Raw genomic sequence first — 84,883 nt, 5'->3', positions numbered from 1 at the left:
GCCCTACCGCTCTGGGGTGGTCCCGCCCGCCGGGGCACCCCCCCCGGGGGGGGACCCCCGGGGGGCGGGGGGCGGGGGCGGACCCGCGGGCGCGCGGCCCGCGCCCCCCGGCCGTGGCCGGTCGGGGCCGGTCGGTTCGTTCGGTCCGGTCCGTTCGTTCGGTCCGGTCCCTTGGTCGGCCCGGGCCGGTCGGCCGGTCGGTTCGCCCGGTCAGCTCGCCGGGGCGCCCGGGGGGACCAGGTCGGCCAGGACGATGATGTTGTCCGTCCAGTGGCCGTCCGAACCGATCCGCCCCCCGCAGGTGATCAGCCGGAGCTCCGGCGCGCTGGTGTTGCCGTAGACCGTCTCGGTCGGGAACCGGTCCTTGCCGGCCTGGAGCAGGGAGCGGACCCTGAACTCCACGGTGCTGCCGTCGGCGCGGCGCACCTGGACGAGGTCGCCCGGGCGGAGCTTCGGCAGACCGGCGAAGACCGCCGGGCCGTGCACGGTGTCGTAGTGGCCGATCAGGACGGCCGGGCCGGTCTCCCCGGGGGTCGGTCCGTTGCGGTACCAGCCGACCTCGTCGGCCCGGTCGGCGGACGGGACTTCGACCGTGCCGTCCGGGTTCAGACCCAGCCCGGAGACCGGCGCGTCCACCCCGGCCGAGGGGACGACCAGCCGGGTCGGAGCCGACGCGGCGAAGGGCCGCGGCGCCGGGGTGGCCGCCCCGCTCGCCGCAGCCGGTCCGGTGGCCGGCCCGCCCGCCCGGTCGGCGGCCGGGACGGCGGGGTCCGCCCGGTTCACGGAGGGCTGGATGCGCACCACCGGGGTCTGCGTGCCCGACAGCGCGACGGAGGCGCCGAGGACGAGGCAGAGCAGGCCGCCCGCGCCGAGCGCGGCCCGGCGAACGCCGACCGACCCGGAACAGCCGGTCCGCCGGGGCCGCCGGCCGCCGGACCACCGGGTCGCGTCGCGCCGGGCCCGGCGGGCGGTCGGCCCGGTGCCCGAGCCGTTGCCCGGGCCGCTGCCCGGCGCCCGCTCCCGGCCCGGGTCGGGGGCCGGCTGCGCCTGGTGATCGGTTCCGGGCCCGGCTCCGGCCCGGCCGGGACCGTCGCCCGGCCCGCGTACGTCGCCGTACGCGGGCCGGGCGACGGGGGACCCGTCGGGAGCGGCTGCCGCCGCGAAGCCGTCGGAGTGCCCGGAACCGTCGTCAGCCGCGCGCACCGGACCGGCGGCGCAGCATTGCGAAGCCCAGCGCGCCCGCACCGACGGCGGCCGCGGCGCTGCCGCCGACCAGCTTGGTGCCGGCGTCGTCGAGGGCCCCGCTGCCGTCGCCGGCCTGGGCGGCGCCCTGGGGCACCGACGTGACCTGCGGCTGGTCGGCGCGGGAGTTGTCCTGCGGGACGGGGCCGCGGCTGGGCTGCGCCGCGCCGCTGGGGGTGACGGTCGGCGCGGCGGGGGCGGCCGGGGCGGGCTGGGCGCCCTTGGCGGACGGCGCGGCCGGGGCGGGCTGGGCGGCACCGTTGGCGGCCGCCGGCTGGGAGACGGCCGGGGCGGGACGCGCGGGCTGGCTGGGCTTGGCGGCGGGTGCCGAGGGCGCCGTGGCGGGCTGGTCGGGGTGGTCGACGGCCGGGGCGGTGGGGGACGGGGTCCGGACCCCGTCGGCCCAGGCCTGGCCGCCGGAGACGGTGGCGAACAGGGCCGCCCCCGCGATGGTGCAGCCCGCCAGGGCCCGACGGGCGGTCGAGTTGGTGGTGCGGGTGGAGCGGTGCTTCGACATACGGGCGTCTCTCCTTGTCGCGGTGCGCCGACCGTGCGGTCGGCGCCTCCCGACCGACAGTAGGAGGGCCTTGTCGCGGTCCCCGGGAGGTCGTGTCACGGCTGTCCATCGGCTGGGTAACAGCCGGCCGTGACTGTTGCACGGCGTGGTGCGCGCAAGGGTCGCGGACGGCGGGCGGAGCTCCGGCGGGGTGGGTACGCGTCCTACCGAGGGGGGTTCCGGGGTGCCCCGGCGGGCCGGTGGCGCCGCCGGCGCCCAGTGTCGTTCCCGGTCCGGCCCGGTAGCGACCCAGGCCCTGTCGCCCCTACGGCGCCCGGGAGTTCAGGGCTGGAGCAGCATGCCGAGCCGGGGGCCGCCCCGGCGGTGGAGCCGGCGCAGGAAGGAGAGCACACCGCTGGTGCCGACCGCCCAGGCGGCGGACTCGACGGTGGGATCGGTGGCCGGGAACACCGGTCGGCCCGCGCGGCCGCCGCTGCGGGCCAGGACCAGCCCGGCGATCTCCTCGGCGGCCTCCCAGTGCCGCTCGTCCCCGGTGGCCAGCGCCAGGTCGATCAGCAACTCCCCGGCGCCCGCGAGCCCGCAGCACTGGACGACGGGTGCCGTCCTCGGGGCCGACTCGCGACAGGCTCGCGCGGCGTCGGCGGCCCGGGTGAGGAACTCGTCCGCGCCGTAGTACCGGCCCGCCTGGACGAGCGTCGTGCCGATGCCGGCCAGACCCCGGCACCAGGACCCGTACCGGCGGGTGGCCCCGGGCCGGCCGGCGGCCACTACGAGCCGGGGGACGTCCTCGGCGAGCGCGTCCACCAGACGGCGCGCCGCCGCCGCGGCCGCCTCGGTGTCTTCGGCGCGGTAGGCGCTGTGGGCGCTGCGGGCGAGGCCGACGCGGCCGGCCGGAGTCGCGGTTGTGGCAGCGGTGGCGGACGCGGCGGACAGGCCGAGGAGGAAGTGGGCGACTCCGGCGCGGCCGTGCGCGAAGCCTTCTTCGAGTGCGGCGGTCCCCGGGTTCGGCGTCTCCCGGGGCCCGTCGGCCCGGCCGTCGGTGAGCAGCCGGGCGCAGGCCCGGGCCGTCGCGAGGTGCTGCTCGGCCTCGGCTTCGCGACCCGCGGCGCGTGCTCGCCCGGCCAGCAGCAGCCGGCCGGTTCCGAGGCCGGCCGCGCCGGAGATCTGGTCCGTGGAGCGGACGTCACCCGGACCGGGACCGGCGGCGAGCGGCTCCTCGGTGCCCAGCACGTCGGCCGCCCGGGCGAGGAAGAGGTCGACCCCGGTGCGGCCCTCGTACAGGCCGGGTCCGAGCCGGTCGATCGCGGGGTGTGCCGCCGTCCACCGGGCCAGCGCGGTGGCGGCCGCCCGGGCGTCGGGGCGGTCGGCGTGCTGCAGCAGTTCGAGACCGAGCCCGGCGCTGCCGTCGTAGAAGGAGAGCAGGGCGCGCGGCTCCCTGCTCCGCGCATCGGCGGTGACCAGCTCGCCGGCCAGCCGCACGCAGGTGGTGACGGTGTGGTCGACGACCTCGCCGAGCAGTTCGGCGGTCACCCGGGGCGGACGCGGCGGCGCGGGAACGCGCCGAGCGCGGTCGCTGCGCTCGCCCACGGTGCCCGCAAGGCCCGTGCCGGGCGGCGCGGCGTGGTGGCGCAGGGCGTCCGCGGCCGCCGCTCGCTCCGCCGGGTCGAAGCCGAGCAGGCCCGCGACCAGCGCGACCGCCGGGTGCTGCGGGTCGGGCAGCGCACCGGCCAGGCAGGCCAGCGTGCGGTCGCGGTTGGTGGCCCGGTCCGGGTCGATCACCACCGGGTCGAGACCGGTGGCCGCGTAGTGCAGTGTCGTCCCCAACGCGTAGTAGTCGTCGGTGGGGTGGGCGGTCGTGGTCGCCGGGCAGGGCAGTCCGTACCCCCGGGTCGTCCCGGCCGGCCGTTCGCCGTCGAGGGCGCTGATGCCGAAGTCGACCAGCGCGCACCCGCCCGCCGCGTCGAGCACCACGTTGGCCGGCTTCAGATCGCACATCACCACGCCGCGCGCGTGCACCGCGTCCAGTGCCCGGAGCAGTCCGCGCGCCAGCGACCACCAGTCGCGGCCCGGCCCGTGCGCGCCGCCGGGCCCGGCGGCGCGGGCCTCGTAGGGGCCGCCTTCGAGCACGTCGCGACGCAGGTCGCGCCGGCCGCAGGCGCTGCTCACCAGGTACTCGTCCTCGCCGTGCCGGACGTAGTCGACCAGGCGCGGTACTCCGCCCACGCCCGCCAGTGCGGTCAGGACCCGTCGCTCGTGCCGGAGCCTGCCCCGCGCGTCGATGCCGGCGGCGTCCTCGGCGACGAAGGCGCGGGCCTGCTTCACCACCACCTCGCGGCCGGTGACCACGTCGACCGCCCGGTACACATGGCCGCCCGGTGCGCGGGTGATGCCGGCGGTGATCCGGTAGCGGCCGCCGTCGCCGATCCGGTTGCTCGTCGGTCGCGGGGCGGTGCGCGGTGCGAACGGGTCGCTCACCCAGGGTGGTTGGCGATAGTGGGGGGCGGCCGGGGCGGGAAAGGTCTCGCCGGCCGGGCCGGTCATGAGGAGCGTCGAGTCCTCGGCGGCGACCCGGAACAGGCCGTACCGGTAGTAGACCGGGGCGTCGGCCCGCAACTGCCGGTCACTGGGCACCCGGGGGCCGGTCCAGCCGGTCAGCGCGTTCGCCAACTCGTCCGCGAGGGCGGCCTCTTCGCCCGGGCACGGGTAGACCGTGACGGCCTTGCCCACGGCGGCCGGGTCGCGCAGTCCGGTGTTCAGCTCGCGCAGCACGGCGGTGCCGGCGGCGAACTTGGCGTCGCAGGTGCGCCGCAGCAGGATCGGGACCACCACGTCCAGCAGGTGCGGGAACCGGTCGGGGCGGGCCGACACATGGAGCTTCCAGCCGTGCGGGAGCGCCGGCATGTCGGGGTCGTGCAGATACAACCAGTCGTCACCGCAGTGCAGTTGGCGGTGCGAGCCCGGGGCGGCCGCGACCAGGGCGGCGATCCGGGCCCGCAGCGCCCCGGCGGCGCCGGGGTCCGGCCGCGCGCCGGTAGGTGCTGCTGCTGACGGCACGAGTCCACCACGTCCCCGGGTCCGGTCGCACGGGTACCCCGCCGGGTGTCGGCGGGCAGGTGCGAGAAGGTACGGCGTGCGAGCCGGTGCGGTGGCCTGCGGGCTTGCGGCGCACGGCAGTTCGGGCGGCGCCCGCCCGCAGGCCGGGTGTCCGGCGAGGGTCAGGCGTCCACCGCGCAGTCGAAGCGGGTGGGGACGTAGGTGACGAACGGGTCGGCGAGACAGGCCGCCGGGGCGAGGTCGGCGTCGAACTCGTCCTCGAACGCGATCACCTCGTCGTCGATGTCCAGTAGGCCGGCGTCGCGGATGTCCAGTACCAGTGCACTCATGGGTGGTTCCTCCCATTCACCTTGGCTGATTCCCGTGCGGGCCGCCCATGTTAGCCATTCGTTCGGGCCCGCCATAGAGGTGCGACAGCGCAGATGTTCGACCCTTTCGGACCGTCGGGCCGCGCTGCTTCGCACCCGTCCCAGTGGCACCACCGGCACCCCGGGTACCCGCCGGTTCGGCACGGCGGGGGCGAGGCCGGGGGCGGTTCGCGCACACGGTCCCGGCCCGTCGCCCCGCCCCGGTCGCCCGGCCCGGTGCACTCCGTCGTGCGACGGAGTGCACCGGGCCGGGTCTCGGACAGCTGTGCCGGGCAGGGGGCCGACGGGCGTCGGTGCGGCACTGGCGTCAGGTCAGAACTTGACGTCGGTGCAGGAGTAGAACGAGTTGTTGGTGTCGGCGATCTCCCAGACCGCCACGACGACCTGGTGGCCGGTGCGGCCGCTGGGAAGGGTCCCGGTGTGGGTGGTCGTGGCGGCGGGCTGGCGCCCGTTGTAGTTGACGGTCAGGAACGGGGTCAGGTCCAGGTTGGCCCGGGTGATCTTCTGGGTCGCGTCGTAACCGGGCTTGGTGAGGTAGTACTTGAACGTGGTGGTGGCGTGCCGGGCCTCGATGTTCCAGGTGAAGGTGAGCTGCTGGCCCGCCGTCACGTTGGTGGTCGGCCAGTTGCCGTTGCGCGGGGCGTCGAGCGGCGCCCAGCGCGGGTCGGCGCCGGCGCAGATGGTGCCGTCGGCCGGTCCGCGGCTGGGGAAGCCCTTCGGGCCCTCGACGCTCTGCGGCTCCCACTGGATGTCGCCGCAGTTGGTGACGACGCCCGCGCCGCACAGGGCCGCCCGGCTGGGCGGCAGGTTGATGAAGCCGTGCGACTGCGCCGGCAGGGCCAGCGTGAGCGGCAGCGCGACCGCGGCCGCGGCCACGACGGCGAGATGACGTTTGCGCATGGTGCTCCTCCGTGGGGGTGGATGGAGTGTGCGCCCGACGCAGGGCGCGCGCGTGGGGGTGCGGCGGCCGTCGATCTCTTGGCATGCCTGCGCCAGGTCGGTGTGGTCCCCACCGTAGGAGTTGTGGCCCCGGGCCGTCAATGGTCTGAACCATTCGCCGTCATGAACGCCCTTTCCCCAGAGGGGCGTTCGTCATTCCTGCGCGGCGGCAGGGTGGCCGGCCGGTATGTTCGGGAGCGGTCCGGCGGGAGCGCAGTGTGGTCCTCAGCCGTCGCCGACGGTCTCCGCCAGGGCCCGGCGGAGGGCGGCGGGGGTCCACTGCGCGTCGGCCCCCGGGCGGGTGCCGAGGTAGTCGGCGATCCGTCCGAGGTCCCAGCCATGGGCCTGGACCAGTCCGGCGGCGATGGTGCGCAGATAGGCGGCGCGGGGTGCCCGCAGGTCGGCGTCGGCCAGGCCGCCGGAGGCGGTGAGGGTCAGCACGGGGGTGTGGTCGAGGGAGCCGGGGCACACCAGCGTCCCGTAGCGGCCCGGCCAGAGCCGGTCCCGCCCGGTGCGCAGGGCGGTGGCCGGCGAGAGGTCGGCCCCCGGCTGCCGGTGCCTCTCCTGGGCGGCGATGTCGCTGAACTGCCCCGTGGTCAGCAGATAGGCGCGCGCCGGCACCAGGCCGGTCCGGTCCGGGTCGTAGAAGGCCGTGCCACCGCCCCAGACCGTCGACTCCAGCGCGAAGTACAGCTGCCCGGGGAGCGTCACCGGCACGGCCCGCTCCGGCGGCCGCCCGTCGCGGCAGCCGGGGTACGTCCGGGCACCACCAGGCGGCCGGCCGCCGCGAAGGTAGCAGGCCAGCCGCTCGGCGCACATGTTCGAGCCGTAGGCGGCGTACCAGACGTGGTCGGGGTCGCCGTCGGCCGCTGCGGCGCCCGCCGGGCGGAGCAGCCACCGTGCCGCGGCGTCACGGCTCCCGGTCGCGCGCCCGACGGGTGGTGCCCTGAAGCCGGGCCGGGGCAGGCCCGGGGTGGCGCCGTCGGGTCGGTCTACTCGGTCCGCCACTTGAGCTCGACCTCAAGCTCGATCTGCCCGTCCTCGACCTCGACCTCGATCTCGATCTGGAGTTCGTCGGGGACGCGCACGGTCAGTGTGCCGGGGCCGAGGTCCAGCTCGGCGCTGGCGCCGTGCCGCAGCGCGTCCGCGAGCGCGGTGAGCCGGTCGGCCGCTTCGAGCCGGGTCAGCGAGGCCTTCTGCTCGAACTTGAGCTCACTCACGGAGGCCTCCAAACCCGGGGGACGGCGGATACGTCCAGTGTGACCCCGCCGCCCGGCCGCCGCCCGGCCGCCGCCCGGCCGCCGCCCGGGCAGTCCGGTCACGGCCGGTCGCCACCGGTCGCTCTCCGCGGTCCCGTGCCTCCCGGGCGTGACCCCGGACCGCCCGCCCGGGCCGCCCGCCCGGACCGGTCACCCGGGCCGCTCACACCCCGGCGGGTCCGGGTTGCGGCGGGGGCGCCGGATCCGGGTCGGGGAACGGTGGGACGGGCGGCGGCACGGGGACGGGTTCCTCGCCCGGGTGGCGCGGCCCGGGGGCCGGGTGCGGGAACGGCTCGGTGTCCGGGTTCGGGGGTGTCGGTCTGGTCATCACGGCCACCTCTCGCTTCGGGGGTGCGGCGGGGTGCGGCGGGTCTCGTTCCGGGTGTGCGGCGGGCGGCGTCAGCGGCCGAGCGCGTGCTCCAGCTCCCGCTTGTTCATCTTCGAACGGCCCTTGATGTTGCGGTGCTTGGCCTCGTTGTACAGCTGGTCGTAGGTGCGGCCCCCGGCGCCCTCGTGGGACCGCAGTCCGCCCCGCCGGCCGGAGGAGATGTCGTGGGTGGAACTCCGGCTGGCGGTCCGCGCCTCGCCGTGTCTGGCCCGCTCCTTGTTGACCGTCCGGGCGGCGATCTCCTCCGCCAGGTCCTCGCTCTCACCGCGCTCCAGCACGCTCTCCTTGATGTGCTCGTACTGGCGCTCCCGCTTGGGGCTCGATCCTCGGGGCATCGCAGTTCTCCTCTCCTCCCGGCGCGCGCCTACCCGGTCGCCGTTCGGCGAATCGGCGGAAGCCGCGGGAGTTCCCGCCGGCCCGTACCGCGCGTCGGGCGGGGCTACTCCTGCGGGTCGGCCAGCAGGCCCTCCGGCAGGTAGCCGGAGCGGGTCTCCAGCTGCCAGCCGTGCGCCCGGACGGCGAGGGCGGCCAGGGCGACGGTCTCGACCGGCAGCAGGGTCCTCGGCTCCGGGTCCGGTCCCACGCCGTCCCGGTGGAGGCCGAGACGCTCGGTCAGGGCGTGCTCGAAGGCGGCCCGGTCGTCGTCCAGGAGCACGCGGAGCAGCCGCTGGTCCGGGGTGAGCGCACCGGCCGCGTCCAGCCGCCGGGCGGCCTCGGCGCGGGCCTGCGCGTCGGGCTTGGTGATCGGCTCCGGGGCGACCCGCGTCGCGGGCCAGGTGCCGACCATGTCGGCGAGGTACCCGCACAGCGCGTCCATCGCGGCGAGGTCGCCGGGGTCCGACACCGACTCCAGCGGCGAGTACGGCACCCCGTCGCGGATCGCGGGCGCGTAGTCGTCCTTGAGCAGGGGGCCGACCACCCGCTCCGGCCGGTGGAGCAGGTCCGTGGTCACGCAGAGCGCGAAGGTGTCGAGCCAGGTGCGCGCCGTGGACACGTCGTCCACCGCGTCGCCGAAGGCGAAGTCCCCGCTGTCGAGGGTCTGGTCGTTGAGCGGGAAGTAGACCTCGAAGTCGCCGTTCGGGAAGCTGCCTAGCGCCAGTACCCCGAGCGCGCACTCGGCGGCCGCCCGCAGGACGTCGCGGCCGGACGGACCGGTCAGCGCGGGGTCGCTCAGGGTGCGGGCGCCGACGTGGTCGAGGAGTTCGCCCTGCAGCCGTACCAGGCCCCCGATGGACAGCGAGTCGTAGCGGAGCGAGTGCCAGCGGTTGAACGACTGTCCACCGATGTCGTCGAGGGCCCGGGCGATGCGGTCATCGTCGACCTTGTGGCACGTCACTTCCTGCACGGCTACTGCCTTTCCTGTGATCATTCCGGCTGGCCGCCCGACGCTACCAGGGCGGTTGCCGCCCCGGCCGACCCGCCCCGGACGGCCCGGACCCACCGGGGCGGGGAGCGTCACCGCCCCCGCCGCGGGGCCGGTTCACCGCCGGATCCGCCCGCGCCGCACCCCGCCGCGGGACGGTCGCGCGGGGCCGACCCGGCCGTCGGTGGGCGGGCGGGCACCGGGCGGGCCCCGGGACTGGCAGACTGGTGATCGTGACCGCCGACTTGCGCCCCTTGTGGCAGCCCTTCTCCGAGCCTTCCGCGACCGTTCCCGTCCAGACGGACCGCCAGCACCTGCAGCCCGTGGAGCGCGCGCCGTTCCTGGAACCCGCCGGGGTGGCCGACCACGAGGAGCAGTTCCCCGAGGCCTGAGGCCGCCCGCACGACTCCCGGCGGCCGAACCCCGCCCCCACCCTCACCACCCTCACCGCGACCGCGATTCCTGCCGTCGCTCCATCCGTCGTCGCTCCGCCCCGTGGCGCTTCGCCCCGGTGCGGGTCGACTCATACGTCGGGCCACCGTCGCGCGCCACCGCCCTGCGGATCCTGCCGGGCGGCCGCCGCCGGTGCGCGGCCCCCCGCCGTCGCACCGGCGCCCTGCGCGGGCGTCGCGGGGACGCCCGCCCTGAGATGGATGATGCCGCCGTCCTCCAGCGCGCGCAGCGCGGCGGTCAGCCGCGCGGCCAGGTGCCGGGGCAGCCGCCGCGCCGCCTCTCCCGGATCGAGCCAGGAGGCGGCCCGGACCTCCCCGTCGGCGAACCGCAGCGCGCCCGCCTGCGCGGCCGTGAGCGGCGCCGCGTCGTACAGGAAGCAGGTGACGGCCCGGCCGTGCCCGGTGGCCGTCGCGGGCGCGGTGTCCACCACCAGGAGCCGCCCGACCGGGAGGTCCAGCGCCAGCTCCTCCCGCAGTTCGCGGGCGGCGGCCTGCTCGGGGGACTCGCAGGCCTCGACCATGCCGCCCGGCAGCTCGGCCTCCGGCTTGTAGGACGGATCGAGCACCAGCACCCGGCCTGCGGTGTCGCGCACCAGCACGGTGGCCGCCGCCATCGGCGCCGGCAGCTGGGCGAAGTGGTCGCGCGGCGGCATCGGCGGGCGGTGCCCGTCGCGCAGCACCGCCGTGTGCGCGCCGCGTTCGGCGGCCGCCGCGGCGGCGAACCGCCGGGCCACCGTCGGCGCGAGCAGCGTCAGCGCCTCCCGCTCCGGTACGAACTTCGCGGCGCGGATCTCGCCGGGCTGCAGCACCAGCGCGGCCGCGTCCACCGCCGCCCTCGGGCGGGCGGCGTAGGCGAGGGAGATGATCGCCCGGCCCCACAGTTCGGCCGGGGCGGTGTCGACGGCCAGCAGGCGGCCGATCTCGGCGTCGAGGCCGAGCTCCTCCTGGAGCTCGCGCACCAGGGCGGGTTCGGGCTCCTCGTCCTCCAGCATGCCGCCGGGCAGGTCCCAGCCCGGCTTGTAGTCGGGGTCCACGATGAGCACCCGGCCGAGGTGGTCGCGGATCAGGGCGTCGGCGCAGGCGGCCGGTGCGGGGTGCGCGACGAGGTAGCGGGCCAGCTCGGGGTCGGGCAGGGGGGTTGGGTTCACGGCTCTCCTGACGGGGCCCTGCGGGCGAACGGTCCGGACGCGGCGGTGCGCCGACAGGGCGGACGGGGGTGGACGCGGGCCGCGCCGGTGGTGGGCGGCTCCGGGACCGGTCGGACCGGCGGTCGTCACCCGAGCGGTGGGCCGGGGACCGGCGGGGCAGCGGGCCGTCAGGCCTGCCCGGGGAGCGCGGCGACGCGCCCGGCGCCGTCCCGGGCGCGGACCCCGGGGCGGCGAAGTCGGCCCACCGGCAGCCCGGTTCGGGCCGTGCTCGGGCGGGACGCGCCGGAGCACGACGGCGGCGGGGCGGCAGGGGGACTGGCGGTGGTGCGGACGCGCACGGTGCTCTCCCGGTCACATCGGAGTTCGTCGGTCCACCGATGATGGCCGCACGGCCCGCCGGTCCGGCGGCGTTTCCGGACCGCGCCACTCGAAGGTGTGGTCCCGTCCCGGCCGCCGCCCGGCCGGACCTCCCGACAGGGGTGTGGGCCGGCCCGGAGGCCGGCCCACACCCGAGCGGGGCGGAGAGGAGCTAGTCGGCCTGCCAGTCGGAGGACCAGCAGCTGATGATCGGGCAGATCCAGTCCGGCCAGACCGCGTCCTCCTCCAGCTCCAGGGTCTGCAGGGTCGTCACGTCCGTCGTCATGTCGAGTCACCTCCCTTCCGGGTCGAGGGGCGGCTCCCCGGCGGGGAGCCAGAGTCGGGTCCCGCCGTGCCGCAGCCGAGTCAGCAGGCCGAGCAGGCCGGACAGTCCGGTGTTGTACGCCGCGTGCACGCGGGAGAGGGTCTCGTCGGGGACGAGGAGCAGACCGTCGTGCACGACATTGCGGGCGTGGGCGGCGGCGACCAGGTCCGCGGCCCACCGCCGGTAGCGTGGTTCGGCCAGGGCGGCCGCGAGGTCGAGCAGGAACTCGGCGTTCCCGGCCAGGCCGTGGCAGGCGGCGGGGGAGGCGCGGTGGCGCGACCGGTGCACCGCGACGGCGGCCTGCTCGGCGGCCTCGCGGTGGCGCGGGTCCCCGCCGGCCCGCCAGAGCCGGACCAGGAAGGTGCCGATGCCGGAGGCACCGCTGCACCACTGGGGAGGGTGCGTCCTGGCGCGGGCCCGCCGGTCGTCCATGGCCCAGCCGGCCGCGCCGTCCTCGACCCGGACGGCGCGCAGCAGGGTCTCGCCGGCCTGCTCGGCGGCCCGGACGAAGTCCTCGCGCCCGGTGGCCAGACCGGTCCGCAGGAGGAAGGTGGCGACGCCGGCCGCGCCGTGCCCGAAGCCGAGGTGGTGGATGCCGGCCAGCGCGGAGTCGGCGCCGGCGGGTACCGGCCAGAGCACGCCCGATCGGCCCGCGCGGGCGGCGGCGAGCAGGTGGTCGGCGGCGGTCACGGCGCCCCGGCGGAACTCCGGGTCGCCGGTGGTCCGCCAGAAGTGCAGCTGGGTCAGGCCGGCCCCGGCCACTCCGTGGCAGACGTCCGGGTTGGGCCCGTCGAGGGGGATCCGGCGGGCGAGGTCCGCGGCCCGGGCGGCGAGGGCGTCGTCGTCGAGCAGGCGGGCCGCGTCCAGCAGGGCCCAGGCTGTCCCGGAGCGCCCGAAGTACAGGCCGGGCAGGCCCGGTGACGCCGGGTCGACCCGGTCGTGGGTCCACCGGGCGGCGGTGGCGACGGCGTCCCGCAGCCGCGGCCGGTCCAAGACCCGGGCGGCCGCCACCAGGACGCCGAGCACTCCGGCGGCGCCGTGCTGGACGTTCAGCGGATCGGTCCGGGTGCCGGACTCCCCGGGGGCCCAGAGCCGTTGCCGGTCGTCCGGGGTCATGGTGCGCAGCAGCCAGGCCAACCCGTCGTCGAGCAACCGCTGTTCGAACCCGGTGGCGGCCGGGGGGACGGGTTCGGCGGCGGCCGGGTCGAGCCCGGAGGCGGGGACGGGGGCGGGCCCGCGGCCGCGGGTGGCGAGCGGCGGTGTGTCGGCGAGCGGCGGGGTGTCGGGGAGGGCGCGCCGGGCCGGATCCTCGGCCATCAGGGTCAGGACGAGCGGCCGGAACGGGTGGAGGCGCGGCCGGTCGGCGAGGGCGTGGGTGAGCAGCGCGGCCAGCCGCTCGTCCTGGCCGCGCCGGGCGGGGCGGTCCGAGGCGAGCACGGGGTCGGCGCCGGTGAGGAGGTGGAAGAGCACCGCGCCGAGGCTGAAGAGGTCCGCCTCGGGCCCCGGCGCCGGTCCGAACGGCGGTGCGGAGGCGGTCTCGGGCGCGGTGTACCCGGGGGTCTCCACCCGCCGCACCCGGTCGCCGGGGTGGGCGAGGGCTTCCAGGTCCACCAGCCGCAGGGTGCCGTCCGGGGTGACCATGACGTTGCCCGGGCTGAGGTCGCGCAGGACCAGGCCGAGCGCGTGCACCTGCCGGACCAGCGCGACCAGTTGCTCGGCGATCCGCCCGGTGGTGACGGGTCCGGTGGTGACCGGTCCGGTCGCGGTCGGCCCGTCGGCGGGCGGCTCGTCCGAGGTCCGCCCGGGGGCGGCCGGTCCGGCCGGGGTCGGCCGGGTGGTGGCCGGTTCGGTGTCCGGTTCGGTGTCCGGGCGGCCGGCCGTCCAGGCGCGCAGGTCCTGACCGGGGACGCGTTCCTGCACGAGGTAGAGGTTGCCGCCCTGGTGGACGAGGCCGAGCGCGCGCGGACAGAGCCCGTGCTCCGCCAGCCGGTCGAGCATCCGCGCCTCGTGGCGCAGCAGGTCGGTCGCGTCCGCGCCCGCCAGCGTGGCGCCGACGTGCTGCCGGGCCTCCTTGACGACGACCTCCCGGCCGGTCCGGCGGTCGGTGGCCAGGTAGATCCCGCCGCGGTAGGAGTACCGGATCGCGGAGCGCACTACGTACCGGTCGTCGAGCAGGACACCGGAGCCGCCCGGGGAGCTGCCGCCGGGATGTGGTCGGCCGTCGGCTTCGTCTGCCGGGAACGGTGGTGGCGCCCACGGGGGCGGTGCGAAGCGGGGGAGTCTGAGGTCCCGGACGAAGCCGCCCTCGGGGGTGCGCAGCATCGTTTCGAGGAGGCCGTCGGCGGTCAGCCGCTCGTCGCGGCGGAACGCGCCGTACCGGTAGTGCACCAGGCTGTCCGGCCGGTACGGGCGGTCGGAGAGGATGCCGGGGCCGGGCAGGGCCGCGGTGGCCCGGTGCAGGGCCTCGGCCAGCCGTCGGAACTGCTCGTCGTCGACGGGGTAGACGGTGAGGAACTTGCCGCCGCCGCCCCGGTCGGCCCGGGCCGAGACCAGCTCGGCCACCCGGGCCGGCGTCGCGGCGAACTTGAACGGGGCCCGCTCGGCGGCGAGGACCCGGACGGCCCGGGCGAGGACGGTGGGTGCCGACAGCGGGGTGGCGCCCAGGTGCAGCTTCCAGCCCTGCTCGCGCGCCGGGGCGCCGTCGTGGGAGACCAGGCACCACGGGTCCTCGGCCCTGACCGTCCAGCCGTCGGCGCCGCGGCGGCGCAACTCGGCCTCGACGAGGTCGCGGTAGAGCGTCGTGTCCTGGTGGCCGGAGGCCGCGGGTACCTCGGACATCCTGGGGCCTCCCAAGCCGGAGCGGGCCGGTGCGGTACAGGTCGGTGCGGGTGCGGGTGCGGGTGCGGGTGCGGGTGCGGGTGCGGGTGCGGGTGCGGGCGCGGGCGCGGGTGCGGAGCGGCCCGGGCGAGGGCGGCGGTCCGGGCCGGCGCCGCCGGGCGGTCTCGATCCTCGCGCCCGCCGGGCGGCCGGACCATGGGGGCCGCGCACGTATCTTCTGGTCCCGCGGTACGACCGGCAGCCGAGGACGCCACCCAGGTAGCGGCCACCACCCGCCCCCCGAACGGTGGTTGACGGCCGGCCGGGGGGCGGGTGGTGGCCGGAGGGTCGACGTTCACCAGCTCGACAGTGAGGCTAGCCTTCCCTAACACTTGCCCCGAGCTGGAGGCTGTCGCGGGCCACGGCCATGGCTGGTAGGGCGTCGCCCTCAAGCCGAGGCGGGGCAGGGACTTCGCGTTGACGGTTACCGGCGTCGAGGACGTCGCCGAGAACCGCCGCCGGGTGCGCTTCACGCACGGCGGGCTGCTCGCGGCCACCGGTGTCCATCCGACCATGTGGGTGCGGGTCTGGTTGCCCGGCGCCGGCCCAGTTCGCCCGCCGGGAAATCGCCGTCGCAAAGGGGCGGTTGCCCGCGCTCGGCTACTGGCGCCCTTGGCCGCGCCGCCGCGGTGGAGCGGTCCGGGCGGACTGTGCTCCGGGCGCCCCGGTTTCGCACGGGCGGGCGACGTTCGTACGGGATGGTGACGGGAAGGGTGAAGAAATGTAAGGTTACCCTTGCCTAAGTGGTTCTGGAGCGACCGAACCGCACTCCCTCCGGCACTCGCGAAGCCGGGTGGCGGGGTGGAGGGGAGCGAATGCCGCACATCCCGGTGCGGGCATCCTGAGTGCAGGGGGATCGGTGGAGAACGGCCTGGCCGGGCGCGCACGTCGCGCCGGGGTTGCTGGAACTTCGCGCACGGGTGGCCCCCTCGCGGCGCTGCCGTGGCTGGAGCGGTTCCGCGGCAAGATCGTCGTGATCAAGTTCGGCGGGAACGCGATGGTGGACGAGGGCCTCAAGGCGGCCTTCGCCCAGGACGTCGTGCTGCTCCGCTACGCGGGTGTCCGGCCGGTGGTGGTGCACGGCGGCGGTCCGCAGATCAGTGCCCAGCTGGGGCGCCTCGGGATCGAGTCGCACTTCACCAACGGCCTGCGGGTCACCACGCCGGAGGCGATGGACGTGGTCCGGATGGTGCTGGCCGGTCAGGTGCAGCGCGAGCTGGTCGGCCTGGTGAACCGCCACGGTCCCTTCGCGGTCGGCATGACCGGCGAGGACGCCCACACCATGACGGCCGTCCGGCGGCACGCCGTCGTGGACGGCGAGCGGGTGGACATCGGGCAGGTGGGTGACATCGCGTCCGTCGACCCCTCGATGGTGCGCACGCTGCTGGCGGACGGCAGGGTCCCGGTCATCTCCCCGGTCGCGCGCGGCGTGGGCGGTGACGTCTACAACGTCAACGCGGACACCGCCGCCGCCGCGGTGGCCGCCGCGCTGGGCGCGGAGCTGCTGGTGATGCTCACCGACGTGGCGGGGCTCTATCGCGACTGGCCGCGTTCGCAGGAGGTGGTCCCCTCGCTGACCGCCACCCAACTCGCGGAACTCCTGCCGAACTTGGCGAGTGGCATGGTCCCGAAGATGGAGGGCTGCCTGCGGGCCGTCCGGGCCGGCGTGGGCAGTGCGCGGGTGCTGGACGGACGGGTCCGCCATGGGGTGCTGGCGGCCTTCGGCGGGCCGCCGGTGGGTACCGAGGTGGTGCCCGACGCGCCGCTGGTGCGCCGGGACGAGGCGGCCGACGCGGAAGGTCGGCAGGTCGCGATGGTCGGTTCGGGCACGATCTGAATTTGACTCACCCGATCAAGTGATAGAACTTAGGTAAGCCTTACCTATGCAAGTGGGCGAGTGACGGACGGCTGCCGCGGCGGTCGACCGGACACCGGCGGGGCCGAGAAGCAAGAAGCAACGGAAGGATCGATCATGTCGAGCGAGAACGGCGCAATCGACCGAGGCGAGGGCGCCGACGACCTGGTCGGCATAGGCTTCGGTCCCGCCAACCTGGCCCTGGCCATCGCCGTCGACGAGCACAACCGCCGGGACCCTCAGCAGGCCCTCAAGGTCGGCTTCCTGGAGAAGCAGGCGACGTTCGGCTGGCACCGCGGGATGCTGCTGGAGGGGGCGACCATGCAGGTCTCCTTCCTCAAGGACCTCGTGACGATGCGGGACCCCCGCAGCCGCTTCACCTTCCTGACCTACCTCCAGGAGCGCGGCCGGCTCGCGGACTTCATCAACCAGAAGTCCTTCTACCCGACCCGCCTGGAGTTCCACGACTACTTCGAGTGGTGCGCCGCCGAGTTCGCCGGTCGGACGGCCTACGGCCGCGAGGTCACCGCGGTCCGCCCGGTGACCACCCCGGACGGCCGGGTCGAGGTCGTCGAGGTGGAGTCCCGGTCGGTCACCGACCCGGCCGACCGCGAGGTCCGGCTGGCCCGCAACATCGCGGTGGGCACCGGCCTGAAGCCGCGGATGCCCCAGGGCGTCACCGCCGGGGACCGCGTCATCCACACCCGCGACCTGCTGTTCCGCGCCCCCGACCTGATCGAGCGGCGCGCGGAGCTGCGCCACCGCCGCTTCACGGTGGTCGGCGCCGGCCAGTCGGCCGCCGAGGCCGTCGAGTTCCTGCACCGGACCTTCCCCGAGGCGGAGATCTGCGCCGTCCTCACCCGCTACGGCTACAGCCCGGCCGACGACAGCCCGTTCGCCAACCGGATCTTCGACCCGTCCGCCGTGGACGAGTTCTACGCCGCGCCGGACGAGGCCAAGCGGACCCTGCTCGACTACCACGCGAACACCAACTACTCGGTGGTCGACGGTGACCTGATCGAGCAGCTCTACCGGACCGTCTACCAGGAGAAGGTGGCCGGCCGGGAGCGGCTGCGGATCCTCAACGCCACCCGGCTCACCGGCGTCGGGCAGCTGGCCGACGGCGCCGTCGCCGAGGTCCGCTCGCTGACCACCGGCGTGACGACGGCCCTGGAGTCGGACGCGGTGGTGCTCGCCACCGGCTACGAGCACGTCGACCCGCGGGACCTCCTCGGCGACCTCGGCGCGACCTGCCGCACCGACCAGCTCGGCCGCCTCCGGGTCGACCGCGACCACCGGGTGCTGACCGACGACCACGTCGACGTGGGGATCTACCTCCAGGGCGGCACCGAGCACACCCACGGCATCACCTCGTCGCTGCTCTCCACCCTGGCGGTGCGCTCCGGCGAGATCTGCGACTCGCTGCTGCTGCGCCACACCGGCCGCCAGCTGCGGGCCGAGGACGGCCGCCTCGGCGTCACCGGCTGACGGTCCGCCGGCCTGCCGGGCCGCACCGGCGAACTCCCCCCCCTCGACCTGGAAGCGAAAGAACACACGCCATGACCGACACCAGCCCGTCCGGGTCCGCCCCCGTCCTGGACACCGAGAGCATCCGCGCCGACATCGCCGAACTCCTCGGCGAGGAGCCGGCGGCGGTCGGTGACGACGACGACCTCCGGGACCTCGGGCTCGACTCGATGCGCCTGATGCACCTGATCGAGAAGTGGCGCGCCCGGGGCGCCCGGGTGGACTTCGCCGACCTGGCCGACCTCGGCGCCCCGACCGTCCGGGTGTGGTCCGCCCACCTCTCGGCAGCCTGACCCCGCGGGCGGCCGCGCAGCTCACCCCCCCGCCCGCCCACCGCACGCCCAGCGCCCCCGTGCACGCCACGCAGTACCCCAAGGAGAACGATGAACACCCGTGCCCTGCCGTCCCGTGGTCTGAGGATCGCCGCCGCCGCCGGTGTCGCCGCCCTCGGCCTCACCGCCTGCGGCTCGAGCGGCGACAGCAAGAGCGAGGCCGCCTCCGGTGCGTCCGGCGGCGCCAAGGCCGCCCAGGTGATCGAGGCGACCAACGGCAAGGTCACCGTCCCGGCCGGGGTCAAGCGGATCGTCTCCGTCTCCTACGCCACCGGCGCGCTGCTCGACCTCGGCGTCCAGCCGGTCGGCACCAGCACCATCGACGACAACAACCCGATGGAGCTGCTGCCCTCGCAGACCGAGGCCGCCAAGAAGATCGAGGCCATCGGCTCCGGCATCGAGATCAACGTCGAGAAGGTCGCCTCCCTCAAGCCCGACCTGATCGTGGTCGAGGGCGCCACCGCCTTCGACTGGGGCGTCAGCAAGCTCGAAGGCATCGCGCCGACCCTCTACTTCGGCATCGACAAGCCGGTCGACCTGTACACCGCCCAGGAGAAGATCGCCACGGCCGTGGGCAAGGAGGCCGAGTTCAAGAAGCTGAAGTCGGACTACGACACCAAGGCCGCCAAGATCAAGGCCGACTACGCCGGCAAGCTCAACACCGTCAAGTGGACCATCGCGTCCTCCTACGGCGGCGGCGAGTTCCTCGTCGACACCAGCAGCTCCTGGGTCGGCCGGGTGCTGAGCGACGTGGGCGCCACCTTCTCCCAGGCGTCCGGCGACACCAAGGAGCACGAGGTCACCTACTCGACCGAGAAGCTCGACGTGCTCGCCGACGCCGACATCATCCTGGTCCCTCGGACGGCCGCCACCGGCGAGGTCCCGCAGGACACCAAGGACCTCGACAAGCAGCCGTCCTGGAAGAACCTCAAGGCCGTCCAGGCGAACAAGGTCATCCCGGTCACCTACGCGACCAGCGACCGGTACGGCACCTCGATCGACGTGCTCGGCCAGATCGAGACCATCCTCAAGGGCCTCTAGGCTCCGGCCGGCCGGCCCGCCGGGCACCTCCCCGGCGGGCCGCCCCGCGCCCCAGCACCGCGCACACCAGAGCGCACCAGCACGCACCAGCACGCACCACCACGCACCACAGCGCACCAGCGAGCGCCCCGGGCTTGCATCGTCGGCGGGGCCGCACCGAACCGGGAAGGGCCGACCATGCCTCAGGCGGGCACCAACACCACGCAGGTCGAGCCGGCCGCAGTCCTCCAGGAGCTGACGGCGGCACAGGCAGGGGTACTCGCCGCACAGCGGATCGACCCGGACAACCCGGCCTACAACGTCGGCCAGTACGTCGAGATCACCGGGCCGTTCGACCCCGCGCTGCTGGAGCGGGCGCTGCGCCGGACCCTCGCCGAGGCCGACGGCCTGCACGTCCGGCTCGCCGAGCACGAGGGCCGCACCGTCCAGCTGCCCACCGCCTTCGACGCCGACGCCTGGCAGCTGCCCCGGCTCGACACCAGCGCCGCCGCCGACCCGGTGGCCGCCGCCACCGCGCTCGTCCGGGCCCAACTCGCCGTCCCTACCCCGCTGGAGGGCCCCGAGGCCGGCCCGTTGCACGGCGCCCTGCTGGTCCGGGTCGGCGAGCAGCGCCACCTCTGGTTCCAGTGGTTCCACCACCTGGTCGTCGACGGCTACAGCGTCGCGCTCCTCACCCGCCGGGTCGCCGAGGTGTACACCGCCCTCGCCGCCGGCACCGACGTGCCCGACAGCCCGCTGCGCCCGCTCGCCGTCCTGCTGGAGGCCGAGCGCGAGTACCTCGCCGGCCCCGCCGCCGCCGAGGGCCGGGAGTACTGGAACACCCGCTTCGCGGACCGCCCCGCCGTCGTCGGCCTCACCGAGGCGACCGCCCAGGCCGCGCCCGCCGCCCGGTACCACCGCACCGAACTGACCGCCGAGGACTCGGCCGCCGTGCTCGCCTCGGCCCGGGCGGCCCGCGCGACCTGGGCCGAGGCGGCCGCCGCCGCCCTCGCCGGCTACCTGCACCTGATGACCGGGACGCCGGACGTCGTGCTCGGCATGCACTTCATGGCCCGCACCGCCCCCGGCACCCTGCGGGTGCCCGGCATGGCCGTCAACATCCTGCCCGTACGGATCGCCGTCGCCGGGACGGACAGCCACACCGGGCTGATGCGCCGCGCCGCCGCCGAGCTCACCGCGACCCGCCGCCACCAGCGCCACCGGGGCGAGGAGATCCGCCGCGACCTCGGCCTGGTCGGCACCGACCACCGGCTCCACGGGCCGCTGCTCAACATCAAGCCCTTCGACCTCGCGCTGGACTTCGCGGGCAGCCCCGGACAGACCGTCACCCTGGCCTCCGGCCCGGTCGACGACCTCTCGCTGTCCGTCACCAAGACCCCGGACGACCGGCTGGTGCTGGAGTTCGGGGCCAACCCGGAGCTCTACACCCAGGCCGTGCTGGAACTGCACGCCGACCGCTGCGCCGGCCTGCTCGCCCGGCTCGCCGCCGACCCGGAGCGGCCGATCGGCGACCAGCCGCTGCTCGCCGACGCCGAGCGGGCCGCCGTGCTGCACGACTGGAACGCCACCGCCCGGGAGGTCCGCGAGGGCACCCTGGTCAGCCGGATCGCGGAGCGCGCCGCCGCCACGCCGCAGGCCCCCGCCGTCGTCTTCGAGGGCGAGACGCTCAGCTACGCCATGCTCGCCGAGCGCTCCGACGCGCTGGCCCGCTCGCTGGCCGCCGCCGGCGCCGGCCCGGAGACCGTGGTCGCCGTGGCCGTGCCGCGCTCCGCCGACCTGATGGTCGCCCTGCTCGCCGTCCTCAGGACCGGCGCCGCCTACCTGCCGCTGGACGCCGACTACCCGGCCGACCGGCTCGCCCACATGATCGAGGACGCCCGCCCGGTCCGCGTCGTCACCGTCCCCGAGGTGCTGGACCGGCTGCCGGAGAGCGCCCGCGCCGCCGCCGTCCTGATCGGCCCCGGCCACACCCCCGCCGGCGCCACCACGACCGCCCTGCCCGCCGTCGACCCCGACTCCGCGGCCTACGTCATCTACACCTCCGGCTCCACCGGCCGCCCCAAGGGCGTCGTGGTCCCGCACCGCGCCATCGTCAACCGGCTGGCCTGGATGCAGCACGCCTACCGCCTCACCCCCGAGGACCGCGTCCTGCAGAAGACCCCCGCCAGCTTCGACGTCTCGGTCTGGGAGTTCTTCTGGGCGCTCTGCGAGGGCGCCGCCGTCGTCCTGGCCCGCCCCGAGGGCCATAAGGACCCGGCCTACCTCGCCGCCCTGATCGCCGACACGGGCGTCACCACCCTGCACTTCGTGCCGTCCATGCTCCGCGCCTTCCTGGAGGAGCCGACCGCCGCCGCCGGCTGCGGCGGATTGCGGCGCGCCTTCTGCTCCGGTGAGGCCCTGCCCGGCGACGTCGTCGAGCGCTGGTACGCCGCGCTGCCCGACGTCCCGCTGCACAACCTCTACGGGCCCACCGAAGCGGCCGTCGACGTCACCCACCACCCCACCGAGCCCGGCGCCGGCGTCGTCCCGATCGGACGCCCGGTCTGGAACACCCGCCTGTACGTACTGGACGCCCGGCTGCGCCCCGCCCCGGTCGGCGCGCCCGGTGAGCTGTACCTGGCCGGCGTCCAGCTGGCCCGCGGCTACCTGGGCCGCCCCGGCCTGACGGCCGAGCGGTTCGTCGCCTCCCCGTTCGCCGACGGCGAGCGGCTCTACCGCACCGGCGACCTCGTCCGCTGGGCCCCCGACGGCACCGTCGAGTACCTCGGCCGCACCGACGACCAGGTCAAGGTCCGCGGCTTCCGGATCGAACTCGGCGAGATCGAGGCCGCCCTGGAGGCGCTGCCCGGGGTCGCCCAGGCCGCCGTCACCGCCCGCGAGCTCACCCCCGGCGGCGCCCGCCAACTGGTCGGCTACGTCGCCCCGGCCCCCGCCGACCCGGACGACCTGCTGGCCGCCCTGGCCGCCACCCTGCCCGAGCACATGGTCCCGGCCGTCCTGGTCGGCCTCGACGCGCTCCCGCTGAGCCTCAACGGCAAGCTCGACCGCAAGGCGCTGCCGGCCCCCCGGCAGGCCGGCGACGGCGCCGCCCGCGCCCCGCGCACCGAGACCGAGCGGATCCTCACCGACCTCGTCGCCGAGGTCCTCGGCCTGGACACGGTCGGCGTCGACGACAACTTCTTCTCCCTCGGCGGCGACAGCATCTCCGCCATCCAGCTCGGCAGCCGGGCCCGCCGGGCCGGCCTCGCCCTCACCCCCCGGGTGGTCTTCGAACGGCGCACCGTCGCCCGGATCGCCGCCGTCGCCGAGCAGACCGCCCCGGCGGTCCGCCGGGCCGGCGTCGAGGGCACCGGCCCGCTGCCCGCCACCGCGATCAGCTCCTGGCTGCGCGAGCGCGGCGGCCCGGTCACCCGGTTCAGCCAGCACACCGTGGTCACCGTCCCGGCCGGCCTCGACCGCGCCCGGCTCACCGCCGCCCTGGACACCCTGACCGACCACCACGACGCCCTGCGGCTGCGCCTGGACATCGCCGCCGACGGCACCTGGACCCAGCAGATCCGGCCCGCCGGCAGCGCCCCCGCCGCCGAGCGGCTGCGCCACCTCACCGTCGCCCCGGCCGAGCTGTCCGCCGCCGCCGCGATCGAGCGCGAGGCCGCCGTCGACCGGCTCGACCCCGAACAGGGCGTCGTGCTGCAGGCCGTCCACCTGGACGCCGGCCCGGACACCGACGGCCTGCTCGTCCTCGCCGCCCACCACCTGGCCGTGGACGGCGTCTCCTGGCGCATCCTGCTCCCCGACCTGCGCGCCGCCTACGAGGGCCGCCCGCTCGACCCGGTCGCCACCTCGCCGCGGGGCTGGGCCCTCGGCCTCGCCGAGGCGGCCACCGGTGACCGGATCCGCGCCGAACTGCCCGGCTGGCAGGCCGTGCTGGCCGACGGCGCCGGCCCGCTGCTCGGCGACCGCCCGCTCGACCCGGCCCGCGACACCGCCGCCACCACCCGCCGGCTGCGCCTCACGCTGCCCGCCGCCCGCACCGCCCCGCTGCTCACCGCGGTGCCCGCCACCCACCGGGCCGGCGTGGACCACACCCTGCTCGCCGGTCTCGCGCTCGCCCTGCTCGGCCGCCGCCGCGACCGGCACGGCGCCGGCGCCCGCGCCGACCTGCTGCTGCGGCTGGAGGGCCACGGCCGCGAGGACCAGCTCGTCCCCGGCGCCGACACCACCCGCACCGTGGGCTGGCTGACCACCGAGTTCCCGGCCCGCCTCGACCTGGCCGGCCTGGACCTCGACGAGGCGCTGACCGGTGGCGCCGCCGCCGGCCGCGCCCTGGCCCTGGTCAAGGAGCAGCTGCGGGCCCTGCCCAACGCCGGCGCCGGCTACGGCCTGCTCCGCCACCTGGACCCGGTCTCCGGCCCCGCCCTGGCCGACGCCGACCAGCCGCAGCTGCTCTTCAACTACCTCGGCCGCTTCACCGCGGACGGCGCGCACTGGACCGTCGCCCGCGAGGCCGGCGACGCCGTCGCGGCCGGCGCCGACCCCGCGCTGCCCACCGCCCACGCCCTGGAGGTCGGCGCCTTCGTCCACGACGGCCCCGACGGCGCCGAACTCGCCGTCACCCTCTCCTGGCCGCACGGCGTCCTGACCGAGGAGGCCGTCCGCGACATCGCCGAGCGCTGGTTCGCCGCGCTGGACGCCCTCGCCGCGTACGCCGCCCGGCCGGACGCCGGCGGGCTCACCCCCAGCGACGTCCCGCTGGCCGCCGTCAGCCAGCCGCTGCTGGACCGGATCGCGGCCGAACACCCCGGCACCGTCGACGTCCTGCCGCTCTCCCCGCTCCAGGAGGGCCTGCTCTTCCACGCCCTCTACCAGCGCGAGGAGGGCACCGACGACCTCTACACCTCGCTCACCTCGCTGGACCTGCGCGGCCCGCTGGAGCGGCCGGCCCTGCGCCGCGCCGTGGACGCCGTGGTCAACCGGCACTCCGCGCTGCGCTCCGGCTTCACCGCGATCGGCGAGCACCCGCTCCAGCTGGTGGCGGACACCGTCACGGTGCCCTGGACCGAGCACGACCTCACCGCCCTGCCCGCCGACCGGCGCGACGCCGCGGTCGCCGGGATCGAGGACGGGGAGGCCTCCCGCCGGTTCGACCTCGCCCGGCCGCCGCTGGTGCGCTGCGCGCTCGTCACCCTCGGCGCGGACCACCACCGCCTGGTGCTGACCCGCCACCACATCGTGATGGACGGCTGGTCCACCCCGGTCCTGCTGCGCGAGCTGGTCACCGCCTACGGCGACGGCGGCGCGAGCGCCGCGCTGCCCGCCACCACCCCGTACGCCGACCACCTCGGCTGGCTGGCCGCCCGGGACGCCGGCGCCGACACGCTCGCCTGGCGCGAGGCGCTGGCCGGCCTGGAGGCGCCGACCCTGCTCGCCGACACCCTGGGCCGCCCGGCCGGCGGCCCGGCCGCCGCCGGCGCCGAGATCCACCTGCCGCTGTCCGCCGAGCTCGCGGCGGCGCTCACCGGCACCGCCCGGGCGCACGGACTCACCCTCAACACCCTGGTCCAGGGCGCCTGGGCGATCCTGCTCGGCCGTCTCACCGGCCGCGCGGACGTGGTCTTCGGCGCCACCGTCTCCGGCCGTCCCGGCGACCTGCCCGGCGTGGAGTCCATGGTCGGCCTGTTCAGCAACACCGTGCCGGTCCGCTTCCGCCCCGAGGAGGACGAGCCCGCCGTCGAGGCGCTCACCCGGCTGCAGGCCCAGCAGTCCGCGCTGCTCGACCACCAGTACCTCGGCCTGGCCGACATCCAGGCGCTCGCCGGGCACGGCACCCTCTTCGACACCCTGCTGGTCTTCGAGAACTACCCGGTCGACCCCGACCGGCTGACCGCCCGCGGCCTGCGGGTCGCCGGCATCGGCAACCGGGGCGCCACCCACTACCCGCTGACCGTGCTCACCCTCCCCGGCGAGGCGCCGCGGCTCACCGTCGAGTACCGCGCCGACGTGTTCACCGCCGAGCAGGCCGCCGCCGTCGGCGCCCGCCTGCTGCGGGTGCTGGAGACCGTCGCCACCCGGCCCGGGACGCCCGTCGGCGAGCTGGAGGTCCTGGACGGGCGGGAGCGCGACACGCTGCTGCGCGGCTGGAACGCCACCGGCCGCGAGGTCCCCGCCGGGACGGTCGTCGACGCCTTCGAGGCCCGCGCCGCCGCCACCCCCGACGACACCGCCGTGGTCTTCGGCGACCGGCGCCTCAGCTACGCCGAGCTGGCCGGGCGGGTCGAGCTGACCGCCCGCCACCTCGCCGCGCTCGGCGCCCGCCCCGGCCGGGTGGTCGCGCTGGCGCTGCCCCGCTCGGCCGAGCTGGTGGCCGCCCTGCTCGGGGTGCTGAAGTCGGGCGCCGCGTACCTGCCGGTCGACCTCGACCACCCGGACGAGCGGATCGCGCTGATGCTCGCCGACGCCGAACCGCTGGTCACCCTGACCACCGACGAGGTCGCCCGCACCCGCCCGGTCCTCGCCGGGCACGGCCTGGGCACCCTGACCACCGGCCGGCTCGGCGCGCTGGACGCCGACCCCGTCCGCCCCGACCCCGACGACCTCGCCTACGTCATCCACACCTCCGGCTCCACCGGCCGCCCCAAGGGCGTCCAGGTGCCGCACCGCGGCCTGGCCAACATGCTGGAGCACCACGGCGGGACGGTCTTCGCCCGGGCCGAGCGGGCCGCCGGCGGCCGCCGGCTGCGGGCCGCGCACACCGCGTCGTTCTCCTTCGACTCCTCCTGGGAGCAGCTGCTCTGGCTGATCCGCGGCCACGAGCTGCACGTCTACGGCGAGGACCTGCGCCGCGACCCGCAGGCCCTGGTCGCCCGGCTGCTCGCCGACCGGATCGACACCCTGGACGTCACCCCGTCGTTCGGCCGGCAGCTGGTCGAATGGGGCCTGCTCGACTCGGCGGAGCACCGCCCGCTGCTCTTCCTGGTCGGCGGCGAGGCCGTCGGCGACGCCCTGTGGAGCCGGATCCGCGACACCGAGGGCGTGCTCGGCCACAACTTCTACGGCCCGACCGAGTACACCGTCGACACCCTGGGCGCGGCCCTGGACGAGAGCCCCACCCCGTGCGTCGGCCGGCCGATCGGCAACACCCGGGTCTACGTGCTGGACGCCCGGCTGCGGCCCGTCCCGGCCGGCGTCCCCGGCGAGCTGTACATCGCCGGCGAGGGCCTGGCCCGCGGCTACGGCAACCGCCCCGGCCTGACCGCCGGCCGCTTCGTCGCCTGCCCGTTCGGCGACGGCGAGCGGATGTACCGCACCGGCGACGTGGTCCGCTGGCGCGGCGACGGCACGCTGGACTACCTGGGCCGCGACGACGACCAGGTGAAGATCCGCGGCTTCCGGATCGAGCCCGGCGAGGTCGAGGCCGCGCTGGCCGCCCTGCCCGGCGTGGCCCAGGCCGCCGTGCTGGCCCGCGCCACCGCCACCGGCGTCAAGCGGCTGATCGGCTACGTCGTGCCCGCCCCCGGCGGCGAGGCCGACCCGGCCGCCCTGCGCCGGACGCTGGCCGGGTCGCTGCCCGAGTACATGGTCCCGGCCGCGATCGTGCCGCTGCCGGCGCTGCCGCTGAACGTCAACGGCAAGCTGGACCGGCACGCCCTGCCCGAGCCGGAGGCGAGCGCCTTCGCGGCGCCCGCCGGCCGCGCCCCGCGCGACGAGCGCGAGGCCGTGGTCTGCGGCGTCTTCGCCGAGGTGCTCGGCCTGCCGCAGGCCGGGGTCGAGGACGACTTCTTCGACCTCGGCGGCCACTCCCTGCTCGCCACCCGCGTGGTCGGCCGGCTCCGCGCCGCGCTGCGGGTCGAGGTCGCCGTGCGGGACCTCTTCGAGAGCCGCACCGCCGCGGCCCTGGCCGCCCGGCTGGCCACCGCCGCCACCGGCCGCCCCGCCCCGGCCGCGCGGCCCCGCCCCGAGCCGCTGCCGCTCTCCGCCGCGCAGGCCCGGCTCTGGTTCCTGTACCGGCTGGAGGGCCCCAGCACCGCGTACACCATCCCGTGCGCGCTGCGGATCGACGGCGCCGTCGACACCGACGCGCTGCGCGCCGCCTTCGCGGACGTCCTGGCCCGGCACGAGGCGCTGCGGACGGTCTTCCCCGACCGGGACGGCCGGCCCCACCAGCGGATCCTGACCCCTGAGCAGGCCGGCGTGCCCTTCACCGTGGCGGAGGTCGCGGCGGGCCGGCTCGACCGGGCGGTCGCCGCCGCCGGCGCCTACGCCTTCGAGCTCGCCGAGGAGATCCCGGTCCGCGCCACCCTGCTCCGCGCCGGGCCGCAGCGGTCGGTGCTGAGCGTCGCGCTGCACCACATCGCGGGCGACGAGTGGTCCGAGGGGGTGCTGCTGCGCGACCTCGACCACGCCTACGCCGCCCGCCTGGCCGGCACGGCGCCGGTCTTCGAGCCGCTGCCGCTCCAGTACGCGGACCACGCGCTCTGGCAGGCCGACCTGCTCGCCGACCAGGACGGCAGCGCCGCCACCCAGGCCCGCTACTGGACGCGGCGGCTGGCCGACCTGCCGGCCGAACTCGCCCTGCCGACCGACCGGCCGAGGCCCGCCGAGGCCACCGGCCGGGGCGGCGCGGTACGGCTGCGGCTGCCCGACGCCCTCCACCGGGCGCTGCGCGGCTATGCCCAGCGCAGCGGCGCGACCCCGTTCATGGTCACCCAGGCGGCCGCCGCGCTGCTGCTCGGCGGGCTCGCCGGCACCACCGACGTGGCGCTCGGCACCCCGGTCGCCGGGCGCGCCGACGAGGTGCTGGAGCCGGTCGTCGGCTTCTTCGTCAACACCCTGGTGCTGCGTCACGACCTCTCCGGCGAGCCGACCTTCGACGACCTGGTGGCCCGCGCCCGGGAGACCGTGCTGGGCGCGCTCGCCCACCAGGACCTGCCGTTCGACCGGCTGGTCGAGATCGTCAACCCGGAGCGCTCGCTCGGCCGCCACCCGCTGTTCCAGGTGATGGTCCAGCACCGCAAGGAGGCCGGCGGCCTGGACCGCCTGCTGGGCGCCCGCACCACGCTGCTGCCCGACCCGGTGCACGCGGCCCGCTTCGACCTGGCCTTCACCTTCGTGGAGTCCGCCGACGGCGACCACACCGACCTGACCGTCATCTACGCCGACGACCTCTTCCACCGCTCCACCGGCCGGCTCTTCGGCGCCCGCCTGCTGCGGGTGCTGGAGCAGGCGCTGGCCGCGCCGGACCGCCCGGCCGCCCGGGTCGAGCTGACCGGTGCCCAGGAGCGGCGCGGCCTCGCGGGGGAGTGGAACGCCACCGACCGCGAGGTGGCGCCGGGCACCCTGGTGACCCGGATCGCCGAGCGGGTCGCCGCCACGCCCGACGCGGTCGCGGTGGCCTTCGAGGGCGCGGAGGTGACCTACCGCGGCCTGGACGAGCGGGCCGGCCGGCTGGCCCGCGTCCTCGCCGCGCACGGCGCCGGACCGGACCGGATCGTCGCGGTCGCCGTGCCGCGCTCGGTCGAGCTGATGGTCGCCCTGCTCGCGGTGCTCAAGTCCGGCGCCGCCTACCTGCCGCTGGACACCGAGTACCCGGCGGACCGGCTGGCCGCGATGGTCGAGGACGCCGCCCCGGTCTGCGTGCTCACCCTGCCCGGCACGGCCGGCGCGCTGCCGGTCGTCCCCGGCGTGCCGGTGCTCGGCGTCGACGCCGACGGGCCGCAGGCCGAGCCGGTCGCCCCGGAGCCGGAACACCCCGCCTACGTGATCTTCACCTCCGGCTCGACCGGCCGCCCCAAGGGCGTCGTCGTCCCGCACCGGGCGGTCGTCAACCGGCTCGACTGGATGCGCGAGGTCTACAGCATCACCCCGCAGGACCGGATCCTGCAGAAGACCCCGGCCGGCTTCGACGTCTCGGTCTGGGAGTTCTTCCTGCCGCTGGTCAGCGGCGCCCGGGTGGTCCTGGCCAGGCCCGGCGGCCACCGGGAACCGGAGTACCTGGCCGCGCTCGCCGCCGGCGCGGGCATCTCCACCGCGCACTTCGTGCCCTCGATGCTCACCGCCTTCACCGCGGTGGCCGAGGCCGACCGCACCGTCCGGGACCGCTTCGCCGGGGTGCGCCGGGTGTTCTGCTCCGGCGAGGCGCTGCCGCCCGCGGCGGTCGAGCGCTTCGCGGCCCTCTGGCCGCAGATCGAGCTGCACAACCTCTACGGGCCCACCGAGGCCGCCGTGGACGTCACCTACCACCGCGCCTGGGCCGGCTCCGGCGTCGTCCCGATCGGACGCCCCGTCTGGAACACCCGCCTGTACGTGCTGGACGCCCGGCTGCGGCCGGTCCCGGTCGGCGTGCCCGGCGAGCTGTACCTGGGCGGTGTCCAGCTGGCCCGCGGCTACCTGGGCCGCCCCGGCCTGAGCGCCGGCCGGTTCGTCGCCGACCCGTTCGCCCGGGGCGAGCGCATGTACCGCACCGGAGACCTGGTCCGGCGGCTGGTCGACGGTGAGGTCGAGTACCTCGGCCGCACCGACGACCAGGTGAAGATCCGCGGCTTCCGGATCGAACTCGGCGAGGTGGAGGCCGCGCTGGCCGCCGCACCGGGCGTGGCCCAGGCGGCCGTCGCCGCCCGCGCCGTCACCGAGGGCGGCGCCCGCCAGCTGTTCGGCTACGTCGTCCCGCAGCCGGGCGCCTCGGTCGGCGGCGACGCCGTCCGCGCCGCGGTGGCCGCGGTGCTGCCCGAGCACATGGTCCCGGCCGCCGTCACCGTGCTGGACGCGCTGCCGCTGAGCGTCAACGGCAAGCTCGACCGCAAGGCGCTGCCCGACCCGGCCCGCCGCCCGGCCGCCGCCCCCGCGGCGGCCGGGCAGACCCCGGGCCGCTCGCTGGCCAGGATCTTCGCCGAGGTGCTGGGCCTGCCCGAGGTCGGCGAGGAGGAGAACTTCTTCGCCCTCGGCGGCGACAGCATCGTCTCCATCCAACTGGTCAGCCGGGCCCGCGCGGCCGGCTTCCCGATCGCCGCCAAGGACGTCTTCCAGTACCCGACCCCGGCCGCGCTCGCCGCCGCCAAGGGCCTGGGCACGCCCGCCGCACCCGCCCTCGCCGGCCCGTCGGCCGCCGCGCCGCCCGCCGACGGCGAGCTGCCCGCCCTGCCGGTGGTGCACTGGCTGCGCGAACGCGGCGGCCCGATCGACCGGTTCAACCAGTCCGTCCTGCTGACCGTCCCGGCCGGGCTGCGGGAGCAGCCCCTGCGCGACGCGCTGGCGGCCCTCGCCACCCGCCACCCCGCGCTGCGGCTGCGGCTGGACCGCACCGACGGCCTCTGGACCCAGGAGGTCCTGGCCGCCGACGCGGCCCCCGCCCTGACCGACCCGCGCACCCTGCGCCGGGTCGACGCCCGGGGCGCGCGGGAGGCGGGACCCGCCGGGTGGACCGCCCTGCTGACCCGCGAGGCGGACTCGGCCGCGGCGGCGCTCGACCCCGGCACCGGCCGGGTCCTTGGCGCCGTCTGGTTCGACGCCGGCCCGGACACCGACGGCCGGCTGCTGCTGACCGTCCACCACCTCGCCGTGGACGGGGTCTCCTGGCGCACCCTGCTGCCCGGCCTGCGCACCGCCTACGAGGCGCTGGCGGCCGGCGGCCGCCCGGCCCTCGAACCGGAGGCCCACAGCCTGCGGGCCTGGTCCGAGCAGCTGCTCGCGCACGCCCACGAGCGCGGCCGGATCGCCGAGGCCCGGCAGTGGCGGGAGGTCCTCGACGGTCCGGCCGGGCCGCTCGGCGGCCTCACCGCCGACCCGGCCCGGGACACCGTCGCCACTCTGCGCACGCTGCGCCGCACCCTGCCCGCCGACCGCACCGAGCCGCTGCTGACAGTCCTGCCGCAGTCCTTCGGCGCCGGCGTGGACGACGTGCTGCTGGCCGGCCTCGCCCTCGGCGTGGCCGCCGCCCGCCCGGGCGCCGCACCGGCCGTCCGGGTCGACCTGGAGGGCCACGGCCGGGGCGGCAGCGAGGCGGCCGGACTCACCCCGGACCTCGCTCGCACCGTCGGCTGGTTCACCACCGTGCACCCCGTCCGGCTCGACCTGACCGGGCTGGACCCGGCCGAGGCGATGACCGGCGGCGCGCTCACCGGCCAGGCGCTCAAGCAGGTCAAGGAGCAGCTGCGGGCCGCCCCCGACCGGGGCCTGGGCTTCGGCCTGCTGCGCCACCTCAACGCGCAGACCGCGCCGCTGCTGGCCGCGGTGCCCCGCTCCGAGGTGCTGTTCAACTACCGCGGCCGGACGGACACCGGCTCCGGACCGCAGGGCGGCTGGGCGTTCGCCCCGCAGGACGAGCGCACCGCCGTCGCCGCCGCGGCCGGCCCCGACCGGCTGATGCCGGCCGGCTACCCGCTGGAGATCGACGCGGTCGTCGCCGCCGGCCCCGACGGCCGCCCGGAGCTGACGGTCGAGTGGAGCTGGCCGGGCGCGCTGTTCGGCGAGGACGAGGTGGCGGCGCTGGCCGACTCCTGGTTCGCCGCGCTCGACGCGCTCGCCCGGCACGCCGCCGGCGGCGACGCGGGCGGGGTGACGCCGTCCGACCTCGACCTCGTCCGGCTCAAGCAGACCCAGATCGACCGGCTGGAGTCGCGGCTGCGCAGGCGCCGCCGATGAGCCGCGAACCGGGCGGCGCCGCCGCCCCCGACCCCACCGACCGCCACCCCACCCCCAGGACCGAGAACCCCGTGACGAACGACTCCACCGCACCGATCGACGACTCGCAGGCCCAGGCCCCGGCCGCGTCGGCCCTGGAGGACGTCTACCCGCTCTCCTCCCTTCAGGAGGGGCTGCTCTTCCACGCGCTCTACGACGACGAGGCGCGCGACGTCTACGTCGTGCAGTCGCACCTCGACCTGGCCGGCCCGGTCGACGCCGCCCGGCTGGCCGCCGCCGTCGACGCGCTGCTGGTGCGGCACGCCAACCTGCGCGCCGGGTTCTGGTACGAGGACCCGGAGGCGGTCGTCCAGTTCGTCCAGCGCGAGGTGGAGACCCCGCTGCGGGTGGTCGACCTGACCGCCCCGGCCGGGGCGGAGCAGGACACCGCGGTACTGGCCGCGATGGACGAGGACTGGCACCACCGGTTCGAGCTGGACGCCCCGCCGCTGCTGCGGCTGGCCCTGCTCCGGCTGGGGCCGGACCGCTCCCGGCTCGTCATCACCTGCCACCACCTGCTGCTCGACGGCTGGTCGATGCCGATCCTGGTGCGCGAGCTGCTGGCGCTCTACGGGTCGGCCGGCGACCTCGCCGCGCTGCCCGCCGTCCGCCCCTACAAGGACCACCTGGCGCTGCTCGCCACCCGCGACACCGCCGCCGCCGAGGCCGCCTGGGGCGCCGCGCTGGCCGGCTTCGCCCAGACCCACCCGGTCGCGCCGGGCGCCGGCGTCGCCACCGCCGTCGAACCGGCCGTGGTCACCCTGCACGCCGAGCGCGAACTCTCCGCCGCCGTCGCCGAGGCCGCCCGAGGCCGGGGCCTGACCCTCGGCAACCTCGCCCACACCCTCTGGGGCGTCCTGCTCGGCTCGCTCACCGGCACCGCCGACGTGGTCTTCGGCACCACCGTCTCCGGCCGCCCCGACGACCTGCCCGGTGCCGACACCATGGTCGGCCTCTTCATCAACACCGTGCCGGTGCGCGTGCGGCTCGCCCCCGGCGCCACCCTGGCCGGCGCCGCCGCCGCCGTCCAGCGCGAGCAGGCCGAGCTGATCGCCCACCAGCACCTCGGCCTCGGCGCCATCCAGCGGCTCGCCGACGTCGAGGGCGCGCTCTTCGACACCCTGCTCGTGGTCGAGAACTACCAGGGCGGCGGCGACGCGCTCCGCACGAGCCTGGGCACCGTCGAGGGCCTGGCCGTCACCGCGCTCGGCGCCCGCGACGCCACCCACTACCCGCTGGGCCTGACCGTGCTGCCCGGCGAGCGGCTGCGCCTGGAGCTGGAGTACCGGCCCGAGCTGTTCACCGAGGCCGAGGCCGGTCGGATCGCCGACCGCTTCCTGCGCCTGCTCGCCGCGTTCGCCGCCGACCCGGACACCCCGCTCGCCCGGCTGGACCTGCTCGACGCCGCCGAGCGCGCCGCGCTGCCCGCCACCGTCTCCGGCGGCGAGCACCGCGTCCCGGACGCCACCGCCGCCGACCTGTTCGCCGACCGGGCCGCCCGCACCCCGGACGCCCGGGCCCTGGTCGGCCCCGGCCTGACCGGCGGCCCGGCCCCCGTCCAGCTCTCCTTCGCCGAACTGGACGCCGCCGCCGACCGGCTGGCCCGGCTGCTGCGCGCCCACGGCCTGGGCGCCGACGACATCGCCGCCCTCGCGCTGCCGCGCTCCGCCGAGTCGGTCACCGCGCTGCTCGCCGTCCTGCGGGCCGGCGCCGCCTACCTGCCGATCGACCTCGACCACCCGGACGAGCGGCTCGCCCTGCTCCTGGCGGACGCCCGCCCCGCCGTCGTCCTGACCACCGCCCAGGTCGCCGCCCGGCTGCCCGAGGTGCCCGGCGCCGCCGTCCTGCTGCTGGACGACCCGCGGACCGCCGCCGACCTCGCCGCGCTACCCGCCGGCCCGCTCACCGACGCCGAGCGCGGCGGTCCCGTCCACCCCGACGCCGCCGCGTACGTCATCCACACCTCCGGCTCCACCGGCCGGCCCAAGGGCGTGGTGATCCCGCACCGCGGCCTCGGCAACCTGATCCACGACCACCTGGCCACCACCTTCGCCGACGCGCTGCGCGCCACCGGCCGGGCCCGGCTGCGCGCCCTGCACACCGCCTCGTTCTCCTTCGACTCCTCGTGGGAGCAGCTGATCTGGCTGATCGGCGGCCACGAGCTGCACGTCCTCGGCGAGGACGACCGCCGGGACGCCGAGGCGGTGGTCGGCTACACCCGCGCCCACCGCGTCGACGCCCTCGACGTCACCCCCTCGTACGCCCAGCAGCTGCTCGACAGCGGCCTGCTGGCCGGCGAGCACCGCCCGGCGGTGCTGCTGCTCGGCGGCGAGGCGCTGCCCGAGCCGCTCTGGACCAGGCTGCGCGGCGAGGCGGGCGTCACCGCCGTCAACTACTACGGCCCGACCGAGTTCACCGTCGACGCCCTGGTCGCCGACCTCGCGGACAGCGCCGCCCCGGTCATCGGCCGCCCGCTGCGCGGGACCCGCGCCCACGTGCTGGACGGCCTGCTGCGGCCGGTCCCGGTCGGCGTGCCCGGTGAGCTGTACCTGGCCGGCCCGCAGCTGGCCCGCGGCTACCTGGACCGGCCCGGCCTGAGCGCCGGCCGGTTCGTCGCCGACCCGTTCGCCCCGGGTGAGCGCATGTACCGCACCGGAGACCTGGTCCGGCGGCTGGTCGACGGTGAGGTCGAGTACCTCGGCCGCACCGACGACCAGGTGAAGATCCGCGGCTACCGGATCGAACTCGGCGAGATCGAGGCCGCGCTGGCCGGGCAGCCGGGCGTGGCCCAGGCCGCCGTGCTGGTCCGGCCCGGCGCCGTCCGGCGCATCGTCGCCTACGTCGTCCCCGCCCGGGACGCCCTGCTCGACACCGAGGAACTCCACCGGGCGCTCGCCGCCCGGCTGCCGGAGTACATGGTGCCGTCCGCCTTCGCCGTGCTGGACGCGCTGCCGCTGACCGTCAACGGCAAGCTCGACCGGGCCGCACTGCCCGACGAGGCGCTCGCCTACACCGGCCTGGCGGCCGGCCGGGACGCCGGCTCCGAGACCGAGCGGCTGCTCTGCGACCTGTACGCGGAGGTCCTCGGCCTGCCGCGGGCCGGCGTCGAGGTCGACTTCTTCCGCCTCGGCGGCGACAGCATCTCCTCGATCCGGCTGATCGGCGCCGCCCGCGCCGAGGGGCTCTCGCTCAGCCCGCGCGACGTGTTCGAGCGCCGCACCCCGGCCGCCCTCGCCGAGCTGGCCGACCGCCGCGAGGCGGCCGGCGCCGCCCCGGAGCTGCCCGAGCTGCCCCCGGCGACCGAGGCCGAACTGGCCCTCGTCCGCGCCGCCGTGCCCAAGCTGGAGATCGAGGACGTCTGGCCGGTCTCCCCGCTCCAGGAGGGCCTGCTCTTCGAGGCCGGGTACGACGAGCAGGCGCTGGACGTCCACACCTCGCGCGACGTGCTCTCGCTGACCGCCCGGATCCCGCTGGAGGTGCTGCGCGCCGCCGTGGCCGCCGTGCTGGACGGCCATCCCAACCTGCGGGCCGGCTTCCTCCAGGACGGCCTGGAGCGCCCGGTGCAGTTCCTGCCGCGCGCCGTCGACGTCCCGCTCACCGAGGTCGACCTCTCGGCGCTCGGCACGGACGACTTCGAGGCCGAACTGCGCCTCCTCAAGGAGCGCGAGGCGTTCACCCGCTTCGACCTCGCCGCGCCGCCGCTGCTGCGGCTGGTCTCGGTGCTCGCCCCCGACGGCGGCCAGCGCGTCCTGATCACCAACCACGCGCTGCTCTGGGACGGCTGGTCCTCCGGGCTCTTCCTCCAGGAGGTGCTGACCCGCTGCGCCGGCGAGCGCCCGCCGGCCGCCGGTCTGCCCTACCGGGACTTCCTGCGCTGGCTGGCCGGCCAGGACCAGGAGGCCGGCCGGGCCGCCTGGCGCTCCGCGCTGGAGGGCCTGGCCGAGCCGACGCTGCTCGCCCCGCAGGCCCGCGAGCGGGCCGCGCTGCTGCCGGAGGAGGTCGTCGTCGAGGCCCCCGCCGGGCTCGGCGAGCGGCTGGCCGCCTTCGGGCGGGAGCACGGCCTGACCCTCAACACCGTGCTCTCCGGCGCCTGGGGCCTGCTGCTGGCCGGTCTGACGGCCCGCGAGGACGTGGTGTTCGGCGCCACCGTCTCCGGCCGCCCGGCCGAGCTGCCCGGCATCGACGCCACCATCGGCATGTTCCTCAACACGGTGCCGGTCCGGGCCCGGCTGGACGGTGAGGAGGGCGTCGCCGCCTTCCTCACCCGCCTCCAGGACGAGCAGAGCGCCCTGCTGGCGCACCACCAGACCGGGCTGGGCGAGATCCAGCGCGGCACCGGCTTCGGCCGGCTGTTCGACACCCTCCAGGTGCTCCGCAACACCCCGGCCGACGAGGGCCTGCGGGACCGCCTGCGCGAGCGCCTCGGCCTGCGCCAGGTGACGGACGTCGACGCGACGCACTTCCCGCTGATCTTCATCACCAACCCCGGCGAGCACCTCACCTTCGAGTGGAAGTACCGCCCGGACGTCTTCGAGCGGGCCGTCGTCGAGGAGCACGCCGAGCGGCTGCTGGCCCTCCTGGAGCAGATCCTGGAGCGCCCCGACCGCCCGGTCCGCACCCTGGATGTGTTGACGGTGCGTGAGCGGGGTCTGGTGTTGGGGGAGTGGGTGGCGACGGGTCGTGGGTTGCCGGGGGCGACGGTGGCGGATCTGTTGGCGGAGCGTGCGGTGGTGGTGCCGGGTGAGACGGCGCTGGTGTTCGGTGGGGTGTCGTGGTCGTATGCGGAGTTGGATGCCCGGGTGGACCGGTTGGCGCGGTTGTTCGTGGCGCGGGGGGCGGGGCCGGAGAGGGTGGTGGCGCTGGGGTTGCCGCGTTCGTTGGAGATGGTGGCGGCGTTGTTCGCGGTGCTGCGGACGGGTGCGGCGTATCTGCCGTTGGAGCTGGACTACCCGGTGGACCGGTTGGCGTTCATGGTGGAGGACACCGCTCCGGTCTGTCTGGTGACGGACTCGACCGCGATCGCCCGGATGCCGGCTTTCGAGGGTGTGCTGCTGCTGGACTCGCCGGAGGTGGTGGCCGAGTTGGCGGCGTTGCCGGAGGGTCCGTTGGGTGTGGTGGTGGATCAGGACAGTCCGGCGTATGTGCTCTTCACCTCGGGGTCGACGGGTCGGCCGAAGGGTGTGGTGACGCCGTACCGGGGTCTGACGAACATGCAGTTGAACCATCGTGAGGCGATCTTCGATCCGGTGGTCGAGTCCGCGGGTGGCCGCCGGTTGCGGATCGCGCACACCGTCTCGTTCTCCTTCGACATGTCCTGGGAGGAACTGCTCTGGCTGGTGGAGGGCCACGAGGTGCACGTCCTGGACGAGGCCCTGCGCCGCGACGCCCAGGGTCTGGCCGACTACCTGGACGTCCACGGGATCGATGTCATCAACGTGACGCCCTCGTACGCCCAGGCGCTGGTGGAGGCCGGTCTGCTGGACGAGGACCGGCACCGTCCGGTGCTGGTGCTGCTGGGGGGTGAGGCGGTGGCGGAGACGCTCTGGACCAGGCTGCGTGAGACGCCGGGCGTCATGGGCTACAACCTGTACGGGCCGACCGAGTACACCATCAACACCCTCGGCGGTGGGACGCGGGACTCGGCGACCGCGACGGTGGGCCGGCCGATCTGGAACACCCGGGCGTACGTCCTGGACGCGTGTCTGCGGCCGGTCCCGGTGGGTGTGGCGGGCGAGCTGTATGTGTCGGGTGTGGGTCTGGCGCGGGGTTACCTCAACCGGGCGGGGTTGACGGCGGAGCGTTTCGTCGCGGACCCGTTCGGCGAGCCGGGGGCCCGGATGTACCGCACCGGTGATGTGGTGCGCTGGCGTCAGGACGGGCTGCTGGACTTCCTCGGCCGTGCCGACGACCAGGTGAAGATCCGCGGCTACCGGGTCGAGCCCGGCGAGATCGAGGACGCCATCGCCCTGGAGGCGGCCGTGGCCCAGGCCGCCGTGGTGGTCCGTGAGGACACCCCCGGCGTCAAGCGCCTGGTCGCCTACCTCGTCCCCGCCGCGACGGCCGTGGACCTCGCCGCCGTCCGCAACGAACTCGCCGCCCGGCTCCCCGAGTACATGGTGCCGTCGGCGTTCGTGGTGCTCGACGAGCTGCCGCTGACCGTCAACGGCAAGCTCGACCGCAAGGCCCTCCCCGCGCCCGCCGGCACCGGGACCGGCCCCGGCCGCGCCCCGCGCGACGCCCGGGAGGAGATCCTCTGCGGCGCCTTCGCCGAGGTGCTGGGCCTCGCCGAGGTCGGCCCCGAGGACCACTTCTTCGACCTCGGCGGCCACTCCCTGCTGGCCACCCGGCTGATCGGCCGGGTCCGCGCGCTGCCCGGTGGCGCCGGGCTCACCGTCCGCGACCTCTTCGAGGCACCCACCCCGGCCGGCCTCGCCCACCGGGCCGGCGCCGGCGACGACCCGCGCCCCGCCCTGGGCCGCCGCGAGCGCCCGGCCGACCTGCCGCTCTCGCACGCCCAGCGCCGGATGTGGTTCCTGCAGAACCTCGACGACTCGGGCGCCACCTACAACGTGCCCCTGGTGGTACGGGTCACCGGCCCGCTGGACCGGGCCGCCCTCGGCGCCGCCGTCCGCTCGGTGACGCAGCGGCACGAGAGCCTGCGCACCGTCTTCACCGAGCGCGACGGCGACGTCCACCAGCGGATCCTGGAGGCCCCGGCGGCCGAGGCGGCCGTGCACCTGGTCCGCTCCTCCGAGTCGACGCTGGACGCCGACCTCCGGAGCGCCGTCCGGTACGGCTTCGACCTCTCCGCCGAACTGCCGCTGCGCGTCAGCCTGCTGGAGCTCGGCCCGGAGGACCACGTGGTGGTGGTGCTCTTCCACCACATCGCGGGCGACGAGTGGTCGATGCTCCCCTTCATCGAGGACCTCACCGGCGCCTACGCGGCGCACACCGACGGCCGCACCCCCGACTGGGCGCCGCTGCCGGTCCAGTACGCCGACTACACGCTCTGGCAGCAGGAGCTGCTCGGCTCGCCCGAGGACGAGCGGAGCCTGCACGCCCGTCAGGCCGGGTACTGGAAGCAGGCACTCGCCGGGCTGCCGGAGGAGCTGCCGCTGCCGACCGACCACCCGCGCCGTCCGGTGGCCGGCTACCGCGGCGACACCGTGCGCGGCCAGGTCCCCCCGGCCGTCTACCGCGGTCTGCGCGAGGCCGCCCGGGCGACCGGCACCACCACCTTCATGGTGCTCCAGGCGGCCGTGGCCACCCTGCTGCACCGCCTGGGCGCCGGCACGGACATCCCCCTGGGGGCGCCCGTCGCCGGGCGTTCCGACAGCGCGCTGGACGGGCTGGTCGGCTTCTTCGTCAACACGCTGGTCCTGCGCAACGACCTGTCCGGCGACCCGACCTTCGCCGAGCTGCTGACCCGCACCCGGGACACCGACCTGGCGGCCTTCGCCCACCAGGACCTGCCGTTCGACCGGCTGGTCGAGGCGGTCAACCCGCCGCGCGTGCCCGGCCGGCACCCGCTGTTCCAGGTGATGCTCGGGTACCAGCACAACGACGGCCAGGCCGGACGCCTGCTCGGCCTGGAGAGCCGGATCCTGCCCTTCGAGCTGGGCGCCGCGAAGTTCGAACTCGACTTCAACTTCGAGGAGAACTCCGCCACGGAGGAGATCGACATCGCCTTCGAGTACGCGGCCGACCTCTACGACCGCACCACCGCCGAGGCCCTGGTCGAGCGGCTGCTGGCCCTGCTGGAGCAGGTCGCGGCCGACCCGCGGCGCCGGATCGGCGCCCTGGATGTGTTGACGGTGCGTGAGCGGGGTCTGGTGTTGGGGGAGTGGGTGGCGACGGGTCGTGGGTTGCCGGGGGCGACGGTGGCGGATCTGTTGGCGGAGCGTGCGGTGGTGGTGCCGGGTGAGACGGCGCTGGTGTTCGGTGGGGTGTCGTGGTCGTACGCGGAGTTGGATGCCCGGGTGAACCGGTTGGCGCGGTTGTTCGTGGCGCGGGGGGCGGGGCCGGAGAGGGTGGTGGCGCTGGGGTTGCCGCGTTCGTTGGAGATGGTGGCGGCGTTGTTCGCGGTGCTGCGGACGGGTGCGGCGTATCTGCCGTTGGAGCTGGACTACCCGGTGGACCGGTTGGCGTTCATGGTGGAGGACACCGCTCCGGTCTGTTTGGTGACGGACTCGACCGCGATCGCCCGGATGCCGGCTTTCGAGGGTGTGCTGCTGCTGGACTCGCCGGAGGTGGTGGCCGAGTTGGCGGCGTTGCCGGAGGGTCCGTTGGGTGTGGTGGTGGATCAGGACAGTCCGGCGTATGTGATCTTCACCTCGGGGTCGACGGGTCGGCCGAAGGGTGTGGTGACGCCGTACCGGGGTCTGACGAACATGCAGTTGAACCATCGTGAGGCGATCTTCGATCCGGTGGTCGAGTCCGCGGGTGGCCGCCGGTTGCGGATCGCGCACACTGTCTCGTTCTCCTTCGACATGTCCTGGGAGGAACTGCTCTGGCTGGTCGAGGGTCACGAGGTGCACGTCCTGGACGAGGCCCTGCGCCGCGACGCCGAGGCGCTCTCCGCGTACTGCGCCGAGTACGCCATCGACGTCATCAACGTGACGCCGTCCTACGCCCAGGCGCTCGTCGACCGGGGTCTGCTGGACGAGGACCGGCACCGTCCGGTGCTGGTGCTGCTGGGGGGTGAGGCGGTGGCGGAGACGCTCTGGACCAGGCTGCGCGAGACGCCGGGCGTCATGGGCTACAACCTGTACGGGCCGACCGAGTACACCATCAACACCCTCGGTGGCGGCACGCGGGACTCGGCGACCGCGACAGTGGGCCGGCCGATCTGGAACACCCGGGCGTACGTCCTGGACGCCTGTCTGCGGCCGGTCCCGGTGGGTGTGGCGGGCGAGCTGTACGTGTCGGGTGTGGGTCTGGCGCGGGGTTACCTCAACCGGGCGGGGCTGACGGCGGAGCGTTTCGTCGCGGACCCGTTCGGCGAGCCGGGGGCCCGGATGTACCGCACCGGTGATGTGGTGCGCTGGCGTCAGGACGGGCTGCTGGACTTCCTCGGCCGTGCCGACGACCAGGTGAAGATCCGCGGTTACCGGGTCGAGCCCGGCGAGATCGAGGACGCCATCGCCCTGGAGGCGGCCGTGGCCCAGGCTGCCGTGCTGGTCCGTGAGGACACCCCCGGCGTCAAGCGCCTGGTCGCCTACCTGGTGCCGGGTGAGGGTACCCTTATCGAGGCCGCCGCGGTCCGGCGTATGCTGGCCGCCCGGCTGCCCGAGTACATGGTGCCGTCGGCGTTCGTGGTGCTCGACGAGCTGCCGCTGACCGTCAACGGCAAGCTCGACCGCAAGGCCCTCCCCGCGCCCAGCGCCACCGACTTCACCGCGTCGGGACCGCTGCGCGGCCCGAGGTACCCGAGCGAGCAGGCCGTGCACGCGGCGTTCACCGACGTGCTGGGCCTGCCCGCACTCGGGATCGACGAGAACTTCTTCGACCTCGGCGGCCACTCGCTGCTCGCGATGTCGCTGCTCCAGCGGATCCGGGCGGAGTTCGCCGGTGACTTCGGCCTCGCCGACCTGCTGGCCCGGCCGACCGTGGCGGCGCTCGCCGAGTTCCTCGTCGACCGTCTCGTCACGGCCTCGCTCGGCGAGGAGCCCGAGAGCACGCCGGCCTGTTCCGGCTGACCGCCCGTCCACCGACCACTACCCCAAGGAGACGACATGAGCGCCACCAACCCGTTCGAGGACGACGACGCCCGTTACTTCGTGCTCGTCAACGCGGAGAACCAGCACTCCCTCTGGCCCGCCTTCGCCGAGATCCCGGCCGGCTGGACGGTCGTGCACGGCGAGGACAGCCGTGAGGCGTGCACCGCCTACGTGGACGCCAACTGGACGGACATGCGCCCGGCCGGCCTGGTCGCCCGTACGGCCGCCGCCGGCGTCTGACCCACCACAGGGGGGACGGCCCGACCGGGCCGTCCCCCCGCCCCGTATTCGAATCAGTGACCAGACGGGCGAGCGATCGAGTGAGCGATGTGAGCAACCGACAGACGGAACCCGCCGCGGGGCCCCAGGACGGCCTGACGGCCGAGGAACTCGCGGACGAGGACCTGGCGCCCGGAGCACTCTCCCCGGAGCGCCGCCGTCGGGCCCGCGCCCTGCTGCGAAGCTCCCTGCGGCCCCACCGGGCCACGGTGGCCGCGGCGATGGTGGCGGCGGCGATCCGCCAGATCGCCCTCCTGGCCGTGCCGTGGTGCGTCAGCCAGGCCCTGGACGAGGGCATCAAGCCCGGCGACGGCGGGGCCCTGCTGCTCTGGTCCGGCGCCGCCGCCGGCGCCGCCGCGGTCCAGTTCGTCGGCCTCTACGGCTGGCAGTACTGGGCCGGCTACGCAGATGCCAAGGTGGGCGCCGACCTGAGGGGCCGACTGCTGCGCCACCTCTCCGGCCTGGACCGGGCCGCGCTCGCCTCGCGCGGGCACGGCGACCTCGCCATGCGCGCGACCCGCGACACCGACCTGGTCCGCGAGTGGGTGCACGGCCTGGCCGTCTGGGTGGTGCTGGCCACCACCTTCGTGGTCCTGCTGCCCGCCCTCGCCGCCCTCGACCTGACCCTGCTGCTGGTCACCCTGGCGACCCTGCCGTTCCTGGTCTGGGTCAACCTCCACTTCCCCAAGCGGTTCGCCGCCGCCAGCGGTGAGCTCTCCCGGGCCCACAGCGAACGCGCCGACGCCGTCGCCGACCTGCTCCAGGTGGGCACCGGCCTGCGCGGCACCGGCGGCCACCGGTCCCTGGTCGACCGCCACCACACCGCCAGCGCCGACGTCACCGACCGGACCGTCGTCGCCGCCCGGGTGGAGGCCGGCTGGGCGGCCGTGGCGCCGTTCGTCCCCCGGCTCGCCGTCGCGGCCGGCGTCGGCATCGGCGGCCTGGCCGTCCTCGACCAGCGGCTCTCCATCGGCGACCTGGTCGCGTACACCTCCTGGATGGCGATCATCACCCTCGCCACCCGGGTCCTGGTGGACCGTCTGCTGGAGCGCGGCCAGGCCGACGTCGCGGCCGCCCGGATCGACGAGGCCCTGTGCATCCGCCCGGTGGTCGCCGAACCCGCCTCCGACCGGGCCGTGGACCTGCCCGCCTCCGGCACCCTGGTGCTGGCCGGCGCCACCGCCGTCCGGGACGGCCGGACCGTGCTCGGCCCGGTCGACCTGGCGGTCGGGGAGGGCGAGTTCGTCGCCGTGGAAGGCGCCACCGGCTCCGGCAAGAGCACCCTGCTGCGCCTCGCCGTCCGCCTCGACGACCCGGACGCCGGAACCGTCTCCTACGGCGGCGTCGACCTGCGCGACGTCCGGCTGGACGAGGTCCGCTCGCGGATCGCCTACGTGTCCCAGCGGCCGGTCCTGCTCTCCGGCACCGTCGCCGACAACCTCCGGCTCGGCCGCGAGTTCGACGACGCGGCGCTGCACGAGGCCTGTCGGACCGCCGGCATCCACGACCAGCTCACCGCGATGCCCGACGGCTACCTGACCGAGCTGGGCGAGGGCGGCACCGCCCTCTCCGGCGGCCAGGTCCAGCGGCTGGCCATCGCCCGCGCCCTGCTCGGCGACCCCCGGGTGCTGCTGCTGGACGACTCGACCTCCGCGCTGGACACCACGACCGAGAAGCTCGTGCTGGAACGGCTGCGCGGCTGGGCCGCCGGCCGCACGGTCGTCTTCGCCTCGCACCGCGGCGCCGTCCTGGAGGCCGCCGACCGGGTGGTCCGGCTGCGCTCCCGGGCGTCCGACGACACCGCCACGACGACCCCCGGCACCCCCGGAGCCGACCCGACCGAAAGGCCCGAGAGCGCCATGACTGCGACCACCGCGGAGGCGGCCCATGGCTGAGCAGCCCCTGCTCCAGGACGAGGCGGACCACCGGGGGGTGCTGCGCCGGGCGGCGCCGTACCTGCGCCCGCACCGGGCCCGGCTCGTCGTCGCGCTGCTGGTCGGCCTCGCCGACTCCGCCGCGCTGGTCGCCGTCGCCCCGCTGGTCGGCGTGGCCGCCTACGCGCTCGACCACGAGGACCGCGGCGGCCTCGGCCTGGCCGTCCTGCTGCTCGCCGTGTTCGCGGTCGGCCAGCTGGTGCTGGCCCGGGTCGGCGAACTGCTGCTGATCCAGGGCGGCGAGCAGGTCGTCCGCACCCTGCGCGAGCAGTGCGTGGAGAACCTGGCGACAGCGCCGCTGCGCTTCCTGGAGACCCACCGCAGCGGCGAGCTGCTGCGCCGCTCGACCGGTGAGGTCGCCGCGCTGGCCGCGTTCGTCCGGCTGCACCTGCGCAGCCTGGTCGCCTCGGTGGCGACCCTGGTCTTCACCCTGGTGATGCTGGCCTGGTACTCCTGGGTGCTGCTCCTCGTCCAGCTGGTCGTCTTCGTCCCGCTGACCCTGCTGGTCACCCGTTGGTTCCAGCGCGACGCCGGCGCGGCCTTCGGCGCCAAGGCCGGCGCGGAGGCCACCGTCGCGGCCACCTTCTCCGAGACCCTGACCGCCCGTGAGGCCCTCCAGGCCTCGCGCGGCCTGGCCGGGTGGACGCGCCGCTTCGACGGCGAGAACACCCGGGCGGTGCACGCCGCCCGCCGGGCGCTGCGGGTGGAGAACCGGATCGACCTGGTGAGCCTGATCGAGGGTCTGGCCCTCGTGGTGCTGCTGCTGGTCGGCGGCTGGCTGGTCGTGCGGGGCACCCTGACCATCGACGCCGTGGTCGTCTTCGTGCTCGCCAGCCGCAACCTCTTCGACTCCTTCGCCGACCTCTCGCAGCTGGTCGGCGAGGTGCAGACGGCGCGCACCGGCCTGGCCCGGCTGCTGGACCTGCTGGCGGCGACCGCGCCCGCGGACCGCCCGAAGACGGCCGCCACCGCCCTGCCGGCCCGGGGCGACCTGCGCTGCGAGGGCGTCGAGTACGCCTACCGGGCGGACGGCCGCACCCTGCACGGGATCAGCCTGGACTTCCCCGAGGGGAGCCGCACCGGGGTCGTCGGTGAGACCGGCTCCGGGAAGACCACGCTGTCCAAGCTGCTCTGCGGCCTCTACCACCCGGACTCCGGCACCGTCAGCTTCGCCGGCACCGACCTCGCGGCCGTGCCCGAGGCGGAGCTGCGCCGCCGGATCGTGCTGGTGCCGCAGGAGGTGCGGATGGTCACCGGCACGGTGGCCGAGAACCTGGCCCTGGTCCAGGGCGCACCGGACCGCGCGGCCATCGAGCGGACGGTCGACCAGCTGGGCCTGCGGGCCTGGCTCGCCGAACTGCCGGGCGGTCTGGACGCGGAGGTCGGGCTGCGCGGCGGCAACCTGTCGGCGGGGGAGCGGCAGATCCTCGGCCTGGTCCGCGCGGTGCTGGCCGACCCGGCCGTCCTGGTCCTCGACGAGGCGACGGCCGACATCGACCCGGCCACCGCGGCCCGGCTGGAGCACGCCCTGGACGAGCTGCGGGCGGACTGCACGCTGATCGTGATCGCGCACCGGCCGGCCACCATCGCGCGGCTGCCCCGCGTCGTCCGGCTGGACGGCGGCCACCTGGTCGGTGACGAACCGGCAGGTGGGCTGGCGATCGGGGCGACGCGACTGGTCTGACAATACGAGGTTAGGCTAACCTAATCGGAAGTGAGTGCTGGTGCCGCTCCCCGTTCACCGGGGGGCGGCTCCCGCGCCTCCCGGCCTGCGCACACCTCCCACCGGATTGGGCTGACCGATGACCACCGAAACCGCGCCGCCGCGCATGCGGATCGTTCGCCACCCGCTGAAGTACCGCCTGCTGGAAGTCCGGCGGGTCACCCGGGTCACGCCCGGCACGGTGCGGGTCACCTTCGGCGGTCCCGACCTCGAAGGTTTCTGCGAGCAGGCCCCGACCGACCACGTGAAGCTCTGCTTCGCCGAGGACGGGGCCGCCCTGCCGGTCGCGCCGGTGGTCGAGAACGACACCTGGATGGACGCTCCGGTCGAGCCGATCACCCGCGACTACACCGTGCGCCACTACCGGCGGGCCGAGCAGGAGCTCGACATCGACATGGTGCTGCACGGCACCGGCGTCGGCTCCAGCTGGGCCGAGGCCGCCGAACCCGGCATGCGGCTGGGCGTCCTGGGCCCGCGCGGGTCGGAGGAGATCCCCTTCGTCCACGACTGGTACCTGCTCGCGGCCGAGGAGACCGCCATCCCGGCGCTCGGCCGCTGGCTGGAGATGCTCCCCGCCGGCGTCAAGGTGATCGCCTTCGCCGAGGTGCCCGGGCCCGAGCACGAGCAGGTCTTCGAGACCGCCACCGACGCGACCGTCACCTGGTTGCACCGCGGCGACGCCCCGGCCGGCAGCACCGACCTGCTGGAGCGGGCCGTCCGCGCGGCGCAGCTGCCGCCCGGCCTGGGCTTCGCCTGGGTCGCGGGTGAGGCCAACGCCCTCAAGCCGATCCGCCGTCACCTGCGGGCGGAGCGCGGCCTGGACCGCCACCAGGTCGACGTGGACGGCTACTGGAAGCGTGGCGTCGCCAACCACGACCACCACGAGGGCGAGCACGAGCACGCATGACGACCGCCACTGTGCCGCGCTCCGCGGCTCCCGCCGAGGCCGGGGCGAAGACCACCCCGCCCGGGCGGATCGGCACCGGCCGGCGGCTGGCCTGGCTCCTCGGAGCACTGGTGCTGCTGGCCCTGCTCGCCCTCGCGGGCATCGCGATCGGCGCCCGTTACATCCCGCCCGGCCAGGTCCTGCACGTCCTGTTCCACCACGAGCCCACGTCCGAGGACTGGATCGTGGTGCACCACGCGCGGATCCCGCGCACGCTGCTCGGCATCGCCGTCGGCGCCGCCCTCGGGGTCGCCGGCGCGATGATGCAGGCGCTCACCCGCAACCCGCTGGCCGACCCCGGCCTGCTCGGCGTCAACGGCGGCGCCGCCGCGGCCGTCGCGGCCGGGACGGCCCTGTTCGACCTGCGGAGCTTCCACTCCTACATCTGGTTCGCCCTGGCGGGCGCCGCCGTCGCGGCCCTGGTGGTGCAGATCCTCGGTGGCGGCGGCCGGGCCTCGGCGACCCCCGCGCGCCTCGCGCTGGCCGGAACCGCCGTCACCGCCGTGCTGACCGCCTTCGTCAACGGCCTGATCCTGCTCGATCCGCTGACCCTCAACCGGTTCCGGTTCTGGCAGGTCGGCACGCTGGCCGGCGTCGACTCCGCGGTGCTCGGCCAGGTGCTGCCGTTCCTGGCGGCCGGCGGAGCGCTCGCCCTGCTGCTGGGCCGTCCGCTGAACGCCCTCGCCCTCGGCGACGACGCCGGGCACGCGCTGGGCGCCCACCCGGCCCGCACCCGGGCGTTCAGCCTGGTCGCCGTCACGCTGCTGTGCGGCGCCGCCACCGCGGCGGTCGGCCCGATCGCCTTCGTCGGCCTGGCCGTTCCGCACCTCGCCCGCCACGTCTGCGGCCCGGACCAGCGCTGGATCATGCTGCTCTCGGCGGTCCTGGCCCCGGTGCTGCTGGTCGGCGCGGACGTCCTCGGCCGGGTGCTCCTGCACCCGGCGGAGCTCCAGGCCGGCGTGGTCACCGCCTTCATCGGCGCGCCGCTCTTCATCGCCCTCGTCCGCGGCCGAAGGATCGCCCACCTGTGAACAGCCCCCTGACGGTCCCCCGGGCCGCCCCACCCGTCGTGACCGGGCCGGACGGGCCCGCCGCCCGGCCCCCCGTCCCGCTGCGCGCGCTGCGGCTGCCCGGCGGGCGCTCGCTGCGCTGGCACCGGCGGGCGACGGTGGTCGGCGGGCTGCTGGTGCTCGCGCTGCTCGGCGTCTGCGCCTGGCTGCTGACGGCCGGTGACTACCCGCTGCCGGTCTCCGACGTGATCGACGTGCTCACCGGCGGCGGCGTCCGCGCGGACCGCTACATCGTCATGGAGGTGCGGCTGCCGCGGCTGCTGACCGCCCTGCTGGTGGGCGCCGCGCTCGGCCTGGCCGGCGCGCTCTTCCAGACGCTCGCCCGCAACCCGCTGGGCAGCCCGGACGTCATCGGCTTCACGGTCGGCTCGGCCACCGGGGCGCTGGCGGTCATCCTGGTGGTCGGCGGCAGCGCCGCCACCGTCGCCTTCGGCGCCGTGGCGGGCGGGCTGGTCACCGCGTTCCTGGTCTACCTGCTGGCCCGGCGCGGCGGCACCCAGGGCTACCGGCTGGTGCTGGTCGGCATCGGGGTCAGCTCGCTGCTCTCCTCGCTCAACGCCTACCTGATCGCCCGGGCCTCGTTCAGCGACGCGCAGAGCGCGGCGGTCTGGCTGACCGGCAGCCTCAACGCCCGGGGCTGGGAGCACTGCGGGCCGATGGCGCTCGCGCTGGCCGTCCTGCTGCCGGCGGCGGTGCTGCTCGGCCGCCCGCTGCGGATGCTGGAGATGGGCGACGACGCGGCCTCCTCGCTCGGGGTGCGCACCGAGCGGGTGCGGATCTGGCTGGTGCTGATCGGCGTCGCGCTGACGGCCGCCGCCACCGCCGCGGCCGGCCCGGTGCCGTTCGTGGCGCTGATCGCCCCGCAGGCCGTCCGCCGGCTGACCCGGGCCACCGGCCCCAACCTGGTGGGCTCCGCGCTGCTGGGCGCGGTGCTGCTGGCCGTCAGCGACCTGGCGGCGCAGCGCCTGCTCGCCCCCACCCAGCTGCCGGTCGGTGTGTTCACCGGCGTGGTGGGCGGCTGCTACCTGGTCTGGCTGATCGCCGGTCAGTGGCGGGCCTCGCGCGGCTGACCCCGCACAGCCGAAGTCCCCGGGTCCGATCACGGGCCCGGGGACTTCGGCTGTACGGCGGCGGTCTCAGCCCTCCAGCGTCCTGAGGAAGACCAGGGAGCGGCGGGCCGGGTCCAGCCGGTCGGCCCAGGCCCGCGGTGCGAGCGCGGCCGGGATCTCCTCGAAGCCGTAGCGGCGGAAGAGCGCTCCGCCGCCGGTGCTGGCGGTGACGAGGGTGCGCACCCCGTGCCGCCCGGCCTCGTCCAGCAGGGCGTCCAGGAGCTGCGAGCCGAGGCCCGCGCCGCGCAGGCCCTCGCGGACGCAGAAGTTGTGCACCAGCCCCGGGGCGGGGTGGGCCGGGAGCTCGGGGGCGAGCAGTCGCAGTGCCACGCAGCCGTCCGGTCCGGACGGGCCGTCGACCAGGAGGAAGCGGTCCTCCGGCGAGCGGTAGTCGGCCGGCCGGCGGCGGCGCAGCTCACCCGAGGCCATGGACGGCTCGGAGAGCGCGAAGAGCGCCGCCGCGTCGGCCGCCGTCGCCCGCCGTACCGGCAGGGTTTCGGTACCGGTGCGGCTCACCTGGTCCTCGACCGGTGTCCGGGTGCCATCGGGACCACCAGCGGGGTACCGGTCTGCGGGTCCTCGATCACCTGGCAGGGCAGGTCGAAGACCTTCTCGACCAGTTCGGCGGTGACGATCTCGCCGGGCGGGCCCTGGGCCACCACCGCGCCGTCCCGCATGGCGATCAGGTGACTGGCGTAGCGGGCGGCCTGGTTGAGGTCGTGGAGCACCGCGACGAGGGTGCGGTTCTGCTCCTCGTGCAGCCGGGCGCACAGGTCGAGGACCTCGACCTGGTGGGCGATGTCGAGGAAGGTGGTCGGCTCGTCGAGCAGCAGCAGCGGGGTCTGCTGGGCGATGGCCATCGCCAGCCAGACCCGCTGGCGCTGGCCGCCGGAGAGCTCGTCGACGAAGCGGGCGGCGAGGGTGTCGACGTTGGTGGCGGCCATCGACTCCGCGACCACCCGGTCGTCCTCCCTGGACCACTGCCGGAACAGCCCCTGGTGCGGGTAGCGCCCGCGGGAGACCAGGTCGGCCACGGTGATGCCGTCGGGCGCGGTGGAGCTCTGCGGGAGCAGGCCCAGCCGGCGGGCGAGTTCCTTCGAGGGCAGCGCGCTGATCTGCTCGCCGTCCAGCAGGACCCGGCCGGCGGCCGGCTTGAGCAGCCTGGCGAACGCCCGCAGCAGGGTGGACTTGCCGCAGGCGTTGGGGCCGACGATGACGGTGAAGGAGCCGTCCGGCACGCCGATCGACAGGTCGGTCGCGATGGCGCGGTCGCCGTAGCGCAGCGTCACGTGGTCGGCGTAGAGCCGCCCGGACTCCTCGGGCGCGGTCACGAGGCCTCCAGGAGCTGGTCGGTGGTCAGCACGACGGCGCACTTCTCGGCGGCCCAGCGCAGGCCCTCCAGGTGCTTCTCGGCGGAGAAGTCGGCGGTGGCGTCGGCCACCACGAAGGCCTGGATGTCGCGGCTCCAGGCGTCGGCCGCCGTCATCAGCACGCCGATGTGGGCGTAGACGCCGACCAGCACCAGTTGGTCGCGGCCGGACCGGGCCAGGATGTCGGCCAGTTCGGTGCGGGCGAAGGCGCTGTACTTCCACTTGAGCAGCAGGGTGTCGCCCTCGGCCGGGGCGACCGCCTCCGGGACGGCCTGCGCCCACGCGTCGGCGGGCAACCCGGGCCCCCAGAAGTCCAGTTGGAGGCCGCGCTGCTCGGGGGTCTGCCCACCGCGCTGGTGCGAGTAGACGACGGGCACGCCGTTCCCGCGGGCGTACTCCAGGACCTGGGCGGTCCGGGCGAGGGCCGGGGCCAGCGGCGGGCCCTCGGCGGGGAACGCGGACAGGAAGTAGTTCTGCAGGTCGTGGACGAGCAGGACGGCCCGGGCGGGGTCGACCCGCCACGGGACCTTGGGCGCGGGGAGCTGGTCGACCCGCGGGGGATCGTACGGGGCGATGGTGGGCAGAGCCATGGTGTCTGGACTTGCTCTCTTCCGGGGCGGAGCGTCAGGAGGTGGTGGTGCGGAGGTCCTTCTTGCTGACCTTGCCGATGCCGGTCTGCGGGAACTCGGTCACGAACTCGACCAGGTCGGGCACCTTGTAGTCGGCCAGGCCGCGGGCGCGCACGAAGGCCTTCAGCTCGACGACGCGCGGGCGGGGCGCCTCGGGGCGCAGGATCACGTAGGCCCGGCTGCGTTCGCCGAGGTGCTCGTCGGGCACGGCGACCACGGACACGTCGTGGACGGCCGGGTGGGCGAGCAGCACGTTCTCGACCTCCTCGGCGGCGACCTTCTCGCCGCCCCGGTTGATCTGGTCCTTGGCCCGGCCCTCGACCACCAGGTGGCCGGTGGCGGTCCGGCGGACCAGGTCGCCGGTGCGGTAGAAGCCGTCCCCGGTGAAGGCGGTGGCGTTGTGCCCGGGCGCGTTCCAGTAGCCGCGGATGGTGTACGGGCCGCGGGTGAGCAGGTGGCCGGTGGCGCCGTCGGGCAGGTCGCGGTCCTCGTCGTCGACCACCCGCACCTCGTCGTCGGGGGAGATCGGACGGCCCTGGGTGGTCAGCACGGTGTCCTGCGGGTCCTCGGGCCGGGTGTAGTTCACCAGGCCCTCGGCCATGCCGAAGACCTGCTGGAGGGCGCAGCCGAGCGCGGGACCGAGCCGGCGGGCGGCCTCCTCGCTGAGCTTGGCCCCGCCCACCTGGAGCAGGCGCAGACTGGAGAGGTCCCGGCCGGCGCCGGGCGCCGCGTTGGCCCAGGCGAGGGCGAGCGGCGGGACGACGCCGGTCAGCGTGACCCGCTCGCTCTCGATCAGCGCCAGCGCGGTGGCCGGGCTGGGCTCGGGGGCGAGGACCACCCGGCCGCCGGCGTGGAAGACGCCGAGGCTGCCGGGGGAGCTGAGCGGGAAGTTGTGCGCGGCGGGCAGCGCGCAGAGGTAGACGGTCTCCGCGCTCAGCTCGCAGATCGCGGCGGACTCGCGGACGCTGTACAGGTAGTCGAAGTGGTAGCGGGGGATCAGCTTGGGCAGACCGGTGCTGCCGCCGGAGAGCTGGAGGAAGGCCAGGTCGGTGGCGGCGGGAGGGTCCTGGACCGGGGCGGGCTCGTCGGCGCGCAGGTCGTCCAGCGAGGTGTAGGGCCCCGGGTCGCCGGCCACGAAGACCTCGGCGAGGGCGGGCACCGCCGCGGTGACCCGGCCGGCCATCTCCCGGTAGTCGAAGCCGGCGTGCCGGTCGGCCACGATCAGCGCGCGGGCCCCGGCGAACTCGCAGAAGTAGGAGATCTCGGCGTGCCGGTGGGCGGGCAGCGCCATCACCGGCACCACCCCGGCGCGCAGCGCGCCGATGAACACCTCGTAGAACTCGGCCACGTTGGGGAGCTGGAGGACGATCCGCTCGCCCCGGCGGATGCCCCGGGCCAGCAGCCCGGTGGCCATCCGGTCGGCCCGCCGGTCGAGTTCGGCGTAGCTCCACCGACGCTCCCCGTCGACGACCGCGATCTGCCCCGGCCGCTCGGCGGCGTGCCGGCGGACCATCTCGTCGAGCAGTTCGTCGGTCCAGTAGCCGGCCGCCCGGTAGCGGCGGACGTACTCCTCGGGCCAGTCGGTCACTTGTCGTCTCCCAGTCCGGCGGCGTGGAGAAAGGTGCGGAACTTCGCGCTGGTCTCAGCGAGTTCGTGCTCCGGCACGGAGCCCGAGACGACGCCGGCGCCGGCGAACAGCCGCAGGCCGTCCCCGTCGGCCTCCGCGCAGCGGAGTGTGACGACCCATTCGCCGTCGCCGTCGGCGTCCCCCCAGCCGACCACCCCGGTGTAGAATCCGCGGTCGAAGGGCTCCAGCGTACCGATCAGCGCGCGGGCCCGGTCGGTCGGCGTCCCGCAGACCGCCGGCGTGGGGTGCAGGTCGAGCGCGAGGTCGAGCGCGCTGGTGGCGGGGTCGCGCAGGGTGCCGGTGACGACCGTGGACAGGTGCCACATCGCGGCGGTGCGGATCACCGACGGCCGTTCGGGCACGACCAGGTCGTAGCAGTGGGGTTCGAGCGCGCGCCGGACGGCGTCCACCACGAAGGCGTGCTCCGCGAGGTCCTTCGGGGACTCCAGCAGGGTGGCGGCGCGCCGCCGGTCCTCGACCGGGTCGTCGCTGCGCGCGGCCGAGCCGGCCAGCGGGTTGGAGGTGACGGCGGTGCCGCGCCGGGAGACCAGCAGCTCGGGGCTGGCGCCGACCAGGGTCGCGCTGCCCTGGCCGGGGACGGCGAAGGTGTAGCCGTGCGGGTCACGGTGGATCAGCCGGCGGAGCATGGCCGGGAGGTCGGCGCCGCCGGGGGTGGACAGCTCCAGGGTCCGGGCGAGGACGACCTTGCTGAGTTCGCCGTCCGCGGCGAGGATCCGGACGGCGTCGGCGACGGCGTCCCGGTAGCCCTCGGGGGCCGGGACGGCACGGCTGGTCCAGACCGGGCCGGTGCGGTCGCCGGGCGCGAGCCGCAGCAGCGGGTCGTCGTGGACCGGCTGGGCCCACTGGGTCCGGTCGGGTATGAAGAGCGCGGCCGGGCGGCCGGGGGCGAAGGGGACGGCGCCGACCACGAGCGGGTCGGGCCGCTCCGGGGTGCGCGCCTCCCGCAGCAGGCGGGTGGCCTCGGCGGGATCTGGGACGGCCGCCCGGCTGCCCGTGGCGAGCAGCGTCCGTCTCGGACCGGCGAAGAACGCCCGGTCTGGCCCCGGGCGGTAGGCGGCCAGCAGGGCACCGCCGACGCGGTGGTCCGCGGTGGTGCCGCCGGTCTCGTTCACTGTGGTCATGCTGCTCCGTTCGGAAAGGCGGGATCGGCTCTGCCCGGTGGATCGTCCGACCGGTGGATCGAGTGCGGGGGAGAGGACGGCTCAGGCGCGCAGGGTGGCGCCGCCGTCGACGTAGAGGTCCTGCATGGTGATGTGCCGGGCCCGGTCGCCGGCCAGGAACACCACGGCCTCGGCGATGTCCTCGGGGTCGGCGATCCGGCCGAGGGGTATCCCGACCCGGTAGCTGGCCGGGTCGCCGTCGATGACGCGCTGTTCGGCGGCGTCGTCGCGCCACAGGGAGCGCTGCATCTCGGTGTCGGTCGAGCCGGGGGAGACCAGGTTGCAGCGGACGCCCGACCGGGCGAGCTCCAGGCCGAGGCAGCGGACGAACATCGCGGTGGCGGCCTTGGAGGCGGCGTAGGCGGCCATCGTGGTGCGCGGCACCCCGGCGGCGTTGGAGCCGACGGTGACGATGCTGCCGGCGCCGCGCTCGGCCATCCGGCGTCCGACCGCCCGGCAGGTGTGGAACACCCCCGTGGTGTTGACGGCGAAGGTGGCCGCCCAGTCCTCGTCGGTGGTCTCCACGGCGAGGGCCGGGCGCAGGATCCCGGCGACGTTGACCAGGATGTCGATCGGGCCGACCGTGCGCTCCACGCGCTCGACCTCGGCCTCGACGGCGTCGGCGTCGGTGACGTCCAGCAGGCCGAGCCCGGGGCCGTCGGCCCGCCGGTCGGTGGCCACGACGTGGGCCCCGCGCTCGGTGAGCAGTCGGGCGACCGCGGCGCCGATGCCCTGGGCCGCGCCGGTGACGAGCGCGACGCGCCCGTCGAACTCCGCGGTGCGGTCGGGGCCGGCCGAGGCCCGGACTCCCGTGTCGGTGGCGGGCGGAGCGGGGACGTCCACGGGGGAAGTCGGCATGAGAGATCTCCGGGAGCGGGCAGGTCGGTCGAATGGGCTGAGCACAACAGTTCGGTAAGGCTAGCCTAACCATGTTTCCCGGGGGCGACCAGGGTGGGTGTGCCCCGGAATGCGAGCGGTGCCGGGGTGCGGCTCGGGACGCCTCGCCCGGCGCGCCCTGCGCAGGTCGTGGTGCGCGGCTCGCCCTGAAGCCCCCGCCGGGCTCGCTGTCCCGGATTCCCCCAACACTCCTTCGATCGCCGAGGAATCCTTGACGTGACTTCATAAGTGAGGCAAGGCTAACCTTATGTCGATCGATCCCGGGTCACGGGCCTGCCGGGGTGGCCGAGCCCTTCCCGCGCCCCCGTGCGGACGCGCGCACGCCGATCGGCTGCTCCCCGGCGGCGGGTCCCACGACCCGCCGGCCGTGGCCGACCTCCCGGCCGGCGGCGGCTAGCCCCGCATGTGCAACGGCTCCCGCCCGGGCCCGTGTCCCGGTGAAGATTGGTTGACCGGATGAATCCCTCCGCACCAGGGCTGCTGACACTGAGCAGCTTTCTCATGTCCCGCACCGGCCAGGCCGCCCGTCGACGCCTCGCGACCCAGGCGGAGCGCCGCGGGCTCCGGCTCTGGCACGTGATGGTGCTCTGCGCGCTGGAGGAGGAGGGCAGCCACTCCAAGGGCGAGCTGGCCGCCCGGCTGGAGATCGGCTCCAGTGACGTGATCAAGGTGGTCGACGAGCTGGTCGTCGCCGGGTACGTCACGTGCACCCGCTCCTCGGCCGACCGCCGGCGGGTGCACGTCGACCTCACCGCGCCGGGCCGGTCGGCGGCGGCCGGGATCAACTCGGACCTGGCCGCCGCCGACGACGAAGTCCTCGCCCCGCTCTCCGGCGAGGAGCGCCTCCGGCTGTTCGACATGCTGAACCGGCTGAACGGCCACCTGGGGCAGGCCGAGGCCGGGCCCGACCGGCCCGCACCCCGGCCCGCGCCCCGGCCCGAACCTCGGCCGGTCCGCGGGCACGGCCGGTGAGGTGCCGGCCCGTCAGCAGCTGCACCCCCACTCGGGCGCCCGGGGCGTGTCGGGAAGCGCGGTGGCGCGGAGCGCCCCGGCGGGCGCGGGGTGGACGGTGCGGCCGGCCTTGATGGTCTCGACGACGGTGATGTCCTTGATCTCCTCGGGGTCGACGGCCAGCGGGCTGGCGCTGAGGATCACCAGGTCCGCGAGCTTGCCGACCTCGATGGTGCCCTTGCGGTCCTCCTCGAAGTACTGGCGGGCCGCGTTGACGGTGATCGCGCGCACGGCGTCCAGGGCGTCGACGCACTGCTCGGGGCCGACCACCACGCCCTCGGTCCGGCTGCGCCGGGTCACCTGGCTGGACAGGATGGCGATCGAGTTGGGCAGCGCCACCGGGGCGTCGTGGTGCGAGGTGTAGGCGAGGCCCTCGTCCAGCGCCCAGCGGGCCGGCGAGATGGTCGCGGCCCGCTCCTCCCCGAGGACGGTGCCCCGGTACCAGTCGCCCCAGTAGTAGGTGTGCATGGAGAAGAAGGACGGGATGACGCCCAGCCGGGCGAACTCCCGGACCTGGTCCCGGCGGGCGGTCTGCGCGTGGATCGCCACCGTCCGCCGGTCGGCGGGGCCGGTCAGCTCGGTGGCGCCCTCGACCGCCCTGAGGAACTGGTCGATCGCGGCGTCCCCGTTGACGTGGGCGAGGACCTGCCAGCCCCGGGCGTAGGCGGTGCCGACCTGCTTCAGGACGGTGCTGTCGTCCTCGATCGCGGGGTAGCCGCGGTAGTCGTCGGGCAGTCCGGCCGGCGGGGTCAGGTACGGCTCGGTGAGCCAGGCGGTGCGGCCCTGCGGCGAGCCGTCCAGGACCAGCTTCACACCGGCCGCGCGCACCCCGTCGACGTACTCCCGGCTCGCGCCGACCGGGTCGTCCTCCGGGGCGTCGGCGAGCAGGTCGGCCTTGACGTAGGCGACCACGTCGATCTTGAACGGCACGGCGGCGGCGGTGTCCCGCAGCGCCTTGAGGTTGGCCGGGCTGGTACCGCCCTCCTGCACGGTGGTGAAGCCGAACCGCGCCGCCGACTCCGCGCCCTCGATGAACAGGGCCAGCAGCGCGGCCTCGGGCAGGCCCGCCATCGCCAGCTCCGAGGCGGGATTGAAGGCCTTCTCCTCCAGCACCCCGTCGGGCTCGCCGTAGGAGGGCGGTACCGCGAGCTCCCGGCGGCGGATGACCCCGCCCTCCGGGTCCGGCGTGGCGGCGCCGTACCCCAGCCGTTCCAGGCCCAGGCTGTTCACCGCGCCCAGGTGGAAGGACTGGTGGATGGCCAGCACCGGGCGGCTGGTGGAGACTTCGTCGAGGTCGTCACGGGTCGGGTGGACGCCCTCGGCGAGCATCGCGTCGTCGTAGCCGAAGCCGATGATCCAGTCGGAGTCCCGGCCCACCGGGCCCTCCGCCCAGGCCCGCAGCTTCTCCTTCAGCGTGGCGAGGCCGGCGACGTCCCCGTCGGGCGCGGCCAGCAGGTCGGCGATGGTCGCCTGCAGCCCGATCCCGCCGAGGTGCCCGTGCGCGTCGACGAACCCCGGCAGCAGCGCCCGTCCCGCGAGGTCGCGCAGCCGCGTCCGAGGCCCCCGCCAGCCGTCGACCGCTTCGTCGAGGCCGCCGACGAAGACGATGAGCCCGTCCTTGACCGCGACGGCCTCCGGCGCCGGCCCTTCGGCGACGGTCACGATGTCGCCGCCGTGGAAGATGAGGTCGGCCTGCTCGGCCATGCTGCTGCCCCTTGGGTGGGATGCGAATGGTGACCGGGCCACTACCCCACGTGATTGTTCGTCAACCCTCCACCGGACCGCGCCCCGCGCCCCTGCGGCGAGCCGCTCGACCCCGGCACGATCGCCCCGTGCCGGGCGGGGAACGGCCCGATCGCGCACCTCGCGGTCCGGGCCGACCACGCGGTCTGCCGGGCCCTTCGGCACGGGGAAGCCCGGGTGCCGACCCGCCCGCCCGGCGGCGCTCTTGTCAGGAACCCGGGACCGGCGTGGACGGGAGGCCCGCACCGTCGAGTCCTGAGCCACGGGCCGCCCGGTCGGTGGCCGTCCGCTGCCCGGGCCGCCCGGAGTGCCGGGCGCCCGGCATGTGCGCGGACCCGCGGCGCACTGGCATGATCGCCGCATGGCAGAACGCATCATCGGCGCTTGTGACGGCGCTTCGAAGGGCAACCCCGGTCCGGCCGCCTGGGCCTGGGTCATCGCCGACGCCGACGGCCGGCCGCAGCGCTGGGAGGCCGGGCCGCTCGGCCGCGCGACCAACAACGTCGCCGAACTGACCGCGCTGAAGGAGCTGCTGGGCGCGGTCCGGCCGGGAGTGCCGCTGGAGGTCCGGATGGACTCCCAGTACGCGATGAAGGCGGTCACCCAGTGGCTGCCCGGCTGGCGCCGGAAGGGCTGGAAGACCGCCGCCGGGACACCGGTCGCCAACAAGGACCTGATCGTGGCGATCGACGCGCTGCTGGCCGGGCGCGACGTCGAGTTCGTCTACGTCCCCGCGCACCAGGTCGACGGCGATCCGCTGAACGCCGTCGCCGACCGGGCGGCGAGCGACGCGGCGGTGGCCCAGCAGCCGGCGAGCGGCACCTCCGTCGACGCGCCGCTGCCCGCCCCCCGCGCGGACGCCGCACCGTCGGCCGGGTCCCGGCAGGCCGGGGCCCCGGCCGCCAAGCGGACCGGCGGCCGGGCGGGCGCCAAGTCCGCCGGGGGCCGGACCAAGGCCAAGTTCTCCGGCTCCTGCCGCTGCGGCCGTCCGTACGCCGTCGGCGACCCGATCGCCAAGAACCCGGACGGCTGGGGCCACCCCGACTGCGCCCAGGCCGCCGAGGCCGGCACCCGCTCCACCTGAGCCGTCCCGGTCCGCCCGGCCTGCCCGGGTGGACCGCCGGCCGGGCGGTCAGCCCCGGTCCGACCCCTTGCGGGAGTTCAGCAGCAGCGGTAGCAGCGAGAGCACCACGACGCCGCCCACCAGCAGCCACAGGTAGCTCTCGATCCCTGGGACGGCGGCGCCCAGCCAGTACCCCAGCAGCACCAGGCTCTGCGACCAGAGCACACCGCCGACGATCTGCCACACGGTGAAGGTCCGGGTGGGCACGTCCAGCATGCCCGCCAGCGGACTGAGCACCGTTCGGACCAGCGGCACGAAGCGGCCCAGGACGATCGCCTTCCGGTACCCGTAGCGGCGCAGCAGCGCCTCCCCCCGGGCCGCCGCCGACTTCAGCCGCCCGCTACGGCTGCGGGCCAGCGCCGGCCGGCCGCCGTGGCGCCCGAGCAGGAAGCCCACCTGGGCCCCGGCCACCGCCCCCACCGCGGCGCAGAGCATCACCTGCCAGAGCGACAGGTGGGGCCCGGAGCGGCTGCCGGCGGCGCAGAGCACCCCGGCGGGCAGCAGCAGGGTGTCACCGGGGAGGAAGAACCCCACCACCAGCAGTCCCGACTCGGCGAACACCACCACCAGCACGGCCAGCGCGCCGAAGGCGGCGAGCAGGGAGTCCCCGCTCGTCGGGTCGACGGCCAGCGGCACGCCGCTCACCCGGTCCCGGCCGCGGCCGTCCGACGGTCCGGGTGTCGTCCTGCGGGAGAACTGGGCACGTGGTGAACCGTACTCGCGCGCCCGCGCCACCCGCCACAGCAAGCGGTGCGCGGCCCGGCGGGGCCCGCCGTCCGGCCGCCGCCGGCGAGGGTGAGTTGCCCGCCTGTGCACCGGGCCGACACGCGCGGGACGCCCGGAGGTCACGCGGATCGAGTGGGATCGGCCCGGCTCTCCCGTTCCCGAGCGACCCCTGGACCCCCCCATGCGACGCACCCTCACCTCCACCGTGGCGCTGGCCGCTTCCGCGCTGCTGTCCCTGGCCGTGGCCGTCCCCGCCCAGGCGCACGGCGGCCCGGCGGCGGGCCCGGCCTTCGGTACGCCGGCCGGCGCCACTACCAAGGCGCCCTACCGGCCGCTGCAGAGCGTCCGGAGCCTGCAGCAGGCACCGGACGGCTACACCGCGGTCTTCACCCAGACCGTCTCCCGGCACGGCGCCCGCGCGCTCAGCGACAGCGAGGACGGCGACCTCCTGGTGAAGCTCTGGCAGCAGGCCGCCGACGAGGGTGCGCTGACCCGGGTGGGCAAGGGCTTCGGCCCGGACGTGCGGGCGCTGCTGGACGCCAACGCGAAGGTGGGCTACGGGGCGCTGACCGGGCAGGGCCGGCGGGCGCTCCAGGACACGGCCGAGCGGATGGAGCAGCGGCTCCCCGGCCTCTTCCGGCGGATCGCCGCCGGGGCCGACAACCCGGCGGGCCCGGACCGGATCGACGTGGTCAGCTCCGGCCAGCCCCGGGCGGTCGACTCGGGCACCGAGTTCACCAAGGGCCTGCTGGCGGGCGAGCCGGCGCTGGCGAAGGCCGTCGACCCGGCCCGGACCGACACCGACCTGCTCTACTTCCACAAGTCCGCCGTGAACAAGGACTACACCGACTACGTCAAGAAGGACCCGCGGCTGGCGGCCACCCTCGCGGCGGTCCGGGACCAGCCGCGCAGCCACCGGGCGGCCCGGAAGGTGCTGGAGCGGATCTTCACCGGGCCGTTCGTCGACCGCCTCGCGGCCGGCGGCTACCCCTTCGCCGGGAACGAGGTCGACGCGGCCCAGGCCGTCTTCCACCTGTACAGCGTCACCGCCGACCTCACCGACGAGGGCGACTGGCACCTGGGCCGCTACATCGGCTCCGAGGAGGCCGCCTGGTTCGGCTACCTCGACAACGCCGAGGAGTACTACACCAAGGGCCCGGGCTTCGCCGGTCAGGACATCACCTACAAGATGGCCGGAGTGCTCCTCGACGACCTGTTCCGCAAGGCCGAGAACCGCCAAGCGGGCACCGGCGGTCCGGCCGCCGAGCTGCGCTTCACCCATGCCGAGGAGATCATCCCGCTCGCCGCGCTGATGCGGCTGCCCGGCAGCACGACCCAGGTCACCGAGGCGTCCCCGTACACCTACGCGAGCAACGCCTGGCGCGGCGCGACGGTGGCCCCGATGGGCGCGAACATCCAGTGGGACCTCTTCCGCAAGGGCGACGACTACCTGGTCCGGATGCTCTACAACGAGCAGCAGACCGCCTTCCGGCCGGGCTGCGCGCCGGTCTCGAAGGGCAGCTACTTCTACGACCTGGACGAGCTGGAGCGCTGCTTCGGCCGGACCGCGTAGCGGACGGGGCACCGGGCGGCCGGTGGCCGCGGTCCCGGTGGCACGGAGGGTCAGCCCCGTGTGCTGTACTACGCGTTCACCGATTCCCCACAGCCCCTCAGGAGTGACCCGCCGGATGAGTGCCACCTGCCCGCAGTGCGAGGCGTCCGACCGGTCCGTCCCGGTGTCGCGGGCCCTCGCGGACACCACGGAGCCGCTTGAGGAGCCGGTTCGCGCGCTGCTCGCCCCGCCGCCCGAGCCGAAGCCGGCCCGGGAGCTGAGCGGCGGCGCGATCGCGCTGTCCGCCCTGGCGGCGATCTTCGCCGTGGTCGGGATCCTCTCGCTGGTCCGCGACCGGGAGGACCTCTCCGGGTACGACGCGGCCTACCGGGCGGGCTACCTGGCCGGTCCGTTCATCCTCCCGCTGATCCTGCTGGGGGCCGCCGCGATCGTGGAGCTCGTCGCGCGCTCCCGCCGCCGGCCCGGCTCCGGGTCGCCCGAGGAGGAGGCGCACCGGCAACCGCACGCCCGGGTGTGGCAGGCCGGGTGGCTGTGCCGGCGGTGCCGGGTCGCGTTCTTCCCCGAGGCGTCGATCCGCCCGGGATTCCCCGCCTCGCCGGCGATCCCGCTGGAGCAGTTCCCGCACTGGGTGATGACCGCCGCCGAGCGGGCCTTCGGCGCGCAGGCCCGGCCCGTGGCCGGCTGACACCGTCCGGGCGGGTCCTCCGCCGGCGCCCGGTACGGCCGGTGGCGGCGCCGGGGCCGGGGGAGGAGGATGGCCACGCCGAGGAGGTGTGGCCGAGTGGCGGACGAACAGGGCATCCCTACGGGCGCGGTGAGCGGCGCGGTGGGGTCCGGCGACGGCCCGGCGCTGCGCCTGGAGGAGGTCGCGCGGGAGGGGCCGGGCACCCGGCGACCCGCGCTGAGCGTGGCCGACGCCCGTACCGGGCGCAGCACCGGGATCCCGCCCGGGCGGCGGATGCTGCTGCGGGTCGGTGTCCGGCTGGGCTGTGCCGGCGGCCGGATCGGGGCGGGGGACCTGCGGGCCGCGCTGGTCGGTGACGTCCTGCAGAGGGTCGCCGAGATCGAGGGCCTCCAGGTGGTGCGGGTCCTCGCCGTGGCGGAGGGCGCCGCCGCCGACTTCGGGCGCGCCGCCGCCGCTGTCGGTGTCCACCCGCCGGTCGCCGTCGTCGCCTCCGGTGATCCGGACGGTCCGCTGGGCGGCCCGCCGGACGTCCAGGTCCTGGCGGCGGACGCCGAGCGGGCGGGCGCGGCGGGCGTCTGGCTCGAGGTCGGTCCCGCCGGGCCGGACCGGGGCGGCGAGCTGGCGGCCGGTCTCGGCTCCGGCGCCGTCGACGCCTCCGCGCTGCGGCTGGCCCTGCTCGCCCGCCCGTACGGCGAGCCGGTCGTGGCGGGTCCGCGTGAGCTGGCCGAGGCGGCGGGCACGCTGCGGGACTGGCGGCGGCAGGTCGCCGACTGGGCCTGGGGGCCCTCGAAGCCCGTGCCGGACGAGATCCGGCGGGAGGCCGCGGCCGCGTTCACGGGGGACCTCGACACCCCTGCGGTGCTGGCCCTGCTGCACCGCGTCGGGGTGGCCCCGGGGCTCGCGGACGGGGCCCGCTTCGAGACCTTCGCCGCCCTGGACCGGGTGCTGGGGCTGGAACTCACCCGCGACGTCGGCCGCCACTGACCGGTCCGCCCTCCCGCCACCGACGCGCCGTCAGCCCCCTTGAGCCCTGGGCACGGCGGACGGCGGCGGCTTCGCCCCGGGCGGGCACCGGCGCCGCCGACGCCCTCGGCCGTGGACGCCGCCCGGCCGGGGATCAGGCCTGCGGCCGGGGTGTGACCAGGGTGCCGTTGATGACGGTGCGCAGGATCCAGGCCAGCCGCTGCTCGGGCGTGCCGGAGAGGAGGTCCGCGCCGAGCGCGGTGATGCGCGGGTGGTCGGCCGCGGTGGTCGCCCGGAGCGCGTCGGCCAGCGCGCCCTGCTCCGCCTCGGCGCGGGCGTCCTGGTCGCGGCCGGCCTGCTCGGCGGCGATCGCGGTGGCCGCCAGGAGCAGGACGTCGACGCCCCAGGCGGCCTGGCCGTCGGGGACGTCCCCTTCGTGCAGCAGGGCGAGGACGGCCTCGACGAGCGCGAGGTAGTTCGACCCCGAGGGGCGGGCCAGCAGGGCCGAGTGCGCCAGGCTGGGGTGCTGGAAGAGGACGTGCGTGTACGAGCCGAGGACGGCGGCGAGGCGCTCGCGCCAGTCGCCCGGCGCGCTCAGCGGCCCGAGGTCGACGGCGCCCAGCAGCTCCTCCAGGATCGCTGCGTGGAGCTCGGCGGTGTTGGCCAGGTAGACGTACAGCGACGCCGGGCCGGTGTCGAGCTCCTGGGCGAGCCGGCGCATGGTGACGCGTGGAAGGCCTTCGGCCCGCATGATCCGGACGGCCGTGTCCACGATGCCCTCGTAGGTGAGCGCGGGCTTGGCGGGCCGCTCGCGGCGGCTACGAGGGGCGGGGGAGCGTGACGTCACGCCGCCGAGCCTAACGATCGCGTTCGGGGCGAACAAGTTCGGCGCAGACGAACATGTTCGTTAAGACCTTGTTCCTGACGAACATGTTCGTTACGTTGGAGAGGAGGGCGCGCCGCCCGCTCGTCCCGAGCCGCCGGCCCGACCGCCCCCACCCGCGACCCCACGCCCGTACCCGCCCGAGGAGCACGTCATGACCACCACCCACCACCCCCTCGCGATCGTCGGCGCCGGCCTCGGCGGTCTGACCCTGGCCCGCGTCCTCCAGGTGCACGGCATCGCCGCGACCGTCTTCGACCTGGAGCCTTCCCGGGAGGCCCGCACGCAGGGCGGCATGCTCGACATCCACGGCGACACGGGCCGGCGTGCGCTCCGCGCGGCCGGCCTGCACGAGCCCTTCCTCGGCCTCGTCCACCCGGGCGGCCAGGCCATGCGGATCGTCGCCCCGGACGGCGCCGTCCGCCACAGCGAGGAGGACGACGGCAGCGGCGACCGCCCCGAGGTCGACCGCGGCCGGCTGCGCGACCTGCTGCTCGACTCCCTCACGCCCGGGACCGTCCACTGGGGGCGGAAGGCGACCGGCGCCCGCCCGCTCGGCGACGGCCGTCACGAACTGCGCTTCCAGGACGGTTCGGCCGTCACCACCGATCTGCTGGTCGGTGCGGACGGCGCCTGGTCCCGGATCCGCCCGCTGCTCTCCGCGGCGACGCCGGCCTACACCGGCGTCTCCTTCGTCGAGGCCGACCTGCACGAGGCGGACACCCGTCACCCGGCCGCGGCGGCCCTGATCGGCGGGGGCTTCTTCTTCTCCCTCGGGGAGGGCAGGGGCTTCCTGGCCCACCGGGAGGGCGACGGCAGTCTGCACGTCTACACCGCCCTCAAGGTCGCCGAGGAGTGGCTGGACGGCGTCGACCTGGCCGACACCGCCGCCGCCAAGGACGCCGTCCTGGCCCACTTCGACGGCTGGCACGAGAGCCTGCGGGCGCTGGTGGGGGAGGCTGACGGCGCGCTGGTCGGGCGGCGCGTCCACGCCCTGCCGATCGGCCACCGCTGGGAGCGGACCCCCGGTGTGACGCTGCTGGGCGACGCCGCGCACCTGATGTCCCCGTTCGCGGGGGAGGGTGCCAACCTCGCGATGCTCGACGGGGCCGAACTCGGCCTGGCCCTCGCCGCCCACCCGGACGACGTCGAGGCCGCCCTGCGGGCCTACGAGGAGCCGATGTTCCCGCGCGGCGCGGCCTCGGCCGCCGAGTCCGCCGCGAGCCTGGCGCAGATGTTCGGCGAGCGCGCGCTGGAGGGCCTGCTGGAGCGGTTCGCCGCCACCGGCTGATCGACCGCCGGTCCGGGGCTCCTCGCGCTCGCCGCCCTACGCGGGGGCGACGGCCCGTTCCAGCAGGCCGTGCAGCAGCTGCCTCTCCTGTGCGGTGAGGCTGCCCAGCGGCGAGCCCTCGGTGAGGAGTTCGAGGAGCCGTTCGCGCAGCGCGGTGCCCTCGGCGGTGAGCACGAGCTGCTTGGCGCGGCGGTCGGTGGGGTGCGGGTGCCGCTCGATCAGCTGCTGCTTCTCCAGCTTGTCGACGACGAAGGTGGTGTTGGAGGGCTCGCAGCTCATGCGCTCGGCGAGCTCGCGCATGGTCATCGGCCCGCTCATCTCCCGCAGCGCGGCCGCCTGGGAGGGGGTGAGCCCGAGGGTGGCCGCCCGCACGCGCACATGCTCGACGATCCGCTGGTTCAGCCCGTTCACCAGGCCGCACAGCTGTCGCACGGCGATGGCCTGCGGCTCGGAGAACGTCGTCATGGCGCCCACTCTAGCAGTTCGTCAAGCCAACATAATTGCAGCTTGAATGATTCGAGCTTGATGCTTATGGTGGCGTCGACGGCGCCGGAACCCCGGCGCCGAACTGACGACGACACACGGGAGAGAACTCATGGCCGACATGACGGTAGGTCAGGGCGAGCGACTGCGCCGGCCGGCGGGGGTCCGCTCGATACGGCTGGGCGACACCACGGTGTCGTACGTGCCGGACGGTGATGTGCGGCTGCGCCCCCTGGACGTGCTCCCGGACAGCACCGGCGAGGTGTGGGCCGCGCACCCGGAGTACCTGGACGCCGGGGGCCACCTGGTCGGGAGCGTCGGCAGCCTGCTGGTGGAGCACGGCGACCGCGCGCTGCTGATCGACGCGGGCTTCGGCCCCCGGTCGCACGCCGCGCCGGCCGGGCCCCTCGCCACGATCCGCGGCGGCGCGCTCCCGGACGGCCTGGCCCGGCTCGGCCGCGCCCCCGAGGACATCGAGGCGGTGGCCTTCACCCACCTCCACGCCGACCACCTCGGCTGGGCCGCCCTCCCCGCCCCCGGCGGGGACCGGCCGCTGTTCGCCCATGCCGACTACCTGGTCTCCGCGCCGGAATGGGAGCAGCGGGACCTCGCGGACGAGCAGGTCGCGGCCCTGGCCCCGCGCGTCCGGACGATCACGGACGGGCAGGAGGTCTTCCCGGGCGTCCGCGTGCGGATCCTCCCGGGGCACACCCCCGGGCACGCCGAGTACGTCATCACCGGGGGCGGCCGACGGCTGATCGCCTTCGGCGACACCGCGCACTCGCCGATCCAGATCGACCACCCGGACTGGTCCTCGGGCTTCGACCACGACCTGACCCGGACCGCCGAGCACCGCCGCCGACTGGTCGCCGAGCTGGCGGAGCCCGGCACGATCGGCTTCGGCGTGCACTTCGCCGACGTGGTGTTCGGCCACGTCCGGCGGGGCGGGTCCGGCCCGGCGTGGCAGCCGCTGGACGCCTGACCCGACCGCCCGGTCAGCCGGCCTGCCAGCCGTGTTCGAGGAGGTCGAAGGCGGCGTCCAGGGCCCGCGCCGGGTCCGCCGAGTCGCGGGCGAGCGCCGAGGCTTCGAGGGTGAACCGGGCCAGCGCGGCGCAGCGCGGGTCGTCGGGCTCGGCGCCGGTCGCGTCGGCGACGGCGCGGGCCAGGGCCCCCTGGTGGCGCATCCACATCCGGCGGGCGTACTCACTCAGCGCGGGGGTGTCGCGGACGAGGTCCGCGACCGACGGCGACACCGGCTACGTCAACCGGCCCCTGTACGCGCTGCCGGTGCCCCACCGCTGGCCGCACACCCCCGGCGTCACCCTGCTGGGCGACGCCGCCCACCTGATGTCCCCCTTCTCCGGCATGGGCGCCAACCTCGCCATGCTGGACGGCGCCGACCTCGCCCGCGCCGTCCTGGACCACCCGACCGTCGACGGCGCCGTCACCGCGTACGAGCGCGTCCTGCTGCCCCGTTCCGCCGCGGCCGCCGCCGACGCGGCGGAGGGCATCGAGGGTGCCTTCGCCCCCGACAGTGCCGAGCAGCTCCTGGCCCACTGGGGGGACCACCAATGACGGCCGGTACGTCGCGGGAAGGCCCGCCCGCCCCCGGATCCGGCGCGGCCGCCGTTCGGGGGGCGGCCCCGACGGCCCGGTGAACGGGATCAGCCGGGTACCCCGAGCGGTGTCCGCCGCCACCGGTTCGGGGGAGGCCGCCGAACGTGACATCGTGTGCGTGAAGCCGTCAACCGGCAGCACCCTTCCAGGAGGTCCCGTATGAGCAGCGAATCAACGTCGTCCGACCACGCCGAGAACACCGAGAAGGCCACCGGCGCGGAGGCCGACCAGGCCGCCGCGGCGCCCGCCACGCAGGACGACGTCAAGGCCCGGTTCCTGGCCGCGCTGGAGCGCAAGCACGGCACCAAGGGCGGCGCCGCGTCCGGCGGCCCGAACGGCGACTCGAAGATCCACGGCGCCCACGCCGCGGCCGGCGGCAAGCGCAACTTCCGCCGCAAGAGCGGTGGCTGAGCACTCGACCGCTCGGGCGGCGCCGGATCCGGCGCCGCCCGGTCCACCTGGCGTCTCCGCCGCCCGGTCCCTCGCGGGGCGGGCGGCGGAGACGTTCACCCGGGCCACGGTCCGCGGGCCGGTCGGGCCGGCCCGGCCGGTCAGGCGGGCAGGGAGGCCAGCCAGTCGGTCAGGAGCCGGTTGACCTCGTCCGGTCGTTCCTGCTGGATCCAGTGCCCGCAGCCGTCGAGGACGTGGCAGGAGAGCAGACCGGGAAGCGTGACGGGGTAGGCCGCGATCGCCTCGGCCAGCCAGGTGGTGGAGGCGTCCAGGCCGCCGCCGGCGAACAGCGAGGGCTGGGTGATCGGGGCGCCGTCGAAGCGGGCGAGGTCCTCCCAGTCCCGGTCCATGCTGCGGTACCGGGCCAGCGCCCCGCGCAGGCCGGTCCGCTCGAACTCACCGGCGTAGAAGTCGAGGTCCTCCGCACTGAGCCAGCCGGGCAGCCGGCCGGCGGGGAACCGGTCGCGCAGCGTCCCGCCCGGGCCGACGAAGTGCGGATCGGGTGCGCCCGGGGCCGGCATGGTGTCGGCGGACAGCGCCGCGTAGAAGCCCGCGAGCCAGCCGCGCACATCGGGTTCGATCTCGGCCTCGGCGCGGCCCGGCTCCTGGAAGTAGGCGACGTAGAACTCCTCGTCGCCGCCCATCCCCGCGAAGACCTCGCTGGGGCGCGGACCGCCGCGCGGCAGGTACGGGACGCTCAGCAGTCCCACCGCACGGAACACGTCCGGCCTGACCAGGGCGGAGTCGGCGGCGATGGTCGCCCCCCAGTCGTGGCCGACGATCACCGCGGACCGTTCGCCCAGGGCGTGCACCACCGCGACGTTGTCCTCGACGAGGTCGAGCATCCGGTACGCGGCCGGGTCCTCGGGGGCGGTGGAGCGCCCGTACCCCCGGACGTCGACGGCGACCGCGCGGTACCCGGCCGCGGCCAGCGCGGGCAACTGGCGGCGCCAGGAGTACCAGGACTCCGGGAACCCGTGCACCAGCAGGACCAGCGGCCCGCTGCCCTGTTCCACCAGGTGGATCCGGCCGCCGGGGGTGGGGACCAACCGGTGGGTGGCGCCCGCGAGGTGGGGTGACATGCGTCCTCCTGACGATTCGGTCGGCCGGACGCGGGGTGGCGCTCCGGCGCACGTTGTCTCGCCGCCGATCATGGTGCGCCCGGTGGGCTCCGGGCGAGGGCTGTTGCCGGTTCGGCAAACCGCCCGGCCGGCTTCGGCTCCCGCGCTCCCCGCTACCGCTACCGGTTGCCCGCGCTCCCCGCTACCGCGCCGCGAACGGCCGGCCGGGGCCGAAGGCCAGGGCGGCGAAGCGCTCGCCGATGCGGCGGTGCGCGGCGGTGTCCGGGTGGAGCGCGTCGGGCAGCGGCAGCTCGGCGAAGTCCGCCTCGCCGTACAGCTCGCGGCCGTCGAGGTGGTGCAGGTTCGGGTCCTGGGCGGAGCGCTGCCGGACGATGCGGGCCAGCTCCTCCCGGATGACGCGCAGGGTGAGCTTCCCGCCCGCCCGCTCCGCCGGGTCGCCGGTGGCCAGGAACCGCAGGCGCCCGGTGGCGAGGGCGGTGAGGTCCGGGGCGCTGGGGCCGGGGGTGTCCTCGTGGATGGGGCAGAGGATGGACGAGACCACCAGCAGCGGCGCGTCCGGGTGCCCCTCGCGGATGGTGTCGAGGAAGCCGTGGACGGCCGGGGTGAAGGCGCGCAGCCGCATCAGGTCGGTGTTGACGAGGTTGATGCCGATCTTGACGCTGATCAGGTCGGCGGGGGTGTCGCGCATGGTCCGGGCGGTGAACGGGTCGAGCAGGGCGCTGCCGCCCAGGCCCAGGTTGACCAGCTCCGCACCGCCGAGCGCGGCGGCGAGCGCCGGCCAGGTCGTGCTGGGGCTCGCGGTGTCGGACCCCTGGCTGATCGAACTCCCGTGGTGCAGCCAGATTTTGCGGCTCCGGTCGGCCGCGTGCTGCTCGACGGGGGCGTCGGTGCGCAGCGCCACCAGTTCGGTGGTCTCGTTGTGCGGCAGCCAGATCTCGACGTCCTTGACGCCCTCGGGCAGTGCGGGGAACCGGGCGGTGCCGACCGGCCCGGGCCGGGTCCGCGCGGACCCGGTGGCCAGGTCGATGGTCAGGGTGTTGCCGGTGGGAACGGTGGACTGCCCGGCCGGGCGGCCGTCGACGAGCAGGTCGTACACGCCGTCCGGGCGGGGCGGTGCGCCCGGGTAGACCCGCTTGGTGGGCAGGGTGTCCAGTTCGATCGCGGTGGCCCGGGTGCGGAAGGCCAGGCGTACGCCCGAGGGCTGGGACTCGGCCATGGCCAGCTGGCCGTCGGTGTTGCGGGCGCGGACCCAGGCGGGCAGCCGGTGCGGGAGCAGACCGTGCTCGGTCCGCTCCAGGTCCAGGGCGCCGCGCAGCAGCTCCGCGGTGACGGGCGTGGTGATCCAGGTGTGCGGGGTGGTGTTCATCGTCTCAACCTTGTGCTTCGGGAAGTGCGGGGGCGGCGGCCCGGACGCGGGCCGGGCGGCCGGTCGGGCGCCGCCCGTGGCGGGCGAGGGGCCCGGGTCAGGGCGCGGGCCAGTTGCGCAGCAGGGTGTCGAGGGCGTCCAGGATCCGTGTCCAGGACTCCTGGGAGTCGGGGGCGCTGTGGCTGAAGGCCTCGGCCAGCTCCAGGCTGACGTAGCCGTGGAAGACGCTCCCCAGCAGGCGGACGGCGTGGGTCTGGTCCGGTTCGGTGAGGTCGTACCCGCGCAGGATCGCCCGCGTCATCTCCGCGTGGCGGCCGCCGGTGCTGGCCGCCGCCGCCTCCGGGGTGAGCGGCTGACGGGTCGCCGCGTAGCGGCCGGGGTGCTGCCGCGCGTAGTCGCGGTAGACGTCGGCCAGCGCCGTCAGGGCGTCCTTGCCCGCCCGCCCGGCCAGCGCGTCGGCGCCGCGGTCGGCGAGCTCCTCCAGGGCGAGCAGGGCGATCCTGGTCTTGAGGTCCTGGGAGCTCTTGACGTGTGAGTACAGGCTCGCGACCTTGACGTCGAACCGCCTGGCGAGTGCCGAGACGGTCACCTGCTCGAAGCCGACCTCGTCGGCCAGCTCGGCGCCCGCCCGTGTCAGGCGCTCGGTGGTCAGCCCTACGCGTCCCATGTCCCGTCCTCTCGTTCGACAGAACCGATGATGCATTTGCCTAATACCTTTAGGCAAATCGACGGGAGATATAGGGAAGGGCGGTGCGGCGGCCAGGGTGCGGGCGGGTCGCGGGAGCGGGCCCCCGTTCAAGTGATTGACAGCGTTCCGCCATGAGAGTTCACTTCGTGAAGAAAGGTCCCGGCCGGGCTCTCCCACGACCCTCCAGACCAAGGCGGTTGCGTATGCCCTCGTCGATCCACCGACAGTCCCTGGCAACCACGTTCGGGCTTCTGCTGGCCATGGTCGCGACCTTCGCCTGGGGACCGGCCCAGGCCACGGCGGCCCCGACCTCCGTTCAAGCAGTGAACTTCGAGGACAACTTCGACGGCCCCGCCGGGTCGGCGGTCGACGCGGGCAGGTGGCAGACCGAGACCGGCGACAACGTCAACAACCACGAGCGCCAGTACTACACGGCCGGGACCGCGAACGCCGCGCTGGACGGCCAGGGCCACCTGGTGATCACGGCGCGCCGCGAGAACCCGGCCAACTACCAGTGCTGGTACGGAACCTGTCAGTACACCTCGGCCCGGCTGAACACCTCCGGCCGGTTCGCCCAGGCCTACGGGCACGTCGAGACCCGGATGAAGGTCCCGCGCGGCCAGGGCATGTGGCCGGCCTTCTGGATGCTGGGCAACGACATCGGCCAGGTCGGCTGGCCGAACAGCGGTGAGATCGACGTCATGGAGAACGTCGGCTTCGAGCCCGGCACGGTGCACGGGACCATCCACGGCCCCGGCTACTCGGGCAGCGGCGGCATCGGCGCCGGGTACAGCCTCCCGGGCGGCCAGGCCTTCGCGGACGCCTTCCACACCTTCGCCGTCGACTGGGCGCCCGACTCGATCTCCTGGTCCGTGGACGGCACGGTCTACCAGCGCCGCACCCCGGCCGATCTCGGCGGCCGGAGCTGGGCGTTCAACAAGCCCTTCTTCCTCATCCTCAACCTCGCCGTCGGCGGCTACTGGCCCGGTGACCCGGACGCCGGCACCGCCTTCCCGCAGCAACTGGTCGTGGACTACGTGCGGGTGACCACCTCCGGCGGCACCCCCACGGGCGGCACCCTGACCGGGCTGGCGGGCAAGTGCCTGGACGTGGCCGCCGCGGGCACCGCCAACGGCACCCAGGTCCAGCTCTACACCTGCAACGGGACGGCCGCGCAGCGCTGGACGGTCGGCACCGACGGCACGGTGCGCGCGCTCGGCAAGTGCCTGGACGCCAATGCCGCGGGAACCGCGGACGGCACCAAGGTGCAGCTGTGGGACTGCAACGGCACCGGTGCCCAGCGCTGGTCGTACAACGCGGCCACCCGCGACCTGGTCAACGTGCCGGCGAACAAGTGCCTGGACGTGGCCGGCAACAACCCGGCCGATGCCACCGCGACCCAGCTCTGGACCTGCACCGGGGCCGGCAACCAGAAGTGGACGCTGAACCCCTGACGAACAGCGCCGTGCCCCGGTCGCCGGAGGGCGGCCGGGGCACGGCGGACCGTCAGGGTCGGGTGACCCGCGGTCAGCGCAGGTCGAAGCGGTCGAGCTCGGACACCTTGGTCCAGGCCGCGACGAAGTCCGTCACGAACTTCTCCTTCGCGTCGTCGCTCGCGTAGACCTCGGCGAGCGCCCGCAGCTCCGAGTTGGAGCCGAACACCAGGTCGGCGCGGGTGCCGGTCCAGCGGACCTCGCCGGTGACGGCGTCCCGGGCCTCGAAGGTGTTCGCGTCCGCGGCGGTGGCCTTCCACGTCGTGCCCAGGTCGAGCAGGTTGACGAAGAAGTCGTTGGTCAGCCGGCCGGGGGTGTCGGTCAGGACGCCCAGCGAGGACTGCTGGTGGTTGGCGCCCAGCACGCGCAGGCCGCCGACCAGGACGGTCAGCTCCGGGGCGCTCAGGGTCAGCAGGTTGGCCCGGTCCAGCAGCAGGTACTCGGCCGGCAGCCGGTTGCCCTTGCCCAGGTAGTTGCGGAACCCGTCGGCGGTCGGCTCCAGCGCCGCGAAGGACTCGACGTCGGTCTCGTCCTGGGCGGCGTCCACCCGGCCCGGGGTGAACGGCACCACGACCGGGAAGCCGGCGTCGGCGGCGGCCTTCTCCACACCGGCCGCGCCCGCGAGGACGATCAGGTCGGCGATCGAGATCGCCCTGCCGTCCGTCCGGCCGGCGTTGAACGAGTCGCGCACGCTCTCCAGGGTGCGCAGCACGGTCGCCAGCTCGTCGGGCCCGTTGACCTCCCAGCCGCTCTGCGGTTCCAGCCGGATCCGGGCGCCGTTGGCACCGCCGCGCAGGTCACTGCCGCGGAACGTGGAGGCCGAGGCCCAGGCGGTGGAGACCAGCTGGGCGACGGTCAGGCCGGAGGCCAGCACCTGCTGCTTGAGGGCGGCGATGTCCGCGGCGTCGACCAGCTCGTGCGTGACGGCGGGCAGCGGGTCCTGCCACAGCAGGGTCTCCGACGGGACCTCGGGGCCGAGGTAGCGCACGACCGGACCCATGTCGCGGTGGGTGAGCTTGAACCAGGCCCGGGCGAAGGCGTCCGCGAAGGCCGCGGGCTCGGCCAGGAAGCGCCGGGAGATCTGCTCGTAGACCGGGTCGACCCGCAGCGCGAGGTCGGTGGTCAGCATGGTCGGCGCGTGGGTCTTCGAGCCGTCGTGCGCGTCCGGGACGGTACCGGCGCCGCCGCCGTCCTTGGGCCGCCACTGGTGGGCGCCGGCCGGGCTCTTGAACAGCTCCCACTCGTAGCCGAAGAGGATCTCGAAGAAGGTGTTGTCCCAGGTGGTGGGCGTGTTGGTCCAGATGCCCTCAAGGCCGCTGGTGATCGTGTCGTCGCCCTTGCCGCTGCCGTAGGTGCTCTGCCAGCCCAGGCCCTGCAGCTCCAGCGGGGCGGCCTCGGGGTCGGGGCCGACGTTGTCGGCCGGGCCCGCGCCGTGGGTCTTGCCGAAGGTGTGGCCGCCCGCGATCAGGGCGACGGTCTCCTCGTCGTTCATCGCCATCCGGCGGAAGGTCTCGCGGATGTCGCGGGCCGCGGCCATCGGGTCCGGGGTGCCGTTGGGGCCTTCCGGGTTGACGTAGATCAGGCCCATCTGGACGGCGCCCAGCGGGCTCTCCAGGTCACGGTCGCCGGTGTAGCGCTCGTCGTCGAGCCAGGTCGTCTCGGGGCCCCAGTAGACGTCCTCCTCCGGCTCCCAGACGTCCTCGCGACCGCCGCCGAAGCCGAAGGTCTGGAAGCCCATCGTCTCCAGCGCGACGTTGCCGGCCAGGATCAGCAGGTCGGCCCAGGACAGGCTCTGGCCGTACTTCTTCTTCACCGGCCACAGCAGGCGGCGGGCCTTGTCGAGGTTGGCGTTGTCCGGCCAGCTGTTCAGCGGCGCGAAACGCTGCTGGCCGGCACCGGCGCCGCCGCGGCCGTCGCTGATCCGGTAGGTGCCCGCGCTGTGCCAGGCCATCCGGATGATGAAGGGGCCGTAGTGGCCGAAGTCGGCCGGCCACCAGTCCTGCGAGGTGGTCAGCACCTCGGCGAGGTCGCGCTTGACGGCGGCGAGGTCGAGCGTCTTGAACGCCTCGGCGTAGTCGAAGTCCGCACCGAGCGGGTTGGCCACGGCCGGGTTCTTGGCAAGGATCTTCAGGTTGAGCCGGTCCGGCCACCACTGGCGGTTTCCACCGCCCTGGGTCGGGTGCGCGGCGCGCCCGTGCGCGACGGGGCAGCCTCCCCCCTCCGCCTTCGCATCGGTGACGATCGCGTCGTGGTTCTCAGACATGGGAATCCTTCCGGGCCGGGCGGATCACGTTGTTCAGGAACGATCGAAGGGCGGAGCACCTGGGGGGGCGTTCAATGAGGAGGACTAGCTCACCCGACGCGGAGGTGCTCACCGCCGTTCCGGAGCCTCACTGCCCCCTAGGCTATCGCCGGAACCGATCCTACGATGGACAGATTCCAAGTCAAGAACCACACCGAGTCACTATCCCGTCGGGGTTCGGAAGGCCACTGCTAGAATCCGGGGTTCCCCCATGAGCCTGAATAGGTGAACCGATATGAGTGACCTGCTGGTACGGCTGAGAGGGCGCGGCTGGCGACTGACCGCCCAGCGGCGCGTCGTCGCGGAGGTCCTCGACGGCGATCACGTCCATCTCACGGCCGACGAGGTGCACGCCCGCGCGGTCCAGCGGCTGCCGGAGATCTCCCGCGCGACCGTCTACAACACCCTCGGCGAACTGGTCGGCCTCGGCGAGGTCATGGAGGTCGCCACCGACGGCCGGGCCCGGCGCTACGACCCCAACGCCCACCGCCCGCACCAGCACCTGGTGTGCTCCGGCTGCGGCACGATCCGCGACGTCCACCCGGCCGGGGACCCGCTGGCCGACCTTCCGGCCGAGCAGCGGTTCGGCTTCGCCGTCGCCACCGCCGAGGTCACCTACCGCGGGATCTGCCCGGACTGCGCCTGACGCCCGGGGCCGGCGGCTCGCCGACCCGCCGAAGGGGCCGGCCGAACCCAAGGGTTCGGGCGGCCCCTTTCGGCTGCGGTGCGGTCGACGGACGGCCGCTCAAGGTGCTCGAACCGCTGCTGCTCTCGTCGACGACGATGATCTCCCCGCTGGAGCTCGACGAACCACCGCCCCGGCCGGCGCCGTCGGCGACGAGGGCGCGGCCGTCGGGGGTTGGATGCGTAAAGGGCGGGACAGGGGGTGCACAAGCGTTTACCCTGGGATGGGTGAACGTCTGTGCACCCGTCTGTGGACCAGCGTCTGGAGCACGATGACCCCGGTGACGGCCGAGCCCGGCCAGACCTCCCCCGTCCCGCCCGCCAGGACGCCGCGGGCCGATCTGATCGTGCCCGTCCTCGCCTTCTGCGGCGTCGTGGTCGCGGTCATGCAGACCCTGGTCGTGCCGCTGCTCCCGCACGTGCCCGCGCTGACCGGCAGTTCGCCGGGCGCGGCCGGCTGGCTGGTCACCGTCACCCTGCTGACCGGCGCGGTCTTCACCCCCGTGCTCGGCCGGGTCGGCGACATGTACGGCAAGCGCCGGGTGCTGCTCGCCTCGCTGGGCGTGCTCACCGCCGGGTCCGTGCTGTGCGCCGTGAGCTCGCAGATCGGCGTGCTGATCGCCGGCCGCGCGCTGCAGGGCGCGGCCCTCGCCGTCATCCCGCTCGGCATCAGCATCATCCGCGACGAACTGCCGCCCGAGCGCGTGCTGCCCTCCATCGCCCTGATGAGCTCCACCCTCGGCATCGGCGCCGCGATAGGGCTGCCGGTGGCGGCGCTGGTCGTGGAGAACTTCGACTGGCACACCATGTTCTGGGCCTCCGCCGCGCTCGGCGTGCTGGACATCGCCCTGGTGCTCCGGATCGTGCCGGAGTCGCCGCTGCGCTCCCGGGGGCGCTTCGACCTCCCCGGGACCCTCGGCCTCGGCGCCGTCCTGGTCGGCCTGCTGCTCGCGATCACCCAGGGCGCCGGCTGGGGCTGGACCTCGCCGCGCACGCTCGGCCTGCTCGGCGGCTCGCTGCTGCTCGGGCTGCTCTGGGGCCGGTACGAGCTGCGCACCGCCTCGCCGATGGTCGACCTGCGGGTCTCGGCCCGGCCCGCGGTGCTGCTGACCAACCTGGCCGCGATGCTCATCGGCTTCGCCTTCTACGCGAACTCCCTGGTCACCGCGCAGATGGTGCAGGAGCCCAAGGAGACCGGCTACGGTCTCGGCGCCTCGATCGTGGTGGGCGGGCTCTGCCTGCTGCCGGGCGGCCTGGCGATGGTCGCGCTGTCCCCGCTGTCCGCCCGGATCTCCGCCAAGTACGGCCCCCGGACGACGCTCGCCGTCGCGGCGTCCGTGATGGTGGTCGGCTACCTGGTGCGGTTCTTCACCAGTCACAGCCTCTGGCTGATCGTGGCCGGGGCCACCGTCGTCGCCTCCGGCACCGCCCTCGCGTACTCGGCGCTGCCCGCGCTGGTGATGCGGGCGGTGCCGGTCGGCGAGACGGGCGCGGCGAACGGGCTGAACACGCTGATGCGCTCGGTCGGGCAGGCCTGCTGCAGCGCGGTGGTCACCGCCGTGCTCGCCCACGTCACGTTCACCGTCGCCGGGCGCACCGCCCCCACCCTGCACGCCTATCTGCTGATCTTCCTGATCGCGGCCGGGATGGCCGCCGCCGCGCTGGTCGCGACCCTCTTCCTGCCCGCCGGCCGCAGGGCGCGCCCGGGCCCCGCCGCAGCCGGTACGGTCGGGGTGACGACCCCGGCGGCCCCGGCCCAGGAGAGCGCATGACCATCGCCGACGAGACCGGCGCGACCGAACCGGCCACCGGGCCGGTGACCGGGCGGCCCGAACAGCTCGGCGAGGCCGAGCAGGGCACCGGGCGGGACGCGATCCTGCGCGCCGCCCGCCGGGCCTTCGCCCTGCGCCCCTACGCCGACGTCACCATGCGGGGGATAGCGGCCGACGCGGGCGTCAGCCCGTCGCTGATCGTGAAGCGGTTCGGCAGCAAGGAGCACCTGTTCAACACCGTCGCCGACTTCGGGCCGGCGGCGGACGAGCTGTTCGCCGCCGAGCCCGGCGCGCTGGGCCGCCACCTGGTGCTCACCGTGGTCCGGATGCGCCGGGAGCAGCGCGGTGACCCCCTGCTGCGCGTGGTCTTCTCGCTCGGCAACGACGACGAGCGGACCCTGCTGCGCGAGCGGTTCCGCCGCCAGGTGACGGACCGCCTCGCCGCCTCTCTGCCGGGGCCGGACGCCGAGCTGCGCGCCGAACTGATCGCCGGCCAGCTGCTCGGGCTCGGCGCGACGCTCAGCCTGCACCGCCCGGGCGCGGGCGACCACGCCACCCCCGAGCGGCTGGCCGAGCTGTACGCCCCGGCGCTGCAACGGCTCGTCGACGGCGCCTGAGACCGGCTGGCTGGCCCCCGTGCGGGCCCCGACCGGTCACGCCGGTCGGGGCCCCGCCGTCAGGCCGGTTCGACCGGCTCCGGGGTGGTGGCGCGGGTGCGGCGCAGTGCGGCGAGGGCGGTGGCGACGGCCAGGAAGGCGGCCACGACCCCGGCGTCGCGGGCGAGTTCGGCGAACCTGATCGGCGGCGCCCAGTAGTAGGGCGGGGCCAGCATGGCGGTCCAGGGGAGGACGGCCAGGGCGGCGCCGGCGGCCCGCAGCCGGTCGGGGCGGGCGGCGGCGAGCTGGACGAGGTAGGCGATCGTCATCACCAGGGCGGGCCAGGCCGTGGAGACGTCGAGGAGGGTCTGCAGGCTGTCGGAGAAGACGGGCTCGGAGAGGTCCCCGGGGCCGGCCCACGGCCAGCGCAGGACGAGCGCGGTCATCGGCAGTGCCACGGCGACGGCGGCGAGCGCCGCCCCGGTGCGGCCGCGCGCGGACCGGTCGACGGCGTCCGGCGGGGCGATCAGGACCGGCCCGGCGAGCAGCAGCCAGAGCGGGAGCAGGAAGACGTACTGGAGGAACGCCCCCGACGGGTACACGAGGAAGGCGGCCGGAGCGCCGGCCCCGGCGAGGACGCCGGCCAGGACCAGCAGTCGGGCGTGGCCCCAGCGCCCGAGTGCGGCGAGGACCAGCGCGAGGATCCAGGGCGCGGTCTGCACCGCGCCCACCACGGCGGTGGCCGTGGCGTTCGGGCTGAACAGGTCCACCCGGGGCACCGTGAGGAAGAGGCTCATCACCAGGTGCACGGTGGCCAGGGCCGCGCCGCCGGCGAGGGTGAACGGCGCCGCGCCGGCGAGGACGCGGCCGGCGGGGTCGCGTGAGCTGAGCCGGGTCCGCAGCCGGACGGCGTGCGCGGCGAGGGCCGTCCACTCGCGCAGGACGGTGCGGCGGTCGCCGTCCTGTACGGACTCCGCGAAGACGGCGGCGATCTCCTCGCCGTGCGAGGACCGGTAGGCGGCGGGGTAGAGCCCCAGCAGGGCGAGCCTGGCGGGCGGCGGGGTGGCCTGGGCGTGCGTGCTCATGCGGTGGCTCCGTTCAGTCGGGGCATGCTGAGGCCGGTCCCGCGGCCGGGGTTCGGCCCGCGGCCGAGGGCGAGCCGGCGGTCGGCCTCTGCGACGCCGGCGCGCAGGCGCTCCGTCTCCTCGCCGAGCACCTGCCGGCCCTCCTCGGTGAGGGCGAAGGTGCGGCGCATCCGGCCCGCGACGGTCTCCTCGTGGTCGATCCGGATCAGCCCCTGCTGGAGGAGGCGGTCCAGTGCCGTGTAGAGGGTGCCGGTGAGGAGCTTGGTCCGGCCGCCGGAGATGGCCAGCACCTCCTGGACGATCGCGTAGCCGTGCCGGGGGGCGTCGGCCAGCGCGGTGAGCACGAGCCTGGTCGGCTCCTGTAGTTGACGGTTAGCCATGGGGGCGAGCATAGCTAAATGATCAGAGTATGTCGATGATTGAGCTATCGGGCCGTCAGAAGATGCCGACGGCGGGGCCGGGCCCGGGCACCTGGGGTGCCCGGGCCCCGGTGCCGCCGGATCGTGTCGGCCCGGTCAGAGGCCGGGGGAGCGGTGCGTCGGCCGCCCGTCCACGACGGTCAACAGGACCGGAAGTTCGGCCAGTTCGGTACTGGGGACGGTGAGCGGGTCGTCGGCCAGCGCGGCCAGCGCGGTCGGCCGGCCGTCCCCTCCTCCTCGGCGGCCCGGGCGGGGTTGACGGTCATGCCCCGGAGGGCTTCCAGCGGGGTGAGCGCCTGCTCGATCCCGTGCGGCGGCTCGGTGAGGTCGCGGCTGGGGCGGCGGTGGCGGGCTCCGGCCATCACGCCCAGCGGCGGGTAGGGGGCGATCGGCCAGTGGGTCTACGCCCTCCTGACGCGGGGCGCCGCCGGGCGGTGGCACCTCCGGTGAGCGGCCCGGGGTAGCCGGCCGGCCACGTGTCGTGGGTCTCATCGGGGGCCGTGGCCAGTTCGTCCGCGTCCCAATGTGGTGAGATGTGCGCGTCACAGAGTGATGGCGCTGACGGGGGTGCGTGATGAGGAGTGGACGGCTGTTCGGGCTCGGGTCGGACACCGATGCGGCGGATCTCGCCGCCGTGGGGCTGATCCGGCTGGCGACCGGCGAACGGCTCGGGGCCGGGGCCCGGCCCTGGCTGTGGCAACTGCGGGCGGCCTCGTTCGCCGACACCTGGCTGGCCTTCGCCGACCCGGCCGCGCCCGGGCTCCGGGTGCCGGCGGGCGCGGCCCTGCACCAGCTCGTCCGCCGGGCGGCGGAGCTGGTCCTGCTGACCCGCGAGGGGGACGGGCCGGCGGCGCTGGAGCTGCTGGGCCGGGAGTCGGCCGAGGCGCACGAGCGGTCGCGATGCTCCGACACCGCCCATCCGGTCGAGCCCGTCGCGCTCGCCCTGCTCTGGCACGGCGTGCAGGCGGCGACCGCCGCCGGCCCCGACGCGGCGGCGGAGCGGGAGTGCCACGACCGCCGCATCGCCGAACGGTCCGAGGCCTACGTCCGCCGCCGGCACCGCCGCCAGGACACGCTCGCGCTCATCCTCGCCTGCGCCCGCGCCGCCGCCACCGCCCTGGCGGAACTGAGCGGCGACGACCCGGGTAGGGCGGCCGCCCGGCTGGAGGAGTACGCCATCCGGTCGATGGCCCAGGCCGGTCCGGTGCCGCTCTGGGTGCCGGGGCGGCCCGGGCAGCTCACCTCCTGAGCCTCCGGCCGGCCGGCCCGGCGGCCTCCGTATGCTGGCCCGATGCCTTTGCGGAGCCTGCACGACCGCGCCGCCCTCGAAGCCCGCTTCCGACGGGACCCGGCGTTGCACCTGATGGAACTCGGTGACCTCGACGACCTGCTGTGGCCGCACACATCCTGGTACGGCCTCGCCCCGGACGGCCCGGTGGCGCTGCTGTACGCGGTCGGCGACACCCCCACCCTGCTGGCCTTCGGCGGGGCCGCCGAGGCACCGGAGGTGGCGGAGCTGGTCCGGGAACTGCTGCCGGTCCTGCCGCGCCGCTTCTTCGGCCACCTGACCGGCGACGCGGCCGAGGTGCTGGCCGAGGAGTACGAGGTGCGCCGCCACGGCACCCTGCTGCGGATGGTGCTGACCGACCCGGAGCGCGCGGCGGCGCACCCCGCCGACCCGTGGGCGCCGGTCCCGCTGGGCCGCGCGGACCTGCCCGAGCTGGTGAAGCTGTTCGCCGAGGCCTACCCGGGGAACTGGTTCGACGACCGGATGCTCGACACCGGCCAGTACGTCGGCGCCCGCCGGGACGGCCGGCTGGTCGCCGTCGCGGGTGTGCACGCCTGGTCGCCCGTCCAGCGGGTGGCCGTGCTCGGCAACGTCGCGACGCACCCCGCGGTCCGGCGCCAGGGCGCGGCCGGGGCCTGCGTGGCCGCGCTCTGCCGGCAGCTCGCGGACGGCAGCGACCACATCGGGCTGAACGTCCGCGCGGACAACGCGGCCGCCGTGGAGCTGTACCGGCGGCTGGGCTTCACCGAGGTCACCTCCTTCACCGAGGCGACGTTCACCGCGCGCTGACCGGTACGCCGCCGTCCCGGGCGCCCGCCCGCCGGTCGCCTGCCCGGGGCGGTCACCCGTCCTCGGGGGTCGCGCGGGGCGGCCGGAGTTCAGGCGGAGGCCGCGGTCGTCCCGCGCGTCCTCGCCCGCCCCGACGACCACGCGGCCGCACCCCCCACCAGCAGGGCCGCCCCCAGCGCGTAGACCGGCAGCCAGTGGGTCGTCGTCGCCGCCAGGCAGTCGTCGACGACCGCGCGGCTCTGCTCCCGCTGCGCGGACTCCAGCGCGTCGGGGTCCGCCCCGCCCAGGCCCCCCAGGGCGGCCTGGGTCCGCAGGCTCTCGTACCGGCCCGCCTCCGGGCAGGACTGCCGGGTGCCCGGCATCGGGAACAGCCAGTCCCAGCGCTGCAGCGCCGGGGCCAGCGCCAGGGCCACACAGAGGCCCACGACCAGCGCGTACGCCGCCAGGCCGCAGGCATAGCTGACGCGTCGGCCCGGCGTGCGGACCGGCACCCGGCCGAAGGAGAGGACCACCGCGAGCAGCGTCACACCGAGGTAGGTGGAGAACCACTGCCAGGAGCCCTCGGCGAAGGAGAACGCCAGCACCACGGCGAGCGCCGTCCCGAGTACCCCGGGGTCGGCGGACAGGTCCGCACCGCCCACCGCCGCGCGGCCGCGGACACCTCGACGGCTGGGCTCACTCACGGGCTCTCTCCTGCCTGCCGCCGGCTCCGGAGCACCAGCCTCCCGCCCCGACCCGTGGTCACCCCCGGCTCCCACACCGGTCCCCGCCCGACCCCACCCGCTCGGCCCAGCGGGGCGGGCCGGTGGCCGGTCAGCCGCGGGCGGTGTCGGCCGGGCGGCAGAGGTGGAGGCTGTAGGAGGCGCGGCACTCGGTCTGCGCGGGCACCACCCCCGAGCCGCGCACGCCCTGGACCAGGCTGACCAGCACGACGGCGACCAGCGCGGCCTTGACGGCCCCGGTCAGCGCCCCGTCGTACCGGGCCGCCGAGAAGCGCCTGAACGCGTAGACGGCTCCGCAGAGCGCGGCGACGATCGCCGAGACGCTGAGGTAGCTGTAGCCGGTGATCTCGCCGTTCTCCCGGACGGTGTTCTCGAAGTGGAAGTCGGCGACCACCGGGAGGAGCGCCAGGAGGGCCGCCGCCCAGCCGATCCTGACGGCCCGGCCGCGGCCACGGAAGTACTCGATCATCGGCGTCCCCCTGGTGTACCGGAGCGGGGCCGCCCGACCCGAGGGACGGCCGCCCCCGCACCCCGGCCATCCTCGTCGCGGAGGAGGACGCCGGGGGGCGACACCCGGTTCCGGTAGGCGAGGTGACGCGGCGTCAGCCGAGCGCCGCCGCCTTGCGCAGCAGGACCGACCGCTCGCGGGCGTTGCGGCAGAGCCGGGCGGCGAGTTCCAGCTCCGCCCGCGCCTCCGCGGTGCGGCCGAGCCGGGAGAGCAGCTCGCCGCGCACGCTCGGCAGCAGGTGGGAGCCGGACAGTCGGCCGGCGGCGGCCAGCGTGTCGACCAGGGGCAGCGCCTCCTGCGGCCCCGACGCCATGGCGACGGCGACCGCCCGGTTGAGTTCGACCACGGGGGAGGGCGCGACCCGGCCGAGCGCCTCGTAGAGCAGCACGATCCGGTCCCAGTCGGTCTCCTGGACGGAGGGGGCCGTGGCGTGGCAGGCGGCGATCGCCGCCTGCAGCCCGTACGGCCCGAGGCCGCGCCCGGCGGCCGTCGCCCGGGTGAGCGCGGCCAGGCCTCGGCGGGCGGCGGAGCGGTCCCACAACCGGCGGTCCTGGTCCTCCAGCAGCACGGCCTCGCCGTCCGGACCGGTACGCGCGGGGAAGCGCGCGGCGGTGAGCTCGAAGAGGGCGAGCTGCCCGAACACCTCCGGTTCCGCGGGCAGCAGCGCGGTGAGCGTGCGGGCCAGCCGGATCGCCTCGTAGGCGAGACCGGGGCGCAGCAGCCGGTCGCCGGACGTCGCCGTCGAGCCCTCGGTGAAGATCACGTAGAGCACGCTGAGGACCCCGCCGAGCCGCTCGCGCCGTTCCGTCGCCGGGGGCAGCTCGAAGGGCACCCCGGCCGCGCCGATCGTCTTCTTCGCCCGGGTGATCCGCGCCTGGACGGTCGGCACGGGTACCAGGAAGGCCCGGGCGATCTCCTCGCTGGAGAGGCCGGCCACCACGCGCAGGGTCAGCGCCGTGCGGGCCTCGGGTGACAGCACGGGGTGGCAGGCCACGAAGATCAGCGCGAGGACGTCGTCCTCGATCCGGTCCGGGTCCCAGGGCGGGTCGTCGGACCGGTCCGCGGGCGGCTCGGCGCCCGAGCTCGCCCCGCCCTCGCCGAGCCCGCCGGCCAGCGCGGCGTAGCGGTCGTCGAGGGCGGCGCGGCGGCGGAAGTGGTCGATGGCGCGCCGCCGGGCGGTGTTCAGCAGCCAGCCCACCGGGCTGGCCGGCTCGCCGTCGCGCGCCCAGGCGACGAGCGCCTGGGCCAGGGCCTCCTGCGCGACGTCCTCGGCCAGGTCGAAGTCCCCGGTGTACCGGGTGAGCGCGCCGACGATCCGCGCGGACTCGATCCGCCAGAGGGCCTCGACCGCCCGCCGGGCGGCCGCGCCGCCCGGCGGATCGTCCGGTGCCGGAGGTGTCAGAGCTGGCCGGTCCGCTCGCGCCATGCCCGTTCCTTGATGATCCACTCGTTGTCCTGCGGGAACTCGTCGATCCCCGGCACGCGCCGGATCTCGATCTTGGTGCCGGGGAAGGACGGCAGCCGCTTGGCCCACTCGACCGCCTCCTGCTTCGAGGCCACGTCGAGGATGTAGAAGCCGCCGAACAGTTCCTTGGTCTCACCGTACGGGCCGTCGGTGACAACCGGGGTCTCCCCGCTGACGTCGACCACCACGCCCTGCGCCGCGTCGTCCAGGCCCTCGGCCGCGACGAGCACGCCGGCCCGGATCAGCTCGTCGTTGTAGCGGCCCATGGTCGCGAGCATCTCGTCGAACGGCGTCTCCATCATCTTCGCGAGCGACTCGTCACTGCCCCGCATGATCAACATGTACTTCGCCACGACTGCTCTCCTTCGTCCCGGGGACCGTTCTTCGGTCCTCTCTATCCCAGGTCGAACGGGACGGCCGCGGATCGACACGGCGGCGAAAGAATTTCCGGGCCGGATCCCTCCCGGCCCGACCGGCGGGCCGACCGTTCCCGCCGCCGGGCCGCGGGAACGGTCGGCCGGGGGTCTACCCGGCGCTCCGGCCGGCCGCCGCCGTCCGGCGGGCGGCCGGGGCCGGGGTGTCCCGGCCGTCGTCGTCGAGGGCGCGCAGGATGTCCTCGACACTCTGCTTGGCGTCGCCGAAGAGCATGGCGGTGTTCTCGCGGAAGAACAGCGGGTTCTGGACCCCGGCGTAGCCGGAGGCCATCGACCGCTTGAACACGATCACCTGCTCCGCCTCCCACACCCGCAGCACCGGCATGCCGGCGATCGGACTGGTCGGGTCGTCGGTGGCGGCCGGATTCACGGTGTCGTTGGCGCCGATGACGAGGACGACGGAGGTGGCGGCGAGGTCGTCGTTGATCTCATCCATCTCCAGGACGATGTCGTACGGCACCTTCGCCTCGGCGAGCAGCACGTTCATGTGCCCCGGCAGCCGCCCGGCGACGGGGTGGACCCCGAAGCGGACGTCGACGCCGCGCTCACGCAGCCGGCGGGTGAGCTCGGCGACCGGGTGCTGCGCCTGCGCCACCGCCATCCCGTACCCGGGGGTGATGACGACCGAACGGGCCTGTGCGAGCTGCCGCGCCGCCTCCTCGGCGCGCACCTCGCGGTGCTCGCCCTGCTCCTCCGTCCCGCCGGACGGCGCCTCGATGCCGAAGCCGCCGGCGATGACGGAGATGAAGGAGCGGTTCATCGCCCGGCACATGATGTACGAGAGGTAGGCGCCGGAGGAGCCGACCAGTGCGCCGGTGACGATGAGCAGGTTGTTGTCGAGCAGGAACCCGGCGGCGGCCGCGGCCCAGCCCGAGTAGCTGTTGAGCATCGAGACGACGACGGGCATGTCGCCGCCGCCGATCGAGGCCACCAGGTGCCAGCCCAGCGCGAGGGCGAGCGCCGTCACCGCGATCACCAGGCCGAGGCCCGGGCTGACGGTGAACCAGACCGTCAGCGCGACGAACACGCCCAGCGCGCCGAGGTTCAGCGCGTTCTTGCCGGGCAGCATCAGCGGCCGCGAGGCGATCCGGCCGGACAGCTTGAGGAAGGCGACGACGGAGCCGGTGAAGGTCACCGCGCCGATGAAGATGCCGATCACGACCTCGGCGTGGTGGATCCGCAGCAGGTCGGCGGCGACGGCGACCTGGGCCGAGCCCCGCGACTCGACCTCCAGGTAGCTGTTCCACCCGACCAGCACCGCGGCGAGGCCGACGAAGCTGTGCAGCACGGCGATCAGTTCCGGCATCTGCGTCATCTCGACCTGCCGGGCCCGCCACAGCCCGATCACGGCGCCCAGCGCCATCGCGACGACGATCAGGGCGACCGCGCCGGCGGTGATGCTGCGGGACGCCAGCACGACGGTGGCGACCAGGGCGAGC

Annotated in this window: 61 protein-coding genes and 2 pseudogenes (1 of these 63 running past the window's edge); 29 read left to right on the top strand and 34 right to left on the bottom strand. The window is 75.5% G+C overall.

All coding sequences use genetic code 11. The features are described 5' to 3' along the window. Positions 1–210 precede the first annotated feature (210 nt). The 9 genes from ACIF6L_RS15150 to ACIF6L_RS15110 all read right to left on the bottom strand — a co-directional run bounded on the left by ACIF6L_RS15150 (position 211) and on the right by ACIF6L_RS15110 (position 9,112). A complete protein-coding gene (locus ACIF6L_RS15150) occupies positions 211–1,203 on the bottom strand; it encodes a class F sortase (RefSeq protein ID WP_396487285.1) in 993 nt (330 codons plus the stop codon). Further along, a complete protein-coding gene (locus ACIF6L_RS15145; RefSeq protein WP_396487284.1) occupies positions 1,190–1,759 on the bottom strand; it encodes a hypothetical protein in 570 nt (189 codons plus the stop codon). Before ACIF6L_RS15145 ends, ACIF6L_RS15150 begins: the two co-directional genes overlap by 14 nt. A gap of 321 nt (positions 1,760–2,080) precedes the next feature. Further along, positions 2,081–4,813 (bottom strand): class IV lanthionine synthetase LanL, encoded by a 2,733-nt coding sequence (gene lanL, locus ACIF6L_RS15140; protein WP_396487282.1) that lies wholly within the window; start codon positions 4,811–4,813, stop codon positions 2,081–2,083. Positions 4,814–4,974: 161 nt separating this feature from the next. Continuing rightward, positions 4,975–5,142, bottom strand: a complete 168-nt coding sequence (locus tag ACIF6L_RS15135) for an SflA family class IV lanthipeptide (RefSeq protein WP_329491507.1) — start codon at positions 5,140–5,142, stop codon at positions 4,975–4,977. 351 nt (positions 5,143–5,493) lie between these two features. Next, positions 5,494–6,081 (bottom strand): lytic polysaccharide monooxygenase, encoded by a 588-nt coding sequence (locus tag ACIF6L_RS15130; RefSeq protein WP_329491508.1) that lies wholly within the window; start codon positions 6,079–6,081, stop codon positions 5,494–5,496. A gap of 264 nt (positions 6,082–6,345) precedes the next feature. Continuing rightward, complete coding sequence (locus tag ACIF6L_RS15125; protein WP_396487280.1) at positions 6,346–7,128, bottom strand: histone deacetylase; 783 nt, start codon at positions 7,126–7,128, stop codon at positions 6,346–6,348. After that, positions 7,113–7,340 (bottom strand): amphi-Trp domain-containing protein, encoded by a 228-nt coding sequence (locus ACIF6L_RS15120; RefSeq protein WP_329491510.1) that lies wholly within the window; start codon positions 7,338–7,340, stop codon positions 7,113–7,115. The genes ACIF6L_RS15125 and ACIF6L_RS15120 overlap by 16 nt, the downstream gene beginning before the upstream one ends. A gap of 438 nt (positions 7,341–7,778) precedes the next feature. Beyond that, positions 7,779–8,102 carry a plasmid stabilization protein gene (locus ACIF6L_RS15115; RefSeq protein ID WP_359839545.1) on the bottom strand — a complete coding sequence of 108 codons (324 nt, stop codon included), beginning with the start codon at positions 8,100–8,102 and terminating at the stop codon, positions 7,779–7,781. A gap of 104 nt (positions 8,103–8,206) precedes the next feature. Continuing rightward, complete coding sequence (locus ACIF6L_RS15110; protein WP_396487278.1) at positions 8,207–9,112, bottom strand: immunity 49 family protein; 906 nt, start codon at positions 9,110–9,112, stop codon at positions 8,207–8,209. Positions 9,113–9,363: 251 nt separating this feature from the next. Between ACIF6L_RS15110 and ACIF6L_RS15105 the strand changes: the two genes are divergently transcribed. Beyond that, positions 9,364–9,522, top strand: coding sequence for a hypothetical protein (locus ACIF6L_RS15105; protein ID WP_396487276.1), 159 nt, complete (start codon positions 9,364–9,366; stop codon positions 9,520–9,522). 131 nt (positions 9,523–9,653) lie between these two features. Here ACIF6L_RS15105 and ACIF6L_RS15100 read toward each other — a convergent pair whose 3' ends face one another. Then, complete coding sequence (locus ACIF6L_RS15100; protein WP_396487274.1) at positions 9,654–10,730, bottom strand: NUDIX domain-containing protein; 1,077 nt, start codon at positions 10,728–10,730, stop codon at positions 9,654–9,656. 649 nt (positions 10,731–11,379) lie between these two features. Continuing rightward, positions 11,380–14,250, bottom strand: a complete 2,871-nt coding sequence (gene lanL, locus ACIF6L_RS15095) for a class IV lanthionine synthetase LanL (protein WP_396487272.1) — start codon at positions 14,248–14,250, stop codon at positions 11,380–11,382. A gap of 456 nt (positions 14,251–14,706) precedes the next feature. Here lanL (ACIF6L_RS15095) and ACIF6L_RS15090 point away from each other — a divergent pair. From ACIF6L_RS15090 to ACIF6L_RS15030, 13 genes and pseudogenes are all read left to right on the top strand, one after another. Further along, positions 14,707–14,835, top strand: a pseudogene (locus tag ACIF6L_RS15090) (siderophore-interacting protein); the annotation flags it as partial. Between the two features lie 391 nt (positions 14,836–15,226). Next, positions 15,227–16,126: an acetylglutamate kinase gene (gene argB / locus ACIF6L_RS15085; protein ID WP_396487675.1), complete on the top strand. Its 900-nt coding sequence runs from the start codon at positions 15,227–15,229 to the stop codon at positions 16,124–16,126. 135 nt (positions 16,127–16,261) lie between these two features. Then, positions 16,262–17,632: a lysine N(6)-hydroxylase/L-ornithine N(5)-oxygenase family protein gene (locus tag ACIF6L_RS15080; RefSeq protein ID WP_396487270.1), complete on the top strand. Its 1,371-nt coding sequence runs from the start codon at positions 16,262–16,264 to the stop codon at positions 17,630–17,632. Positions 17,633–17,703: 71 nt separating this feature from the next. After that, positions 17,704–17,964 carry a phosphopantetheine-binding protein gene (locus ACIF6L_RS15075; protein ID WP_359810970.1) on the top strand — a complete coding sequence of 87 codons (261 nt, stop codon included), beginning with the start codon at positions 17,704–17,706 and terminating at the stop codon, positions 17,962–17,964. Positions 17,965–18,054: 90 nt separating this feature from the next. Next, positions 18,055–19,044 carry an ABC transporter substrate-binding protein gene (locus tag ACIF6L_RS15070; RefSeq protein ID WP_396487268.1) on the top strand — a complete coding sequence of 330 codons (990 nt, stop codon included), beginning with the start codon at positions 18,055–18,057 and terminating at the stop codon, positions 19,042–19,044. Positions 19,045–19,221: 177 nt separating this feature from the next. After that, positions 19,222–31,680, top strand: coding sequence for an amino acid adenylation domain-containing protein (locus ACIF6L_RS15065; RefSeq protein WP_396487266.1), 12,459 nt, complete (start codon positions 19,222–19,224; stop codon positions 31,678–31,680). After that, positions 31,677–41,417: an amino acid adenylation domain-containing protein gene (locus tag ACIF6L_RS15060; RefSeq protein WP_396487264.1), complete on the top strand. Its 9,741-nt coding sequence runs from the start codon at positions 31,677–31,679 to the stop codon at positions 41,415–41,417. Before ACIF6L_RS15065 ends, ACIF6L_RS15060 begins: the two co-directional genes overlap by 4 nt. A 36-nt stretch (positions 41,418–41,453) precedes the next feature. Beyond that, complete coding sequence (locus ACIF6L_RS15055; protein ID WP_329491520.1) at positions 41,454–41,678, top strand: MbtH family protein; 225 nt, start codon at positions 41,454–41,456, stop codon at positions 41,676–41,678. Between the two features lie 89 nt (positions 41,679–41,767). Continuing rightward, positions 41,768–43,612: an ABC transporter ATP-binding protein gene (locus ACIF6L_RS15050; RefSeq protein ID WP_396487262.1), complete on the top strand. Its 1,845-nt coding sequence runs from the start codon at positions 41,768–41,770 to the stop codon at positions 43,610–43,612. Then, positions 43,605–45,335 (top strand): ABC transporter ATP-binding protein, encoded by a 1,731-nt coding sequence (locus tag ACIF6L_RS15045; protein ID WP_396487260.1) that lies wholly within the window; start codon positions 43,605–43,607, stop codon positions 45,333–45,335. Before ACIF6L_RS15050 ends, ACIF6L_RS15045 begins: the two co-directional genes overlap by 8 nt. Before the next feature lie 118 nt (positions 45,336–45,453). After that, on the top strand, positions 45,454–46,281 hold the full coding sequence (locus ACIF6L_RS15040; RefSeq protein ID WP_359810252.1) for a siderophore-interacting protein: 828 nt from the start codon (positions 45,454–45,456) through the stop codon (positions 46,279–46,281). After that, positions 46,278–47,351 carry a FecCD family ABC transporter permease gene (locus tag ACIF6L_RS15035; protein ID WP_396487258.1) on the top strand — a complete coding sequence of 358 codons (1,074 nt, stop codon included), beginning with the start codon at positions 46,278–46,280 and terminating at the stop codon, positions 47,349–47,351. The genes ACIF6L_RS15040 and ACIF6L_RS15035 overlap by 4 nt, the downstream gene beginning before the upstream one ends. 38 nt (positions 47,352–47,389) lie before the next feature. Further along, the gene (locus tag ACIF6L_RS15030) at positions 47,390–48,460 is read left to right on the top strand and encodes a FecCD family ABC transporter permease (protein WP_396487673.1); all 1,071 of its coding nucleotides are present in this window, start codon (positions 47,390–47,392) and stop codon (positions 48,458–48,460) included. Between the two features lie 66 nt (positions 48,461–48,526). Here the strand turns inward: ACIF6L_RS15030 and ACIF6L_RS15025 are convergent, their stop codons facing one another. The 6 genes from ACIF6L_RS15025 to dhbA all read right to left on the bottom strand — a co-directional run bounded on the left by ACIF6L_RS15025 (position 48,527) and on the right by dhbA (position 54,164). Continuing rightward, entirely contained in the window at positions 48,527–49,015 is a 489-nt protein-coding gene (locus tag ACIF6L_RS15025; protein ID WP_396487256.1) for a GNAT family N-acetyltransferase, read from the bottom strand. Next, entirely contained in the window at positions 49,012–49,830 is an 819-nt protein-coding gene (locus ACIF6L_RS15020; protein WP_329491527.1) for an ABC transporter ATP-binding protein, read from the bottom strand. The genes ACIF6L_RS15025 and ACIF6L_RS15020 overlap by 4 nt, the downstream gene beginning before the upstream one ends. Beyond that, the gene (locus tag ACIF6L_RS15015; protein ID WP_329491528.1) at positions 49,827–50,459 is read right to left on the bottom strand and encodes an isochorismatase family protein; all 633 of its coding nucleotides are present in this window, start codon (positions 50,457–50,459) and stop codon (positions 49,827–49,829) included. Before ACIF6L_RS15015 ends, ACIF6L_RS15020 begins: the two co-directional genes overlap by 4 nt. A gap of 34 nt (positions 50,460–50,493) precedes the next feature. Then, entirely contained in the window at positions 50,494–52,086 is a 1,593-nt protein-coding gene (locus ACIF6L_RS15010; RefSeq protein ID WP_396487253.1) for a (2,3-dihydroxybenzoyl)adenylate synthase, read from the bottom strand. Next, entirely contained in the window at positions 52,083–53,267 is a 1,185-nt protein-coding gene (locus ACIF6L_RS15005; RefSeq protein ID WP_396487251.1) for an isochorismate synthase, read from the bottom strand. Before ACIF6L_RS15005 ends, ACIF6L_RS15010 begins: the two co-directional genes overlap by 4 nt. Positions 53,268–53,348: 81 nt before the next feature. Then, positions 53,349–54,164, bottom strand: a complete 816-nt coding sequence (gene dhbA / locus ACIF6L_RS15000; protein ID WP_396487249.1) for a 2,3-dihydro-2,3-dihydroxybenzoate dehydrogenase — start codon at positions 54,162–54,164, stop codon at positions 53,349–53,351. 540 nt (positions 54,165–54,704) lie between these two features. Here dhbA and ACIF6L_RS14995 point away from each other — a divergent pair. Further along, positions 54,705–55,175: a MarR family winged helix-turn-helix transcriptional regulator gene (locus tag ACIF6L_RS14995; RefSeq protein WP_396487248.1), complete on the top strand. Its 471-nt coding sequence runs from the start codon at positions 54,705–54,707 to the stop codon at positions 55,173–55,175. A gap of 12 nt (positions 55,176–55,187) precedes the next feature. Here ACIF6L_RS14995 and ACIF6L_RS14990 read toward each other — a convergent pair whose 3' ends face one another. After that, positions 55,188–56,918: an amidohydrolase gene (locus tag ACIF6L_RS14990; protein ID WP_396487246.1), complete on the bottom strand. Its 1,731-nt coding sequence runs from the start codon at positions 56,916–56,918 to the stop codon at positions 55,188–55,190. A 400-nt stretch (positions 56,919–57,318) separates the two neighbouring features. On the opposite strand from ACIF6L_RS14990, the gene ACIF6L_RS14985 reads away from it, so the two are divergent. After that, entirely contained in the window at positions 57,319–58,041 is a 723-nt protein-coding gene (locus tag ACIF6L_RS14985; RefSeq protein WP_396487244.1) for a ribonuclease H, read from the top strand. A 48-nt stretch (positions 58,042–58,089) separates the two neighbouring features. On the opposite strand, the gene ACIF6L_RS14980 is transcribed toward ACIF6L_RS14985, so the two are convergent. Then, positions 58,090–58,716 carry a DedA family protein gene (locus ACIF6L_RS14980; protein WP_329491535.1) on the bottom strand — a complete coding sequence of 209 codons (627 nt, stop codon included), beginning with the start codon at positions 58,714–58,716 and terminating at the stop codon, positions 58,090–58,092. A gap of 271 nt (positions 58,717–58,987) precedes the next feature. Between ACIF6L_RS14980 and ACIF6L_RS14975 the strand changes: the two genes are divergently transcribed. The 3 genes from ACIF6L_RS14975 to ACIF6L_RS14965 all read left to right on the top strand — a co-directional run bounded on the left by ACIF6L_RS14975 (position 58,988) and on the right by ACIF6L_RS14965 (position 62,048). Continuing rightward, positions 58,988–60,379, top strand: a complete 1,392-nt coding sequence (locus tag ACIF6L_RS14975; RefSeq protein WP_396487242.1) for a histidine-type phosphatase — start codon at positions 58,988–58,990, stop codon at positions 60,377–60,379. Between the two features lie 115 nt (positions 60,380–60,494). Beyond that, positions 60,495–61,064 carry a hypothetical protein gene (locus ACIF6L_RS14970; protein ID WP_396487240.1) on the top strand — a complete coding sequence of 190 codons (570 nt, stop codon included), beginning with the start codon at positions 60,495–60,497 and terminating at the stop codon, positions 61,062–61,064. Positions 61,065–61,160: 96 nt separating this feature from the next. After that, positions 61,161–62,048, top strand: a complete 888-nt coding sequence (locus ACIF6L_RS14965; protein ID WP_396487238.1) for a hypothetical protein — start codon at positions 61,161–61,163, stop codon at positions 62,046–62,048. 133 nt (positions 62,049–62,181) lie between these two features. Here the strand turns inward: ACIF6L_RS14965 and ACIF6L_RS14960 are convergent, their stop codons facing one another. Then, positions 62,182–62,874 (bottom strand): TetR/AcrR family transcriptional regulator, encoded by a 693-nt coding sequence (locus ACIF6L_RS14960; RefSeq protein WP_396487237.1) that lies wholly within the window; start codon positions 62,872–62,874, stop codon positions 62,182–62,184. Positions 62,875–63,064: 190 nt separating this feature from the next. On the opposite strand from ACIF6L_RS14960, the gene ACIF6L_RS14955 reads away from it, so the two are divergent. Then, a complete protein-coding gene (locus ACIF6L_RS14955; RefSeq protein ID WP_396487235.1) occupies positions 63,065–64,201 on the top strand; it encodes an FAD-dependent oxidoreductase in 1,137 nt (378 codons plus the stop codon). 36 nt (positions 64,202–64,237) lie between these two features. Here the strand turns inward: ACIF6L_RS14955 and ACIF6L_RS14950 are convergent, their stop codons facing one another. Then, positions 64,238–64,666 (bottom strand): MarR family transcriptional regulator, encoded by a 429-nt coding sequence (locus ACIF6L_RS14950; RefSeq protein WP_329491540.1) that lies wholly within the window; start codon positions 64,664–64,666, stop codon positions 64,238–64,240. A gap of 130 nt (positions 64,667–64,796) precedes the next feature. Between ACIF6L_RS14950 and ACIF6L_RS14945 the strand changes: the two genes are divergently transcribed. Then, positions 64,797–65,666, top strand: a complete 870-nt coding sequence (locus tag ACIF6L_RS14945; protein WP_396487234.1) for an MBL fold metallo-hydrolase — start codon at positions 64,797–64,799, stop codon at positions 65,664–65,666. A gap of 13 nt (positions 65,667–65,679) precedes the next feature. Here ACIF6L_RS14945 and ACIF6L_RS14940 read toward each other — a convergent pair whose 3' ends face one another. Beyond that, complete coding sequence (locus ACIF6L_RS14940; protein ID WP_396487232.1) at positions 65,680–65,874, bottom strand: hypothetical protein; 195 nt, start codon at positions 65,872–65,874, stop codon at positions 65,680–65,682. 28 nt (positions 65,875–65,902) lie between these two features. Here ACIF6L_RS14940 and ACIF6L_RS14935 point away from each other — a divergent pair, with 28 nt between their 5' ends. Both ACIF6L_RS14935 and ACIF6L_RS14930 read left to right on the top strand, forming a co-directional pair. Next, complete coding sequence (locus ACIF6L_RS14935) at positions 65,903–66,259, top strand: FAD-dependent oxidoreductase (RefSeq protein ID WP_396487231.1); 357 nt, start codon at positions 65,903–65,905, stop codon at positions 66,257–66,259. A gap of 201 nt (positions 66,260–66,460) precedes the next feature. Further along, a complete protein-coding gene (locus ACIF6L_RS14930) occupies positions 66,461–66,712 on the top strand; it encodes a DUF5302 domain-containing protein (protein ID WP_359810302.1) in 252 nt (83 codons plus the stop codon). A 140-nt stretch (positions 66,713–66,852) separates the two neighbouring features. Here the strand turns inward: ACIF6L_RS14930 and ACIF6L_RS14925 are convergent, their stop codons facing one another. The 3 genes from ACIF6L_RS14925 to ACIF6L_RS14915 all read right to left on the bottom strand — a co-directional run bounded on the left by ACIF6L_RS14925 (position 66,853) and on the right by ACIF6L_RS14915 (position 69,866). Beyond that, complete coding sequence (locus tag ACIF6L_RS14925; RefSeq protein WP_396487229.1) at positions 66,853–67,833, bottom strand: alpha/beta fold hydrolase; 981 nt, start codon at positions 67,831–67,833, stop codon at positions 66,853–66,855. Positions 67,834–68,014: 181 nt separating this feature from the next. Further along, positions 68,015–69,199, bottom strand: a complete 1,185-nt coding sequence (locus ACIF6L_RS14920; RefSeq protein WP_396487228.1) for a GDSL-type esterase/lipase family protein — start codon at positions 69,197–69,199, stop codon at positions 68,015–68,017. A 97-nt stretch (positions 69,200–69,296) separates the two neighbouring features. Next, positions 69,297–69,866 carry a TetR/AcrR family transcriptional regulator gene (locus tag ACIF6L_RS14915; protein ID WP_396487226.1) on the bottom strand — a complete coding sequence of 190 codons (570 nt, stop codon included), beginning with the start codon at positions 69,864–69,866 and terminating at the stop codon, positions 69,297–69,299. A gap of 281 nt (positions 69,867–70,147) precedes the next feature. On the opposite strand from ACIF6L_RS14915, the gene ACIF6L_RS14910 reads away from it, so the two are divergent. Beyond that, on the top strand, positions 70,148–71,341 hold the full coding sequence (locus ACIF6L_RS14910; RefSeq protein WP_396487671.1) for a ricin-type beta-trefoil lectin domain protein: 1,194 nt from the start codon (positions 70,148–70,150) through the stop codon (positions 71,339–71,341). 73 nt (positions 71,342–71,414) lie between these two features. Here the strand turns inward: ACIF6L_RS14910 and katG are convergent, their stop codons facing one another. Then, the gene (gene katG / locus ACIF6L_RS14905) at positions 71,415–73,643 is read right to left on the bottom strand and encodes a catalase/peroxidase HPI (RefSeq protein ID WP_396487224.1); all 2,229 of its coding nucleotides are present in this window, start codon (positions 73,641–73,643) and stop codon (positions 71,415–71,417) included. Positions 73,644–73,917: 274 nt separating this feature from the next. On the opposite strand from katG, the gene ACIF6L_RS14900 reads away from it, so the two are divergent. From ACIF6L_RS14900 to ACIF6L_RS14890, 3 genes are all read left to right on the top strand, one after another. Continuing rightward, a complete protein-coding gene (locus ACIF6L_RS14900; RefSeq protein ID WP_329491548.1) occupies positions 73,918–74,328 on the top strand; it encodes a Fur family transcriptional regulator in 411 nt (136 codons plus the stop codon). 262 nt (positions 74,329–74,590) lie between these two features. After that, complete coding sequence (locus ACIF6L_RS14895) at positions 74,591–76,138, top strand: MFS transporter (protein ID WP_396487222.1); 1,548 nt, start codon at positions 74,591–74,593, stop codon at positions 76,136–76,138. After that, a complete protein-coding gene (locus tag ACIF6L_RS14890) occupies positions 76,135–76,755 on the top strand; it encodes a TetR family transcriptional regulator (RefSeq protein WP_396487220.1) in 621 nt (206 codons plus the stop codon). The genes ACIF6L_RS14895 and ACIF6L_RS14890 overlap by 4 nt, the downstream gene beginning before the upstream one ends. 59 nt (positions 76,756–76,814) lie before the next feature. Here the strand turns inward: ACIF6L_RS14890 and ACIF6L_RS14885 are convergent, their stop codons facing one another. From ACIF6L_RS14885 to ACIF6L_RS14875, 3 genes and pseudogenes are all read right to left on the bottom strand, one after another. Then, positions 76,815–77,819, bottom strand: a complete 1,005-nt coding sequence (locus ACIF6L_RS14885; RefSeq protein ID WP_396487218.1) for a hypothetical protein — start codon at positions 77,817–77,819, stop codon at positions 76,815–76,817. Next, positions 77,816–78,199, bottom strand: a complete 384-nt coding sequence (locus tag ACIF6L_RS14880) for a PadR family transcriptional regulator (protein WP_359810323.1) — start codon at positions 78,197–78,199, stop codon at positions 77,816–77,818. Before ACIF6L_RS14880 ends, ACIF6L_RS14885 begins: the two co-directional genes overlap by 4 nt. Positions 78,200–78,334: 135 nt before the next feature. Beyond that, positions 78,335–78,633: pseudogene (locus ACIF6L_RS14875) on the bottom strand (amidohydrolase); the annotation flags it as partial. A gap of 179 nt (positions 78,634–78,812) precedes the next feature. Between ACIF6L_RS14875 and ACIF6L_RS14870 the strand changes: the two are divergent. Further along, positions 78,813–79,487, top strand: a complete 675-nt coding sequence (locus tag ACIF6L_RS14870; protein WP_396487216.1) for a hypothetical protein — start codon at positions 78,813–78,815, stop codon at positions 79,485–79,487. A 42-nt stretch (positions 79,488–79,529) separates the two neighbouring features. Further along, entirely contained in the window at positions 79,530–80,315 is a 786-nt protein-coding gene (locus tag ACIF6L_RS14865; RefSeq protein WP_396487215.1) for a GNAT family N-acetyltransferase, read from the top strand. Between the two features lie 89 nt (positions 80,316–80,404). Here the strand turns inward: ACIF6L_RS14865 and ACIF6L_RS14860 are convergent, their stop codons facing one another. From ACIF6L_RS14860 to pntB, 5 genes are all read right to left on the bottom strand, one after another. Beyond that, positions 80,405–80,998: a hypothetical protein gene (locus ACIF6L_RS14860; protein ID WP_396487213.1), complete on the bottom strand. Its 594-nt coding sequence runs from the start codon at positions 80,996–80,998 to the stop codon at positions 80,405–80,407. A 130-nt stretch (positions 80,999–81,128) separates the two neighbouring features. Beyond that, positions 81,129–81,506, bottom strand: coding sequence for a hypothetical protein (locus ACIF6L_RS14855; protein WP_352290160.1), 378 nt, complete (start codon positions 81,504–81,506; stop codon positions 81,129–81,131). A gap of 133 nt (positions 81,507–81,639) precedes the next feature. Then, positions 81,640–82,971, bottom strand: a complete 1,332-nt coding sequence (locus ACIF6L_RS14850; protein WP_396487211.1) for an RNA polymerase sigma factor — start codon at positions 82,969–82,971, stop codon at positions 81,640–81,642. Continuing rightward, the gene (locus tag ACIF6L_RS14845) at positions 82,944–83,363 is read right to left on the bottom strand and encodes a YciI family protein (RefSeq protein ID WP_396487209.1); all 420 of its coding nucleotides are present in this window, start codon (positions 83,361–83,363) and stop codon (positions 82,944–82,946) included. The genes ACIF6L_RS14850 and ACIF6L_RS14845 overlap by 28 nt, the downstream gene beginning before the upstream one ends. Positions 83,364–83,535: 172 nt before the next feature. After that, positions 83,536–84,883, bottom strand: the 3' portion of a protein-coding gene (gene pntB, locus ACIF6L_RS14840) for a Re/Si-specific NAD(P)(+) transhydrogenase subunit beta (RefSeq protein WP_359838029.1). The gene runs 128 nt beyond the window's last position; the window shows 1,348 of its 1,476 coding nt (coding positions 129–1,476); its start codon lies off the right edge, out of view — the gene reads right to left on this strand; its stop codon occupies positions 83,536–83,538.

The sequence above is a fragment of the Kitasatospora sp. NPDC086009 genome (genome assembly GCF_044540385.1).
GTDB lineage: Bacteria > Actinomycetota > Actinomycetes > Streptomycetales > Streptomycetaceae > Kitasatospora.
The sequence above is the reverse complement of the archived record's forward strand: the minus strand, read 5'-3'. Positions and strand labels throughout refer to the sequence as shown.

Excerpts from the sequence above, each read along its gene's own strand:
- ACIF6L_RS15145 (WP_396487284.1), bottom strand. The coding sequence starts at position 1,759 with ATGTCGAAGCACCGCTCCACCCGCACCACCAACTCGACCGCCCGTCGG.
- ACIF6L_RS15135 (WP_329491507.1), bottom strand. The coding sequence starts at position 5,142 with ATGAGTGCACTGGTACTGGACATCCGCGACGCCGGCCTACTGGACATC.
- ACIF6L_RS15130 (WP_329491508.1), bottom strand. The coding sequence starts at position 6,081 with ATGCGCAAACGTCATCTCGCCGTCGTGGCCGCGGCCGCGGTCGCGCTG.
- ACIF6L_RS15115 (WP_359839545.1), bottom strand. The coding sequence starts at position 8,102 with ATGCCCCGAGGATCGAGCCCCAAGCGGGAGCGCCAGTACGAGCACATC.
- lanL (WP_396487272.1), bottom strand. The coding sequence starts at position 14,250 with ATGTCCGAGGTACCCGCGGCCTCCGGCCACCAGGACACGACGCTCTAC.
- ACIF6L_RS15080 (WP_396487270.1), top strand. The coding sequence starts at position 16,262 with ATGTCGAGCGAGAACGGCGCAATCGACCGAGGCGAGGGCGCCGACGAC.
- ACIF6L_RS15075 (WP_359810970.1), top strand. The coding sequence starts at position 17,704 with ATGACCGACACCAGCCCGTCCGGGTCCGCCCCCGTCCTGGACACCGAG.
- ACIF6L_RS15070 (WP_396487268.1), top strand. The coding sequence starts at position 18,055 with ATGAACACCCGTGCCCTGCCGTCCCGTGGTCTGAGGATCGCCGCCGCC.
- ACIF6L_RS15065 (WP_396487266.1), top strand. The coding sequence starts at position 19,222 with ATGCCTCAGGCGGGCACCAACACCACGCAGGTCGAGCCGGCCGCAGTC.
- ACIF6L_RS15060 (WP_396487264.1), top strand. The coding sequence starts at position 31,677 with ATGAGCCGCGAACCGGGCGGCGCCGCCGCCCCCGACCCCACCGACCGC.
- ACIF6L_RS15055 (WP_329491520.1), top strand. The coding sequence starts at position 41,454 with ATGAGCGCCACCAACCCGTTCGAGGACGACGACGCCCGTTACTTCGTG.
- ACIF6L_RS15045 (WP_396487260.1), top strand. The coding sequence starts at position 43,605 with ATGGCTGAGCAGCCCCTGCTCCAGGACGAGGCGGACCACCGGGGGGTG.
- ACIF6L_RS15040 (WP_359810252.1), top strand. The coding sequence starts at position 45,454 with ATGACCACCGAAACCGCGCCGCCGCGCATGCGGATCGTTCGCCACCCG.
- ACIF6L_RS15035 (WP_396487258.1), top strand. The coding sequence starts at position 46,278 with ATGACGACCGCCACTGTGCCGCGCTCCGCGGCTCCCGCCGAGGCCGGG.
- ACIF6L_RS15015 (WP_329491528.1), bottom strand. The coding sequence starts at position 50,459 with ATGGCTCTGCCCACCATCGCCCCGTACGATCCCCCGCGGGTCGACCAG.
- ACIF6L_RS15005 (WP_396487251.1), bottom strand. The coding sequence starts at position 53,267 with ATGACCACAGTGAACGAGACCGGCGGCACCACCGCGGACCACCGCGTC.
- dhbA (WP_396487249.1), bottom strand. The coding sequence starts at position 54,164 with ATGCCGACTTCCCCCGTGGACGTCCCCGCTCCGCCCGCCACCGACACG.
- ACIF6L_RS14995 (WP_396487248.1), top strand. The coding sequence starts at position 54,705 with ATGTCCCGCACCGGCCAGGCCGCCCGTCGACGCCTCGCGACCCAGGCG.
- ACIF6L_RS14990 (WP_396487246.1), bottom strand. The coding sequence starts at position 56,918 with ATGGCCGAGCAGGCCGACCTCATCTTCCACGGCGGCGACATCGTGACC.
- ACIF6L_RS14985 (WP_396487244.1), top strand. The coding sequence starts at position 57,319 with ATGGCAGAACGCATCATCGGCGCTTGTGACGGCGCTTCGAAGGGCAAC.
- ACIF6L_RS14975 (WP_396487242.1), top strand. The coding sequence starts at position 58,988 with ATGCGACGCACCCTCACCTCCACCGTGGCGCTGGCCGCTTCCGCGCTG.
- ACIF6L_RS14970 (WP_396487240.1), top strand. The coding sequence starts at position 60,495 with ATGAGTGCCACCTGCCCGCAGTGCGAGGCGTCCGACCGGTCCGTCCCG.
- ACIF6L_RS14955 (WP_396487235.1), top strand. The coding sequence starts at position 63,065 with ATGACCACCACCCACCACCCCCTCGCGATCGTCGGCGCCGGCCTCGGC.
- ACIF6L_RS14950 (WP_329491540.1), bottom strand. The coding sequence starts at position 64,666 with ATGACGACGTTCTCCGAGCCGCAGGCCATCGCCGTGCGACAGCTGTGC.
- ACIF6L_RS14945 (WP_396487234.1), top strand. The coding sequence starts at position 64,797 with ATGGCCGACATGACGGTAGGTCAGGGCGAGCGACTGCGCCGGCCGGCG.
- ACIF6L_RS14940 (WP_396487232.1), bottom strand. The coding sequence starts at position 65,874 with ATGTGGATGCGCCACCAGGGGGCCCTGGCCCGCGCCGTCGCCGACGCG.
- ACIF6L_RS14930 (WP_359810302.1), top strand. The coding sequence starts at position 66,461 with ATGAGCAGCGAATCAACGTCGTCCGACCACGCCGAGAACACCGAGAAG.
- ACIF6L_RS14925 (WP_396487229.1), bottom strand. The coding sequence starts at position 67,833 with ATGTCACCCCACCTCGCGGGCGCCACCCACCGGTTGGTCCCCACCCCC.
- ACIF6L_RS14920 (WP_396487228.1), bottom strand. The coding sequence starts at position 69,199 with ATGAACACCACCCCGCACACCTGGATCACCACGCCCGTCACCGCGGAG.
- ACIF6L_RS14915 (WP_396487226.1), bottom strand. The coding sequence starts at position 69,866 with ATGGGACGCGTAGGGCTGACCACCGAGCGCCTGACACGGGCGGGCGCC.
- ACIF6L_RS14910 (WP_396487671.1), top strand. The coding sequence starts at position 70,148 with ATGGTCGCGACCTTCGCCTGGGGACCGGCCCAGGCCACGGCGGCCCCG.
- katG (WP_396487224.1), bottom strand. The coding sequence starts at position 73,643 with ATGTCTGAGAACCACGACGCGATCGTCACCGATGCGAAGGCGGAGGGG.
- ACIF6L_RS14900 (WP_329491548.1), top strand. The coding sequence starts at position 73,918 with ATGAGTGACCTGCTGGTACGGCTGAGAGGGCGCGGCTGGCGACTGACC.
- ACIF6L_RS14895 (WP_396487222.1), top strand. The coding sequence starts at position 74,591 with ATGGGTGAACGTCTGTGCACCCGTCTGTGGACCAGCGTCTGGAGCACG.
- ACIF6L_RS14890 (WP_396487220.1), top strand. The coding sequence starts at position 76,135 with ATGACCATCGCCGACGAGACCGGCGCGACCGAACCGGCCACCGGGCCG.
- ACIF6L_RS14885 (WP_396487218.1), bottom strand. The coding sequence starts at position 77,819 with ATGAGCACGCACGCCCAGGCCACCCCGCCGCCCGCCAGGCTCGCCCTG.
- ACIF6L_RS14880 (WP_359810323.1), bottom strand. The coding sequence starts at position 78,199 with ATGGCTAACCGTCAACTACAGGAGCCGACCAGGCTCGTGCTCACCGCG.
- ACIF6L_RS14870 (WP_396487216.1), top strand. The coding sequence starts at position 78,813 with ATGAGGAGTGGACGGCTGTTCGGGCTCGGGTCGGACACCGATGCGGCG.
- ACIF6L_RS14865 (WP_396487215.1), top strand. The coding sequence starts at position 79,530 with ATGCCTTTGCGGAGCCTGCACGACCGCGCCGCCCTCGAAGCCCGCTTC.
- ACIF6L_RS14855 (WP_352290160.1), bottom strand. The coding sequence starts at position 81,506 with ATGATCGAGTACTTCCGTGGCCGCGGCCGGGCCGTCAGGATCGGCTGG.
- ACIF6L_RS14850 (WP_396487211.1), bottom strand. The coding sequence starts at position 82,971 with ATGGCGCGAGCGGACCGGCCAGCTCTGACACCTCCGGCACCGGACGAT.